Below are 114,066 nucleotides of genomic sequence, written 5' to 3'. Positions count from 1 at the left end.
CATGGCCGTGACCCTGGAAATGCTCCGTCGCGGACGCGAGCTGCCGCTGGAACAATGTTTTGCCCTGGAGCTGCACCTGGACCGCCAGTGGTTCGAGCGCGGCGACCTGATCGAAGGCGTGCGCGCCTTGCTGATCGACAAAGACAAGACACCGCACTGGAACCCGCCCACCCTCCAGGCGCTGGACGCCGAACACGTGGCGAGCTTCTTCAGCGAGTTTGACCAGAGCGAGAGCTGAACCATGCACGATATCGAATTGAGCGAAGAGCAAGTCATGATCCGCGACATGGCCCGGGATTTTGCCCGCGGCGAAATCGCACCCCATGCCCAGGCCTGGGAAAAGGCCGGCTGGATCGATGACGGTCTGGTGGCGAAGATGGGCGAACTGGGCCTGCTGGGCATGGTGGTCCCCGAAGAATGGGGTGGCACCTATGTCGACTACGTGGCCTACGCACTGGCGGTGGAAGAGATTTCCGCCGGCGACGGTGCTACCGGCGCCTTCATGAGCATCCACAACTCCGTGGGCTGCGGGCCGGTGATGAACTACGGCAGCGAAGAACAGAAACAGACCTGGCTGGCGGACCTTGCCAGCGGGAAGGTCATCGGCTGCTTTTGCCTGACCGAACCCCAGGCCGGTTCCGAGGCGCACAACCTGCGCACCCGCGCTGAACTGCGCGACGGCCAGTGGGTGATCAACGGCGCCAAGCAGTTCGTCAGCAACGGCAAACGCGCCAAGCTGGCGATTGTGTTTGCCGTGACCGATCCGGACCTGGGCAAACGTGGCATCTCGGCGTTCCTGGTACCGACTGACACTGCCGGTTTTATCGTTGATCGCACTGAACACAAGATGGGCATCCGGGCGTCCGACACCTGCGCGGTGACCCTGAACAACTGCACCATCCCCGAAGCCAATCTGCTGGGCGAACGCGGCAAGGGCCTGGCCATCGCCTTGTCCAACCTCGAAGGCGGCCGCATCGGCATCGCCGCCCAGGCGCTGGGCATCGCCCGCGCGGCGTTCGAAGCGGCACTGGCTTATTCCCGTGATCGTGTGCAGTTTGGCAAGACGATCAACGAGCACCAGAGCATCGCCAATTTGCTGGCCGACATGCACATGCAGTTGAACGCCGCTCGACTGCTGATCCTGCACGCCGCACGCCTGCGCACGGCCGGCAAACCCTGCCTGTCGGAGGCATCACAAGCCAAGCTGTTTGCCTCGGAAATGGCGGAAAAGGTCTGCTCGTCCGCCATTCAGATTCATGGCGGCTATGGCTATCTGGAAGACTATCCGGTGGAGAAGTACTACCGGGATGCGCGGATTACGCAGATCTACGAAGGGTCGAGCGAGATTCAGCGGATGGTGATTGCCCGCGAACTGAAAAACTACCTGGTGTAAAAGCAAAAGATCGCAGCCTTCGGCAGCTCCTACAGAGTTTTGCATACACCTGTAGGAGCTGCCGAAGGCTGCGATCTTTTGATGCAACCCTATTACTTGCCTTGGAACTCAGCCTCACGCTTGGCAATAAACGCCGCCATCCCTTCCTTCTGATCCTGCGTCGCAAACGCCGCATGGAACACCCGGCGCTCAAAGCGCACGCCTTCGGCCAGGCTCACTTCAAAGGCACGGTTGACACTTTCCTTGACCATCATCGCAATCGGCAACGACTTTTTGGCGATCAGCGCCGCGACTTTCAGCGCTTCGTCCAGCAGCTCATCACTCGGCACGATCCGCGCCACAATCCCGCAACGCTCCGCTTCCACGGCATCGATCAGACGACCGCTCAGGCACATTTCCATGGCCTTGGCCTTGCCCACCGCACGGGTCAGGCGCTGGGTGCCGCCCATGCCCGGCAACACACCGAGGTTGATTTCCGGCTGACCGAACCGGGCGTTGTCGCCGGCCAGAATGAAGTCGCACATCAATGCCAGCTCACAGCCGCCGCCCAAAGCAAAACCGTTGACCGCCGCGATGATCGGCTTGCGGCGGTTGGCCACGCGATCGCTGTCGCTGAACAGGTCGTCGATGTAGATCTGCGGATAGGTCAGCTCGGCCATTTCCTTGATGTCGGCACCGGCGGCGAAGGCTTTTTTTGAACCGGTCAGGACGATGCAGCCGATGTTCGAGTCCGCCTCGAAGCCATCGAGGGCCTGGTTCAGTTCGCTGACGATCTGCGCGTTCAACGCGTTCAGCGCCTGTGGACGGTTGAGGGTGATCAGGCCAACGCGGCCGTGGGTTTCCAGCAAAATCGTTTCGTAGTTCACAGATTCTCTCCTTCTTATAAATTGCGCGAAATGACCATGCGCTGAATATCGCTGGTGCCTTCGTAGATCTGGCAGACCCGCACGTCGCGGTAGATCCGCTCCAGCGGGAAATCGTTGAGGTAACCGTAACCGCCCAGGGTTTGCAGCGCCGAGGAGCATACCTTCTCGGCCATTTCCGAGGCGAACAGTTTGGCCATCGACGCTTCGACCAGGGCCGGTTTGCCGCTGTCGCGCAGGGCGGCGGCGTAGTGAACCATTTGCCGCGCCACGGCGATCTGGGTCGCCATGTCCGCCAGGCGAAAGGCCACGGCCTGGTGCTCGATGATCGGCTTGCCGAAGCTCTGGCGCTCACGGGCGTAGTCGCGCGCCGCTTCGAAGGCGGCACGGGCCATGCCCACCGATTGCGAAGCGATGCCGACGCGACCGCCTTCAAGGTTGGCCAGGGCAATCCTGTAGCCTTCGCCCTCCTCGCCCAAACGGTTGGCCACCGGCACCTTCACGTCTTCGAAGAGGATCTGGCAGGTGTCGGACGCATGCTGGCCGAGCTTGTCTTCGACCCGCGCAACGGTGTAGCCCGGCGAATCGGTCGGCACGATAAAAGCGCTGATGCCGCGTTTGCCCGCGCTCGGATCGGTCACCGCAAACACGATCACCACCCCGGCATTCTGCCCGGAGGTGATGAACTGCTTGCAGCCGTTGAGCACATAGTGATCGCCTTCCAGGCGCGCACGGGTTTTCAGGCCGCTGGCGTCGGAACCGGCCTGGGGTTCGGTCAGGGCGAAAGCGCCGAGCATCGCACCGCTGGCCAGCGGTTTGAGGAAGCGTTCTTTCTGCTCATCGGTGCCGTAGTTGAGGATCGGCACACAGCCCACGGAGTTGTGCACGCTCATGATGGTCGAACAGGCACCATCGCCGGCGGCGATTTCTTCCAGCGCCATGGCGTAGGCCAGGTAACCGGTATCGCATCCGCCCCACTGCTCCGGCACCAGCATGCCGAAGAAGCCCAGCCCGGCCATCTCGCCGATGGCTTCCTTGGGAAAGCGATGCTCACGGTCCCACTCGGCGGCGAACGGTTTGAGCCGTTCCTGGGCAAAATCCCGGGCCATGTCGCGGATTTGTTGTTGGTCGTCATTGGGGATCATGCCAAGTCCTTAAAAATAAATTGCCCCCTGTAGGAGCTGGCGAAGCCTGCGATCTTTTGATTTTTGGCAGTCTTGAAATCGCTAAAAAATCAAGGTCAAAAGATCGCAGCCTGCGGCAGCTCCTACAGGTCTTAATACAGGCATTCCACGGCCATGGCCGTCGCTTCACCGCCGCCGATACAAATCGCCGCAACGCCGCGTTTCAGGCCTTTCTGGCGCAGGGCCGAAAGCAGGGTCACCAGAATCCGCGCACCGGAAGCCCCGATCGGGTGACCGAGGGCGCAAGCGCCGCCGTGCACATTGAGCTTCTCGTGGGGGATCTCCAGATGAGTCATCGCGGCCATGCCGACCACGGCGAAGGCTTCGTTGACTTCCACCAGATCGACGTCATTGAGCGACCAGCCGGTTTTCTTCATCAATTTCTTGATTGCACCGATTGGCGCCACCGGGAACAGGCCCGGGGTGTCGGCGAACGCAGCGTGGCCATGAATCACCGCCAGCGGCTTCAGGCCTTGCTTCTGTGCCTGGGACTGGCGCATCAGCACCAATGCCGCCGCACCGTCGGAGATCGAACTGGAGTTGGCCGCCGTCACTGTACCGCCTTCGCGGAACGCCGGTTTCAACGAAGCGATCTTGTCCAGCCGGGCTTTTGGCGGCTGCTCGTCATTGCTGATCACCACCTGCTCTTTGCCGACCATCACCGTCAGCGGGACGATTTCATCCTTGAAGCTGCCGTCCTTGATCGCCTGCTGCGCGCGGGTGGTCGAGGCAATGGCGAAGGCGTCCTGGGCTTCACGGCTGAAGCTGTTGGTTTCGGCGCACTCTTCGGCGAAAGTTCCCATCAGGCGGCCTTTGTCGTAGGCGTCTTCGAGGCCGTCGAGGAACATCGAGTCCTGCACCCGGCCATGGCCCATGCGGTAGCCGGCACGGGCGCGGTCCAGCAGGTAAGGCGCGTTGGACATGCTTTCCATGCCACCGGCGACCACCACATCGGCACTGCCCGCCACCAGCATGTCATGGGCCAGGATCGCCGCTTCCATGCCGGAACCGCACATCTTGTTCAGGGTGGTGCAGCGAGTCGATTTATCCAGCCCCGCACCCAGCGCCGCCTGACGCGCAGGGGCCTGGCCAAGGCCGGCCGGCAGTACGCAACCGAACAACACCTCGTCGACGGCATCACTGGCAACACCGGCACGTTCGACGGCGGCCTTGATGGCGGCCGCACCGAGTTGCGGCGCGGTCAGGCTTTTCAGCTCGCCCTGGAAACCGCCCATCGGGGTGCGGACGGCGCTGACGATAACAATTGGATCGTTGGACATTGTCATGACAAATCCTCCTTACTTGGCGGCCATGCGCAAGGCTCCGTCGAGACGGATCACCTCGCCATTGAGCATGCTGTTTTCAATAATATGCTTGACCAGCCCGGCATACTCGCCCGGTTTGCCCAAGCGCGGCGGGAATGGCACGCCAGCGGCCAGGGAATCACGGACTTCCTGGGTCATGCCGGCCATCATCGGCGTCTCGAAAATGCCGGGGGCGATCGTCATGACACGGATGCCGAAACGCGCCAGTTCACGGGCCGCCGGCAAGGTCAGGCTGACAATCGCACCCTTGGACGCCGAGTAGGCCGCCTGGCCGATCTGGCCGTCGTAAGCAGCCGCAGACGCGGTGTTGATGATCACGCCGCGCTCGCCGTCGGCATCCGCTTCGGTCTCGGCAATCGCCGCTGCCGCAAGGCGCAGCATGTTGAAGCTGCCGATCAGGTTGACGTTGATCACCTGGCTGAAACTGGACAGCGCATGCGGGCCGTTTTTGCCGAGGATCTTCTCCCCGCGCACGATACCGGCACAGTTGACCAGGCCGTTGAGGCCACCGAAGGCTTTGACCGTGGCTTGAACCGCTGCTTCGGCCGCCGCTTCGTTGCTGATGTCGGCGACAACACTCTGCGCACCAAGGCGCTGGGCCTGGGCCGCAACGGCTTCGGCGTTCATGTCCACCAGCATCACTTTCGCGCCAGCGGCGACCAGCACCTCGGCCGTCGCTGCACCGAGGCCGGAAGCGCCACCGGTAACGATAAAAATCTTGTTCTCGATCTGCATCATTGTTTCCCTGGATTCAAGCTGGAAGGTTCTTCGCCGCAGCCTCTTGAGCCTTGGCGATTTCCTGGTTGCGCAAGATAAAGCGCTGCAATTTGCCGCTTGGGGTTTTCGGCAATTCGCTGACAAATTCGATTTCGCGGGGGTACGAGTGCGCCGCCAGACGCTTGCGCACGTGCTGGCGCAGCTCTTCGGCCAGCTCGGGGGCGGCGCGGTATTGCGCGCTGAGCACGACGAACGCCTTGACCAGTTCGGTGCGCTCCGGATCGGGCTTGCCGACCACGGCGGCCTCGACCACGGCCGGGTGTTCGATCAGCGCACTTTCCACGTCGAACGGGCCAACCCGGTAGCCGGAGGTGGTGATCACGTCATCACTGCGACCGACGAAGCTGATGCTGCCGTCCGGGTTCCACTCGACGGTGTCGCCACTCAGGTAATAGTTGCCGACAAAGGCCTTGGTCGGCCCGCCTTCGTAGCCGGCGAACCAGCACATCGGCGATTGGCTGCGGTCGATCGCCAGGATGCCCGGCTGCCCGATACCCAGCTCCTTGTACTGGTCGTCCAGTACCACGATGCGGTGGCCCGGCGAGGCAAAACCGGCGGCGCCCATGTGAATCGGGTGCTCAAGGCCGTGGTGGTTGCACAGCACCATGCCCAGTTCGGTCTGGCCGTAGTGGTCGTGGATGACCACGTCGAGGTTGTCGGCGAACCAGCGGATCACTTCCGGGTTCAGCGGCTCGCCGGCGCTGCTGACGATACGCAGCTTGCCCTTGATCGACTTGGCGAATTCATCGCCGCCGGCAATCAGCAAGCGATAGGCCGTCGGCGAGCCCGTGAGGTTGCTGATCCCGTACTTGTTGATGACCCGGCAGGTGCTTTCGAGGGTGAACGGGCCATCGTAAAAGGTGATCGGATGGCCCATGGACATCGGCCCCGTGACACCGAAATAAATGCCGTAGGCCCAACCCGGGTCGGCGACGTTCCAGAAGGCGTCTTCCGGGCGCAGATCCACCGCGTCGCGGGTGTAGCTCTGGAATGCAACGATGGCCTTGAGCGGCACCGACAACGCTTTCGACGGGCCGGTGGTGCCCGAGGTGAACATCAGCAGGAACGGATCTTCGCCGGTCAGCAGCACCGGTTCACAGTCGGCGGAGTAGTTGGCCAGTTCGGCCCAGAAACTGAAATCGCCATGCACCAGGCCCTGCCCTTTGGCACCGGTGACGGTCACGATGGTCGGGCAATCGGCGACTTCGGCGAGTTTCGGCCGGTTCACTGCATCGGTCACCACCACTTTGGCGCCAGAGCAGCCCAGGCGGTGCTCGATGGCCTTGGGGCCGAATGCGGTAAACAGCGGTTGATACACCGCACCAATGCGCCAGGTGGCGAACACGGTGATCAACAGTTCGATATTGCGCGGCAACAGGCCGGCGACCTTGTCGCCTTTCTTCACGCCCTGGGCCAGCAGGTAGTTGGCGAAACGCGCGGCCTTGTCCTGCAAGTCGGTGAAGGTGTACGTCGCACCGGTGCCGTCGCGTCCTTCCCAGAACAGCGCGATGCGACCCGGCAAGGCATGCCGGTCACAGCATTCGACACAGGCGTTGAGGGCCGTCAGATCGCCCGCGAGCGCGGCATCGACGGTGTGCTGATAATTGAACTGAGAAGTAGCAGACAAGTAATCGCGCATTGCCAGAATCCCACTGTGTTTTTTATTAGGTTGGGGGGAACCGTAATCAACAGGGAAATACTCGCTCTGCGCGGGTTACCGGGCAATGGTCAAAGTTATCAAGTTGTCTGACTGCTTTGGCCAAAGCCCGCAGGTCATCAGGAAGTGAAGCGCACCCCGGGTTTGGCCCGCTCGTCCACGGTCAGCTCGAACACATCCGGCCGGGCGTAGTGGCCGACCACGTCGTAGTCGTAGCGGGCGCGTACCAGGTCGTCGGTGTCGATCTGTGCGGTGAGTAGCCCGGCACTGTCGCGCAACGGTCCGGCAAGAATGTCGCCCATGGGGCCTACGATTACACTGCCACCGGCAATCAACGGCCGATCCGCCGGCCAGTTGGCGATATCCAGGCCCAAGGCCTGGGGCGATGCCTGGATCTGGCAGGCGCTGACCACGAAGCAGCGCCCTTCATGGGCAATGTGGCGCATGCTGACCTGCCACATATCCCGCTCGTCCACGGTGGGCGCGCACCACACCTCCACACCCTTGGCGTACATCGCCGTGCGCAGCAGCGGCATCATGTTTTCCCAACACACCAGCGCCCCCACGCGCCCGACCTGGCTGTCGATCACCGGCAAGGTCGAGCCATCGCCCTTGCCCCAGATCAGCCGCTCGGTGCCGGTGGGCATCAGCTTGCGGTGTTTGGCCACCAGCCCGGCCTGCGGATCGAAGTACAGCGCGGTGCAGTACAAGGTGCTGCCGGCGCGCTCGATCACGCCGATCACCAGATTGGCTGCGGTGCGTGCGGACAGCGCCGCCAGCGCCTCGGTTTCCACGCCGGGTACATCAATGGCATTGGCAAAATAGCGGGCAAAGGCTTCGCGCCCTTGCGGCAGGCGATAGCCCAATTGCGTACCAAAGCCCTCGCCCTTGGGATAACCGCCCAGCAGCGCTTCCGGCATCACCACCAACCCGGCGCCGGATTCGATGATTGCGTTTTCATAGGACAGGATCTGTTCCAGGGTTTCAGCCTTGCCGCCGGGCAAGGCGCCGATCTGCAGCGCCGCAACGATTGATTTGGGCATCTTGGAAACTCCATTCGCATCAGGTGTTGCTCATTCTCCGGCGCCAGGCAATCATCAATAAAGACCGATTCAATGCTGAATGATATGAACCAAATGAATATCACCGACGTCGACCTCAACCTGCTCAAAGTCTTCGAGGCGCTGCACGAAGAGTCCAGCGCCAGCCGTGCCGCCTTGCGCCTGGGCGTGACGCAATCGGCCGTCAGCGCGGCCTTGCGTCGCTTGCGCGAGCTGTATGGCGATCAGCTATTCGTACGCACCGGACGCGGCCTGGCCCCCTCGCTCAAGGCCAATCAGCTCAAACCGGTGGTCAGCGATGCCCTGAACAAATGCCGGCAGAGCCTGGCGATGGTCGACCCGGCTGCGCAACAGTACGAAGGTCGTTCGGTCACCGTGGGAATGTCGGATGATTTCGAGATTGCCTACGGCCGGCGGCTGATCGAAGAGATCGCCCGTAGTGCACCGAAACTGCGGCTGATTTTCCGCCAGACCCACAGCCAGATCGTCGCCCAGGCGTTGATGGAGCGCAGCATTGACCTGGCGATTAGCGCGGGCGGGTTTGCCGAGCGGCTGCTCAGCCGTCAGGTGCTGGGGGAAGGTGGTTATCTGTGCCTGGCGGACCCGTCGAGCCTGGTCGAGGGTCAGCAGAGCATCGGTCTTGAGGAGTTTGTGGCACGCGAACACATTCTGGTGTCGTCCGGCGGTTTTATCGGGATTACCGACGAGGGTTTGGCGGCGCTGGGGCTCAGTCGACGGGTGTGCGCCTCGACCACGCATTTTGCCGCGTTGCCCCATTTGCTCAAAGGCAGCCGGGCGGTGGCGACCATTCCGGCCCATGCCGCCCAAAGCATCGCTACGCTCTGCGGGCTGGCGCTGCTGCCCTGCCCCCTGGCCTTGCCGCGCTACCCGATCGAACTGGGCTGGCGGACCAGCACCCAGCTCGACCCGGTGCTATTGAAAGTGCGCGAGGCGATCGTCGCGAGCTTCGCCTGACGACCGATGTTATTTGTTGGCCGCCATCAGGCGATTGACTTCACTGCGCACCATGTTGGCGTATTCCGGTGGCGACATGCCATCCAACTCGGCGCGCACCCATTCGGCCCACTTGCCTTTGCGCTTGGCCCGTTCGCCGAACAACCGCGCGGCCTCACCCTTGGCCTTGCCCAGGTTGTTTTGCCAGAGTTCGAACAGACGGGATTTCTCGTCTTCAAGCGCAGCGCGCTCGGCGAGGGGTTTGTCGGCCAGATTGAAGCTCATGGGAATTTCCTGCTGCGTAAAATAGGCGACATCTTACACTGTAGGACGAAAGGTCCTGCGCCGGTTTTTCAGCAAGATGACCTCCCCGGGCAAAATAGCTGCAACTTTTCCGACGACGGCAGACTCCATTGTTCACTGTCCACTTACCTGCAAGGAGTACTTCAATGGCCCGCAAAACCGCCGCGCAAGCCGCCGAAGATCAAATCAAGGATCAAGCCTTCAGCGAACTTCAAACGCTGATCGAAGAATCGGAAAAACTGCTGAAAAGCAGCGCCTCGCTGGTCGGGGAAGAAGCGGAGACCCTTCGTGGACAGATCGCCCTGAAACTCCAGCAGGCCAGGGATTCGGTGAGCAGCGTGCGCGAGCGCACCCTGCCCGCGGTCGAGGCCACTGAAACCTATATCGGCGGGCATCCATGGCAAACCGTGGCGATTTCCGCCGGGTTTGGTTTGGTGGTGGGATTGTTGTTGGGGCGTCGATAAACACTGGCAAACACTGAACCCTGTGGGAGCGGGCTTGCTCCCACAGGGGGTTGCGGCGTATCTAAAGGATCACTCCCCCGCCAATTCCCGAAGATTCGCCAGCGTCCGGGCATCCAGTTCAATGCCATTGACCTGCGACTTCGCGCGCTGATGATGACGCCGATCCCCCGGCAAACGCTTCAGGCCGACCCCGTGCATTTGCCGCACCAGTTCCTGGCTGCGCTCGGCAAAACTCTGCCCCGCCGCTTTGCCCGGATCGATCACGATAAGCAATTGGCCAGTCCAGGGTGTCTTGGCGCCAGGGTGGTTCTTCCAGTCGAACTCGAAGGAAAAATTGCCGCCGGTCAGTGCCGCCGCGAGCAACTCAACCATCATCGACAACGCCGAGCCCTTGTGCCCGCCGAAAGGCAGCAACGCACCGCCGTCGAGAATCGCCTTCGGGTCCGTGGTCGGCTGGCCGAGGCTGTCCACGCCCATCCCTTCCGGCAAGCGTTCACCCTCGCGGGCGGCAATTTGTACATCGCCATGGGCAATGGCACTGGTGGCCAGGTCGAAGACAATCGGCGAGTCATCGGCCCGTGGCGCAGCGAAGGCAATCGGGTTGGTGCCGAACAACGGCCGGTCGGCACCGTGGGGCACCACGCAGGTCATGCTGTTGACCACGCTCAATGCCACCAGGCCTTCATCCGCGAAGGGTTCGACATCCGGCCACAAGGCCGCGAAATGGTGTGAGTTACGGATCGCCAGCGCCGCGATGCCGGCACTTCGGGCCTTTTGCACCAGTAGTTCGCGTGCCGCCGCCAGGGCCGGTTGCGCAAAACCGTTATTGGCGTCGACCCGCACAAAACCTGAGGCCACATCTTCGACCACCGGAACCGCCTGGCCATTGACCCAGCCGCTTTGCAGCGTCGAAACATAACCTGGAATCCGGAATACCCCGTGACTGTGCGCGCCGTCGCGTTCGGCCCCGGCGCAGTTTTGCGCCAGCACCCGGGCAACGTCGGCCGAGGTGCCGTGACGCAAAAAAATCTTCTCCAGCAAAGCGCTCAGCGCATCGAATGAAAGGTGGGACGGGACAGCGGTAGAGGCGTGATCGTGTGGCGCAGACATCTGAAGCTCCAGACTGATTATTGGAGGGAACAACAGCGTACAAAGACCCGCCGATTAACAACGCGCGGCGAGCGACCTGTCAACCTTTCGCTCTGGGTCGATCAGAGATATCCCTCTCACGAATGCCCAGGCCCCGTGCGTTATCTATTTACCACCCGTGCCAGCGCACCGGCTTTTAGTGTCGAAGCTCAATCCACAGGCGCCTGTGAGTGGCACCTTGAACGAGACTCGACGATGTCTACACCCGTAACTCCGCTGTTTTTCCCCGAGGCGCTGACATTGCGCGGACGCTGGAAAGAACTTGGCAAAACCCATGGACTGAGGCAAAAGGACTTCGAATGGTTCAGCCATATCGAACTCTCCACCCAGGCACTGCGCGATAAGCAGACGCCGCCCATGCTGGTGAAGAACGTGCTGCTGAAAATCCCGGGGCTGGAGCCCGTGGTGCTGGCCGGCAGCTTTGTGTTGACCGCGACACCCGATGACAATGGCCTGATTCTCTACACCCCGTACGCCGGGATAAAAAAGTTCGCCAACCGTACGGCCCTGACCGACCATCTGGTGACGCAACTCAAGGCCGCCAGTGAAGACGACGACCTGCTGGCCTTCATGGCGGTGTCTCAACGCAAGGCCGTGGTGGACGCCGGCGAAATCGTGTTGGACTTTCAACCCATCGACGGCGACGTGTTCGAAGACCAGCGCAAGACCCTCTCCACCCATCAGCAACTCAACGACCAGGCCCTGCTCGACGAATTGAAAGTGCTGCCGTCCCTGACCTCGCTGCTCGACACATTGCTGAATCAGAAGCTGGCGGCGTCCTTTCCCGGTCTGGATCAGAGCCAGACCCAAGTGAACTTCTACCAGGCAACAACGCCAGAGAATGCTGACGAAAGCCATCCGGCGCGACGCTGGGTCAACTCCCTTTCCTTGAGTGAGGCCGTCCTCCTGCATTATCGCCATCAGCTTTGGCCGGCCGGACAGTCCCACGAATTTTTGCATCCGGAAAAGTCCCCGGCAAACGCCGACCAGCCACTGTGGGAAGCCGCAGTCACGACAATCTCGCGCCAACTGATCAGCCTGCTGGTCGGGCAGCTCGAAGGCTTCTGGGCTGCACCGAGCGCCGACGGCGCATCCCGTCGAGAGTTCTTCGGCCAGGCCATCGCCGATCAGGCGCGAGTGCAACTGCTGCTCAAGCGCGAAGCCGAGATCATCACCCCGGAGCAAAGCCAGGATTTGCACGCGTTGATCTCTACGGCCAGCCGGACGAACCAGGCAATGACGGTCGAAACCGTTCGCCTGTGGGAGTACAAGGCCAATTATGTGGAGCTGGCCGGCTCACTGATGGTCAGCACCGGCAATGCGTTTCTCTACACGCCCACCGCAGGCCTGCAGGTACTCAAGGACTATAAGGACTTGTGCGATACGGTGCGCAGCAAGTTCAGCGCTGCCGGTCACGAGGATGAACTCTATGGCCTGCTGAGCCTGGACGAGCGTCAGCGTTTCATTGGCTTTGACCAGCCGAATGTGACCGGGGAAGCAATTTCCGGCGAGATCTTCCCCAAGCTCTTCGACGGGATCATCGGCAAGCAACGGCAGAACATGCAATATGCCCTGCAGGTGTTCCGTCACAGTGACGGCACCGTGGACATCCACGCCCTGTTCGACAAAGCGCTGGATATCCGCTCGATGATCAACGAGCGCCTGCTGACGCTGGCTACCGACGGGCGCTGGAGCACGCGGCCCGTGCTATCCGGTGATCAGCATCCCTCCACGGTGCTGGCCCACACGGCGGCCACTTTCGCCAAGTCCTTCAACGACATCGAGACACCGTTCAAGACGGATTTCGCAGCACAACCGGTCGCTGCTCTGGCCCTGCAACGGGTCTATCTGGAAAACATGAAACCCCGCCTGGCCCATGCACTATCCGTTGGCCTGCGTGGCGAGGCCAATATGCGAGTGCTCGGCGCGACACTGCGGGATGCGGATCGGGCCATTGTCGAAACGGTATTCAATCCGGACCGGGCCGACCGGCAGAACCGTCCGGCCCTCAACGGCTTCCGACCCGATGCCTACTCATTGACACTGGAGTGCTCCGGTCAGCGCGATGTCCTGCCCCTGGCCCATTGTCTGCTTTTGACCGAGCGTGGCGGACTCGACCCCTCGCATTCCGGCCGGACAATCCTTTGGACACCCGCCGAGGGCCTGGAAGTCTTTGACAACATCAGTCGCGCAAGGCTGGAGCTGAACAGACGCCTGCTCGAACCGCAACAACGCCTGGCGCTGCTGGAAAACCTGACCCCGGCCCAACGCTTCCTTCACCAACGCTACTCACTGGGACCGTTGCGGCTGATCGAAGGGTCTGTATTGGAACGGGTCGCGCAATCATCCATCGAGCACTTTCTGGCTCGCTGCGAACACGTACGCATTTTCAAGCTGAGCGACACAAAGCGCAAAAAAGCCCTTAAAGACCTGACCACAACGGTGCTTGACACCAACCTGCAACGAGCCAGGTCGATTGCCCTGGCGATCGGCCAGCAGCAATCCCTGCCCGCCTGGCTGGGAATGGCTCCGCTGCAAGACCTGCGACTGCACCTTGAACTGCTGGAGCAATACCGCAACAGCGTTGTTGAGGACAAAGACTATTTGCACGGGATCAAACCCCTCAAGTCGTATGTGCATGAAACACTGAAATCGTTGCTCGCCGACCGCTTCCCGGCAACAACCCTGGACCCCGACAAAATTCAAATCACCCCGGACCTGGCGTTGGTCGGCCCTGCCCGGAGCCTCACCGAGTTCGCCTTGCACCACGTCAACATTACGCAAGGCACCGGGTTCAAGGTCGGGTCGGCAACCACGCAAACCCTGCCCGCGGGGCTGGACCAGGCGGCTGTTCGCCAGTTGCTGCTATTACTGAAAATTGCGCAGAACTACGCCAAACATGTCACCGACAACTTGTCGAACAATGCGGCGGACGTGGAACAACGGATCCTGCGCTTCGTCAAGCAACTGCCCTGGCAATTGCTGCAACACGCACACGAACTGAAACTGCAGCAACGGCTGTCCGACAGCGCTTTCGATTTGCTTCGACAAGTATTCGACATGCCGGACGCCATCGCCCGGGCTACCGTAGAAGGTGCGCACGCCATTGCCCGACCACTGGAACTGATCAAGACAACCGGTGCCGCCGCCGTCAAGGCACTGGGCCTGTACCTGATCGGTCCCGGCGAAGGCAAGGCAGGCCCGCAAATCCTCTATGCCCCTTACCACCCCAGTGGCTCACCGTTCGTTGAGTTCGACAATGAGGCCAGCGTTGTCGCGGCGCTCAACACACCGGGGCCATTGCAGGAGATGCTGCTTCGTCGCCTGCCGACCAGTCAGCAAACAGTGTTTCGCAACCTGCTCAAATCCACCGTTGGCCAGTCGAGCGAAATCACCCTGGCGTCCAGCCCCATCAATGGCAACCTGCTGACCCACTTGTTCCATGACAACACCAGGCTGCTGGAGAAGATGCTCGGCAGCCAGGCAAACGCAACCGCTCAGTCTGACTGGGAGGCTGTCAAACATCTGTTCAGCTCCGGCATAGAGCGCATTTCAGGCCTGCTGCCGGGCAAACTCGCGTATGTGCAGTTTCTTTGGAGGGCCTACAAGGACGCCAAAAACTCAGCCGAAGCCCTACAGGACCATCACTGGACGACCGCCTTGCGCGAGTTTATTGCCGGCGCGGCACAAATCGTGTCATTGGGCCGCTTGTCGCTTGAAGGGTGGGCCGAAAGCGCCCAGGCAACCAGCGAAGCCGCTGCTCAACCGGCCGTCCCCGCCGTGATCGCGCAACCCTGGTCGCAAGTCCGGTCGACAGCGCAACTGCGTACCCGGCTGCGACGGTTCGAAACCACCACCGAACTCAAGGACCTGACGAAAAGCAGCACCGACGGCACCTATCTGGAAGCGGGCAGCAAGAAAACCTTCGCCGCCATTGCCGGCAAAGTGTACGGCGTGAACAAGACCGGAGCGGTCTGGCGAATGGTCAAAGGCGAGCAAGAAGGCCCGGTGTTGCTGGCTACACCCGGCAAGCAACTGGTCATCGACCCGGATGCCCACACCGTTCACTTCGGCAAAGCCGTCTCGAAAATGCGCAATCAGTATGTCAACGCCTATGTTGCCAGGGAGGTGCTGAACATCGAGGCCCGGGGAATGGAGGAAATCCGCGCAAGACATCCCGAAAAAGCCCGCATGATCGTGCAGGCCATCGACATGGCTCGCTATTACGCGTTCAACAGCCTGCACAACCTGGTGCAACTCAGGGAACTCGTCCCGGGCACACGGCTCGATACCTTCCTCAAACAGTTCTTTGATGTTGACCTGATCGACAAAGCACTGCTCGACAAAATCAGGCAGGCCGTCGTTCCCATTTGCAACGCGCTGGTCGATCCCGATGAAGACTGGATGAACTCGCAACGTTTTATCGTGGGTTCAAGCCGGGACCCGGAGGACAACCTTGTCGCGTTTGTCGTGGACAAGGATCAACAGCGCAATGTGCATTTCACGGAAAACTTCTTCGATCAACAACTGGACTGGTACAAATCCAGCCTGACTCAGCCCTTCGATGTCGACGGCCACAGTCAGGCCGCGACCCTGATACACGAGTTCGCTCATTTGTTTTCAGGGGCCGTGGACATCGCCTACCTTGAGGCCAGGCTACCGTTCAGCGATCTGGTCGCGTCGGTCACCGGCTATGGCGCAGCAAAGAAACAGTCTCAAGTGGACTTCCAGCGAGAAGCCTTGTCGATGAAAACGCCAAAGGACGAACTGTTCGCACGCTGGAACAGTGGGCGGCAATTATGGGTCAACCTGGACTCCATACCGAGCACTTCCCACATCGGCAAGAAAATTCTGCAACTGACGGGCAGCGAGACCATGGCTAAGGCACGGGAAGCTTTTTTTAACGTGCGGGACTCGAAGTTCCGAACCGATGTCATTTTGCACAATGCCGACTCGGTCGCGTTTTTGATCTGCGAAATGGGCCGGCAACTGGACCCGGTACCGGTCGCTACGCCCCCTACACCCTGATCCTGGCGAAATAACGCGCAGATCCCCGGATCTGTGCGCTATCGCGGTGTTTGATTTGATCTTTTTTTTACGCATCCCATGGATACTGCTACCCGAGAGCAGATGTTCCAGAGGCGAAGCGTTGAAAAAAAACCACACATTGATAGTTAAATGCCATGACTGATGTTCTCGCAGACTCCCCCCCAAGGTTAGAATGCAGGAAACCAGGAAGGGCCAATGACCGACCACACGATCTCGGAAGCCGAATACGACGCCATCACCGATGCCGCTGCGCATTGGTGCATGCGTCTGCACGCCAATGACTGCACCGAGCAAGAGCGCCAGGCGTTCGAGCAATGGCGCAACGCGCATCCGCTCCATGCCATCGAGTACGAAGCGATGCTGGAGATCTGGGATGTCGCTGGCGACCTGCCCCGTCCCGAGCCCGTCGTGCCGCTGGTTCGCCCCAAAGCGGAAAATCCGTGGCGCCGCCTGGCGATCGCAGCGGCGGTCTGCGCCCTGGCGTTGCCGGTGGCCGGTTATGGCGGCTGGCATCTGGGCTGGGTGCCAAACGCGTACCAGCATTTCGAAGCGACCGACAATGTTCGAACGGTCACCTTGAAAGACGGCAGCCAGGTGGAACTGAACCTGGGCAGCGAGCTGACGTACAGCAACTACAAGGATCAGCGGCAAGTCACGCTGGAAAAAGGCGAAGCCTTCTTCAGGGTCAGCCATGACACCCGTCACCCCTTCGTGGTCAAGGCCGCCGAAGGCCGGATTCGCGTGACCGGCACCCAATTCAACGTCTGGATGTATGAAGACCAGGTCAAGGTCAACCTGATCGAGGGTTCGGTACTGGTCAGCAGCAACGCCAACCTGAATGGCGACGGTTTGCACCTCAGCCCGGCGATGCAGGCCAGTTATCGCCACGGCGACTTCACCCCCCGCATCAGCCAGACCTATGACAATGACAGCTCGCTGGCCTGGCGCCAGGGCAAACTGGTGCTCGACGATCTGTCCCTGAGCGATGCGCTGCCCTTGATCAATCGCTACCTCGACAAACCGCTGATGGTGGCCGACAACAGCACCGGCTCGATCCATATCGGCGGCATCTACAACATCAACGAGATCAACGGCCTGGTGAAATCCTTGCCGCGGGTCCTGCCGGTCTACCTGACCCGCAATCAGAACGGCAATCTGGTGGTCAACGCGATTCCGCAAACCTCTCCGAAAAGCTGAAAAGGCCGCCACCCCTTGCGGGGTGCGGCCTTCAGTGTTCATGCAGAACTTCTGTTCCTTACTGCGCGGCCACCTTGGCATCCTGCCGACGGATCGTCTGCACCTGATAGTCCGGATCGGACAGGATCTGTTGCTCGGTGAAAGGCAGCACGCTCCATTGCTTTCTCGAAAAGGCCTGCGTCTGGTCCCGTGAATATTTCGACGCCGGGTCGCTGGACAACGAGAACGCCAGCAGCCCTTTGGCCTGCGGTCCGTTTTCGTCGAAGGTCACCACCTGCAGGTAACTCGTACCGCTGACCACCTCGCGCTTGCCATCGCTGCGCGGCACGCTCTGGATGGCGTTGTAGACCCCCAGTGCACCCGGTCCGCCGTGGATTGGCGTCTGTTGCCCGCCGCTGCTGACCACCTGGATATCGCCCCAACGGCTGTCGGGTTTCAGGCCTGCCGCCTTGACCTGATCGACAGATGCCCGCATCGCGTCGCGCAGTGCCTGTGCAACTGGTGGCCGTTCAACCGCCAAGCCGCGCGGGGTATGTTGTGGATCCTGCGGATCGAATGCCACGCGCCATAGGTCCGGCACTGGTTCCAAAGCCTCCATGACATTCTGGAAGTGCACAAAGCCCAGGCCGCTGCCCAGGTTGGCCTTGCGGTCCCAGGCCTTGAGGCTGGCGCACAGTGGCGCGAGGGTTTTGGCATCGGCACCGAGATCCGCCACGCAGAATTGCAGCAGGTCCGCCATCACCTGATCCGCCTGATAAACCTGATCGTCCATGACCATGCGTTGCAAGTCCGCTGCCCCGACCTTGCCGGCCTTGGCCAGCGCGCTCAAACGATCGAGGGCAAAGCGTGAACGCAGCCCCAATGGCTGGCTGTCCTGGCTGATCAACGGCGAATAGCCGGTCAGCGGTTGCGCCGGGTTGGCCAGCCATGCCGAGTCGTTGGAGTGCTGGACAAAATCCTTGCGCAGCAATTGCGGTAACTTGTCCGCTGCATAGATGCCCTGCTGTGGCGCCTGCGGGTCGATGTCCCAGGCACAGGCGCTGTTGGAGCCGTCGAGAATGATCATCTGCAAGCCAACGCGCGGATCGCTGCACTGCGCCAGCTTGTCGAGGCTGACGTTAGGCACCACCGACAGATTCATGTACAGCGTCTGCCCCTGATCGTCCGCCGCCAGGGTGTTGACCCACGGAATGCCCTGGATCTTGTGCACCGAGGCCTGGAAATCCTCGAGGCTTTCAGCGCGATTCATTGCGTACCACTGCTGCAGAACGCGGTCGTTGTCCAGATTGGCGTCACGCAGGCTGTAGGCGTACTGGTGGTCCCAATCCAGTTTTCCCGGCCATTGCACCACCGGACCGAATTTCGAGCTGTAGACCTCGTGGGGAATCGCCCGGACCTGCCCATCCGCCTGCCTGATGTTGACGGTCACGGTCTGCTTGTCCATCGGCAAGGACTGGCCGTCGAGCAGGTAACGGGTCGAATCCTTGGGGTCCAGTTGCAGGCGATACAGCGTGAAATGCCGGGAAGAATCCACGGTGTGGGTCCAGGCCAGATGTTGATTGAAACCGATGTTGATCACCGGCAGACCGGGTAACGCCGCGCCCATCACGTCCAGTTTGCCGGGTATGGTCAGGTGCATCTGATAAAAGCGCATGCCGCCCACCCACGGAAAGTGCGGATTGGCCAGCAACATGCCGCGTCCGTTGAAGGAGCGCTCGCTGCCAACCGCGACGGCATTGCTGCCCCGGTCCAGAGCGAAGCGCTGCATCCGCGTGGCGGCCACCTGGAACGCTACCTGTGCACTCGACGCCTGGGCCACTGCGTTGGGTGGCGTGGCACCGGCCAGGGCTTCGGCAAACTGGCCGACGCCACCTTCGACCAACAGGCGCCGGGTCAGCTTGACCAGATCCGAGGGGGTGATCTCGCGCACCCAATCGCCCTGACACTGCAGCGGTAAACCCTGGGCCCGACGCTCGCTCAAGGAGCGGTTGTACCCCGCCACATAGCCTTCGACCAGTTCACGCACTTCGGGGGTTTGGGCCTGCCAGAAACCGGCGACGGCTTGCGGAGTGTTCAGCCAGGTGAAAAACACATCGCTGACCAGGTTCTCCCGCTCTTCGACGGTGAACTGATCCGGCCCGAAGTACCGCGAACGTTCGCCGTTGACGGTCGTGATTTCGTTGGCCAGCAGGCACAGGTTGTCCTGGGCGTAGGCATAGCCGATGCCGTAGCCGAGCCCGCGCTCGTTGTCGGCGCGGATGTGTGGCACGCCGAAACCGGTTCGGCGGATATCCGCGCTCGTTTGCGCGGGCGTAGCGCTCGCGCTTGCCGCAAGGCTCAACCCCAGGCTCAACCCCAGAGCCACACCCGCCAGGCTCAACCTGGTTAACTGGCTGGAAATAATCACGCTCGCTCCTGATCGAAAAAACGATGGCCACGGTTGCGCATATCCACGCACGCCGTGCCTCCCTGTAGGGACGAAGCTCACCACAAAAATTTAGGGATTTACTGTGCAACGACCCATGGTCTGACAGGTTGATCACGCGATGGCGACAAAATTTCTACATTCGAACCTTCATGATTCGGGCTGCTCATACGTCTAGTCCTGTAAGAGCGCCCATTTTTTTCTTGATCAGGCTCTGAAAGGAGTTTTGCAATGTACAACTCGCAACTGCCAACGGACGGTAGCAACGCGCCAAAGGGTACTTCCATGGGAGTCGGCGTATTCGAGCCGCGTACCGATCGTCACGGCAACGAGCGGATCCGGATCCTGCTCAAAAGCTTTGGCCTTCGAACCAGCCTGATCCGCCTGAAAGTCATCGACGCCCTGCTGACGGCCGCCGAAAACGACCGCAGCCTTGGCGTGCGCGGCGTGCACAGCCAATTGCTGGACCTGGATATTCCCCTGTCCTTTCTCAGCGTGCGTGAAGTGCTAAAGCGCTTGTGCAGCGAAGGCGTGATTGTCCTCAACCCCGACAAAAGCTACAGCCTGCATCCCCAGGCTGCCGCCATTTTGCGCAACCGATGACCGACTGATCAGGGCTTGACCTTGCGGCGCATCACGCCATTGATGACCACCACGACCACCGCCACGCCAATGGCGATGTACTGGAACAGTTTTTCGCTGATGACGCCGGTATTCTGCAACCAGGAAAGGCCAAACATGATCCCCAGTACCACCAGGGAGATCAGAATCGAGTATTTCAAACGTTGCGACTGAGTCATTGCGGGTTCCTGAATCTGAAATTGTATCCGGTTTGTATCGACATGCATGCCAAGCGCTTACCCGATTTCGGGGATAAGTCGCTACAAGCGGGGTCCCATGTTACAGCCGATGAAGAGTTTTAGCTTCATTGCGGCGATAACCATGAGGGCTTTCAAATGTTGCGTCGAATCACACTGCTGATTCCCCTGCTTGCCATCCTGACCCTGAGCGGTTGCATTGTTTTCCCCCACGGGGGCCGGCACCACGACCACTATGGCGGACCAGGTTACTACCAGCTTCGTTAACCACTACTCAATGCCCTGAATCCTTGCGGTAAAAGTCATTGCCCGGCTGGGCACACAGTTCCACCAGCCAATCGACAAACACACGCACCCGCCGGGACAACTGGCGGTGCGGCGGATAAAGCGCCGTCATCGGCATGCCCGGTGGCGGCACTTCCCTCAGTACTTCACACAAACGCCCCTCCTGCAGTTGCCGCGCCACGTGATAGTACGGCGTCTGCACCAGGCCATATCCGGCCTCGCACGCAGCCAGATAGCCATCGGCACTATTGACCGCCACCTGCTTGGGCAGGTCGACCGACCGCACCTGGCCATCCACGACAAACTCCAGTCCATAGCGTTTGCCACTGTTACTGGAGACGTACTCGACCATCCGGTGGCCGCGCAGGTCATCCAGCGTATGGGGCGCTGCGTGCCGCTGCAGATAGTCGGGGCTGGCACAGGTTACCTGATCCAAGACCACCAGGGGCCGCGCCACCAGCGAGTCGTCCAGCGGCGAACCACCGCGCAGCACACAATCGACACCTTCGCGTATCAGGTCCACCGGGCGGTCATTCAGGCCGATTTCCAGCTCGATCAACGGATAGCGGGCGGTGAACTGCGGCAGTGCCGGAATCACAATCAGGCGCCCCACGCCCGCCGGCATATCCACCCGTAACAAGCCCTTGGGATTGTGGCGTGCGGCACTGAACACCGCTTCGGTCTCTTCCAGGTCTGCCAGCAAGCGCACGCAACGCGGGTAATAGGCCGCGCCATCGAGCGTCAGGCTGATCTGCCGCGTGGTGCGTTGCAGCAGTTGCACCCCAAGATGCGCCTCCAGTTGTTTGATCAGGATGGTGACCGAGGCCCGGGGCAATTGCAGGCTGTCGGCGGCCTTGGCAAAGCCGCCCAACTCGACGATCCGGGTAAAAACGCGCATGGCGTTGAAACGGTCCATTGCTGGCTCCACCGGCTGATTATTTAGATTTTACGAATAGTGATAGCCGTTTTAGCCGGTTTATCTTGTTTCTGTCGAGGCGAACAATAGCGATTCACTTCACAGGGAGCTGATTTCATGCACACACGTCAATTGGGAAAAAACGGTCCGCAGGTATCGGCCATCGGCCTGGGCTGCATGGGCATGACCGACTTCTACACCACCGGCACGGACACCCGCGAAGCAACGGCCACCTTGCATCGCGCGCTGGAACTGGGGGTCAACCTGCTCGATACCGCCGACATGTACGGTCCGCACACCAATGAAGAACTGATCGGCAAGGCCATCGCCGGCAAGCGTGACCAGGTGTTCCTGGCCAGCAAGTTCGGGATCGTCCGCGACCCGGCCAACCCCACTGCCCGGGGCGTCAACGGCCGGCCGGAATACATTCGCCAGTCCATCGATGGCAGCTTGAAGCGCCTGGGCGTGGACACCCTCGACCTGTATTACCAACACCGAATCGACCCGCAGGTGGCCATCGAAGAAACCGTCGGTGCCATGGCCGAACTGGTCAGTGCCGGCAAGGTGCGTTACCTGGGATTGAGCGAGGCCTCGGCGGCGACCCTGGAACGAGCGCACAAGGTTCACCCGATCAGTGCGTTGCAAAGTGAGTATTCGTTGTGGAGCCGTGATCAGGAAGAAAACGCTTGCCTGGCAACCTGCCAGCGCCTGGGCGTCGCCTTTGTGCCCTATAGCCCGTTGGGCCGAGGGTTTCTGACCGGCGCATTGAAAAGCCCGGATGATTTCGCGGCCGACGATTATCGTCGTTTCAGCCCGCGCTTCCAGGGCGAAAACTTCGCGAAAAACCTGCTGCTGGTGCAACAGGTACAAGCGCTGGCGGCAGAAAAAGGCGTGACGGCGGGNCCCCGAGGACTTGCTGTGATGATATCGTCGTTTCAGCCCGCGCTTCCAGGGCGAAAACTTCGCGAAAAACCTGCTGCTGGTGCAACAGGTACAAGCGCTGGCGGCAGAAAAAGGCGTGACGGCGGGCCAACTGGCGCTGGCGTGGGTGCTGGCCCAGGGTGACTACCTGATTCCGATTCCGGGCACCAAGCAACGTAAATACCTGGAAGAAAACGTGGCCGCACTGGAGGTGACGCTGAGTGGCGAAGAACTGCACGCGCTGGAAGCGATCTTTGCGGCCAATGCCANTGGCCCAGGGTGACTGCCTGATTCCGATTCCGGGCACCAAGCAACGTAAATACCTGGAAGAAAACGTGGCCGCACTGGAGGTGACGCTGAGTGGCGAAGAACTGCACGCGCTGGAAGCGATCTTTGCGGCCAATGCCACCGCAGGCCTGCGTTATCCGGAAGAAGTCATGAAACTGCTCGACCGCTAAGGGTTGCCGGCCCGTTCGATGAACCGGGCGGGCCGGGCAACAYSGCGTCAGGCCTCGTCCGAGAGAACTCTGCCTGGCCTCACCATGGGGCCGTTGTTCTTGCCGTAGGTTTCCAGGTTTTGCAGCACATAGATCGCTTTTTTGAACTCGGGAACCAGGTAGTTGGCGTACTTGTTACCCTTCAGATTATTGTTCTGAATGTTCTCCAGTTGCGTGGCGAAATATTCCAGCGCATTGAACTTGGCGTCAGGATCCTTGATGCCAAACCGGTCGAACTTGTCACCGGCATTGCTCAGTGTGACCGCTGTTACATCGCTGATCAGGCCACGCTCTTTCAGCATGACACTGAGAGCACCCATGGACTTGACAGAAATATCAGTGGGGTCAAAACCCTTCATCTGTTTGCGCAATTTCATCTTGTCCATCTTGACTGTATCCAGCTCAACCGGATTGTTGCCCACCAGGTCAAGTATCTGCCTGACCTTGACGCTCTGGGGAACAGGCTTTGATCTGCTGGCGGCATCTCGAACCAATAGACCCGCTTTCGCGGTCCAGTTGCCGGTATATCCGATAGTCATTGAAAACTCCTTGTTTGACCAAGTTGGGTGGCCAGAAGTATCGGCCGAAGCACTGAGGCAACCAAACTTTAATTCAGAGACTTAACAATTCTCATACAATTAAGATACATACTGTAAAACTTCTTGTTTATTTAAACTTATCGCCCTGACGAATGTTCTTTCAGACTTTTCTTACATATCGGCTAGTTGGATTTCATCAGCACCGATACTTACCCTCGAATCTCAATCTGACAATTTTGTAATGTGCCCCTCATCTGCCTGACAGCATTGACCTACCATCATCGAACGGCAGATCTTTGTAGTAATTGGAAACACTCCTTGAATGCCTGACCGGATAAAATGGTCAGAATGCGTTTTTTTGCCCGTTACCCGAGACGAATCCCATGCGAAACCCTCTGCGCCTGATCGCCCTGAGCGCCCTGTTGATGTCTTCACTGGCCCAGGCCGCCGACCTCATTCCAATCGAGGTTCACCGCGACGCCAATTGTGGTTGCTGCAAAAAATGGATCACCCACCTGGAGGCCAATGGCTTCAAGGTCGAAGACCACGTCGAAACCAATATGAGCGAGTTCAAGCAACAGCACGGCGTGCCGCCGCGCCTGGCGTCGTGCCACACCGCGTTGATCAACGGCAAATTCGTTGAAGGTCATGTCCCGGCCGACCAGGTCCTGGCCTTGAGCAAGCGCGACGATCTGCTGGGGGTCGCGGCCCCCGGCATGCCCATGGGCTCGCCCGGCATGGAAATGGACGGCATGAGCGATGCCTATCAGGTCATCGGCCTGAAAAAAGACGGCACTGACGTGGTGGTTGCGGACTACCCCGCCCATTGATGTCGGGCGCGTACCTCGGGCTGTTTTTCGCGGCATTCGGTGCCGCCACGCTGCTACCGTTGCAATCCGAAGCGGTGCTGGTCGGCCTGCTGCTCAGCGATCGGTACTGGCCCTGGGCACTGCTGGCGGTGGCAACGTTCGGCAACGTTCTGGGCTCGCTGCTTAACTGGTGGCTGGGGCGCGGGATCGAGCGGTTCCGTGACCGACGCTGGTTTCCGGTGAGCCCCCGGCACCTGGAGAAAGCCCGGCTTCATTACCAACGCTATGGCCATTGGTCATTGCTGCTCAGTTGGCTGCCGGTGATCGGCGATCCGCTGACGCTGGTCGCCGGGGTCATGCGCGAGCCGCTGGGGCGTTTCCTGCTGATCGTCACCCTGGCCAAGGGTGCCCGTTACGGCGTGCTGGCCATGGCGACTTTGGGCTGGATGGGTTGAACCATCAAGGGCGGCGGTTGCCTGTGTTTAATGCCGCCCTAATCGAATCGATCCAGCATCGGCGGATTTACCATGGAGCCCTTTCATGTCACGCCCCTTCTCCTGCTGGTTGCCCAGCCTTTTACTGACCGCCGCCCTGCCCGTCATCGCCCACGCCGAAGGACCGGGATACGGTCCCGAGTTGCAAGGTTTCGACTACCCCTACACCCTCAAGCACTTCGCCTTTGAATCCCAGGGCCAATCCCTGCAAATGGGTTACATGGATGTCGCCGCCCACGGCAAGCCCAATGGTCGCAGCGTGGTGCTGATGCACGGCAAGAATTTCTGCGGCGCCACCTGGGGCAGTTCGATCAAAGCCCTCAGCGACGCTGGCTACCGGGTCATCGCCCCGGACCAGATCGGCTTCTGCACCTCCAGCAAACCGGCGCACTATCAGTACAGCTTCCAGCAACTGGCGATGAACACCCAGCAATTGCTCAAGGCCCTGGGCATCCAGCAAGCCACCCTGCTGGGGCATTCCACCGGCGGCATGCTCGCCACTCGCTATGCCTTGCAATACCCCGAACAGGTCGAGCAACTGGCGCTGGTCAACCCCATCGGCCTGGAAGACTGGAAAGCCCTCGGCGTGCCCTATCGCACGGTGGATCAATGGTACGAGCGCGAACTCAAGCTCAGCGCCGAGGGTATCCGCAACTACGAACGCACCACCTATTACGGCGGCCGCTGGAAGCCGGAATTCGATCGCTGGGTCGACATGCTCGCCGGCCTGAACAAAGGCCCGGGGCATACCCAAGTCGCGTGGAACTCGGCGCTGATCTACGACATGATCTTCACCCAACCGGTGTACTACGAATTCCACAATCTGAAGATGCCGACCCTGCTGTTGATCGGTACGTCCGACACCACCGCCATCGGCAGTGACATCGCCCCGCCCGAAGTCAAGGCGAAGATCGGGCACTACGACGTCCTCGGCAAACAAGTGGCCAAGATGATTCCCCGGTCCACGCTGGTCGAGTTCCCTGGCATGGGCCACGCGCCACAGATGGAAGAACCGGCACAATTCCACCAGGCCCTGCTCGCCTGGCTGAACAAGACCAACCCCGTGCGTTGAAGAGGAAAGGCTCCCACAACGAATAATTGTTCATGCTGCGGTGTTCTCATCACATCAACCTTGCACTGCGCCTGGCCAGGCGCGATCTGATCCGAACCCCGTGAACCTGTGGAGCAATGCCCATGAATATTCGCTTTGCTGTTCTGATGCCCCCTCTGTTGCTGGCCATTGGGTTGTCCGGCTCCCTCGCCCTGGCCAACGGCGGTGGCGGCGACGACGACGCACCCATCAGGCCCAACTGCCCCAAAGGCCAGGTGTTCGATAGCAAATCCCAGCGTTGCGTGCGGCAGACCAGCAGCCTGGTACCGGACGAAGACCGCACCAACTATGCCTATCGACTGGCCAAGGACGGGCGTTATGAAGAAGCCCTGGCCCTGCTCGACACGCTGAAACAGCCAAACACGGCAAAAGCGTTGAACTATCGCGGCTACGCCACGCGTAAACTGGGACGTACCGACGAAGGCATCGGCTATTACCTGCAATCGGTGAAACTCGACCCGCAGTACGCGCAGGTCCGCGAGTATCTCGGTGAGGCCTATGTGGTCAAAGGCCGGCTGGATCTTGCCCAGGAGCAACTGCGACAGATCGAATCCATCTGTGGCAGCACTCAATGCGAGGAGTATCAGGACCTGGCCGAAGCCATCAACGGCTCATCGAAAACCTGACAACCCGAGCGGACGGAGGTCGCCATCGCCAGCGATCAGGCAATACGAACGGAACTGAACCAGCATCTGGCGCGTTTATGGCGTTACGGCCTGCTGTTGTCCCGGCAACGGCATGTCGCCGATGACCTGGTGCAAGCCACCTGCGTGCGGGCGCTGGAACGGGCCGGGCAATACGTGCCGGGAACGCGCATGGACCGGTGGCTGCTGAGCATTCTGCATTCGATCTGGCTCAATGAAGTCCGCGCCCGACGGGTGCGCCAGGGTCAGGGTCAGGTAGACGCCGATCAGGCCTTGTCGTTCGATGGTGAATCCGTGGCCCAGACCCACGTGCTGGCGGCACAGGTCATCCGCCGCGTCGATGCGTTGCCCGAGGCCCAGCGCGAAACGGTGTTTCTCGCCTATGTCGAAGGCTTGTCCTACCGCGAAGTCGCCGAGGTGCTGCAAGTGCCCATCGGCACGGTCATGAGCCGCCTGGCCACCGCTCGGGCGAAACTGGCCGAATACCCACCGTTGCACACGGTGCCCACCCCTAACCGAGGAGAACATTGATGAACACGATACCCTCGGACGAACAACTGGTGGCTTACCTCGATAACCAACTCGATACCGAGCAGCGCGCGCGCATCGACGCGGCCATCAATGCCGACCCGATGCTCGGCCTGCGCCTGCAATGGCTGGATCGCAGCAGCCTGCCGTTCAAGGACGCCTATGATGAACTGGCCCGACAGGCGCCGGTGGATCGCCTGCAAGCCATGCTCGCCACGCTGCCCTCACCCGCCCGTCCCGGGCTCAGTCGACGCTGGTTCCTGGCCGCCGCGGCCGGGCTGTTGGCTGGCGGTGTATTGGCGGACCGCTTGCTCCTCGGCTGGCAAGCGAGCCGGCAGACACATAACTGGCGCGGCCTGGTGGCCGATTACATGGCGCTCTACGTACCGGAAACCCTGGATCACTTGCCCGGCGATGAAGCCGCGCAACGGGCACAACTGCGCACCATCGATGCGCGCCTGGGCCTCAACCTCGCGTCGGCAAAACTGAGCCTGCCCCGTGCCGAATTCAAGCGCGCGCAAATCCTCGAGTACGACGGTGCGCCCATCGCCCAGATCACCTACCTCGATCCGGCGCACGGCCCCATGGCCCTGTGCGTCACCCGCTCCAACAGCGGCAGCCGACATTTCGCCCGGGAACAGCGACGCGAACTGAACATCGTGTATTGGGCCGATATGGAACACGCCTGGATGCTGATCGGGCATCAGCCGATGGCGGACCTGGAGGAAATGGCGAAGACGTTGCGCGAGCGCCTGAGTACCTGAGAAACCCCGGTTCAACGCAGGCGCTGCGCCAGCGCCTGCCAAGCGCGTCAGGCCGACGCCGGCAACCACAAGCGAAACCGCGCTCCGCCCAGGGGCGAGGCTTCCACCGTCAGCGTCCCGCCCTGGGCTTCCAGTGCGCGGCGGCTGATCGCCAGTCCCAGGCCGAAACCACCCGTGGCGCGGTCGCGGCTGCGGTCGAGACGGTAGAAGGGTTCGAAGATCCGCTCGCGCTCGTCATCCGGAATGCCGATGCCGTCATCGTCGACCCAGATTTCACAACCGCCGGCATAGGCCTGCACACCGATCTGAATACGCTTCTCGCAATAGCGCATGGCATTGCGCAGCAGGTTTTGCAAGGCACGGGCAGTCAGGCGCGGGTCCAGGCTGAAGCGTTCGAACTGGCCGTGGAGCAGCACGTCGATGACGATTTCCGGGGATTGCTGTTCTTCGTCGACGCTGCCGAGAATGCTGTCGATGAATTCATCCAGCGAGACTTCGACCTGCTCCGGTAGCCGCGCCGGGTTTTGCAGGCGGCTGTAGGACAGCAGCTCCAGCACCAATTCATCGAGTTCTCGAATGTGCGCCACCAGGCTTTGCAGGCGCTCGCGACTGGCCGCCGGCAAGTCGTCGGACAGGGCCAGCGCCAGGCCGAAATCCAGGCGCGTCAGCGGCGTGCGCAATTCGTGAGACACCGCATTGAGCAAGTCCCGCTGTTGGTTGAGCAAGTTCTCGATGTCGCCGGCCATGGTGTCGAACACACTGGCCAGGCTGCCGATGTTGGAACTCGGGGAGATTTGCGTGCGCTCGCCCAGGTGGCCCTTGCCAAAGCGTTCGGCGGCGCCCTTGAGGCGTTCCAGGTCACGCCAGTGCGGGCGCAGCCACAGCAACAGGCACGCGAGCATGGTCGCGCCGATCAGGACGTTGATGCTCCAGTACAACAGGTTGACGTCCAGCGGGTCCGGTGGCACGACCATTTGCACCACGGTGCGCTCATTGAGCGGCGCGACCGCCAGCGTGCGCCAGCCCCAGTCGCCCACGCGCACGATGTTCTCGCCGCGGCGCAAGCGCTGCTGTTCATCAGGGGTCAGGCTGCTGTCGTCATTGCCGCTGAGCACGATGTGCAGAGGAGAGAAGTCCTTGTCCATTTCAGCGGCCAGGGCCGGCCACTGTTCGGCCGGGACCCCGTGGAACTGTTTGACGATCAGCGTTTGCAGCCCACGGGAATAATCGAGGTTGTAGGTGACAAAGCGCTCCTGGAACACCTTGACCACCAGGTCCGGCACCAGATAGATCGCCGCGCTGAACGAGACGATGGTCACCAGGTACAAACGAAAGAGGATTCTGAACATCGGCTCAGCATTCCCACTCGGATCGACTGAACAGGTAACCCTTGCCCCACACGGTCTTGATCTTGCGCGCCTCGCCGGCGTGGTCGTCGAACTTGCGCCGCAGCTTGGAAATCGCCACGTCCACCGAACGGTCGGTGCCGTTGAATTCGATACCGCGCAGGCGTTGCAGGATCTGGTCGCGGCTCAACACTTCGCCGGCGTGCCGGGCCAGCACCACCAGCAGGTTGTACTCGCCGCTGGACAGCTCCACCAACTGCTCGCGCCAGGTCACGGTGCGCTCGGACAAGTCGATGCACAGGTTGCCCATCAGAATGCGGTCGTTGGCGGTCTGCGGTTCGCTGAGGCTGCTGCGGCGCAGCAACGTCCGCACCCGGGCCAGCAGCACCCGCGGCTCGCAAGGTTTGGTGACGTAGTCGTCGGCCCCCATTTCCAGGCCCAGGACCTGGTCGTGGCTGTCGTCGCGGGCGGTGAGCATCAGGATCGGCAAGGTCGCCGAATCGGCGCGCAGCAGGCGACAGACTTGCAAGCCGTCGAGGCCGGGCAGCATCAGGTCGAGGATCACCAGGTCCGGCGGATTGAGCCGCGCACGTTCGCGCACATGGTCACCGCGACCGATCACGCTGACGGAATAACCGTTGCGTTCCAGGTAGCTGGCAATCAGTTCGGCGAGGGCGGTGTCGTCTTCGACCAGGAGGATGTTGGGCATGGGGTGTTTCCAGAAAGTGCTGTGGCGCCAGATACGCCGCCATCGCGAGCAAGCTCGCTCCCACAGTGGCCGGTGGTGTTCACAACATTTGTGTTCACATCAAATCCCTGTGGGAGCGAGCTTGCTCGCGATAGCAATCTATCAAGCGCAATAGAAATCAAGGACTGAAGGATATACGCCCTCACTCGTCCCTGAGTAAAACCCTTACACAATTTCACACAGCACCAACAAAGCTTCACCGCTACCCTCGCCTTCGCCCAGTAGGATGCTGGGTGTCTTTATTGGGGTATTACATGTCGAAAAATCTGCTTGCCAGGCTCAGCCTGATTGCACTGGCGTTGACACTGGCCGCGTGTGACAAGTCCTCGAATGCCGAGGAACAGGCGCCGCTGGCCACGGTTCGCGTCGAAACCATCGAGGCGCGGCCACTGACCATCAGCAGTGAACTGAGCGGGCGGATTGCCGCGCCGCGCATGGCCGAAGTGCGTGCCCGCGTGGCTGGCGTGGTCTTGCAGCGCACCTTCCGTGAAGGTAGCGACGTGAAACAGGGCGATGTGTTGTTCCGCATCGACCCGGCGCCGTTCAAGGCCGACCTGGACAGCGCCGAAGCCGTACTGCGCAAGGCCGAGGCCAATGCGTTCCAGGCCCGGTTGCAGGAACAACGCTACGCCCAGTTGATCGATGACAAGGCCATCAGCGGTCAGGAGTATGACAACGCACGCGCCAACGCACGGCAGACCGCCGCCGAAGTCGCCGCCAGTAAAGCCGCTGTGGAGCGGGCGAAACTGAACCTCGGTTACGCCACCGTCACCGCACCGATTTCCGGGCGCATCGGCCGTGCATTGGTCACCGAAGGCGCGCTGGTCGGGCAGAACGAAACCACGCCGCTGGCGCTGATCCAGCAACTGAACCCGATTCATGCCGACCTGACCCAGTCCACCCGCGAACTCAACGAACTGCGCCGCGCCTTCCGTTCCGGCCAGTTGCAGCAGGTCGGCCAGGACCAGGCCAAGGCCACGCTGATTCAGGATGACGGCAGCCTCTACCCGCTACCGGGCAAACTGCTGTTCAGCGACATCACCGTCGACCCGGGCACCGGCCAGATCATCCTGCGCAGCGAGTTCCCCAACCCCGACCTCGACTTGCTGCCCGGCAGTTTCGTGCGCGTACGCCTGGAACAAGCGGTCAACCAGCAAGGCATCAGCGTGCCGCAACGGGCCATCCAGCGCGACAGCGCCGGCATCGCCCAGGTGCTGCTGCTCGACGCCGAACAGCGGGTCGGGCAGCAACCGGTCGAACTGGGCACCGTGCAGAACGATCGCTGGATCGTCACCGGCGGCCTGAAGGCAGGTGACCGCATCGTCATCGAGGGCCTGCAGCACGCCCGCCCCGGCGAGAAAGTGCAGATCGACGACACCCCTCTTCCCCTTGCCCAGGCGACTGGTCAGTAAGCAGGACGCTTCTTTATGCCGCAGTTCTTTATCGACCGCCCGGTGTTCGCCTGGGTGGTTGCCCTGTTCATCCTGCTGGCCGGTGCGCTGGCCATTCCGCAACTGCCGGTGGCGCAATACCCGGATGTTGCGCCGCCACAAATCGAAATCTACGCCGTGTACCCGGGCGCTTCGGCGCAAACCGTGGACGAGAGCGTGGTCAGCCTGATCGAGGAAGAACTCAACGGCGCCGATCACCTGTTGTATTTCGAATCCCAGAGCAGCCTGGGCAGCGCCACCATCAAGGCCACCTTCCAGCCGGGCACCAACCCGGAACTGGCCCAGGTGGATGTGCAGAATCGCCTCAAAGCCGTGGAATCACGGCTGCCGCAAGCGGTGATCCAGCAGGGTTTGCAGGTGGAGAAAGTCTCCTCCGGCTTCCTGCTGTTGATCACCCTGACGTCCAGCGACGGCAAGCTCGACGACGTGGCGCTCAGCGATTACCTGGCGCGCAACGTGATGAATGAGGTCAAGCGTCTGGATGGCGTCGGCAAGGCTCAGCTGTACGGCGCCGAGCGGGCGATGCGGATCTGGATCGACCCGCGGAAACTGCTCGCCTTCAACCTGACGCCGGCGGACGTCAACACCGCCATCGTCGCGCAAAACGCCCAGGTGTCGGCGGGCAGCATCGGCGACCTGCCGACCCGCACCACTCAGGAAATCACCGCGACCATTCTGGTCAAGGGGCAGTTGTCGACCCCCGAAGAGTTTGCCGACATCGTCCTCAAGGCCAACCCGGACGGCTCGACCGTGCGCATCAGCGATGTGGCGCGGGTCGAGATCGGCAGCCAGGAATACCAGTTTTCCACGCGCCTGAACGGCAAGCCGTCCACTGCCGTTGCCGTGCAGCTGTCGCCCGGCGCCAACGCACTGAATACCGCGACCCTGGTGCGGGCGAAGATGGATGAACTCAAGCGCTACTTCCCGGCGAACGTCGAGTATTCGATACCGTACGACACCTCGCCTTTCGTCAAGGTTTCGATCACCAAGGTGGTCTACACCCTCTTTGAGGCGATGTTGCTGGTGTTCGCGGTGATGTTCCTGTTCCTGCAGAACATCCGCTACACGCTGATTCCGACCCTGGTGGTGCCAGTGGCGTTGATGGGCACCTTTGCGACGATGCTGGCGCTCGGGTTTTCGATCAACGTGCTGACCATGTTCGGCATGGTGCTGGCCATCGGCATTCTGGTCGACGACGCCATCGTGGTGGTGGAGAACGTCGAGCGGATCATGGCCACCGAAGGCCTTTCGCCCAAGGAAGCCACGCGCAAGGCCATGCAGCAGATCACCGGGGCCATCATCGGCATCACCCTGGTGCTGGTCGCGGTGTTCATTCCGATGGCGTTCATGCAGGGCTCGGTCGGGGTGATCTACCAGCAGTTCTCACTGTCGATGGCCACCTCGATCCTGTTCTCGGCCTTCCTCGCCCTGACCTTGACCCCGGCCCTGTGCGCGACGTTGCTCAAGCCGATTGCCAAAGGCGAGCACCATGAAAAGACCGGGTTCTTCGGCTGGTTCAACCGTCGCTTCGAGCAACTGACCGACCGTTACCAGGGCTGGGTGGCCTACGCGTTGAAACGTACCGGGCGCTACTTGCTGATCTACGGCGTGCTGCTGATCGGTCTGGGCCTGGCCTTCAGTCGCCTGCCCTCCTCGTTCCTGCCGGTGGAAGACCAGGGTTACACCATCACCGACATCCAGTTGCCGCCGGGTGCGAGCAAGAACCGCACGGTGCAGGTGGCCGAGCAGGTTGAAGCGCACAACGCTGGCGAGCCAGGCATTCGCGACAGCGTGGTGATTCTCGGCTTCAGCTTCTCCGGCAGCGGGCAGAACGCGGCGCTGGCGTTCAGCACGCTCAAGGACTGGTCCGAGCGCGGCAGTGAAGACTCGGCAGCCTCCATTGCCGACCGGGCCAACGTTGCCCTCAGCCAGATCAAGGACGCGGTGACCTTTGCCGTACTGCCGCCGCCCGTGGATGGCCTGGGTACGTCCAGCGGATTCGAGTTCCGCCTGCAGGATCGTGGTGGTCTCGGCCATGAGAAGTTGATGGAAGCCCGCACCGAGTTACTCGCGGCGGCGCAAAAAAGCCCGATCCTGATGAACGTGCGCGAAAGCGCCCTGGCCGAGGCACCGCAGGTGCAACTGGTGGTCGACCGCAAGCAGGCCAACGCGCTGGGGGTGTCCTTCGCCGACGTCGGCAACGTGCTGTCCACGGCCGTGGGCTCGGCCTACATCAACGACTTCCCCAATCAGGGACGGATGCAGCGCGTGGTGGTGCAGGCCGAGGGCGACCAGCGCAGCCAGGTGGAAGACCTGCTGAAGATCCACGTGCGCAACACCCACGAAAAAATGGTGCCCCTGGCGGCCTTCGTCCAGGCCAAGTGGACCCAGGGCCCGGCGCAGTTGACCCGCTACAACGGCTATCCGGCGATCAGCATTTCCGGTGAACCGACCCCGGGCCACAGCACCGGTGAGGCCATGGCCGAGATCGAGCGGCTGGTGGCACAGGGCCCGGCGGGCCTGGGCCAGGAATGGACCGGGTTGTCGTTGCAGGAACGGTTGTCCGGCAGCCAGGCGCCGATCCTGCTGGGGCTGTCGCTGTTGATCGTGTTCCTGTGCCTGGCGGCGTTGTACGAGAGCTGGTCGATCCCGACCTCGGTGCTGCTGGTGGTGCCGCTGGGCGTGCTCGGTGCGGTGCTGGCGGTGACCTTGCGCGGGATGCCCAACGACGTGTTCTTCAAGGTCGGGTTGATCACCATCATCGGCCTGTCGGCGAAGAACGCGATCCTGATCATCGAATTCGCCAAGAGCCTGTACGACGAAGGCCATGACCTGATCGACGCCACCCTGCAAGCGGCACGCCTGCGGTTGCGGCCGATTGTCATGACCTCCCTGGCGTTCATCCTAGGCGTGGTGCCGCTGGCGATCGCGACCGGCGCCAGCTCGGCGAGCCAGCAGGCCATCGGCACCGGGGTGATTGGCGGGATGATCACGGCGACCCTGGCCGTGGTGTTCGTGCCGGTGTTTTTTGTGGTGGTAATGAAGCTGGTGCGCAAGCGCCATAAAAACACCTGACAAAAACACTAACCCCTGTGGGAGCGAGCTTGCTCGCGATGGCGGCGTGACAGTCAACAAATATGTTGAAAGTGATGGCCTCATCGCGAGCAAGCTCGCTCCCACAGGGATCTCGGTGATTTCAAGATAGTGGTTACCTGGGCTAAGGTGTTGGCATAGCCCCAACCCGTCGAGTGTCCATGTCTTTCCTCCCCCGCACCCACCCTCGCCTGTCCGCCGCCATCCTGCTGGGCATCGCGGCGGGCTTTCTGGCTCCGGCCGATTCGCCGATCAGCAAGATCCTCATCGGCTGGAATGCCGGCGTCTGGATCTATCTGTCGCTGATGCTTTGGCTCACCGTGCGTTCGAAAGCGCCTGACGTGAAACGCATCGCCGAAATCGAAGACGAAAACGCCGGGCTGGTGCTGGCGCTCGTATGCATTGCGGCGCTGGCCAGCCTGGCGACCATCACCTTCGAACTGGCCGGCAGCAAAGACCTGGAAACCACGCGCAAGCTTTTGCATTACGGCTTCACCGCCCTGACCGTCATCGGCTCATGGCTGCTGATCGGGGTCATCTTCAGCCTGCATTACGCCCGGCTGTATTACATCTGGGACGGCAAGGAGCCGGCGCTGCGTTTTGCCGAAGGTCTGACGACCCCCAACTACTGGGACTTCCTGTACTTCTCGTTCACCATCGGCGTGGCGGTGCAAACCTCGGATGTCGGCGTGGCCACGCGGGGCATGCGCAAGATCGTGCTGGCGCAGTCGTTGATCGGTTTTCTGTTCAATACCGCCATTCTCGGGTTCTCGATCAACATCGCCGCCGGCCTGTTCGGTTGATGACTGCACAAACGTTCTAGGCATGGCCCTCGGTCAAGGCGTTAAATAGCCCGGCAAACCGTTTCGCAGGTGCCCCATGAGCGCTCACAACTGGATCGACATGGCCCAGGATGCCGACACCGGCATCGAGACCCTGCGCGCGCATTTCGAAGGCCATGCCTATGACCCGCACTGGCATGACAGCTATCTGGTGGGTGTCACCGAGCAAGGGGTGCAGCAATTCAATTGCCGACGGGCCAGGCACCAGAGCACGCCGGGCAAGGTGTTTCTGCTGGAACCCGGTGACATCCATGATGGCGACGCGCCAACCGCCGACGGCTTCACCTACCGCATGCTGTACCTCGACCCGCAGTGGTTGCAGCGCGAACTCGGCGCCGTGTTCGATCATGCCCCCGACAACAGCCAGCTGAGCTTCGCCGCCACCCTGGCCAGCGATGCGCGCCTGGCCCAGGCCACCAGCCTGGCGTTTGAGACCCTGCATCGCGGTGAACTGAAGATTGTCCGCCAGACCGCCCTCGACGGTTTGCTCGAACGCCTGACCAGCCACTTGCACTGGCGCGCCCGCGATGGCCAGGACCCGCGTTTGCCACAGGTGGCGCAGAAGGCCCGGGAATACCTGCATGCCAACGCGCAATACGACATCGGCCTCGATCAACTGGCCGCCTTCACCGGCGTCGACCGCTTCCGCCTGACCCGCGCGTTCAAGGCTGCCTATGGCATGGCGCCCCACGCCTATCTGGTGCAATTGCGCCTGGCCACGGCGCGGCGGATGCTGGCCCGTGGCGAACAACCGGCAGCAGTGGCGATGGCACTGGGCTTTTCCGATCAGAGCCATCTGGGCCGCTGGTTCATGCGCGCCTACGGCCTGACGCCGGCGTTGTACCGCAAGCGCTGCTCAAATCTTCCAGACAGGTAATACCGGCGATGGTAAAGATCAACGTACTGATATTCACCGGAGTCTGCCTGCGATGCTTTCCTCTTTCCCGACCTTGTTGCCCTTCTTGCTGTTTGCCTTTGTCGCCTCGATTACACCGGGCCCGACCAACATTCTGGTGCTGAGCAACAGCGCACGGTTTGGCGTGGCGGCGGCCGTGCCCATCATTTTCGGCGCCTGCGCCAGCGCGGCGATCCTTGTGCTGTTGGTGGGTACCGGAGCCGGGTCAACATTGACCGCTTGGCCGGTCTTGCAAACCGTCATGCAATGGGTCGGTGTAGGGTGGCTGAGCTATCTGGCCTGGCAGATTTTCAGCACCCCCGCCGAAGCCATCAGCACTCAGACCAGAGAAGTCCGCCTCGGAATGTGGGGTGCCGCCAGCCTGCAATGGATCAACCCGAAAACCTGGATGATGGCGCTGGCGGTGGTCAGTGTGTTCGCCGAAGGCGGCGAACAGCGTGGGTTGCGGGTGGCATTACTGTCGTTGGTGTTTTTCCTGGTGTCCCTGCCATGCCTCGGCGCATGGGCAATGCTGGGCGCCGGTTCGAGCCGCTGGCTGCGGACGCCGCGCGCCATGCAACGCTTCAATCGTTGCATGGCGCTTTTGCTGCTGGGTTCGACGTGGATAAGCGTCTGGATCTGAATGCCCCATGTGACCCATCGGTGCATAACGAGTTTCAACCGCCATCAGGATGACGTCGCGGCTGCAGCGCCGTTGGTGAACGTCGTCGTTACAGACAAGGAACGGTTTCCTGCGGCATCTTTGGCCCTTACGTCAAAAACGTCCGAGCTCCCCAAGCCTGAAACCGGGTAACTGGTACCGCTCACCGAAATCCAGCTACCTGCGTTACGCCGCACCTCGTAGCCGGTGACCCCGACATTGTCTTGCGACGCGCTCCAGCTCAGCAGTGCATTGCCAGGCGTCGAGGGCGTCAGCTTGAGGGCCGTCACGCGAATCGGCGGCACGAAGTCATGGGTCACCACGCCAATCACAGCCGACAGGGCCGGTACGGGGCCTTCGGGCCGACGGGGCTGAACGGTGAACCGATACTCCTGTTCGGCTATCAACCCCGTGGCGAGGTATTCACGCACACTGGTGCGAACGACCGGCCGTCCCGGGCAGGTGATTTCATAATCGATCAGATAAGAGGCGTCCTGCGGCGCATCCCAGGTCAGCCTCGCCTCGTTGAACGTCCTGCCGGGATTGCTCAGGTTTCTGGGTTGTGTCCGGTCCGGGCCGATGGTGACGGTCGCATATGACGGTGCTGAATATCCAGTCTCGTTGAAGGCTCGAACTTCGATGAAATAGGTCACATCAGGAGACAGGTACCTCAACAGCCAGGTCAGGTGCTCGGTTTCATATCGTGCGATGACTTGCGGGTACTGACTGAGCACGCCATAGGCCACCTCGTATCCAGGCTGATTGATCGTGGCCCAACTGACACGCACCGTATCAAAGGTGTCCAGCACAACCAACGGGCCTGGCTTGGGTGGCAACGGTGGGCCATCCAGCGTTCGTTGAGTGATGCGCGACGGAGAAGATTCGCCGTTGGCATTGCGGGCGCTGACTTCGACGAAATAAAGGGTATTTTTGTTGAGGTTGGTCAGCGCCTCGCGCAGTAGTCGCGTGGTCAGCGTATTGACCGCCCCACCGGGTTCGATACCGTAACGGATGACATAATCGTCGGCCGCCGTGGCGGCAAACCATTGAATCTCCAGCGTGGAGATTGTCGGCGTCGCTCGCAAGCCAACGGGCGTCGCGGGCACTTGCAAGGTCTGTCTGGTGATACGTGTCGGTGCCGAATCGCCGACATTATTGGACGAGCGCACATCGAAATAATAGTGGGTTCCGGCATTCAGGCCGCTGACCGTGTGAGCCGCCGCCACCGATGTCGCGGAGCCGATCACCGCGCCACTGGGGGCAAGCCCGTAGCTGATCTTGTAGTTCGAAGCATCGGCGGGTCCGGACCAGCTCAAGGCCATGGTGTTTTTGCTGGGTGTGGCGCTGAGATTGGTCGGGCTTGACGGAACAGCGGCCGCCGGATGGGTCTTGGCTTGCGCGTCCTTGCTGATTGGCGACACCTCACCACCCTTGAGCCCGAAAATCTGGATGAGATATTCCGTGTTCGGATTGAGCCCGCTGACGATATAGGTCAAGGAACTGATGGGGACATCGAACTCGCCCTCCGTGGGGCCTCCCGCCACTCCCCACTTCACCCGCGAACCGGTATGCCCGCCACCGGCCAGGTAGCCCCAGATCACGCGTATGGCCGAGGTCGACTGAGCGGACGCGGTAATGGTAATCGGCGGAACCACATAAGCCGTCCCAGGCAGGGGGGATTCGTTTTCATGCCCGCTCATTCAGACGCCTCCAGCAACGGTTTGACTGCTTTCATTTAAATACCGTTTGCGGGTGCAGCACCACTGACAGAACGGTTAGTGGCGATCGGCCGGTTTCTATTGTTCGCGCAATAGCAGCACTCGACCTTGAATCTGCATGGCCGTCGCCCTTTCTCCGGCGATGCGTTGGGTCAAGGCTGAACAGCGCATGTCCTTCTCCCGTCGCGCGGATCCCCAGCCACAACCCTGTCTCACGTCGAGAAGCGCGCCACCGGCGTTTTCAAGCGACGAACGGGTATATCGGTGTTGATCGAAAACCGCCCCTTGCGTCGGCATTTTTCCGGTGAGGATCTGCGTAATCACTCGCCTGCGTTCAACACGCAAAATCTCGCCTAATCAAAAAATTAACGCGCATTCCTCAGGACGTCATGACTCAAAGATCCATCCTACAACTACCGAAGTCTTCGGCTGACAGCCTTTTCCATAACACCTGATTAAAGTTCCTCACCTGTAATTTCTGACAGGTTCCAAGTCGGTTGATTCGCGCTATAACGACACCTCGCCTACAGCCCTGCACCGGGCTTTGTAGGACGGCCGCGCGAACCATGCCTTTGTGAAGTAGGAGGATTCCGCCGCGCCCACGCCGTCAATGATGATGAATGGGAGATCCAAAATGCATCAGTCCGCTACCCCCTCAGTTCGCTCATCGCCAGCCTCGCTCAATTTGCCACCTGTGGAGAGTAGGCAGGCAAAAGAAATCAGGCTTACCTCCCGGGAAAAAGAAGTCTTGCAGTGGAGCGCCGCGGGCAAGTCTTCCTGGGAAATTGGCCAGATCGTCAGTTGTTCCGAGGCCGGTGTGAATTACCATTTTTGCAACATTCGCCGAAAATTCGGCGTGAGATCGCGCTGGATCGCCTTGGTCATGGCGCTGGAACAGGGATTGATTCAATTGCCTTGAGCCAGTCCGTCCCCAAGGGGCCGCGTGTCATCGCGCCCTAGGGACACCCAATGAATCCGGACCAGACACTTCATGCCTTCCCCCGTCCCCGTGCCTGTGACGATACGCCCGTATCGTGCAGGCACCGCCCGGACAACGCGCTACGCATTATCCTCGCCGATGACCATCCCGTGGTGCTGACCGGGGCCAAGATGACCCTGTGCGCGCAACCCGGTTCAGCATTCAGGATTGTTGCCCTGGCACATAACGCGGATGAACTGATCACCCATTTGCAGAACACCCCCTGTGATTTGCTGATCAGCGACTACTCGATGCCTGACGGACGCTTTCCCGATGGCCTGGCATTGATGGGTTACCTGCAGCGTCATTTCAGCCACATACCGCTGATGGTGATGACCGTGTTGCGCAACCCTTCGCTACTGCAAGCGTTGCTCAATATTGGCGTCAGGGGCCTGTTCGACAAGCGCAGCCCCATGACCGAGCTGAAATCGGCAGTGCAGACGGTGATCAAAGGCCGGCGCCACCTGTGCCCGACGATCGCAGAAATCCTGCAAGCCCGGAGCGTGCCGTCCAGCCGTACAGACATGCCGTCGATGAAACTGTCCGAGCGGGAGCTGGAGGTGGTCAGGTTGTTTGTCCAGGGATTGTCCGGCCGGCAGATTGCGGCGCAACTGAACCGCAGTGAAAAAACCATCAGCCGACAGAAACGCACCGCCATGGACAAGTTGGGGCTTGGCCATGACGGTGGGTTGGTGGAGTTTGCGCGGGTTGGTGGGTTGATGCTTTAACGCCCTGGAAAGGTCATCAAACAATCAAAGTCCACTCCCATTGAAACGCGGATAAGTCGCAAGTTTCCTATTTGTATCTATCTCTGTTACCTCGTACATCCATCCAATTCTTCTTAGTGGATGGTTCTATACCATTTGTGGGATCTATACCGCCTCTACGCATATAATCTTCGCGTTCAAAAACACTCATTTTTTTGAATTCCTTCAAGTTGGCCTGTTTCGCCGGCGGCGGAAGAGGTCTCGCGGGGCTAGGGTTAGTCGTTGCCCCTGAACCTCGCGGTTGTTGAGGCGCATGTGTCACTGCAGGAGTGGCACGACTTGGTCCCGGTGTAGAGGGCAGCGCTGACAAGGAGACATTACTCCCACCCCTGAGACCGGTTTGTTGAGCAACCGATGTCGTTGCCTCAAACTTGTAGACCCCAGAGCTGTTAGTCATCGTATAACCTTCCAACATATCAGCACCCACTGCCGAGTTCGCACCATTCGTTACCCGGCCCGCAGTTCTTGATGTCCCCTGCACGACCGAACTGGACGCTCTGGTCGCTCTGGCCGCTCCCCGGCCTACCGCCTGGGCCGCATCGTCGATACCGCTATTCATAAAAAAAACAGCGAGTAGTTTAAACTTGAAATGCCCCGTCGGATCCGTATAACCAATCGGATTCCCCGACACATACGCATACCCATTCATCCCCCCATCCCCAAACGGGCTCCAACTATCCGGACTATGAAACCGCATCAACAACGGATTGAACGCCCGATACCCGTTGCCCAACAGATACCATCCGGTTTGCGCTTCCCGTCGTTCGCCGTTGTAACCCAAATGCCCACTGAGCGCCGAGTCATCCGCACGATGGCCATACGCCGAATACGTGACTTCATTGCGCCCGTCCTGGCTCAACTCGCACAACACGCTGCTCTTGTCATCGCTGACAAGGAGTAGGGACTTTGGGTCGGCACCTGCCTGATGCTCGGCGAGCACTTTGCCGTCAGCTCGCAGGAAAGTACTGCTATTGGCACCCGTGATCAGATTGGCCAGATTACCGTCCTGATAAAAGCGCTGTTCATTGCCGCCAGCGGTGCCGAGTCCACTCAAGGTGTCCAGCGAGTCATAGTGATAGCCAGTGGCTTTTTCGCCTGCCTGGGCACTGACACTGATCAGACGACCCAGACTGTCATACCGCAAAATACGCCCCACTTCGTCCTGCAGCAGATTACCGTCGGCGTCATAAGTAAAATAAATTCTGGGCGGATAAAGCGGATCGCCCGGTAGCGCCGGGGTCAACGTATTGGTGAGCCCGGTCAATTGACACGGGTCTTTCTCGTTGGTGTATTCGAAATAGATCACATGAGCCCACACTCGAAGGTCGTCTCCACGAAGTCCAGGTTGTCCTGCGCATCAAAACCGAAAACCTGACATTTGATGATTTTTCCATAAGGGTCCTCCGGCCGTTGACTGCCAGTGCATTTGTAGTCGACCAGGCGCCCACGCTCGTCATACGCATAGGCGCCGTCCATTCCTTGCGAGTGATTTCAACGTCGTTGAGGAGGATCTGGATTGACTCCGGATCCTTCTCGGACGGTTGCGAGTTATCCCATGGATCGAAACACACCTTGAGTGGATTGCTCGAGTCACTCCAGGCCGTTCGGTGCAACAGATTGGTTTCCCCGCCCTCGATATTGCTCAAGGGCGCAGGGTCTGTGGTCGGTGGCGGCAGCGGCACAACGGTTTGCTCTGATGACATGGATATCTCCTGCGCCGGGTGACAAGCGCTGGAGACTCACAGAGTCAAAGAGCCCCGAGCGCAATCAACACTCAGCTCCGTTTTCGGGAGCGCCAAGTACCGTCATCAATGACAGCACTCGACAGTAATTGCTGGCTACTTCAGAAGTTTAATTACCAGCTGTAACGCGCACCAAGGTTGAAACCCCAAGGCTGCTCGATTTTATTGCCGTTGCTGTAATCAAAATCGGCGTGCACTGAGACCTTGCCTCTCAGGGTCATGGCGATCCCCGCTCCCAGCTCACCACGGGAGCCGGAAAGATCGGATTTGAACGGGTTGTTATTGACCTCAACATCGTTGTTCTCGGCGAACTCGTGCACATAAGCCGCCCGCAGGTACGGTTGCACGACTTTGCCTTCACCCAGGTTGAAATTGCGTCCGGTGGTGGCACCGACCTTGCCAAGCAAGGATCGCGCGCGATCGCCCTGCGCGGACAAGCCGTTGTCCAGGTCATAACTGGCGCCCTGGACGACCACTCCCGACAACTGGGTAAAAGGCTCGACAAAGTAGTCGTCCGCCAACTTGATATGCCGGCCGAACTCGAGCGACGCACCGACACCATTGTTGTTGTAGTCACCCTTGGCTTTTGTGCCGTCACTGAGTCGTACATCGGACTCATTCTGGAAGCGGTTGAACTTGAGCACACCGTCGAAATAGTACCCGCTCGGTTCATCCATCCAGGTGGTGTAGGCACCCAGGTAGTAGCTATCAACCGTGCCACTGGTGCCACGGGTCATGTTCAGGTCAGACTTGCTGTAACCACCCAGCAGTCCCACCAACCACTGGCCGTCACCCATCGGCAAGGGGGCATCGGCACCGAACGACAGCCCCTGCTGGGTTTGCTGGTAGGCCACACCGGAACCGGCGCTGACATCGAACTTGTTGCCATAGGCCCGAATCCAACCACCGGCCTTGCCGTTGTCCATGCGCACTTCGCCCATGCGACTGCGCAAAGTGCTGAGTTCTCCGTACCAGACAGTAGGCGCGGCATTGAACAGCGCCATCACCGATTGGGTACCCGGGCTGATGGTTTTTGTAGCCGTATTCAGATACCAGTCGTTTTCGCCCTGCTTGATCAGGTCGTAGGAAAACGCACCGAGGTCGACGGCACCGCCGGCCAGTTTGAACGTTGCATCCCCCGAGCCGATATGAACGACGGCGGTCGATGCCGGTGCCCGCGGTTCAGTGCCGCTGCTGTCGAGCGCGATCACATGGTTGCCGCTGGCGTTGCCGGTGACTGTACCCGCCTTGTCGAAAATGGTATAGCCACCACAGAAGCCGCCGTCACCCAGTAAGCGAATCAGGTCAACCGGGAACTTCACCTTTCGGTCCGCCCCCAACTCGACCACATCAATTGGTACGATTAAATCCGGGTCTTCGGGCAACCGGTCCTTCATCCAGGCAAAGGCCACCTGGTCACCTTCCGCTGCCCCGGTCCAGGTGGGGATGGTGCCATCAACGTCCGTCAACCCGGCAAGATTGGTCTCGGTGAAGGGCGGCGTAATTGAAAATGTGATCTTGCCAGGTGCCGCTGTACCGTTAGGCGGGGTCTTGTCGATAAAGACCGGCACATCCTCCGACTCGGCAGGCGTCCCAACCCAGTTAACATGTTGATAACGGATCTTGAATGCCCCCTCGTTTTCATCTTTCAACAGAAAGTCAGCCGGGAGGGTGATCGGCAAAGGGAAAGAGGACGTACCTTCGGTGTAGTCGACACTCGCAACATCTTCGTATTCATCACTGCCGACCCGCGCAATCTGAAGTGTCACGGTTTCCGTTTCACCATCAGGTGGAAGTGTCGCCCAGGCTGTAACCTGCAACAGGATTCCGGCATCCAGTGAAGCCCGAGGGAACAGGCCTGGCGGGTTTCCAGGCAGCGTTACAGTACTGACATCCGGTTTGACGAACTCCAATGGGCCATTGCGCCCAGGTTCGCGTTGACTCCATGCGGGTAATATTTGCTTGCTGCCGTAACTCGCCATGACATCGTTCTCCCATGAACAACACTTCGACCTTTGCGCACGCAATGGCCACCAAGCCTGTCTGGCAGATCGAGACATCGGGTAAGCGCAGCACTGTCCCTTCGCTCTGCTCGGTAACTGGACCTTGAGCGAATTAAACGGCAGTTTTTAGCAACGCGATACTGTCAAAGTTGACAGGTATCCGCACTTTTTTTGCACGGCTGGAACAGGTTCAGACGGGGTTGGATCGCACGTTCAGCGCTCAGGCCGGGGTGAAAAACCTCAGGCCCGCCGCCCCTCGAGCAAGTCCGTCACACACAGGGAAATACGTCGGCAGGCATCCGCCAGCTTCAGTCGGTCCACCACCAGGCCGAGGCGAATATGCCCCGCCGCACTCGGCCCGAAGGCTTCGCCGGCCAGCACCGACACGCCATAGCCGTCCAGCAACCGCTCGGCAAAGTGCTGGGCCGACAACCCGGTCTGACGCACGTCGACCATCACGAACATGCCGCCATCGGGGCGAATCGCCCGGATGCCAGGGCACAGATCCAGGCTGGCGCACACCAGGTCGCGACGCTGGCGATACTCCTCACGCATCAGCGCCACGTGCGGCAGGTTTTCATCCAGCGCCAACTGCGCGGCGTTCTGGATGAAATCCGGAATGCCGAACAGCATGCACAACGACAGATTCACCAAATGTTCACACAGCGTTTGCGGCCCGATCACCCACCCCACCCGCCAGCCACTCATGGCGTGGGACTTCGACAGGCTGTTGATCGTCGCCGTGCGTTCGGCCATGCCCGGCAAGCTCGCGGGGCTGATGTGTTCGCCCTCGAACAGCAGTTCGCTGTAGACCTCGTCGCTGATCAACCACAGGTCATGGCGAATGCACAATTCGGCCAGCGCTTTCCAGGTCGTCAGCGGCAGGTTGGCGCCGGAGGGGTTGTTCGGGCTGTTGAGCAACATCGCGCGGGTGTTCGGCGTGATCAGTGCCGCGACATCCGCCGGATCGACTCGAAAGCCGTTCTGCGAACGCACCGGTACCGGCACCACTTTCGCCCCGCAGGCGCCGAACACGCCTTCGTAGGTCACGTACATCGGTTCGGCGACGAGCACTTCGTCCCCCGGATCGAGCAGGCATTGCACCACCGAATACACCGCGCACTGCGCCCCGGGGAAGACGATCACGTGCCGCGCATCCACTGCCTGGCCGCTGCGCTGGCGATGATGCCGGGCGATGCTGTCGCGCAAGCCCTGGCTGCCGCGCACCGCCGGGTAATGCGTGTCGCCGGCCAGCAAACTGCCAATCGCGGCCTGGACGATGGGTGGTGGGGTGTCGAAATCCGGGTCGCCGATCGACAGCAGCAAGACATCGACACCCTGCTCGCGCAGCGCCAGCGCTCGATCGTGAATCTGCCAGGCCGCCGCTCCGTCACCGGCGATTCGTTGGGTCAAGGCTGAGTAGCGCATGGCGTTCTCCTGTGGCGCGTATTCCTGGCCACAACCCTATCTCAAATCGCGCAGTACGGCACCTCGCCATCACTTGTTTAAGGGTGTTCAAACGTTTACCGGCTGGCCATCCGCCAGACCCGCGCCACATCGGTCGCCCGCTCACGCAGCAAGCGCGGCGCCTCGGCACAGGCCTGCTCCAGGGTCATCGGCCCGCTCGCCAGGGCAAACGCCGCGTCGATACCGTGCTCGTACAGTGCCTGATAGCCCTCGCCCAACGTGCCCGCGATGACGATGACCGGCACGCCGTGTTCCCGGGCAACCCGCGCCACGCCAAAGGGCGTCTTGCCGCGCAGGGTTTGCGCATCGAAACGTCCTTCACCGGTGATCACCAGGTCGGCGCCCGCAACGGCGTCGGCCAGGCCCACGAGTTCGGCCACCACTTCAACACCCGCCTTGAATTGCGCACCGAGGAACGCCTTGGCGGCAAACCCCAGACCGCCCGCCGCGCCACTGCCCGGCTCGTCGCGTACGTCGTGGTTCAAGGCCTGTGCGCAATGGTCGGCAAAGTGCCCCAAAGCGTGGTCCAGCTGTTCGACCTGCACCGGCGAGGCGCCTTTTTGCGGGCCGAAGATCGTCGAGGCACCGTGGGGGCCGCACAGCGGATTGTTGACGTCGGCGGCGATGTCGAAACGCACCTGGGTCAGGCGCGGATCGATGTCACTCAAGTCGACGCGGGCCAACTGCGCCAGGGCGAGGCCGCCCGGTGACAGCGTTTGCCCCTGGAAGTCGAGCAGTTTCACGCCCAGGGCCTGCATGGCACCGGCGCCGCCGTCGTTGGTCGCACTGCCGCCAATCGCCAGGATCACCCGTTGCGCACCGGCATCCAGCGCGGCGCGGATCAATTGCCCGGTCCCGAAGGTGCTGCTGATGCATGCATCACGCTGAGCCAGAGGGACCAACTGCAACCCGCTGGCTTCGGCCATTTCGATAATCGCGGTGTGGCTATCGGGCAACCAGCCCCAAGCGGCATTCACCGTAGCCCCTAAAGGCCCGCGCACCTCATTGCGGCGCAGTTCGCCATCGCACGCCGCCAGGATCGACTCGACAGTCCCTTCCCCGCCGTCGGCCATCGGGCATTTGATCAGTTGCGCATCAGGCCAGACCTGGGCCAATCCCAATGCAATGGCATCGGCCACGCCTTGGGCGCTGAGGCTGTCCTTGAACGAGTCGGGGGCGATCACGATTTTCATGGGAATTCTCCAGTTCCAATGCCCACATGCTGCCAGCCGCCAGGAACAATAACGCCGGGCCGCTGCACAAGCGGTGTTGAGGATTATTGTTCATTTCCACAAAGTACCGGCCTTTTGTGGGAGCGGGCTTGCTCGCGAAAGCGGTGGGTCAATCAGCATTGATGTTGGATGTGATGGCCTCTTCGCGAGCAAGCCCGCTCCCACAGGGGAATTGCGTGATTCATGGTTGGGTGTCTGTCTGGGGCAGCAGTTGCACCCCCAGATACAGCGCGAGCATCCCGTCGAGCCGCAACGGATCAACCCCGCTCAGCTCGGCAATCCGCTCCATGCGGTAGCGCAGGCTGTTGCGGTGAATGCCCAGTGCATCGGCGCAGGCCTGGCTCTGGCCGTCGTGTTCGCACCAGCTGCGCAGGGTTGCCAGCAACTGGCCGTTGTTGTCCTTGGCAATGACCTTGCGCAGCGGATTGAGCAGTTCGTCGAGGGCGTCGTCGTTGCGGTGGCGCCAGAGCATCACCGGCAGCCGATAGCGGTTGAGCGTCAGCAATCGCGAGCGCGGCAACACCTCGCGCCCGTAGGCCAACAAGTCACCGACCCGGCGATAGCAGCGCCGCAAGCCCGAAAGGCCATCGGCCTGCCCGCCCACGGCAATGCGCAGGATGTTCCAGCCCAGGCCGTCGAGCTTGTCCAGCAAGCGCTCGTTCTCCACCGTCTGGCTTGCCGGCCGGCACCAGAGCAACGAGGTCTTGGCCGAGCTCACGCACCAACTGTCGGGGTGGCGGCTGGTCAACCAGGCGCTGAGGGCCTCGACGGTTTGCCCTGGCGCGTGCTCAAGTCCCAGTTCGAACAGGTACGGCACCCGGGTCATTTGGGGCTTGAGGCCCAACTGCTGCGCTTCATCGACCAGTCGCGGCGCATCCCCGGCTTCGCTGAGCAACAACGCCAGCAGATCATCGCAGCGCTGGCGCCGCCATTGTTGCTCGGCCTGCTGGTTGCGCTGGCCCACCAGCATCTCGGCGGTCATGCGCACCAGTTCGGCGTAGGTGCGCAGTTGCTCGGGTTCACCGGTGATGCCCAATACACCGATCAGGCGTTGATCAAGCATCAGTGGCAGGTTGATGCCCGGCTGCACGCCCTTGAGATGAATCGCCGTCTGCGCATCGATCTCCACCACCCGGCCATTGGCCAGGACCAGTTGCGCGCCTTCATGCCGGGTGTTGACCCGATCCGGCTCGCCGCTGCCCAGGATCAAGCCCTGGCTGTCCATGACGTTGACGTTGTACGGCAGGATAGCCATCGCCCGGTCGACGATGTCCTGGGCCAGGTCGTGATCGAGTTCGAACATGCAAGTGATCCTTGAAGACAGTGATGGAACGGGTTGTTCACCCGCACAGGCCTTGGTTGCAAACCCTGTGCTCAGGCACAAAGACAGCCACCCTGGGGGTGGTCGAGACTCTCTGGGCGATCAACGTTACCCTTTGCATCGCAAAAAATCATAATAAAGAGAGAGCCGCCATGACCCAGAGCGCCGTAGCGTCCGACGCCATCGCTGACGACAAAAATGCCGTCTACAAGCGCATTACCCTGCGCTTGATCCCCTTCATTTTCATCTGCTACCTGTTCAACTACCTCGACCGGGTAAACGTTGGATTTGCCAAACTGCAGATGCTCGATGCGCTGAAGTTCAGCGAAACCGTGTACGGCCTCGGCGCCGGCATCTTCTTTATCGGCTATGTACTGTGCGGCGTGCCAAGCAACCTGGCGTTGACCAGATTCGGCCCACGGCGCTGGATTGCGCTGATGATGATCACCTGGGGCACCCTGTCGACCTGCCTGCTGTTCGTCACCACGCCGACCGAGTTCTATACCCTGCGCCTGTTCACCGGCGCGGCCGAAGCCGGTTTCTTCCCGGGCGTGGTGTTGTACCTCTCGCAGTGGTTCCCGACCTTCCGCCGTGGCCGCATCATGGCACTGTTCATGTCGGCGATCCCGGTCTCGGGCCTGCTCGGCAGCCCGTTCTCCGGCTGGATTCTCAACCACTTCGCCGCCGGCCAAGGTGGTTTGGCGGGCTGGCAGTGGATGTTCCTGCTGCAAGGCATTCCCACCATCATCCTCGGTGCGCTGGCTTACTTCCTGCTCAGCGACAGCTACGCCAACGCCAAGTGGCTGACACCGTTCGAGCGTTCGGTGCTGGAAGCCGACCACGCCGAAGATCTGGCGAACAAGCCGAAAACCACGACCGATTCGCTGCTGGCGGTGTTCAGGAACCCGGCGATCTGGGCCTTCGGCCTGATCTATTTCTGCATCCAGAGTGGCGTGTACGCGATCAACTTCTGGCTGCCGTCGATCATCAAGAACCTGGGTTTCAGCGATAACCTGGTGATCGGCTGGCTCAGTGCGATTCCGTACCTGCTGGCCGCGGTGTTCATGCTGATCGTCGGCCGTTCGGCGGACCTGCGCCAGGAACGTCGCTGGCATCTGGTGGTGCCGATGCTGATGGGCGCGCTGGGGCTGCTGATCGCGGTGAACTTCGCCGCCAACCCGGCCATCGCCATTCTCGGCCTGACCATCGCCACCATGGGCGCCCTCACCGGCCTGCCGATGTTCTGGCCGGTGCCGACCGCCCTGCTCAGTGCGGGCGCCGCGGCTGGCGGCCTGGCGCTGATCAACTCCATGGGGCAAATGGCCGGCTTCCTCAGCCCGTACCTGGTGGGTTGGGTCAAGGACAGCACCGGCTCGACCGATGCGGCGCTGTACTTGTTGGCGGGTGTGATTGTCGGCGGCAGTCTGCTGGCGTTGCGCATGACCCGTACCTTGCGCGCCTAATCAGCGAAGATCAAAAGATCGCAGCCTGCGGCAGCTCCTACACAGCAATGACATACAGCCTGTAGGAGCTGCCGCAGGCTGCGATCTTTTTCGTTTGCCATGTCCAACAATTTTGATATCTGATTGAGCCTTTCCCACTGGTAAAAGGATTTGCTCATGAGCTACCGCACGCTGGGTCATTCGGGTCTGCAGGTGTCCACCCTGACCCTGGGCACCATGATGTTCGGCGAACAGACCAGCGCCGAAGATTCCCTGCGAATCATCGACAAGGCCTGGGACCAGGGCATCAACTTCATCGACACCGCCGACGTCTACACCAACGGCCGTTCCGAAGAAATCGTCGGCGAAGCCATCGCCAGCCGCCGCCATGAATGGGTGCTGGCCACCAAGGTCGGCTTCGGTCCCGTGGATGGCGTCCCCAACCGCAGCGGCTTGAGTCGCAAGCACCTGTTCAACGGCATCGATGCCAGCCTGACGCGCTTGGGCACCGACTACCTCGACATCTATTACCTGCACCGCGAAGACCACAATACGCCGCTGGAAGTCACGATCTCGGCCATCGGCGATTTGATTCGCCAGGGCAAAATCCGCTATTGGGGCCTGTCCAACTACCGTGGCTGGCGCATCGCCGAAGTCATCCGCGTGGCCGACAAACTGGGGGTTGACCGGCCGGTGATCAGCCAGCCGCTGTACAACATCGTCAACCGCCAGGCTGAAACCGAGCAGATCACGGCGGCGCACAACTACGGTCTGGGCGTGGTGCCCTACAGCCCGTTGGCGCGCGGTGTGCTCAGCGGTAAATACGCGCCGGATGTGAAACCGGACGCCAGCAGCCGAGCCGGACGCCAGGACAAACGCATCCTGGAAACCGAATGGCGAGTCGAGTCCTTGCACATCGCCCAGCAGATCCAGCAATACACCCGGCAGCGTGGCGTCGGCATCGTCGAGTTCGCGATTGCCTGGGTGCTGAACAACAGCGCCGTGACCTCGGCCATTGTCGGGCCGCGCACGGAGGAGCAATGGGACGCCTACACTAAGGCGCAGGCGGTGAAGATCACGGCCGAGGACGAGGCGTTCATCGATTCGCTGGTGATACCGGGGCATGCGTCGACACCGGGGTTCAATGATGTGAGCCATTTTGTGTCGGGGCGTACACCGCGCAGTACCTGAAGAAATAGAAAACCAATGTGGGAGCGGGCTTGCTCGCGAAGGCGGAGTGTCAGCCACATCAATGTTGTTTGACCCACCGCTTTCGCGAGCAAGCCCGCTCCCACAGGGTCCGTGTTGATTGATCGGTCAATATTCGCCTGAAAAACCACGTATCCTCTGCGCCCGTTTAAATCTCACTCAAAATCACGCGAGGACAGCTTGTCTAAAGGTATCGCTCTATCGGTTTCAGCCTCGGTGCTGTTTGCCGTCATGTATTACTACACGTCGCTGCTCACCCCCTTGAGCGGCGTGGAAATCTTCGGTTGGCGCATGCTGCTGACCGTCCCGTGCATGACCGTGTTCATGGTGGTGTCCGGGGAATGGAAACGCGTGGTGGAGATCGTTCGGCGCGCCATGGCCAATCCGAAACTGATGGGTGCGTTGATCGCCTCCTCGGCCCTGCTCGGCGTGCAATTGTGGCTATTCATGTGGGCGCCGTTGAACGGCTACAGCCTTGATGTATCCCTCGGCTATTTCCTGCTGCCGCTGACCATGGTCTTGACCGGTCGCCTGGCCTACGGCGAACGCCTGTCCTACCTGCAAAAAGTTGCCGTGGTGTTCGCCTGCCTGGGGGTGGTCAACGAGGTGTATCAGGTCGGTGGGTTTTCCTGGGCGACCTTGCTGGTCTGCGTGGGTTATCCGGCCTACTTCGTCCTGCGCAAACGGCTGGCGGCGGACAACCTCGGTGGCTTGTGGCTGGACATGGCATTGACCCTGCCGGTGGCGTTCTGGTTCGTCCAGAGCGGCGCGCAAGGTTTTGGTGTGTTTGAACAGCACCCATGGTTGTCGCTGTTGATCCCCATGCTCGGCGTGATCAGCGCATCGGCACTGGTGGTCTATATCATTGCCAGTCGCCTGCTGCCGTTCAGCCTGTTCGGCTTGTTGAGCTATGTCGAACCGGTGTTGCTGCTGGGTGTGGCGTTGCTGTTGGGAGAGAGCATCAAGGCTGGCGAATGGCTGACCTACATCCCGATCTGGATGGCGGTGCTGGTGCTGGTGTTCGAAGGGTTCAAGCATCTGGTACGCCAGCGCAGGCCTTAACGCAAAAGATCGCAGCCTTCGGCAGCTCCTACATGGTTTGCATTCCCTGTAGGAGCTGCCGAAGGCTGCGATCTTTTGATCAAAAAAAACCGGTCAACGACCGGTTTTTTTACATCGGCTTAGTCCGTGGACAAAACACCACGACGCACCTGGTCACGCTCGATGGATTCGAACAGCGCCTTGAAGTTGCCTTCGCCGAAACCGTCGTCGCCCTTGCGCTGGATGAACTCGAAGAACACCGGCCCCATCAGGGTTTCCGAGAAGATCTGCAGCAGCAGACGCTTGTCGCCCGAATCGGACGATCCGTCCAGCAAGATGCCTCGCGCCTGCAGTTCCCCCACCGGCTCGCCGTGGTTCGGCAAACGGCCTTCGAGCATTTCGTAGTAAGTTTCCGGCGGCGCGGTCATGAAGCGCATGCCGATGCTTTTCAGGTGGTCCCAGGTCTTGATCAGGTCATCCGACAGGAACGCAACGTGCTGGATGCCCTCGCCGTTGAACTGCATCAGGAACTCTTCGATCTGCCCCGCGCCCTTGGACGACTCTTCGTTCAGCGGGATGCGGATCATGCCATCGGGTGCGGTCATGGCCTTGGAGGTCAGGCCGGTGTACTCGCCCTTGATGTCGAAGTAGCGGATTTCGCGGAAGTTGAACAGCTTCTCGTAGAAGTTGGCCCAGTAGGCCATGCGACCGCGATACACGTTGTGGGTCAGGTGATCGATGATCTTCAGGCCGGCGCCGACCGGATGGCGGTCCACACCTTCGATGAACACGAAGTCGATGTCATAGATCGAGCTGCCTTCGCCGAAACGGTCGATCAGGTACAGCGGCGCACCACCGATGCCTTTGATCGCCGGCAGGTTCAGTTCCATCGGGCCGGTTTCGATGTGGATCGGCTGGGCGCCGAGTTCCAGGGCACGCTTGTAGGCTTTTTGCGAATCCTTGACGCGAAACGCCATGCCGCACACCGACGGACCGTGCTCGGCCGCGAAGTACGAGGCCACGCTGTGGGGTTCGTTGTTGAGGATCAGGTTGATCGCGCCCTGGCGGTACAGGTGCACGTCCTTGGAACGGTGGGTCGCCACCTTGGTGAAGCCCATGATCTCGAAGATCGGCTCCAGGGTGTTCGGGGTCGGCGATGCGAGCTCGATGAATTCAAAGCCCATCAGGCCCATTGGGTTTTCGTATAAATCTGCCATGGTCGGCGCCTCATCATTTTTTTATCAATTAACAAAGGTTAGTTGTAAGCAATGCTGAGACCGGTGGGTGGTGCACAGGAGATGCCCCGCACACTGCGGGCGAGAAAGTCACCGTAGATCAGTTGAAACCCGAATATCTTCATTGTCGACCCAAGGCTCTTGCGGGCGAGGCTTCTGCTGCCAGAAGACGATTATTATTGTATGCGTAACCGGATTCTACACAGCGTAAATCGATTTGTCCGCCTTCTGTATCAAATCCCCTTTTTCCATGCCCGCGCAAGGGGTTTGTTGCAGAGGAAAATCCCCGCCAGTATCAACCCGCCCCCCAGGCACATGGCCAGCGTCAGCGGCTCATCCAGCAGCAGCGCGCCGAGGATCACCGCCGTCAACGGGTTCAAGGCAATGAACACCCCGGAACGGGTCGCACCGATCTTGCGGATGCCGTCGTAGTAGCCGATGTACGCCAGCGCCGAACCCAGCACGCCCAGGTACAAAAGGCTCAACCATTGCTGCGCACCGAGCTGGGCGATCGCGGCGACACTCACCTCACCGCGCGCGATGCAGGTGACCCAGAGCATGCCGGTGCCCAGCAGGATCGACCAGGTCACGGTTTGTACCGGTCCCAGGCTGTGATTCAGTTCTTTGGAGAACAGCGAGTAGACACCCCAGCCAAGGACACAGCCGAAAATCAACAGATCACCGAGCCAGGCACCGGCACCGCCGGCCAGTAGTTGCGGGTCGCGACTGACGATCACCATGCTCGCGCCCGTCATGCAGATCGCGATGCCGACGACTTTGGCCCGGTTCAAGCGCTCCTTGAACAGGAGCCAGGAAGCCAGGCCGATCACCGCCGGGTTCAGCGCCACGATCAAGGACGCCCGTGAAGCGCTGATGTAATGCAGGCCATAAAAGAAGCACAGGTTGTAAAAGAAGATCCCGAAAAAGCCAAGCAAAAGCAATTGCAGCCATTGCCGGGGGCTGGGCCGGACCAGCGGTGTCCGCGCCATGCGTATAAACAGCAGCAACGCCACGCTGGCCAGCAGAAACCGCAGGCTGGCCGCCAGTAGCGGACTGAGGCCGCCGGCCAGATAGCGCCCGGCGACGAAGGTGCCACCCCACACCATGGTGACCGCCGCCAGTTTCAGATACACCGGCCGATCCGAGGGTTTTGACAGGCTTTGCTCACAGATCGTCATGGATTCCAGGACCGGATAGTGAAGAGATGCCGTATCATTCGGCTAATACCCAGTCATCGTAAAATGAGCAAACACTCATGACCCTCACTCAGCTGGAGATTTTCTCCCTGGTGGCCGAACTCCACGGCTTCACGGCTGCGGCCAATCGCCTGGGTATTTCCCAATCGGCGGTGTCCCATGCGTTAAAGTCCCTGGAACTGGAGTTGGGTGTCGAACTGTTGCGTCGGCATCAATCCCAGGTCGAACTGAGCGACATTGGCCAGCAGTTGTTGCTGCGCGCCCGGGCGATGCTCGGCCTGGCCAACACCCTGCGCCAGGAAGCGGCCGATGCGCGGGGCATGAAACGCGGCACGCTGCGCATCGGCTCCTTCGGCCCGACCTCGTCGATCAAATTGCTGCCGTTGATTCTGCAGCAGTACCGCGCCGCCCATCCCGGCATCGAGGTGCATATCGACGAAGGCCCTGACCGCCAGGTGCTCCAGTGGCTGGAGGAACGACGGATCGACATCGGCTTTGTGGTGTTGCCCGAGGAGCGTTTCGACACGGTCCCGTTGATTGAGGACCAGATGGTCGCGCTGCTGCCCGCTGGACACCCGTTGGCGAATCACGACAGCTTGAGCCTGAAGAACCTGTGCGATTTCCCGTTCGTGTTGACCGAGGCCGGTTCTTCGGAGCTGGTTTCACGCCTGTTCACAGCGGCCCGATTGACGCCCAACATCCGTTATCGCTGCTCGCAGTTGATCAGCACCCTGGATGTCGTCGCTCGTGGCGACGGGGTAACGGTGGTTGCCGAAGGTTCATTGCCCGATCAGATTGACCGCCGCTGGGTGAAGAAACCGCTGTCGCCGGCCGTGTTGCGCCAGGTCGGCCTGGCGGTACTCGATCGACGCCAGGCATCACCCGCGACGCTGGCCTTTATCAAGCTGGCCGAAAGCCTTGACTTGCATTGAGCGGCATAACCGCCAACGGCCAACTATCATGGCCCGTACCCGAACTCTTCATGGGAGGCGTTTGCCCCGCCATCAATTGAGAGCCTTACTTCTTCGTGACAGGACTCGCGAATGCCGTTGAAAACCAAAACCCGCAGTCGCAGAAAAAAAATTGCGATCACCCTGATCAGTGGCTTGCTCCCGGTGCTGCTGGGGGCCGCCATTCTTTACATGCAAGCAGGGCGTGCGCTCCAACAAGACACCCAGCAAACCGCCGAAGAAGCGATTCGCCAGTTCGACCTGATGCTCGACAACAATGCCCAGGCCGCTCGTGAATTGCTGCCGCTGGCGGGGCAAAGTTGCAGTGACGTCAAACTGGCCCTGCGCGAGCAGGTCACTCGCCGCCCCTTCGTGCGTTCCACCAGTCTGGTGTGGGACAACAACCTCTATTGCAGCTCTCTGTTCGGCGACTACCAGGAGACGGTCAACCCCGGTGACTACACCCAGGGCGCCTTATGGCTCATGAGCGGCAATCAGGTAACGCCCAACACCGCCTTGCTGGTGTACCGCCTGAGCGAAGGAAATAAAGGCGCGCTGACGACCCTCGATGGTTATCACTTGAGCAATATCCTGCGTTTGATCGGCCGCAAGACCTTGCTGTTGCTGCAAGTTGGCCCGAACTGGTTGTCCGCCGACGGCAAGTTTCATACCGGCGCTACGCCTGAGTTGCCCGTTGCGCAAAGTCGCCTGACCTCCGGGCACTATGCGTTTGCCGTGGAAGCAGGTTTCCCCGAAGGTGAAACCTGGCGATACATGAGAAGCGAATATCCGCCGCTGTTCAGCCTGCTGATTTTCTTCGGCGTGATTGCCGGGGCAATCAGTCACTTCCTGCAAAAGCGCTCATCGTCACCCACCTATGAAATGCAGCGGGCACTGGAAGCTAAAGAGTTCATTCCGTATTTCCAGCCCGTGGTGCAGGGCGACAACAAAAGCTGGTCCGGTGCTGAAGTGCTGATGCGCTGGCAACATCCAAAGGAGGGCCTGGTGCGTCCGGATCTGTTCATTCCGTTTGCCGAGCACTCCGGGCTGATCGTACCGATGACCCGCTCACTGATGAGACAAACCGCCGCCCTGCTCGCACCGCTATCGGCCAGCTTCAACAAGCCGTTTCACATTGGCATCAACATCACCGCGAGCCATTGCCAGGACCTGGAACTGGTCAAGGATTGCCGCGAGTTTCTCGATGCGTTCGAACCAGGCTCGATCCATCTGGTACTGGAACTGACCGAGCGCGAATTGATCGAGCCCACGGCCATCACCCTGCAACTGTTCGAGCAACTCCGCGAACTGGGCGTGAAAATCGCCATCGACGACTTTGGCACGGGCCACTCGAGCCTTGGCTACCTAAGGCAGTTCAATGTCGATTTCCTGAAAATCGACCAGAGTTTTGTCGCCATGATCGGCATCGATACACTCACTAGCCACCTACTTGACAGCATCATCGAACTGGCGGTCAAACTCGACCTTGCCCTGGTGGCCGAAGGTGTCGAAACCCGCGAGCAGAGTGATTACCTGAGCGCTCATCAGGTCAACTTCCTGCAAGGTTATCTGTTCGGCAAACCCATGCCCGGCGCGGAATTCATTAGTGCATTAAGCGACCATTAACTCGCAGATTTAATCGCCAAAACAAACGATTAGCCGCACCATTTTGAATCAAAAGACTACTGACGTTACATGAAGAAAAAGACAGGATTTACTCTTGGCCAATTAACTACTACAATTTTTCATGCCTGCGCTAAATTGGCAGGTGAGCCACTATCACCGAGTCGCTTCAAGGCTCTTGGCTTATAGCTTTGTTTGCGGTTGGTATCAGCCAAACACACTATTGGAGTAAAGATATTGTCCAGACTCGCTGAATTTCGTGCAGCCGAAAAGGCCCTTCAAGAACAGCTCAAGCAGTTGGAATCCCTGAAGAACGATGCCGGGCTCAAGAAAGAAATCGAATTCGAAGAAAAGCTCCAGGGCTTGATGAAAACCTATGGCAAGAGCCTGCGCGACATCATCGCCATTCTCGACCCTAACCCGGCAAAATCCGGCCTGCAGCAGGCAGCACCTAAAACCCGCCGTGCCCGTGTGGTCAAGGTTTATCAGAACCCGCACACCGGCGAGCTGATTGAAACCAAGGGCGGCAACCACCGCGGCCTGAAAGCCTGGAAAGAACAGTACGGTGCAGCCACCGTTGATTCCTGGCTGCGCGGCTAACTCTCGCGGCAACAAAAAAAGCCCTGCTCGTGCAGGGCTTTTTCATGGGCCATCTAAAACCCCGGGCGGACACCGCACAATTACCTGACTGCCACCAACTTTGTGCTTAATCCATTTGGATATCTAAAATTTTCTTCATGCATCGAAAAAGCACTGTCGTTGACTAAAGTTTCAAGCTGTTACGGGCTGCGTCTATTTCATCCTGGCTCGCCTTATAAGCCTCGGCCTGCCCTGCGTAGGAAAGAACATAGGCCTTATCGGCATCCACTGCGGCCACCAATGTTTGCGAAAGCACATGCCGGCCGTTTTGCGTGATGGTGCAGGTTGTTTCCAGCGCGGCCAATCGACTCAAGGTAGTGGAATGAATGCGCGTACAGACACTTTGATACCCGCCCTGAAAGAAGTCTTTTTGAACCGACTTGCGCATCTCCAGCAATACGCCCTCGAGGTTTACCTGGTGATCGCTTTGCACCGGGCTCATGGTCAATTCCATCACCATGAGCGGCGATCCATCCCGATCATTTTTCACCGCACGCTGGCGACTGACCCCCGACGCCGATTCAGGCACTTCTTCGACTTGCCAACCTTCCGGCCAGGTCACTACTGGCGCATCGGCGCGAGCAACGCCAGCCAGCGAAAACACGCTCAGCAGGATGAACAGCAGGTTACGAAATCGAATCATTGCAATGGGCACTCAAGGATCAAGCGGTAAAGTCTGGGCCCAGGCCGCCTGTCAGGCAATAGCCGACTGTTTGGGTTTGGTGATGTCCGAAGCCTTGCGTATCATTGTCGCCATTCGTTAGCCCACATATTTCCCGGAGGGCCCATGAGCCTGCACGAATTGAACACCTTCCCCGGCGTCACCGCCCAACCGGACGCCGCCACGCAGAAATTTGTCTTCAACCACACCATGCTGCGGGTCAAGGACATCACCAGGTCCCTGGACTTCTACACACGCATCCTGGGTTTTACCCTGGTGGAAAAACGCGACTTCCCGGAAGCCGAGTTCAGCCTGTATTTCCTGGCGCTGGTGGACAAGAACCAGATCCCGGCCGACGCCGCCGCGCGCACCGAGTGGATGAAATCGATCCCCGGCATCCTGGAACTGACCCACAACCACGGCACCGAGCACGATGCGGAGTTCGCCTACCACAATGGCAACACCGACCCACGCGGTTTCGGCCACATCTGCATCTCGGTACCGGATATCGTCGCCGCCTGCGAGCGCTTTGAAGCACTGGGCTGCGATTTCCAGAAGCGCCTGAGCGATGGCCGCATGAAGAGCCTGGCGTTCATCAAGGACCCGGACGCCTACTGGGTCGAGATCATCCAGCCAGCACCACTGTAAAGCAGAATCAAAAGATCGCAGCCTGCGGCAGCTCCTACACCGATCTCCGTAGGAGCTGCCGCAGGCTGCGATCTTTTGATCCATAAAAAACCCCATGATCAATCATGGGGTTTTTTATTTTCAGTGCCGGTGCTTATGCCGGTGCAGAAGTCCGGATCAAGTGATCGAAGGCGCTCAACGAAGCCTTGGCACCCTCACCCAGCGCAATCACGATCTGCTTGTACGGCACGGTGGTCACGTCGCCGGCGGCGAACACGCCCGGTACCGAGGTTTCACCGCGAGCGTCGACGATGATCTCGCCACGGGGCGACAACTCGATGGTGCCTTTGAGCCAATCGGTGTTGGGCAACAGACCGATCTGCACAAAGATCCCTTCCAGTTCCACACTGCGCAATTCGTCGCTCTGACGATCCTTGTAGCGCAGGCCGTTGACCTTCTGGCCGTCGCCGGTGACTTCAGTGGTTTGCGCACTGGTGATCACGGTAACGTTCGGCAGGCTGTGCAACTTGCGCTGCAATACCGCATCGGCGCGCAACTGCACGTCGAACTCCAGCAGCGTGACGTGGGACACGATACCGGCCAGGTCGATGGCTGCTTCGACGCCGGAGTTGCCGCCGCCAATCACCGCCACGCGCTTGCCCTTGAACAGCGGGCCGTCACAGTGCGGGCAGTACGCCACGCCTTTGTTGCGGTATTGCTGCTCGCCCGGCACGTTCATTTCACGCCACCGTGCGCCGGTTGCGAGGATCACGGTCCTGGCCTTGAGCTTCGCGCCGCTGGCGAAGTGAACTTCGTGCAACTCACCTTCTTTGCCGGTGATTAATTTGTCTGCGCGTTGCAGGTTCATGATGTCCACGTCGTACTGCTTGACGTGCTCTTCCAGGGCCACGGCGAGTTTCGGCCCTTCGGTTTCCTGCACCGAGATAAAGTTCTCGATGGCCATGGTGTCCAGCACCTGACCACCAAAACGCTCAGCCGCGACGCCGGTACGAATGCCTTTACGGGCCGCGTAGATCGCCGCCGAAGCACCGGCCGGGCCACCGCCGACCACCAGCACATCAAAGGTTTCCTTGGCGCTGATTTTCTCGGCCTGGCGTTCGATGCCGCTGGTGTCGATTTTAGCGAGAATTTCTTCCAGGCCCATGCGGCCCTGACCGAAGTTCACACCGTTGAGGTAGATGCTGGGGACCGCCATGATCTGGCGCTCATCGACTTCATCCTGGAACAGCGCGCCGTCGATGGCGACATGGCGAACGTTCGGGTTCAGTACCGCCATCAGGTTCAGCGCCTGGACCACGTCCGGGCAGTTCTGGCAGGACAGCGAGAAGTAAGTCTCGAAGGTGAACTCGCCCTTGAGCGAGCGGATCTGTTCGATCACTTCAGCGCTGGCTTTCGAAGGGTGTCCGCCGACTTGCAGCAGCGCCAACACCAACGAAGTGAATTCGTGGCCCATCGGGATGCCGGCGAAACGCAGGCTGATATCGGCTCCCGGGCGATTGATCGAGAACGACGGCTTGCGAGCATCATCGCCGTTATCGAGCAAGGTAATCTTGGTGGAAAGACTGGCAACGTCTTTCAACAGTTCGAGCATTTCCCGGGATTTCGCACCGTCGTCGAGAGAAGCAACGATCTCGATCGGCTGGGTGACCCGTTCCAGGTACGACTTCAACTGGGCTTTAAGATTGGTGTCCAACATACGGGCGATTTCCTTGAATTCTTGAGGCAAAAAAACGCCCGAGCGAATCTCGCCCGGGCGTTTTTATTGGGCGGTGCAGCTTGCTTAGAAGGTGCGCAAGTGCGCCCTGATGAAGCGCGTCACAGACTTAGATCTTGCCGACCAGGTCCAGGGACGGCGCCAGAGTGGCCTCGCCTTCTTTCCACTTGGCCGGGCAAACCTGGCCTGGGTGAGCGGCGACGTACTGGGCAGCCTTGATCTTGCGCAGCAGCTCGGAAGCGTCACGGCCTACACCGCCGTCGTTCAGTTCAACGATCTTGATCTGGCCTTCAGGGTTGATCACGAAGGTGCCACGATCAGCCAGGCCAGCTTCTTCGATCAGCACGTCGAAGTTGCGGGAGATGGCGTGGGTCGGGTCGCCGATCATGGTGTACTGGATCTTGCCGATGGCTGGCGAAGTGTTGTGCCAGGCCGCGTGGGCAAAATGGGTGTCGGTGGAAACGCTGTAGATCTCGACGCCCAGCTTCTGGAACGCGTCGTAGTTGTCGGCCAGGTCTTCCAGCTCGGTCGGGCAGACGAAGGTGAAGTCGGCCGGGTAGAAGAACACCACAGACCACTTGCCTTTCAGGTCAGCGTCCGAGACTTTTACGAAGTCGCCATTTTTGAATGCGTCAGCTTTGAACGGTTTAACTTGGCTGTTGATGATAGGCATCGTTGACTCTCCGTCAGGGGTTAAGAAGTTGATGGAGAGAACTTTACCCACTCGACGAACGGAAGGCTCATTGGCAAACCTGATGCCGCTGATTGGCTTTCGCTATTAGCTAGCGGTATTAATAGAAGAAAACGGTATCTAGGGGGTGTTCTCAATTAGGCAACGCAGCATGGCCAGCTTTAAGGCACAACCCGAAGGGCCGGGCCTGCTGTTGTGCAGGGCTGTGTTGCTCGAAGCTGATTTGGAATGACCAAACTGCGCTTCTCGCGCCTTGCCCTGCACAACAGCAGACCCGGCGCGGAGGGGAAACTAATTGAGAACACCCCCTAGGGTGACACCGGCTTTTCGGTGATGCGCGCCATGCCGAGGAACGGACTGGCTTCGATGTAACGCATGGCCGACTTCATGTCCTTCCAGCCCACATAGCTCATCAGCGACTTCAGATCCCAGCCACTCTGATGCGCCCAGGTGGCAAAACCGCGACGCAAGGAGTGGCTGGTGTAGAGCTCGCCAGCGATACCTGCCCGCGCCAACGCCTGACGCAATAACGGAATCACACTGTTGGCGTGCAGTCCCTCCTCGCCCAGATGCCCCCAGCGGTCGATGCCTCGGAACACCGGCCCGCGCACCAGTGCCGCCTCGGCAATCCAGTCGATATAAGCCTGCACCGGACACAAGCGTTGCAAGGCTGGTGTCTGATAGGTCTTGCCAAGGTTGTCGCGATCACTCTTGCTGCGCGGCAGATAGAGACTGATGCCGGAACCGGCGCTGGCCTGCACGTGTTCCACCTGAAGCCGACACAACTCATCACTGCGAAAGCCGCGCCAGAAGCCCAACAGGATCAAGGCCATGTCGCGCCGGGCCCGCAGCAACCCCGGCCGGTCGCCCTCGGCCCTGGCGACTTGCACTTCTCGCTCCAGACAACTGACCACCTGTTCCAGGTGCCGAAGCTGCAAGGGTTCGGCTTGTTTTTCCTGGGCCGGGTGCAGCGCGCGAATACCCTTGAACACCTTGCGAACCACTGGCGCCTTGGTGGGGTCGGCAAAACCCTGGCTGTTGTGCCACTGCGCCAATGCCGACAAACGCAGTTTCAGCGTATTGATCGACAACACCCCGGCATGGGCCACCAGGTAGCGCGCCACGCTGTCGCCGGTGGCTGGCAGGAAACCGCCCCACGTCACTTCGAAGTGTTCGATGGCTGCCCGATAGCTACGCCGGGTGTTGTCACGCGTTGCGGCTTGCAGGTAACGATCCAGCTCTGTCATGGGATCAACTCTTGAATTCATACCGCTTTAACGGGTCAAAAACCGGTATTGGGTGTATCACACGGGGTAATACCAGTATATCCCGCGTCAGTTGCATTCAGCATTTAACTTTATGAATTGAATGGTACAATGTGTATTTACGTGGTACGTACCACATTATCAAAACCCGGGAGATCTCATGGCACGCGGCGGTGTAAATAAAGCGGTGGTTCAAGCCGCTCGGTTGGCGATCCTCGCCCGCGGCGAAAACCCCAGCATCGATGCCGTACGGATCGAGATGGGCAATACCGGCTCGAAAACCACGATTCATCGCTACCTCAAGGAGCTCGATGACAGGGTCGAACCCGTCGAAGCGCCGACAGAACCGATCGACGACGAACTGATGGCGCTGGTGGCGCGCCTCGCACAAAGACTCAAGGAGCAGGCGCAAGAGCCCATCGACCAGGCGCGCACGCAGTACGAGGAACAACGCAAGGCGCTGGATAACCAGCTCGGCGAAGCGCAAGAGGCCAACAACGAACTGCACCAGCAATACGAATTTCAAAGCCTGGCGCTGACCCAGGAATCCGAGGCCCTGCAAGAAACCCGCGCCTTGCTGCAAACGGAGCAGACCCGCAACGCCGGGATGAACCAGGCACTGGCCGATTTCGAACTGCGCTTGAAGGACAAGGACGAGCAGATCCGCTCCCTTGAAGAAAAACACCTGCACACTCGCGACGCCCTGGAGCACTACCGCAATGCGGTCAAGGAACAACGCGAACAGGAAATGAGTCGCCACGAAGGCCAGGTGCAACAGCTGCAGATGGAACTGCGCCAGGCACAACAAAGCGCGCTGGTACGCCAGGATGAAATCACCCAGTTGCACCGCGACAACGAACGCTTGCTGACTGAAAACCGCGGCACCCTGCGCGAGCTGAGCCTGCTGCAAGAACAGCTCAAGCAAAGCAATACCCGCCAGGATCAGTTACTGGAACAGGCCACCCGCGTCGACGGCGAGCGCACCCTCCTCCAGGAACGCCTGCGCGTCGCTCTGCTGGAAAGCCAGGCACTCAAACAGAACGTCGATGAGCAGTCGCAGCTCAACAGGTCACTGGAAATGGATCTGGCCAAGACCCGGGCGGATCTGGAGGAACGCGTACGTCTGGCCGCGACCCTGGCGGCAGCGGCAGACGCAGCGAAGGACGCTTAACCGGCGACCGGCGTACGCATGGTGACGAACTCTTCGGCGGCCGTCGGGTGCACCCCGATGGTTTCGTCGAAGTCGCGCTTGGTGGCGCCGGCCTTCAAGGCAATCGCCAGGCCCTGGACGATTTCACCAGCTTCCGGGCCGACCATGTGGCATCCCAGGACCTTGTCGGTCCCGGCGTCCACCACCAGCTTCATCAGCGTGCGCTCCTGGCATTCGGTCAGGGTCAGCTTCATCGGCCGGAAGCGGCTTTCGAAGATCAGCACCTCGTGGCCGGCTTCGCGAGCCTCTTCTTCGGTCAAACCGACAGTGCCGATGTTCGGCAGGCTGAACACCGCCGTCGGGATCATCTTGTAATCCACCGGACGATATTGCTCTGGCTTGAACAGGCGTCGCGCCACCGCCATGCCTTCAGCCAGGGCCACCGGTGTCAGCTGAACACGGCCGATCACATCGCCCAGCGCCAGGATCGACGGCTCGGCGGTCTGATACAGCTCATCGACCTCGACAAAGCCTTTGCTGTCGAGTTTGACCCCGGTGTTTTCCAGGCCCAGATTGTCCAGCATCGGACGACGCCCCGTGGCGTAGAACACGCAATCGGCTTCCAGCTGGCGACCATCCTTGAGCGTGACTTTCAGGCTGCCATCGGCCTGCTTGTCGATGCGCTCGATGTCCGCATTGAACTGCAGGTCCATGCCGCGCTTGGTCAACTCTTCCTGCAAATGCTTGCGCACGGAACCGTCGAAGCCGCGCAGGAACAATTCGCCACGATACAGCAGCGTGGTCTTGGCGCCCAAGCCGTGGAAGATCCCGGCGAACTCGACCGCAATGTAGCCACCGCCCACCACCAATACACGCTTGGGCAGCTCTTTGAGGAAGAACGCCTGGTTGGAACTGATGGCATGCTCGTGCCCGGCAATGTCCGGAATCTGCGGCCAGCCACCGGTAGCGATCAGGATGTTTTTGGCGCTGAAGCGCTCGCCATTGATCTCGACCTGATGCGGGTCGACGATCTTCGCGTGACCTTCATGCAGGGTCACGCCGCTGTTGACCAGCAGGTTGCGATAAATGCCATTGAGGCGATTGATCTCGCGATCCTTGTTGGCGATCAACGTCGGCCAGTCGAACTGCGCCTCATCCAGGCTCCAGCCAAAACCGGAAGCCTGCTCGAAGTCTTCGGCGAAGTGCGCACCGTAGACCAGCAATTTTTTCGGCACGCAGCCGACGTTCACACAGGTCCCACCCAGGTAGCGGCTTTCGGCCACGGCCACTTTCGCGCCGAACCCGGCGGCAAACCGCGCAGCCCGCACACCACCGGAACCGGCACCAATCACATAAAGGTCAAAATCGTAGGCCATTTTCAATCTCCTCGGCAGGTGACCAGCATACCCGCAGACATTTGTTGGGCAAGCGCTGCAGTCGATATAGGGCCTGAAAATGAAAAAGCCACCCGAAGGTGGCTTTTCAATACAGTCAGGTCGAAAGCGATCAGTACGCCTTGCCCGTCTTGTAGAAGTTCTCGAAGCAGAAATTGGTCGCGTCGATGTAGCCTTCGGCGCCGCCGCAGTCGAAACGCTTGCCCTTGAACTTGTAGGCCATCACGCAGCCGTTCTGGGCCTGTTTCATCAGGGCGTCGGTGATCTGGATTTCACCGCCCTTGCCTGGCTCGGTCTGTTCGATCAGGTCGAAGATGTCCGGGGTCAGGATGTAGCGGCCGATGATGGCCAGGTTCGACGGTGCGTCTTCCGGCTTTGGTTTTTCAACCATGCTGTGTACGCGGTAGATGTCGTCGCGGATCATCTCGCCGGCGATTACGCCGTACTTGTTGGTCTCTGACGGATCGACTTCCTGGATGGCCACGATCGAGCAGCGGAACTGCTTGTACAGCTTGACCATCTGGGTCAGTACGCCGTCGCCTTCGAGATTGACGCACAAGTCGTCCGCCAGTACCACGGCGAACGGTTCGTCGCCGATCAGTGGGCGGCCGGTCAGGATCGCGTGGCCCAGGCCTTTCATTTCGGTCTGGCGGGTGTAGGAGAACGAGCACTCGTCGAGCAGCTTGCGGATGCCGACCAGGTATTTCTCCTTGTCGGTGCCCTTGATCTGGTTTTCCAGCTCGTAGCTGATGTCGAAGTGGTCTTCCAGGGCGCGCTTGCCGCGACCGGTGACGATGGAGATTTCGGTCAAGCCGGCATCCAGTGCTTCTTCGACGCCGTACTGGATCAGTGGCTTGTTCACCACCGGCAGCATTTCTTTGGGCATGGCTTTAGTCGCTGGCAGGAAGCGAGTACCGTAACCGGCTGCTGGGAACAAGCATTTCTTGATCATATAAGTCCTTGAAAGGGCTGTGTGTACGAGTTTCGGCGCAGTCTAATCAGGCGGCGTGCACCTTACAATGCCCCCGCGCTGGCTAACCGATGCCAACATAGAGAAATATTCTTGCCGATAGTTCCCTGCGAGGGTGCGCAGGTCGCTGCGCAGCCTCTTATGCATAGCAGAGACTTGCGCAAATGCACGGTTTCTACCGCCCGGAACCCATCACCATACGCCCATCGGCACCCCTTGGGTGCGTTTGGCGGTATCATGGCGCGATTGAACCAGACAACGAGGCAAGTAGATGTCGGCAGTAAAAAGCGTCAACGGATTTCTGATCAATCAGGAGAAGGACGGCCAATGGTGGGTGGCCAGTGTCGCCGGTGAAAATATCGCCGGGCCTTTCCCTTCCGAAGCCCTGGCAATCGAAGTGGCCTCGGTGCTGGAGCTTGAGCACCCGGAACCCAAGCGACGCGCCAAGGACAAGAGCTGATCGACGCCCGTTGCGAAAGGCCCTGCCATGGAGCAGGGCTTTTTTATGAATAATGAAAAAGAAGTGGCCCTTGGCTATAACCTTTTGATACCGGCGCTGTCTCAGCCATAGCCCACCCCCCCTGACGATGATCAAGCCATGAATAAAATTTTGCCTTTGCTGACGGTATTGGCCCTGAGTGGCTGCGCAACGTCGGAACAGACCTACCTGGCCAATGGAGAGCAAGGTCTATCGATCGACTGCTCCGGGGAAGCCAACTCCTGGGCTGCGTGCTACGAAAAGGCCGATGCGTCCTGCGCGGGCACCGGCTACAAGATCGTCGGGACCGATGGCACCCCCGCGCTCAAGGAGAGCGAAAAGACCCTTGGCGCCGACGTCGGCAACTACAAGAGCCGCAACGTCGTGGTGATCTGCAAGTAAGGTGTCGCGCCCTACATGTGGATTTCGGCGAATTTGATTCCAAGCCCGCGCACGGTCTCGATCAGATCATCCAGGCGGCTGAAGGACTCGACTTCATCATTGTCATCCACCAGGAAATAGCTGCGCCCGGCACTTTTCTTGAAAAACACGATCCATTCCCCCAGCTCCGCCGGGTTCTGAATCACATGGGTGGCAGAGATCAAACCCTCTGCGTGGCGCTCCCGGACCTGCTCTCGTTTCATATTCGACTCCAGAAATAACGATGCCGCCCAAGCAGGGCTTGGGCGGCATCGGTGCTGATGGTCGACAGTCTATCAGCCGGAAATGCACTCGTTGGCAGCATTCTGTACGTCCTTTGGCCGCACCGGGACATTGGACATGCTCTCGTGCAGCTTGATACTGCTGCCGCCAGAGCGTTCTTCAATGTCAAACACGGCCGACGGCCCCGCGGAAAACTTGAGCGGCACGATCACGCGCAAGCCATCCTTGTATGGCTGGATCTGCAAGGCGCCACGGCTATCGGCCAGTTTTTCGCTCAGGCATTGCGCGTATTCATGGGGCTTCTTGCCGGAAATCACGTTCATTGTCGGCAAGGACTCGTTGATGTCCGAGACGTTCGCGCAACCACTGATCGTCAGTGCCATCGGCAACAACCACAAACCCCACTTCATACTAAACCTCCGATAAAGACCCTCGGACAGCGCAACTGCGATTTTTCTCCGAGACAAACTGCTTTATCGCTCATCAAATGTGAAATAAGCGTTTTTAATTGTCCTGGCGGCGGGATAATAAGGCGTTCGGGCTGATAAACTGCGCCAATCGCCCATGCTATCGTTTTGATTTTGTAGAAAAAGCCCTTCTGGAGGCGCCTCATGAAATTTATCCATCAGCGCGAGCACCTCAATGAAGACGACATCGTCGTCATTCAATGCTCCCAAATGTGCAACATCCGCTTGATGAACGACGCCAACTTCCGCAGCTTCAAGAATGGCGGCCGTCACACCTATCACGGTGGTGCATTCGACACGTTTCCGGCCCGCATCACGGCCCCTAGCACCGGCTTCTGGAACATCACGATCGACACCGTCAACCGCCGCGCTATCAGCGTGACGCGTAAACCCACCCTGACGCACTCGATCAAAATCATTCGCCGCTCCAGCACGAAACTGAGCTGATCGGCGAACCCGAAACACAAGACAGGCAGATACAACCGTGGCCCAAACGACCAAGTACGTCATCAAATACAAACTCAACGGTGAGCGCCGCTTCGAGTTTGCCCAGCTTGAAAAAGGCACCCCGGAAGAGGCCAAGGCAGCGCTGGATGCCATTCATGGGCAGGGCGACGTCATCAGCGACATCAGCGTCAGCAAAGCGCTGTAAAGCGGTCCGGAGCGACAATGGACGTCGCCTCCCCCTCGCAGTTCGACCGCAAGCACCGGAGTGCCAGCTTCATCCTTGCCTTGCAGACTGGCCACCTCAACGACGAGAGGCCCGGCAATGAGCGAGCAATATCTGGACCGGCTGGACTGGCCCCGGCTGGAGCAGCAACTTGATCGGGACGGTTATGCCGTCATCCCGTCACTGCTGAGCCACAAGGCTTGCGGGCAAGTCAGCACGTTATACCCTCGAACCGAACTGTTTCGCTCCCATGTAGTGATGGCTCGCCACGGGTTCGGCCGAGGCGAGTACAAGTATTTCAACTACCCGTTGCCGGATCTGGTGGCTCGCCTGCGCACCGCGCTCTACCCGCGACTGGTGCCCATCGCCAATCGCTGGCATGAACAAATGGGCTTGCCGCAGCGTTTTCCTGAAACCCATCCAGCCTTCCTCGATCGCTGCCATGCCGCTGGTCAGAACCGTCCGACACCCTTGTTGCTGCAATACGGTCCACAGGACTACAACTGTTTGCATCAGGATCTATACGGTGAGCATGTTTTCCCGCTGCAAGTGGCGATCCTGCTGTCAGACCCGGATCAAGACTTCACCGGCGGTGAGTTTGTCCTGACTGAACAGCGCCCGCGAATGCAGTCGCGCCCCATGGTCATCGGCCTGAAGCAAGGTGACGGGGTGATCTTTGCGGTCAATCAACGGCCGGTCAAAGGGACTCGCGGTTACTACCGCGTGACCTTGCGTCACGGCGTGAGTCGCCTGCACAGCGGCAAACGGCATACCCTTGGAATCATCTTTCACGATGCGTCATGAGCCTATGAACCCGCTGACTTTCGATCTGTTTGCCGATGCGGAGCCCGAGCAACAGCCCAGGCACGAGCAGATCGGCGAACAATCCTACGTGCTCAGAGGCTTCGCCCTACCTTGGCTGGAGCGTTTGCTGCCGGCCCTGGAAGAAGTGCTGGCGGCCGCACCGTTTCGGCAGATGATCACACCCGGCGGTTTCACCATGTCGGTCGCCCTGAGCAGTTGTGGCACATTCGGCTGGACCACTGACCGCAGCGGTTATCGGTATACCCGCGACGATCCACAGACCGGTCGGCCCTGGCCAATGATGCCTGAAGTGTTTTTCCAACTGGCGCAAGCGGCGGCGCAGGCAGCGGGTTTCGCCGATTTTGCACCGGATTCCTGCCTGATCAACCGATACATCCCCGGGGCAAAAATGTCATTGCATCAGGACAAGGACGAACATTCCTGGGCCGCCCCCATCGTATCGGTATCCCTGGGCTTGCCGGCGATGTTCCTGTTCGGCGGCTTTGCACGTGGCGACAAAAGTCAGCGCGTTCCCCTGTTCCACGGTGACATCGTGGTCTGGGGTGGCGTGGATCGCCTGCGTTATCACGGTGTGCTGCCGATCAAGGACGGCCATCATCCGAAACTGGGCGAGCAACGTATCAACTTCACCTTCCGTACCGCCGGATAAAGACTTCGAATTTGACCGCAAGCGCCGGAGTGTGTGGGAATTGCCCCATGGTTAATGTGCAGGCAACCCCTCAATGGACGTGACGCCATGACAACCCAATCGACCAAGATCACCATCGAAAACGATCCGCGCTGGGCCGCCGTGGTCGCCCGCGACCCCAAGGCTGACGGGCAGTTTGTCTATGCCGTGAAGACCACGGGCGTCTACTGCAATCCCAGCAGCCACGCGCGCTTGCCCAAGCCCCACAATGTCGAATTCTTCGACAGCGCCGAACAGGCCCGGGCCGCGGGTTATCGTCCGAGCAAGCGCGCGACGAAGGATCAGAGCGAACTCGCCGCGCAACATGCCTCCACCGTGGCCGCCGCTTGCCGCCAGATCGAAAGCGCGCAAACGCTGCCTGCCCTGGGCGAATTGGCCGAGGCGGCGGGCCTGAGCAGCTTTCACTTCCATCGCGTATTCAAAGCCGTCACCGGCCTGACGCCCAAGGGCTACGCCGATGCCCATCGTTCACGCAAGGTACGCGAGCGCCTGGCACACGGCGGCTCGGTGACCGATGCCCTGTATGACGCCGGCTTCAACTCCAACAGCCGGTTTTATGAAGCGGCAGACCAGTTGCTGGGAATGAAACCCGGGGACTACCGCGCCGCCGGTCAAAACAACGACATTCGTTTTGCTGTCGGCCAGTGTTCGCTGGGCGCGATTCTGGTGGCACAGAGTGAGCGCGGGGTGTGCGCGATCCTGCTGGGCGATGATCCGCATCAACTGGTCTGCGATCTGCAAGACAAATTCCGCCGCGCCAATCTGATTGGTGCCGATCATGAGTTCGAGCAATTGATTGCCAGGGTCGTCGGCTTTATCGAGGCGCCGGCCATTGGCCTTGATTTGCCGCTGGACGTACGCGGCACGGCGTTTCAGGAGCGTGTCTGGCAAGCGCTGCGGGAGATTCCCGTGGGCAGCACTGCCAGCTACGCCGATGTCGCCCAGCGTATCGGTCAACCAAAAGCCGTTCGCGCCGTGGCCCAGGCCTGCGGTGCAAACAACCTGGCGGTGGCGATCCCTTGCCATCGCGTGGTGCGCAGCGATGGCAATCTGTCGGGCTATCGCTGGGGTGTCGAGCGCAAACGGCAGTTGCTGGAGCGCGAGTTGCAGTGATCAACGATTCACATCCACCACCACGCGCCCGCGCAACTGCCCGGCCAGCAAGCGTGGCGCGGCTTCAATGGCTTCGCTCAAGCCGATTTCGTGACTGATCAGCGGCAACAGGTTGAAGTCCAGATCCCGGGCCAGGCGATTCCAGGCTGCCACACGCTTGGCTTTGGGCTGGGTCACGCTGTTGATGCCGGCCAGGGTCACGCCGCGCAAGATGAACGGCGCAACGGATGCCGGAAAGTCCATGCCCTGAGCCAATCCGCAGGCCGCGACGGTGCCATTGGCCTTGGTGCTGGCGCACGCGTTGGCCAGGGTGTGGCTGCCGACCGAGTCGATCACGGCCACCCAGCGCTCCTTTGCCAACGGTTTGCCCGGTTCGGACAAGGTGGCGCGATCGATGATTTCGCCGGCCCCCAGTTGCTTCAGGTAGTCGTGCTCCGAGGTCCGTCCGGTGGACGCGACCACCCGGTAGCCGAGCCTGCTGAGTAAGGCGATGGCGAAACTGCCGACGCCGCCGTTGGCGCCGGTCACCAGAACTTCGCCCTGTTCGGGCGTCACGCCGTTGTGCTCAAGCGCCATGATGCACAGCATGGCCGTGTAGCCCGCCGTACCGATGGCCATCGCCTGGGCCGCGGTAAACGCCTTGGGTAGCGGGATCAGCCAGTCACCGTTGAGGCGCGCTTTCTGCGCCAATCCCCCCCAATGCCCTTCGCCCACACCCCAGCCATTGAGCAGGACCGGGTCACCAACCTTGTAGTCCGGATGCCCGCTGGCTTCAACGACACCGGCCAGGTCGATGCCCGGCACCATCGGGAATTTGCGCACCACCGGACTGCTGCCGGTGATCGCCAGGCCATCCTTGAAGTTCAACGTGCTGTAGGCAACACGCACCGTGACATCGCCCTCGGGCAGTTGATCGTCCTGGATCTCTTGCAGTGTGGCCCGATAACCGCTGTCGTCTTTGTCGATCAAAATACCTTTGAACATTACGGCCTCTCAATGGAATCAGTCGGTTGGTGGAGCATTTCAAATAACACATGGCAATGGATTGCCGTACCCGACTTTAAGCCAATCCGGCAAACCGCCGGGCGTTTTGATTAACGGCAGCTATGCTTTTCGCAACCCTGAAGTGCCGCAACAAACTGTCTTGTCGATGGAGCTGACAATGCCTCAACTGCGTTTACTCACCGTTTTACTGATGCTCTGCATGATTCCGCTCAGCGGCGTCCAGGCCACACCAGAGCCACCCGCCCAAACTCCCGGGAATCTGGCGCCGACAGCCCCTAGCTGGCCACAGGTGCTGGCGGCCGGCGACACCAAATTGACCATCTACCAACCGCAACTGGACAGCTGGGACGGTTACACCCTGCACGCGCGGGCTGCCGTGGAGGCCACGAGCACCGATGGCAAGGCCACCTATGGCATCGTGCAGTTCAGCGCCCACACCCTGGTCGACAAAGCCACGCGCTGGGTGGCGCTCGATCAGTACACCATCACCAAGGCCGATTTCCCCGATAGCGCAACCAAGGCTGACAGCTGGGTCGCCGCGGTGAAGCAAGACGCCGGGAACCGCACGAAAACCATTTCCCTGGACCAACTCGAAGCCGCGCTCGGTGTCATCGCCGCCGAACAGAAGTCCAACAGCGAGCCGCTGGAAAATACCCCGCCGACCATTATTTCCTCCGAGGTGCCCGCGCTGCTGGTGTACATCGATGGCGAACCCGCCTATCGCCCCGTTGATGGCACCTCGCTGCAGCGAGTGATCAACACCCGGCCGTTGCTGCTCAAGGATGCACAGGGCAAGCATTACCTGCACGTGTTCGATGGCTGGATGGTAGCGGACAATCTGGATGGACAATATGCGCCACTGCCCTCGCCCTCCGCCGAGCTGGAGAAGGCCAAGAAAGCTGCGATCCAGGGCCGACAGGTAGACCTGCTGACAGGCCAGAGCGATCCGAAGGAGAAGATACCGACGCTGGCCAAGCCGCCGACTCCGCAGATCCATATCGCCACGGTGCCGACCGAGTTGATCGTCACTGACGGCGCGCCGCAATGGCAGCCGATCCAGAACACCACACTGCTGTATGTGACCAACACCACCGGGCATATTTTCAAGGAGATCGGTGACCAGGACAGCTACGTGCTGATCTCGGGTCGCTGGTTCCGTGCCAGTGACATGAAAGGCCCCTGGACCTTTGTAGGCGCAGACCAGTTGCCGGCGGACTTCGCCAACATTCCCGATGACAGCCCCAAGGAGAACGTAAAGGCCTCGGTGGCCGGAACACCGCAGGCCAAGGAAGCGGCGATTGCAGCGACCATTCCACAGACCTCGGCGATCAAGAAAAGCCAGGTCAAAATGACCAAGCCAACCTTTGACGGCGAGCCGCAACTCAAGGCCATCAAGGGCACGCCCCTGCAATACGTGGTCAACAGCCCGATGCCGATCATCATGGTCGATGCACAAAGCTGGTACGCGGTGGAGAACGGCATCTGGTTCGTGGCCACCTCGGTGCAAGGCCCCTGGACGGTCGCCTCTTCGGTACCGGCGGTGATCTATTCGATCCCGCCCAGCTCACCAATGCACTACGTCACTTACGTGAAAGTCTACGAAGCCAGTGGCGATACGGTCGTCGTCGGTTACACGCCGGGTTACCAGGGTTCGACGCTGGACCCTGACAGCGGTGTGGTGGTGTATGGCACCGGTTATCCCTATACGCCGTGGGTGGGCAGTGTCTGGTACGGCCCACCGGTGACCTATGGCTTTGGCGTGGCGATTCGCTACACACCCTGGACGGGCTGGACGTTTGGCTTCGGTTTCGGCTGGAGTTGGGGCGGCAGCACGGCCGCCGTGGGTTGGGGCTGGGGCGCCTATCCATGGTGGGGCAATTACGGTTGGGGTTACGCCTGGGGGCCGCATCTGTACCCGGCGCCAATGCCTTGGGGCGGTGCCGCTTACGGCTATCACGGTGGCGCCGTTGCCTGGGGCCCCGGTGGCTGGGCCGGCACGACCGGCAACATCTACCGCCAATGGGGCGACCGCGCTTCGGTCAGCCGCTACGGCGGCGGCTACAACGCCTGGACCGGCAATCGCTGGGCCGGCCAGGTTGGCGCCTCCTACAACTCGCGTACCGGCATCGCCGCGGCAGGCCAGCGCGGCGCGGTACACAACGTTTACAACGGCAACTATGCCGCAGGCCGCAGCGGTGTGGCCGTCGGCCCGGACGGCGGAGCCATCGCCGGCCAGCATGTGACCGCCGGCAACGTTCGCACCGGCACCCAGGTCACCGCCAATCGCGGGGCCATCTACAACCCCAATACCGGCAACACCACCCAGTACGGCGGTATCCATGATCGCGACGGCGGCATGGCGCATGTCGGCGACAACGTGTACGCCGGCCGTGATGGCAACGTTTACAAAAGGACCGATAGCGGCTGGCAATCGATGGTCCAGGGCGGAGCAACCCGTCTCGATTCGGTCAACACGGCTCAGGTCCAGAATCTCAACCGGGAGTACGATGCGCGCTCCTTCGGCAATGATCGCTTCAACAGTTATCACGACTCGTCCCGGTTCATGTATCACTCCTTCGGCGGTGGCGGCTTCCACCGACGCTAACGCCTTACCCGCTGAAAAGACGACTGGCCTTGCGCCAGTCGTTGCGTTACAAATCCTGTTCTACCGCCCCTGCCCGGATTCAACGTCGGAGAACACAGCACATGAACCAATGGCCAGATACCCGCATCCTTGACCTGCTCGGGATCGAACTGCCGATCATCCAGGGGCCGATGGCCGGTGCCACAAACTCGTCCATGGTGATCGCCACCTGCAATGCCGGCGGCCTGGGCTCGATGCCGGCGGCGATGCTCAGCACCGATCAACTGCGCGAAGAGCTCAAAACCATCCGCCAACACACCCGACGCCCGATCAACGTCAACTTCTTCTGTCATCAGCCGCCTGCTGCGGATGAGCAACGCGCACAGGACTGGAAAAACCTGCTGCAACCCTACTACCAGGAACTCGGCGCCGACTTCGATGCACCGACGCCGGTGTCCAACCGGGCACCGTTCGATAACGCGGCCTGCGAAGTGGTCGAAGCGTTTCGCCCGCAAGTGGTGAGCTTTCACTTTGGCTTGCCGGAAAAATCCCTGCTCGACCGGGTCAAGGCCACGGGTGCGAAGGTGCTGTCCTCAGCCACCACAGTCGCAGAAGCCGTGTGGCTGGAGCAGCACGGTTGCGATGCAATCATTGCCATGGGCTACGAGGCCGGGGGCCATCGCGGGATGTTTCTCAGCGATGACCTGAGCAGTCAGGTGGGGACTTTCGCCCTGGTGCCCCAAGTCGTCGATGCGGTGAAAGTGCCGGTGATTGCCGCTGGCGGCATCGCTGACGCCCGAGGCGTCGCCGCTGCATTCATGCTCGGTGCTTCGGCGGTGCAGGTGGGTACGGCGTACCTGTTCACCCCAGAGGCCAAGGTCAGCCCGTCCCATCACAAGGCGTTGCGCACCGCCAGGGAAAGCGAGACAGCCGTCACCAACGTGTTCACCGGTCGCCCGGCCCGGGGCATCCTCAATCGGGTGATGCGTGAACTGGGCCCCATGAGCGCCAAGGCCCCGGCCTTCCCCCTTGCCGGTGGCGCGCTGATGCCGTTGCGGGCCAAAGGTGAAGCGGATTTCAGCAACCTCTGGGCCGGTCAGGCATTTACCCTCGGCGTCGATTTGACCAGCGAGGCACTGACTCGAAAGCTGGCTGAAGAAGGGTTGGCGAGACTCTCAGGTCGCTTCTGAGCATCTGCCCCATTAAATTGTATACAATTTTTCACCAGCACATTCCGTTCAAAGGCAATTCGCTATATATTTTTGTACATAACGATTAACCTGCCGCAATTGCCTTTGACGGAGCCGTTTCATGTTCATTCGTGCCTCACGTTTTGCCCCGACCTGCCTGGCGAGCCTTCTCGCCGCATTCGCCTTCGGCTCAGCCCAGGCGGACGAAGTCCAGGTGGCGGTCGCCGCCAACTTCACCGCGCCCATCCAGGCCATCGCCGCTGATTTCGAAAAAGACACCGGGCATAAACTGGTCGCCTCCTTTGGCGCCACCGGCCAGTTCTACACCCAGATCAAAAACGGTGCGCCGTTCGAAGTGTTCCTCTCGGCAGACGACAGCACCCCGAAAAAACTTGAAGCCGAAGGCGACTCCGTCAAGGGCTCGCGCTTCACCTACGCGGTCGGCACCCTGGCGCTGTGGTCGGCCAAGGAAGGCTACGTCGATGCCAAGGGCGATGTGCTGAAAAAGAACGCCTACCAACACCTGTCCATCGCCAACCCGAAAGCCGCGCCTTATGGCCTGGCGGCGACCCAGGTACTGGCAAAAGAAGGCTTGACCGACAAGGTCAAGGACAAGATCGTTGAAGGCCAGAACATCAGCCAGGCCTACCAGTTCATTTCCACCGGCAACGCCGAGCTGGGTTTTGTCGCCTTGTCGCAGATCTACAAGGACGGCAAGATCTCCAGCGGTTCGGCCTGGATCGTTCCCGCCAGCCTGCACGACCCGATCAAGCAGGATGCGGTGATTCTCAACAAGGGCAAGGACAACCCGGCCGCCAAGGCACTGGTTGACTACCTCAAGGGGCCGAAAGCGGCAGCTGTCATCAAGTCCTACGGTTACGAAATCTAAATGTCGCTATCGAGTGCCGATCTTTCCGCCATCTGGCTGACCCTGAAACTGGCGTCCCTGACGACCGTCATCCTGCTGATTGTCGGCACTCCGATTGCGTTATGGCTGTCGCGCACCCGCTCCTGGTTGCGCGGCCCGGTCGGGGCGATTGTCGCCCTGCCCCTGGTGCTGCCGCCGACGGTGATTGGTTTCTATCTGTTGCTGGCCCTCGGCCCTCACGGGTTCCTTGGACAGCTCACCCAGTCACTGGGCCTTGGGACCCTCACGTTCAGTTTTGCGGGGCTGGTCATCGGTTCGGTGTTGTATTCGATGCCATTTGTGGTCCAGCCGCTGCAAAACGCTTTTTCCGCGATTGGCACGCGCCCGCTCGAAGTGGCCGCGACCTTGCGGGCCAATCCCTGGGACAGCTTTTTCAGTGTGATCCTGCCCCTGGCCCGCCCCGGTTTCATTACCGCGGCCATTCTCGGCTTCGCCCACACCGTCGGCGAGTTCGGCGTGGTGCTGATGATCGGCGGCAACATTCCCGAGAAGACCCGCGTGGTCTCGGTGCAGATCTACGACCACGTCGAAGCCATGGAATACGCCCAGGCCCATTGGCTGGCCGGGGCGATGCTGGTGTTCTCGTTTGTCGTCCTGCTGGCGCTGTATTCCAGCCGTAAAACCAAAGCGGGCTGGAGCTGATCGATGATTCAAATGCGTCTGAAACTGCGTTATTCGGGCTTCGCCCTGGACGTCGATCTGCAACTGCCGGGCCGTGGCGTCACGGCACTTTACGGCCACTCCGGTTCAGGCAAGACCACTTGCCTACGCTGCATCGCCGGCCTGGAGCGGGCCGATCAAGGCTTTATCCAGGTCAACAATGAAGTCTGGCAAGACAGCGCCAACCGGATCTTCGTCGCGCCGCACAAGCGCGCGCTGGGCTACGTGTTCCAGGAAGCCAGCCTGTTTCCCCATCTGTCGGTGCTGGCCAATCTCGAGTTCGGCCTCAAGCGCATTCCCAAGCCACAGCGTCGGGTCGACATGGCCCACGCCACCGAATTGCTGGGCATCGGTCATTTGCTGGGCCGGCACCCGCAACACCTTTCGGGCGGCGAGCGTCAGCGCGTCGGCATCGCCCGCGCCTTGCTCACCAGCCCGAAACTGCTGTTGATGGACGAACCCCTGGCGGCGCTGGATGCCCAACGCAAAGGTGAAATCCTGCCCTACTTGCAACGCCTGCACGACGAGCTCGACATCCCGGTGCTGTACGTCAGCCATTCCCAGGATGAAGTCGCGCGGCTGGCCGACCATATCGTGCTGCTCAGCAACGGCAAGGCACTGGCCAGCGGCCCGATCGGCCAGACCCTGGCGCGCCTCGACTTGCCGTTGGCAATGGGGGATGACGCCGGTGTGGTGATCGAAGGTCGCGTCAGCGCCTATGACGCCGACTATCAATTGCTCAGCCTGCAACTGCCCGACACCGCCCTCGACATTCGTGTGCCGCATACGCCAATGGACGTGGGCCAGGCGCTGCGCTGCAAGGTCCAGGCGCGGGATGTGAGCCTGAGCCTGGACAATGTCGGGCATAGCAGCATTCTCAATCGCCTGCCGGTCACCGTGGTCAGTGAAATGAACGCCGACAACGCCGCCCACGTGCTGGTTCGCCTGGATGCCGCCGGCACGCCGCTGCTTGCGCGGATCACGCGTTATTCCCGTGACCAACTGAACATTCATCCTGGCCAGCCACTCTGGGCACAAATAAAAGCGGTCGCGGTGCTGGCGTAACTCCGAAGGCACGACTGCACCGGGGCGAGGTCAATGGCTGTAATGCTCCGTGACTCCTTGCCCAGGACGCTTGTCATGCCCGATGGACTGCCACCTGACCTGCATTATGTCGATGACACTCAGCCGGGCATTACCCGCAGGAAACTGCGCGGAAAATTCGCCTATTTCGACCCAGCCGGCCAGCGTATCACCGACCCCGACGCAATCAAGCGCCTCAACTCCCTCGCGGTGCCGCCCGCCTATACCGAGGTGTGGATCTGCGCCGATCCACGCGGGCATCTGCAGGCTACCGGGCGCGATGCCCGGGGTCGCAAGCAGTACCGTTATCACCCCCACTGGCGAGAGGTGCGTGACGCCGACAAGTATTTGCGCCTGCGTGAATTCGGGCTGGCCCTGCCGAAACTGCGCCAACGATTGCAAGCCGTGCTAACGGAACCGGGATTCAGTCGCGACAAAGTCATGGCCACTGTCATTACCCTGCTCGACTCGACGCTGATCCGCATCGGTAACAGCCAATACGCCCGGGACAACCGCTCCTATGGCCTGACGACCCTGCGCAGCCGCCATGTAGAGATCAACGGCAGTGCCATCCTGTTCCAGTTCCGCGGCAAAAGTGGCGTCGAACACCAGATCACCGTGAAAGACCGGCGCCTGGCCCGGATCATCAGGCGCTGCCAGGAAATACCCGGGCAGAACCTGTTTCAGTATCTGGATGAAAACGGTGACCGGCACACCGTCAGTTCATCCGACATCAACAGCTATTTGCAAAGGCTCAGCGGCGCCGATTTCACCGCCAAGGACTACCGCACCTGGGCCGGCAGTGTTCTGGCCCTGGCAATACTGCGCAAGCGTCACTGGGAACCTGAAATGGACGCCCGACGGCACCTGGTGGAGATGGTCAAGGACGTTGCCAGGCAACTGGGCAATACCCCGGCGGTGTGCCGCAAGTGCTATATCCACCCGGCGGTGCTAGATGGTTTCCTTCTAGGGGCTTTGGCGCAACTGCCCAGGCCGAGAGCGCGCAAGGGGCTCTCGGCCGCGGAAGTCGGGCTGGCGAATTTTCTGGAGAGAACGCTGGCAGCGCCTGAACCGACGAATTGACCTGCCTATTTTTTGCACGATCAGCAATGACTTCTATAGTTGAACTGAACACGAATCCGCCGCGGAGACGCCATGGAAGACATTTTCGTCGTGAAGCGTTGCAACAAGATCATCATCCATGGCCGCCGTGCCGGTGAAAATGACCACCTGCCACCGGATGCCGCGGTCTGGTACCGCATCGCCGATACCCGCACCCAAGGCTTCATCGGAGATGGCTACGAGGTTGAAGAGGACGCCGCGCGTGTTTGCCGTCAGTTGAACGCGAAATCACAAGTGACAGCCCGACAAAGTTGAGGGGTGTCACCCTTTTTTAACGGGTCTATACTGAAATGGCTGAAGGATCAGTAACCCTTTCGGCAGAAAGCTCGCTCCCGGCGGGCTTTTTGCTGCCACACACAGGTTTCTTGAACGGAGGTGTCTCCCATGTCCGAAAAAGAGTCCATCACCACCCTGCTCACCTTGCTGGACTCCCGTCAGGCCCGCCTGGCCGCCGCCTGCAAGGAAATCGCCGACTGGGTCGATCATCAAGGCGGACACCCTACCGCCCTCAGAATTCGTGATCGCCTGAACGACATCGAAAAGGACACGCCGCTGATCCGGCACACGCTGTCGTCTCTCAAGCCTGTCGACCCGCCTCTGCCACGGTTCAGATGATCCGTCACGGATTCGCAGCGCGAGGACAGGCCCGATTCGGGCAGCATGATCGTTGACCGTGCGTCTGCGAACCTTTGGCTGCCTGCTGGATTTCCAGCTTTTCTCACAACCCGGCCTGGTGTCGGGATTTTTGTTGCGCAAAACCAATCGAACGTCCCCGCTCACGTGGAGTCAACCGCTCACACGTCACGAAGGAGACGTTCCAATGGTCACTCATTTCAAAGTCAGCGGGCACCTGGCCTGCGGTCACCACGGCAGCAACCTCGTATCGACCCGCGAACTCAATCGGGTTAAATGCCGAAGCTGCCGAAACACCGACGCCTACAAAGAGGCCCGCAAGGCTGAACGCAACGCTGCCCGCCGCGCAGCACGCAAAGCCAAAGCCATGCACACCGCCAATGACTGGCGTTCAGCCTGGACCGAGCGACTGACCGCGATGGCCGGCCTGCAACGACTGCCCCGCGGTTTTGGCGGTCAACCCTTCGTTTAGGGAAACTGAACCAACCGCCAGGCTTTTACGGTGAATCGATGTTCCTGCGCGCGGGCTCCATGATCTCGCGCAGGGACATACGCTTGAACGCCTCGACCAGTGCTCGTCCCTCATCGGGTGCACAAGTGACAGCCAAGCGCATGGTTGCCTCGCCCAAGTGCCAGATCAAAAACGCGGACTCCTCGACCTGTTGTTCGTCACAGTCGGGATACACGCGAAGCATCGCTTGGGACAGCAGCGCTCCGGCAACCCGACTCTCCTTCAACTCCAGCTGCAACAGCTGCTTGTCGGCCTGCATGCCGGACCAGATGTCACGCATCACCGGTGTCGCCATCACGATCTCGTAATACAGATCGAGCAACTGCGAATAGGCGGCCTGCAAACCCTGGGCGTCCTCGACGGCCGCCATTGCCTCTGCAATGCAACGGCGGCTCTCAGCGTTATAGCGTTCGGCCAGCGTGCGGATCACGGAACTCTTGTCGGGAAAATATTGATAAAGGGAACCGATCGAGATCTCGGAGCGCTCGGCGATTTCACTCATCTTGAGTTGGTCGCTGCCCTTGTCCGCGATCAATTGAGTGGCCATGGCCAGAATCCGCTCCTGACGATCGCGGCTGCGCTGTTGCGTGGGGTTGCGTCGAACCGCTTCTGCAGCAGGCTGTTCGAGGTTTTCAGAGGGCTTTTTGCGCACGAGTGAATTCCCGATCAAAAACGTGACATGTGCTCACCTTAGCATCGCCACTCTCTGCACCCAACAACAGATGCCACACGTCGGGGAATTCGATCTGATGGGTTGACGGTAAAACATGAGCATCTATCATCTTTTTTAACATGAGCATCACTCACATTAACCGATGGAGATGAACGCGATGAAAACTGCCCAACCAATCACGCTGGTCCTCGGCGCCACCGGCAAAACCGGACGGCACATCACACAACGCCTCGAAGCCGCCGGCCTGCCCGTTCGCCGGGGCTCCCGCGACGCCAATCCTCCCTTCGACTGGGAAGATCGATCGACCTGGGACGCCGTGATCGATGGCGTTCATCGCGTCTACATTTCCTTTCAACCTGATCTTGCCGTTCCTGGCGCCGTTGAAACCATCCAGGCGTTCACTGACCTGGCGGTGAAAAGCGGCGTCCGCAAACTGGTCTTGTTATCCGGACGTGGCGAAGTGGAAGCCGAACAGGCCGAACGCGTTGTACAGGACAGCGGGATTGACTGGACAATTCTACGGGCCAGTTGGTTCTGCCAGAATTTCAGCGAGGCACACTTTCTTGAACCCATTGTGCAAGGTGAACTCGCACTCCCCATCGGCCAGGTCGCCGAGCCCTTTGTCGATGCGCAAGACATCGCCGAGTGTGCCGTCGCCGCACTGACTCAACCCGGGCACACTGGCCAGCTCTATGAATTGACCGGCCCTCGGGCGTTGACCTTTGCTCAAGCCGTGACCGAGATTGCCCGCGCCACCGGTCGCAACATCGAATTCGTGCCCGTGCCGCCGGATGCCTATCGACAGGCAATGGAACAGGAACAGCTTCCCCCGGCGTTGATCGATCTGGTGTTGTATCTCTTCACGACGGTGCTGGACGGGCGCAACACACCCGTGGCCGATGGCGTACAGCGGGCACTGGGACGCCCGGCGCGCGACTTCGGCGACTACGTACAGCGCACTGCCGCTACGGGCATCTGGGGCAATGGCAGTCCGACGTAAAGCAGTGGCGGGAACCCGCTTCGTCGACTAGGGTTTTTGGGCGTATCGAAGTGCGGCGCCTTATTGGCAGGAGCCTGATTAAGGAGGAACCCATGTCACTCAATCGTAGTGCTGAACAAACCTACCGCCAGTGGTCGACCCCGATCCTGTTGGAACTCAAGGAGCGAGAACATCAGATGAACCCGTCAGACCGCCAGGCCCTGGAAAACGTACTGCTGGAAAGAAGGCTGATCGATACCGGCAACCCGGCCGGCAGCGATCGCCGCAAGGCAGACCCGGCCCCCTGAAGCATCAGGCGACCATGATCAAGATCGAAATAATGACGCAGAAACATACAAGGGTTTGCAATGCTTTCGCTTGCAAACCCTTGGTTTAGAGCATGCCCAATCGATCGCAAACACGGCTCCAACGTCTGAATCCCCCGCCGCCGTAAATCCATTTTTGATAATTATTAATTTCCAAACACCCCCCTCTATTGGCTTTAAATGTGGGCTTAACCACCACATGGAGGGATTCCAGGATGCTGATAAAAATCGAGAAAGCGAGCAAGCCGGAAGGCTGGAATGTATGGATGAACGCGTGGTGCGTTGAATTTCGCAGCTACGCAGAAGCCCTCGCGTTCGTGAACAGACTGGAAGGCCGGATCAATGCACCTCACCCCTTGCCTGGCAGCACCAACAGACTTCTTTTGGAACTGGCTTAATCTCGCGATGCCCTCACCGAGAAGCTATCCACGAAGCCATATCCATATTGATTGATCTGCTTTTGATAATTATTGATTTCGCTCGCTCCTCTCCCTCGGCTTTAAATATGCGTCGAGGGAGGTTGGCCAAGGGGTTCACAGGTGGTGCCTCTAACGGACGCTTCGAATACAGCCAGTCTGCATTTGAGGAGGCCGACCCTCCTCACCATGTGTAATACATTGCCCCGCATCTTCCCCCAGGAGGTGCGGGGATTTTTTTTCGTAAATGCGTTAAAACCACCCGCTACGATCATCATCCAACTCTTGGCGACACACTTTTAGTTGCGCGTTGTAAATCTCTGACTGCTTTTGCACTTTCTGGGCAACCTGCATCAGCCACGGTTTACTGCGATAGGAATCGCGGCTGAAGCCCCCTCGCCCCTCGTGATAAGCCAGGTACTGATTGTAGGTGTCCCATTTGGAGATCCCGAGCTGACGTTGGGTGCCCGTGGTGTACCAACCGATAAACATGATCGCGTCGTCGAAACTGTCACGCGAACCACCGTTGCCCGTATTGTCCCTGTACTCACCCCACACCGGGTCTTGAGCCTGCGCGTAACCGTAGGCCGAACTGACTCGCCCCCAGGGGATGACCCATAGCAGGTAGTCACGAGGCGGCAATGCGTCCGCCACGTAGCTGCTTTCCTGCTTCATGATCGCCATGGCCACATGCAGGGGTGTCCCATACTCGCTCTGCATTTGCAGCGAGTCCTCATACCAGTCGGGATACTCACGGTAGATACTGCAGAGATTGCCTTGGTCTTTTGGCGGCGTAGTCGTGCACCCCGTTAAAAACATCATCAACAAAGCCAACAGCAGAACTTGTCCTTGTTTCATTCAATACCCTCGAAAATAAGGGCACAGGTACCCTCCGTTTACTGCAAGGAGCCTGAGTCAGGCAGGTGCAGGCAAAAATGTCAGAAGACATCCAGCTTGACCGCGTCACCCTTTTGAGTGAATTGCCTCTGGATTTGCGCCGGCTTTCTCAAACGGCTCTTTGGACAGTCGCCCCCACTCAATCCTCAGCCTGGGACAAAGGCCTGGCCACATGTTCCAGCGCTCGACGCTCGGCAGACACCCCCCAAACCGCTTGCACCGCCGCCGCCGCACACATTAGTGCAGCGCCTGCCAGATAACCAATCAACAGACTGCCGCGCTGCTGGGTCTGAATCAGTTGGCCAAACAGCGTCGGCCCGATGATGCCGCCCAGGCCAGTGCCGAACGCGTAGAACACGGCGATGGCCAAGGCACGGATTTCCAGCGGGAAGGTTTCTGCCACCGTCAGGTAAGCCGAACTGGCCGCTGCCGAAGCGAAAAAGAAGATCACCATCCACGCCGCGGCTTGCTGGGTGACATCCAGCCAGCCCTGCTGGAAGGCGTAGCCATTGAGCGCCAGCAACATTCCGGACGTCGCATAAGTGAAGCTGATCATCACGCGTCGGCCGACCACGTCAAACAGGCGCCCCAGCAGCAGCGGTCCGCAAAAATTGCCCAGTGCCAAGGGCAATACGTACCAACCGACCTGTTCGGCGGGCACCTGGTAAAAATCGGTGAGCACCAGCGCATAGGTGAAGAATATCGCGTTGTAAAAGAACGCCTGCGCTGTCAGCAGGGTCATCCCCACCAGCGCGCGGCGGCTGAATCTGACGAACAGGGTATGGAAGACCTCCCCCAGCGGCGTATGGTCCCGCGCGTGCAGGCGCAATGGTTTGCTGGTCACCGCCGGCAGTTCGTGGCCTTGTTCGCGCAGACTCGCTTCGATACCTTCGACGATGTGTCGCGCCTTATCGCGCTGACCATGGACCAGCAGCCAGCGCGGGCTTTCCGGCAACCACAGGCGCATCACCAGGATCACCAGGCCCAACGCGGCACCAATGCCGAAGCACAGGCGCCAGCCCAGCTCACCACCGACCACGTGCGGATCCAGCAGGACGATGGCCCCGCCGGCACCCAATGCTGCACCTAGCCAGAATGTGCCGTTGATGCTCAGGTCGACCCAGCCGCGATAGCGTACCGGGGTAAATTCCTGGATGGTCGAATTGATCGCCGTGTATTCGCCGCCGATGCCCATGCCCGTGAGGAAGCGAAACAGCAGGAAGCTTTCCAGGCTGAACGAGAACGCCGTGGCCGCCGTGGCGCCTACATACAGCCATAAAGTTACAAAGAACAACTTGCGCCGCCCCAGGCGATCGGTCAGCCAGCCGAACAGCAAGGCACCGAGCACTGCACCGGCGATGTAGATGCCGCCGGCCAGGCCAATATCGAAGTTGTTCATGCGCAGGACGGGGCTGTTTTTCAGCGCGCCGGACACCGAGCCCGCCAGGGTCACTTCCAGACCGTCGAGCAACCAGGTGACGCCCAGCGCGACCACCAGCAGGGAGTGAAAGCGGCCCCACGGCAAGCGGTCCAGGCGCGCTGGAAGATTGGTTTCGAATATCGCGCCGGGCTCGCGGCTATGCAACTGTTGGTGGGTCATCGCCACATCGTTGTCGTGTACAGTGCCTTGTGAGTTAGGAGTTGGCCTCTGGATCGGGAGTTCAACATTCCACTTACTCAGAATTTAGTTGTGTTGCAGCCGGAGGCCGTACGCCTGGTTTCGATCTAGAGCATTTTCTCCAGGCCGATCTTGTCGCTGAGCCAGGCCTTGAAGCTACGCCATTTGCTGCCGGGCTCCTTACGCAAGGTATGCTCGCGGCCGTCGTCCTCGGTGAGCCAGACGACTTCGCCGTTTTCCAGTCGGGCCTGGTAACTCATGGCCGGCGCCATGCCCTCAAGCGCCAACTGGCGCACTTGGCCGGCCAGTTCGGGACTATCGACCAGCACTCCGACTTCAGTGTTCCAGAACACTGAACGCGGGTCGAAATTGAACGAGCCGACGAACACTTTCTGCTTGTCCAGGATCATGGCCTTGGTGTGCAGACTGGAGTCCGAGCCACCACTGAAGCCAAACGAAGAACTGCGGCCGGGATCGTCCGGCTGGCGCCGCAGCTCATAGAGCTTCACGCCATGTTCGAGCAGAGTCTTGCGATACGGTGCATAGCCGCCATGCACAGCCGGCACATCGGTGGCTTCCAGTGAGTTGGTCAGCAGGCGCACATCGACGCCGGCATCGGCACGCCCCAGCAGATAGTCCATACCCGGCTTTTGCGGAACGAAATAGGCCGAGATCATGATCAGCTCGTTATTGACGCCATCGAGTTCAGGACGCAGCTGTGTGGCCATCAATAGCGCGCGTGCCGGCTCGCCGTCGGCCAGGACCTTGCTCGGAGCGTCCCACATCGCCTTGTTATGGGCCCAGATCAGTTGCTTGCGCCAGGTCTCGAATTGCGGCTGAGTCTGGTAGGTCATGAGATGGTTGTACAACACCTTGCTCTCGATACGTGAGGTCTGCAGCGATTGCTCCAGGCGTTGACGGCTCTCGAGCAAGTCTTGTGCTGTCGGCTTGTTGAGCAGGAAGTCACTGATCGACTGGCTCAAGGCGCTATTCCAGTACTGATCGAAGCTGTGTCCCAACTGCTCGGCGACCGGACCGATGCACAGCAGGTCCATGTCGGTGAAGTTGAGATCGGGCTTGGCGTCGAAATATTCGTCCCCCAGGTTGCGTCCGCCGACGATGGCTGCGCTGTTGTCGGCCAGCCACAGTTTGTTGTGCATGCGTCGGTGTTGCTGGGAAAGATCAAGCAGACGCCCCATGGTTCGGGTGACCACGGTGCTGCGCCCCAGATGCAAAGGATTGAAGACGCGGATATGGATGTTCGGGTGCACCGCCAGGGTAGCGATGACTTCTTCCTGGCCGTCGCTGGCCGTGTCATCGAGCAAGATGCGTATCCGTACGCCGCGATCGGCAGCCAGCAGCATTTCACGCACCAGCGCCCGGGTGCTCAGACCGTTATGCACGATGTAGTACTGCAGATCGACGGATTTCTGCGCATGGCGGATCAACTCGGCGCGCGCCCGGAATGCTTCACTGCTGTTGGGCAGCAAGCGAAAACCCGAGCGCCCCTCGTGTGCGGCGGCCTGAACCTGGATCGAACGCCCGAACGCCGAATCGCTGGCGGGTATCGCCTCGCTGAATTCGTGGGGCAAGCGCGTGGTTGCGCAGCCAACGAGCAGCAGTGCGAACAGCATGGCGCAGAGGAACCGGGACATGGGCAAGGACTGCTCCTCAACCTCGACGGTTGTAGTTTTGCACTCGGCATCCAGCCAGTACTGGCTGCCGAGAACATGCAGCCCTCGATAATCCGCACGACTTATTCCAGTAAAGCCCGTTTCAAGCAACGTGTCGAAATTTTACGGCAGCTGCGCCCAGAGTATGAAAGCGCCCTGGGACCGGGTGCAGGCCAGCCTTCCTCTATAGCGCCTGGCGCACCTTCCAGTCGCGCAACCACTGCAAGCCGGCAGACGTATTGCCACGAGGCCGATACTCGCACCCTACCCAGCCGTCATAACCCAACTGATCGATCAGCTCGAACAGATAAGGATAATTGACTTCCCCCAGGTCCGGTTCATGCCGATCCGGCACCCCGGCGATCTGGATATGGCCGATACCATCGAAGTCGCGACGCAGTTTGGCCGCCAGGTCGCCCTCGACGATTTGGCAGTGGTAGCAGTCGAACTGAACCTTCAGGTTACTGGCGCCCACTTCCTTGCAGATAGCCTGGGCCTGATCCTGGCGGTTGAGGAAAAAGCCTGGCATGTCTCGCGTATTGATCGGTTCGAGCAATACGGTGACGCCTGCCTTGGCTGCCTGGGTGGTGGCGTAGGCGAGGTTCTCCAGGTACACGCCGTGATGCCGCGGGCGATCGTTTTCCGACGGCAACAGCCCGGCCATGACATGGATGCGTGAATTGCCCAATACGCTGGCGTAGTCCAGGGCACGATCAAAACCGCTACGAAATTCACTCTCCCGGCCCGGCAACGACACCGTGCCCCGCTCCCCCGCTGCCCAATCACCGGGCGGTGCGTTGAACAGTGCCTGCACCAGGCCGTTGTCGCTCAAGCATTGCTTGAGTTCTTCAGCACGGTAGTCGTAGGGAAACAGATATTCGACCGCTTCGAAACCGTCAGAGGCAGCGGCGGCGAAACGATCCAGAAACTCATGTTCCGGGTAGAGCATGCTGAGATTGGCAGCAAAACGAGGCATGGTAGCTCCTGAAATAAAGGGTTAGACAAAGGGCCAGATCAGCAGGGTAATACAGAAACCCAAGGTACCGAGCAAAGTGGTCATCACCGTCCAGGTGCGCAGACCGTCGGCCACGTTCAGGCCTGACAGTTTGGTGAAGATCCAGTAACCGGCGTCATTGATATGGGACAGGGCCAGCACCGGCAGCCCCGTGGTGCGCAGCATGTCGGAGAGCACGACACCGATTCCGGTATCCACCAGCACCTTGCCGAATACGCCACCCGACCATGAAGCCGGCAATCGTCAACGCCAGGGGCGTGCGCCGGTTGCCAAAACGGGTGAAACGCTTGCGCCACCACCGGCTCCCTCGCCGCCAGGCCAACGGATCAATCCGCAAATCTGGACGAACAGCTTCGAGCCAGGCCGCCACTTGCCCATTGGTGGCGATCGAAGCACTACCGGCCAACACCACTTCCCCACCGGACACCACCGGGAGTTTCGAGGCGTCGAGGTCGCGCAACTTGCCGGCGCGACGGAAGTTTTCCGGCAGGCCCAGGGCCAGCCCCGAACCACCCGTCAACAACGGCAGATCGGCGCAGGCGCTACCGAGGGTGTACAGATCGCTGTCCGGCAAGGCATCGGCGATGGCCATGCCGACACCTTGAGCCCTCAGTTCAGCGATTCGCGCCTGCACCTGCTCAGCGCCTTGGGCGATCGTGTCGTAGCGCAACAGGCTGACATTCAGGCGGGTCTGCGATTGCAGCACCCGAACCAGGTTGGCTTCGGTCATGGGCGTCAGTGATACCGGACAGACGATGACCACTGGCGTGGGCAGGAACAGGTTTTATGACGCGTGGGAGGAAGCCGGTAGCGAATTGCGGAAGGATTTTGATTGCGGAAAAAACTAAGGGCCTGCATGAGGTATCTCACGCAAGCCCTTGATATTCATGGTGCCCGAAGCCGGAATCGAACCGGCACGCCCTTACGAGCGGGGGATTTTAAGTCCCATGCGTCTACCAGTTTCGCCATTCGGGCGGTAGCGCGGTGAAGCGTCCAGGTTTTGCCAGATAACGATCCGGCAGTTCTGACGCTTGTGCAGCAGAGGTGGAAATATATACATCCCGCCCCAGTGAAGCAAGTTCGCAAATACCCTTTTCAAGACTAAATCTTGCAGGCTATTGCAAATAAAAAAGCTCCGTAAATCATAGATCTACGGAGCTTGTTTATTAGTGGAGGCCGAGGTCGGAATCGAACCGGCGTAGGCGGATTTGCAATCCGCTGCATAACCATTTTGCTACTCGGCCTCAAAACATTTGCTGTCAGTAGCGCGACATCAAATGCGTACAAACTTGGAGCGGGAAACGAGACTCGAACTCGCGACCCCGACCTTGGCAAGGTCGTGCTCTACCAACTGAGCTATTCCCGCGTCTTGGTGTGGCGCATTCTATAGAATCCAGAAGCCCCGTCAACCCCTTGATTCAAAAAAGTTTTATTTCTTTTCAACGTCAGTCTTCAGATGTGGCCAGGCAGCCCGCAGGTACTGGACCATCGACCACAAAGTCAGGCCAGCCGACACCATCAACAAGGTGTAGCCCAGCAAGACCCAGAAACTGAAATCCTTGGGATTGGCCAGCAGGATCACCAGCGCCAGCATTTGCGCGGCGGTTTTCCATTTGCCCAGGTTAGATACGGCGACGTGGGCACGAGCGCCCAGTTCGGCCATCCATTCGCGCAGTGCCGAGACGACAATCTCGCGACCGATGATCACGGCGGCAGGCAGCGTGAGCCACAGGTTTCCGTGTTCCTGCACCAACAGGACCAATGCAACCGCAACCATCAGCTTGTCGGCAACCGGATCGAGGAAAGCCCCGAACGGCGTGCTTTGTTCCAGGCGGCGCGCCAGGTACCCGTCCAGCCAGTCGGTCGCCGCAGCGAATGCGAAGACCGAGGCGGAGGCCATGTAGCTCCACTGGTAAGGCAGGTAGAACAGCAAAATGAAGATCGGTATGAGCAGAACGCGTAGAACGGTAATCAGATTAGGGATATTCATCGGCACAACTGGCTACGAGGTGAGGGGGCATTCTACTCGCTGTGCAGATTTGCATAAATCAACTCTGCGAGCTTTTTACTGATCCCGGGGGCTTTGGCAATTTCTTCGATGCTTGCACGAGACAGCTCCTGCAATCCACCAAAATGTTTCAACAAGTCACGCCGACGTGTGGGTCCGACGCCGGCGACGCCTTCCAGTGTAGACGTCCGACGGGTTTTTCCACGTCGGGCTCGGTGCCCGGTAATGGCAAACCGGTGGGCTTCGTCGCGAATCTGCTGGATCAGGTGCAGCGCGGGTGAATCGCCGCGCAAGGTGAACTCATGTGCAGCGTCGTTCAGGTACAGGGTTTCGAAACCGGCCTTGCGCGTCGCGCCTTTTGCCACACCCAGCAAAATCAGGTCAGGCACGGCCAGCTCATCGAGCACGTCGCGGGCCATGGACAACTGGCCTTTTCCGCCGTCCACCAGCAGGATATCCGGCAGCTTGCCCTCCCCGTCCTTCAGTTTGCTGAAGCGTCGGGTCAGCGCCTGATGCATCGCCGCATAATCATCGCCGGCCGTAACGCCCTCGATGTTGTACCGGCGGTAATCGGCCTTGATCGGACCTTCGGGGCCGAAGACCACGCACGACGCCACCGTCGCCTCACCGCTGGAGTGACTGATGTCGTAGCACTCAAGTCGCTGTGGAGGCTCATCCAGCTTCAGCACCTCGGCCAGTGCATCGAAGCGCGCCGTAATGTGCTGACGATTCGCCAGGCGCGCACTCAGAGCCTGCTCGGCATTGGTCACCGCCAGTTGCTGCCAGCGCGCCCGCGTACCCCGCACGCGATGGCTGATGGTCAGCTCCCGACCGCGTAATTCGTCGATGGCGGCGATCAGCGTGGGAAAGTCATCGTGGACCACGTTGACGATCAGCTCGCTGGGCAAGTCGCGTTCAGGGCTGCTGATGAAGTACTGGCCGAGAAACGCGGCCATGACTTCAGAAACGTCTTCTTCAATACCGACTTGAGGGAAGAAGTTCTTGCTTCCCAGTACCCGACCGCCCCGCACGCTGATCAAGTGAACACAGGCACCACCCGGGTTGACGAAGGCAGCAATCACATCGACGTCCCCGGTCCCGCCCTCCATGCTCTGTTGATCCTGGACCCGGCGCAGTAAAGCAATCTGGTCCCGCAACTCCGCGGCCCGTTCGAATTCGAGATTGATCGCCGCCTCTTCCATCCCGGCGGACAACTCGTCAGTCAGTGCATTGCTGCGCCCTTCAAGAAACATCACCGAATGGCGGACATCCTCGGCGTACACCTGCGGCTCCACCAGCCCGACACAGGGCGCCTTGCAACGCTTGATCTGGTATTGCAGGCAAGGGCGCGTGCGGTTCTTGTAATAACTGTCTTCGCATTGGCGAACGAAAAACGTCTTTTGCAGCAGGCTCAGGCTTTCGCGGATCGCGCCGGCACTCGGATAAGGCCCGAAATATTTGCCCTTGGCCTTTTTCGCGCCGCGATGAATGCTCAGGCGCGGAAACTCTCCGTCGGAGAGAAAGACGTAGGGGTAGGATTTATCGTCGCGCAGCAGGATGTTGTAGGGCGGACGCCATTCCTTGATCAGCGTCTGCTCAAGCAGCAAGGCTTCGGTTTCGTTGGCGGTGATCGTCGTCTCGACCTGGGCGATACGCGCTACCAGCGCGGCGGTCTTGGGGGCAAGCCCGGTCTTTCGAAAGTAACTCGACAGGCGACTCTTGAGATTCTTCGCCTTGCCGACGTAGAGCAACCGCGCTTCGCTGTCGAACATGCGGTACACGCCGGGGCGCCCGCTAACGGTCGACAGAAAGGCGCTCGGATCAAAGGTGTCGTTCATTTTCAGAGGCTGGCGTCGACCATGCCATGACGAACCGCCAACAGCGTCAACTCGACATCACTGCTGATCGAAAGCTTTTCGAAGATGCGGTAACGGTAGGTGTTCACGGTTTTCGGCGACAGGCACAATTTGTCGGAAATGATCTGTACTTTCTGGCAGCCGACGATCATCAGCGCGATCTGGATTTCCCGCTCCGACAGGGCATCGAAAGGCGAATCGTTGGTGGGCTGGAAGGACTTGATCGCCAGTTGCTGGGCAATTTGCGGGCTGATGTAGCGTTGCCCGGCAAACACCAGTCGAATGGCCTGGACCATTTCCGGCAAACCTGCCCCCTTGGTCAGGTAACCTGCCGCACCGGCCTGCAACAGCCGTGTAGGAAACGGGTCCTCTTCACATACAGTCACCGCGACGACCTTGATATCCGGGTGACTGCGCAATAATTTGCGAGTGGCTTCAAGACCGCCGATACCCGGCATCTTGACGTCCATCAACACCACATCGGGCTTCAGCTCGCGCGCCTTGATCAGGGATTCCTCACCCGACTCGGCCTGGCCGACTACTTGCAGGCCATCGATGTCAGCCAGCATTCGTGTAATGCCTGTACGAACGAGATCATGGTCATCGACTACTAGCACCCTAATCAAGCAGACACCTCGTGATATGGTCTTATTGGGTTGCCAGACACCTTAGCAAAAAGCTTCTGGCAGACCTAGCGGAAAGCGTCAGATTAAAAGTTTCAATTCATCTTGAAAGGCTTGTCGCAAGCGTGTTGCAGCGATCCAGCCCGGGGATATCCAGTTGCATCCTCAGGAAACATTCGTCCTTGCCCACCACCCTCAACCCCTTGCGCTCGTACAACGCTCGCGCCGGATTGTTTTCGAAAACCGTCAGGCGCAATGCCGGTCGCCGCTCCTGGCGCGCCAGAACCGATGCCTGATCGATCACCCAGGATCCAGTGCCCTGCCCACGAAACGCGTCGACGATATGCAATTCGCGGATATACAAGGCTCTGGCATCACGACTCAGGCTGACATAGCCCTGCACTCCGTCGCCCGATGTAATCAAACGGTTGTCCCGCCCGGCCCAGGCCACGTCAAACGCTTCGTCCTGCCACAACAGTTCATGCTCAATGTAGTAACGCAGCATGCTTCTGCAGGTCAGTTCGCGGGCGAATTCCAGGTCATCCGGTGTTGCCGGGCGCCATTGGCGCTCCATCATTCCAATTCCACAGCGAGGGTCATGTGCGTCCTTGTGACGATAGGATTGTTGTTGCAGCGCAAAGTGTGTCACAACCGTGGGGGCACTCAAGCAATAGAAAGCGCCATCGTTGGCCGATAGCATTTTCTGATTGAATCTGCGTACCGGCCTCTAGTAAGCTCGGACCATCCATCGGAGACAGACCATGTTCAACGCCCTCTTACAGCTTCGTACCGCCAGCGCCCCGCGCTCGGTTGCGGCTGCCCGGGTGAACGACGGTTGTACTCCGGTCAGCTTTTATTTTGGGTATTGGTTTAGCCACTGGCGCGCCTGATACCCACATGGCGCCCACTTCAAACGGGTCGCCACCAGAGAATTCTCAACCCCCGGTCGGCCTCCCGACCGGGGGTTTTGTTTTTTCAGCCCCAACACTTTTAGCGACACACCAGACATTCAGAGGATTCAAAACATGAACTACGCCACTTATTACCGTTACGACAGTTTTACCGCCTGGCGATTTACCACCCTCCGCTCGGGACAGCCTGCCGCCTCCGATCGGTCACCCACAGGTGGCAAGCACACACACGCAGCCAATCCGGCCAATTGTCGAACACCCCAGTAGGGCCGAGCGCGCGGGCACGAACCCGCCACCAGCCCAGGAAGCCTTGAATATGAACTCGTCCGTCTCCGCACTGCCGCTGTCCACCATGAGCCCTGCCAATGAAGCGCTGACCCTGCGCCTGCCCAGCTCATTGCAACTCAAACAGCAATTGCCCCTCGGCAACGCCCTGACCCGGCAAGTCGCCGCCCACCGCCAGGCGGTTCGCGCGATCCTCAACGGTGAAGATTCCCGACTGCTGATCATCGTCGGCCCCTGCTCGATACACGATCCAAAGTCAGCCCTCGAATACGCCGGTAATCTTGCCCGCCTCGCCGCCGAAGTCAGCGACGAAATGCTGCTGGTGATGCGTGCCTACGTGGAAAAACCTCGCACCACGGTTGGCTGGAAAGGCCTGGCCTACGACCCGCACCTCAATGGCAGCGATGACATGGCCGCCGGCCTGACGTTGTCCCGCGAGCTGATGCGCGAAATGCTCCGCCTGGGCCTGCCCGTTGCCACTGAGCTGCTGCAACCGATGGCCGCCGGCTACTTCGACGATCTGTTGAGCTGGGTGGCGATTGGCGCCCGGACCACGGAGTCGCAGATCCACCGGGAAATGGCCAGCGGGCTTGGCATGCCTGTAGGGTTCAAGAACGGGACAGACGGCGGTGTCGGTGTCGCCAGCGACGCCATGCGCTCCGCCGCTCATCCTCATCGCCATTTCGGTGTCGATAGCCAGGGACATCCGGCGATCATTCAAACCCCGGGCAATGCAGACACACACCTGGTATTGCGCGGCGGCCATCGCGGGCCGAACTACGACAGCGCCAGCGTCGCCCAGGTGAACAGCGACCTGACCAAGCTCAGGATTCCGCCTCGAATCATGATCGATTGCAGTCACGCCAACAGCGGCAAAGACCCGTTGCGCCAGCCAGCCGTGTTCCAGGATGTACTTGAACAACGCCTGCAAGGTGATCGTTCGCTGATCGGCATGATGATCGAGAGCCATTTGTTCGAGGGCTGCCAGCCGTTGAGTTCACCGCTGAAGTATGGCGTGTCAGTTACGGATGGCTGCCTTGGCTGGTCCGGGACGGAAATGTTGTTGCGCGATGCAGCGGATAGATTGCGGAAACAAATTCGCACTTAACAATCGCTCTGGTGTTGAGCTCCCTTGCGCCCTCTACGGCGCAAGCTGAGTTCCTCGCTCCCCGTACAATTTGTAACGTTTAGATGCTGCATTCGTGAATGCTTTTGGACGACGATTGAAGCACAAGAGTTCTGACGAAAAAAATCTGAATGATTATGCATGGAAGCAAATCTACAGAGTAAGAAAAAAGTAACGCCAGCTCGATTCAAGCAGGCACAGCGCATTATCATCAGCAGTAACGAGGTCAAGGATGGATAAAAAATATTTCACTAAACACTTACTATTGAGCGCACTGTACCTAATTACAGCTAGTGCTGCTTTTTATATTGATGACAACCTTTTTTACCATGACATTAAACTTGTCACACTTATGCTACTCAGCACATTGCTATACCCACTCTCTAGGTACTTTACAACCGCCAGCGCCTACAAACTGACAGGACCGGAGTTCTGGAGAAAGGATTTTTTTATCAAGGGAGACTCTACAGGAATAAATGCACTTTTTATATTTTTTTGCCTCGTCTTCGCCATCCCACTGGGCAGCACTTACTTGATATTCATGATATTAAAAAGGGGGTGAAAGCTGCCACCCCCTTTACACATCAGAGATTTATCACGTAGTCGTTGATCTTGCCCACCAGTGCATCATCAATCAATGCCCCCATCACAGCCGTTAGCAATGCAAATCCCAGAATAGTCAAGGGTGTCGCGGCCGTCAGGCCAAACATGAACGCTACCAGAGTGGTTGCACCCTTACCCACAACTAAAGACTCAACTTTTACAAAAAATGGCACCCAATCACCACTCCTAGATGATGTTTTCGCTTCAGCGAGCAAGCTGAAAAGATCAGTGATGTTACTAATAGCCTTCAGACCTTTACCGAATGCCGTCAGGTTTTTAGACATCACATCTTTATCTAGAGCGTCAAGAGCCCGAGCAATCGCTTCCCGGTCCTTGACTCCAAACTTCTTGCTCAAAACATTCTTATACTGATCAAAAGCCTTTATTGCCTCACCAGCATTACGAATCGTGTTCCCTTTGGCATTTTTCGAAAGTTCTTTCGCCAGCGCCTCGGCTCTTACACCAAATCGCTCACTCACCTCCTTATAAAAATCCATGGTAAACTTGATTGCACTCTGGATCTGTTCAGCTTCATTCGACCGCTCGGCCAAGCCGCCCAAGGCACTTGAAGTTGAAGTCAGGTGTCTTGCAGATTCGGCCTTCAACAAGGCGTCGTGGTAGCTGAGCCACTTTGTCCCAATCGGGGTGTGGGTTTGCAGATATACCAACTCATTGAGAGCCTCTAATTCAGGCTTGCTCAATGGCGAACTGATCTTCGGGTTCGCCGCTGTGAAATTGATGGTTACACCACCTCTTTTGAATGGAGGCGGTGCAACGACAGGTCTGATCTCTGCCATTTTGGTCGAAGCCATACGCTCTAGCGTCGCCTTGTAATGTAACAATACTTGAGTTTGGGTCATGCCAGTCAGGGAACCTGCCGCAGCAACGAGCTCTGTTTGAAGAAACTCGGGAAGTTGCTGAGCGTGAATATCCAGTTCCAAACCAATAATGCTAAGTCGCTGATTCTGCACAGCGAACCATGCGGCGCCATCTAGAGGAACAACCGACTCCGCTTGGCTTCTGCTGTTAGCTAGCTCGGCAAGTTTGCCAGCCAGAATATCCACCGAGAGCGAAAGCGCTTTGAGCTCCAATGCAGATTTATAGACGTTGTCAAACATGGAATACAGGCTCATGAGAGCTTGGGAGTCGGCGCTACCGGAGTTCAGAAATTCACGCATTTTCTGACGCGGCAGCACCCCCATCATAAAGAATGGACTCTGACCATAAAGGCCGTAGATATTTGGCACAATGGATATGTATTGCTTCTTTTTTGAGTCAATAAATTCCAGGGTGACCTGTTGGTCTACGGCAGCAGATTCTGAGGGTGCTAAAACTTGAGCGCTTTTTGCAGCGACTTTTCTTTCCTCTAATTCACGCGCGGTATCGGTGATGAGTGTATTGAATCGTGCATTGTATTCATTATCAATCTGCTGCTGACTGTAGACTTGTTCGTTCATAAACTCGGCCATAACGTTTGGCAACGCGACATCCCGAATTCCACTTGGACCTCCCTCCCCTCTACGTGGCCCGTCCTGCAACCCCCATCCACCATTATTTCCGCTGTAACCACCGCCACCACCAGGACCGAAGGTTTGCTGACGCCCAGCAACAATGTGCGTAGGTTTAATGTAGTAAGTTTCGCCTCGAACAAATCCATCATCTGCCATGTGTAACTTCTCCCATCAATCCATTGAAAGTTCGCCATCCAACAATCGACATCGAACGAGGCCTATTGAACGTCATAAAAAAATCTTGTGATGTCAGAAGAGCACTAAGTGCTACAGGGAATATTGATATTGATGTGGTAGGAATTAACGCCTTACAACTTTCTACCCAACGAATTACGTCGAGATATTTCGGCGAAGACCGTCCATAAATTCGAATGTACCTACTGATTTCCGCCTTCTTCAAAACTCATGAAACTTTCGTATACCCCATTTCCGTCAATGGCTTTAGAGTTAGGCGTAATACCACTCACACGAATGTTTGCGAAGATGTGCGATATGCAAAGGAATGCAAACACCTGTTATTCAATACTGCTGGCCCACGACTTTTCGGCGTCGAATGAATCGGCAAGTTCGAGGTCTTTGACGACACCAGGTAGACGCGGAGGAACGCCGGAGCAAGGGTGTCCGTTCCCTGCGCATCAGCCACTTATGACAACGAAGTACTTGATGATCAATTGCTTACGCAGATCGAGCGGGTACTGGAAAGAACTGGTGCACGCAAAGTCAACCTCATAGGACATCGCCACGGAACACTGACCACGCGGTCGCCCAGGCAAAAAGCGACCTGACCAGACTCGGGATCCGACTCGAATCATGGTCGATTGCAAGCCGTGTTCAAGGATGTATTTGAGGCACAGAACAACTGTTACTTGAAGCCGCAGACCGACTGCGAGCGGCGAACAACGCCCGATAATCAGCATCCTCCGTGCGCCCTCCAGCCTTCATGGAAAGACTGGAGGGCAAATGGCAATCAATGTCCCATCAGGGACTGCACCTGAACCAGTGTCACCCCCGATTGCTGACGGGTGCCGTCAAGGCGCTCGACTGAACAGGAAACACGGATCGCAGTATCTCGATGTTCCCTCCAGAACGGGTAGGGAACGATAAACACCAATGGCTCACCCGCGATGTCCCTGGTTATTACGCGGTCGTCACAGTGATTGAATTTCTCCCCGTCGCATGTCAGGCAAATCCGTTCTCCTTTATCAGCCTTGGGGTTTTCGATGACGACGGACACGCCATCCTGCGCATCTTGCAGATCCACCCAACCCTCGTTGGCTTCCAGCACAGTGGGTGCTCGCAGTGGCCGCCGCTCCAGGATGCCAACCATCAGTGCCGTTACTTCAGAATAACGAGGCCCCTGCCCCGCCTGTTTGACGCAATAGTCGACGGACACCGAGGAGCCCAGGTTGAGCGCAATGCACTCCGGACTGACCCAAAACGACAGTTCCTCCCCCACAGCGAAAGCCTCGACCTTGAGTGCATCACTGAAACTTGCTTCAACCGAAACACCCGCCCAGGTCAGCAACACCCAGTCGCCCGCCGCCATGCGCGCATAGGGTTTGATCGTAACGATCGCCCCTTCCTTCACCCGATCCGGATCAAGCGTTCTCCCCACCGCATCGCTCACCGTCGCGGGCAACAGATCGCACTGCACATCACCGACACTGAGCTGCAATCGACGGGAATGCACGGGCTCGGCCAATCGGGTACTGGTGAGTGAGTAACCGATTTCCAGTGAACCACCCTCAAGCGCCTCGATATGCATGCTACCCACGGCAAAGATAATGTCTTCGCCGACCCGGTCGTCACTGACAAAACGCGCCACCTGGTGATTGCAGGCAAGGCCATCGGCATCCAGCCCCGCCCAACTCAATAGCAATTTGTCGCCGCAGGTCATGCCTGGATAAGGCCGGACCCTGATGACGGCTTTTTTTTCACAGGGATTGAGAACGCCGTTTTGCGCCTGCTCAAGGATCGGCGGTGGCAATGGTTGCTGGGCGAGATTCAAGGTGTCGGGTTCATAAACAGTCATTCATTCGCTCCATTCCCTGGAATAAACACCGGACAGGTGGCCGGCTCCGTACGGCTATTTAACCTCATGCCGAACAGTCGTGATGTCGGCCTCTCACTCCGACCTGCTCGGAAAATCGATACATGCAAAGTAGGTCTTTGATCAGCAGCAACCTGATTGCCGCGAAAAGTCCTCGATCTATTCCGACTAAGGCTTCAACTGCTCTTGAGCATTCGCACTTGTTCTATTCCGTTTTCCTCAAGTTTCGGCGGACTTTTCATACATCGCGCCAACCTCGAGTGTTTTAGAGTGAAGCGCCATGCAGTCCCAATGAACTTCTGCGTAAAGGTATGAACATGCAAAGGAATGCAAGCACTCGTTACCCAATACTGCTGGTCCACGGGCTTTTCGGCTTCGAAAAAATCGGCAAGTTCGAGCTCTTTCACGACATCAGGCAGGCACTGAGGAACGCCGGAGTCAGGGTGTTCGTTCCCCACTTGTCGGCCATCCATGGCAACGAGGTACGCGGAGACCAATTGCTCGCACAGATCGAGCGGGTAATGGAAGGAACCGGTGCGCGCAAAGTCAACCTCATAGGCCATAGCCAGGGCGCACTGGCCGCACGCTATGCCGCAGCGATTGCGCCACACAGCGTGGCGTCGGTCACCTCCGTCAGCGGGCCGAACCATGGTTCGGAACTGGCCGACTTCCTGCGCAAGGCATTGACACCGGGATGCCTGCCGGAACATGTGGCCGAGACGGTGGTGACCCTGTTCGCCGACTTCCTCGCGACCTTGAGCGACAATCAGTATCAACCGCGAAACGCCATTGCCGCCCTCAATGCGCTGACCACCGAAGGCGTAGGCGCATTCAACGACAAATACCCGCAAGGGCTGCCCACCACCTGGGGTGGCAAGGGGTGCGAACAGGTCAACGGTGTTCGTTACTACTCGTGGAGCGGCGTGCTGCCAGCGAATGTTCTCGAACAAGGGCGCTATGCGCTCGATCCGCTCAACGCCTTTTGCCGGGCCCTTTCCGGTTATTTCGTCACGGAAAGCGAACAGAACGACGGTTTGGTCGGTCGCTTCAGCTCCCATCTGGGCACGGTTATCCGGTCCGACTATGCGCTGGATCACCTGGACTCCATTGGCCAGCCGACCGGGCAACTGCGTAGGGGTGTCGACCCGATTGATCTGTATGTCCAGCATGCCAGGCGCTTGCGGGACGCCGGCCTTTGAGCACCCACCTGCCGTGGATCCCCCGTGGAACGGAACTTTGAGGAGAAATCGCTCACTGAATCCGGTAGGCTCAGCACTTTATCGAGTATTGAAAGGAGTATTTTCCCATGGCTAAAGCCACTGCCCGTCACATCCTTGTTGCCTCCGAAGCCAAGTGCAACGAACTCAAGGCCCAAATTGAGGCTGGCGCCGATTTCGCCGAAGTTGCCAAGGCAAACTCCACTTGCCCATCCAGCCGCCAGGGCGGTGACCTGGGTTCGTTCGGGCCGGGCCAGATGGTCAAGGAATTCGACACCGTGGTCTTCAGCGCACCACTCAACGTGGTCCAGGGCCCGGTCAAGACCCAGTTCGGTTTCCACCTGCTGGAAGTGACCAGCCGTCAGGACTGATCGACGCCTGAGCTATTCACACAACGGCCCGCCTATTGGTGGGCCGTTGTGTTTGTGATGCGCAATACGGCTGGCGAGGGACGCGCCGCTAGCGTACAAATTGTCGTTAACGACTACCCGGCTCTAAGGCTGACAATGCGACTGGTTTTCCCTACCTTGCTGTTCACGGCCGTGGCCCTGCTGATGGATGCCTCGGGTGTGAATGCGGCACCGCAACAGGCAATGACCGTGTACGGCGAACCGGCCAAATATCCCACCGGCTTCAGTCATTTCGCCTACACCAACCCGCAGGCCCCCAAGGGCGGTACGATGCGGCGTTCGGCGATCGAAATCGGTCAGTTCGACCATGTCTTGCCCTACATCGACAAAGGCATCGGCGTTACACAGGTCGACGGTTTGCTCTATTCACCGCTGGCCCAGCGCTCCCTGGACGAGCCTTACACCGTGTACGGCCTGGTGGCCGAGAAGATGGAGCGCTCCGAGGACGGCCTGTCCCTGCGCTTTTACCTCAACCCCAAGGCGCGTTTTGCCGATGGCAAACCCATTACTGCCCAAGACGTACGCTACACCTTCGACCTGCTGATGACCCAGGGCAGCCTGCGCTACCGCACCCAGTTCGCCGACGTCAAAGGCGTCGAAGTGGAATCGCCACTGACTGTGCGCTTTGATTTCAAGAACAACGAAAACCGCACCCTGCCCCTGGACATCGCGACCTTGCCGGTGTTTCCCGAACACTGGTGGAAGAGCCGCGATTTCGCAGGTGGCGGTGGTTATGAAGCGCCGTTGGGCAGCGGCCCCTATAAAGTCGGCAAGATCGACTCGGGACGCAGCATCACCTTCGAGCGCAATCCCGACTGGTGGGGCAAGGACCTGCCGGTCAGTCGCGGCCTGTACAACTTCGATCATTTCAGCATCGAGTACTTCGGCGATACCGACGTGGCGCGCCAGGTCCTGCGCGGAGGCGCCTATGACTACAATCGCGAATTTTCCGCCACCGGCTATTCCATCGGCTACGACAGCCCGGCCCTGAGCGACGGTCGCCTGCAAAAGGCCCACCTCGCCACCGAGGCGCCGCAGCCGGCCCAGGGTTTTGTGTTCAACCTGCAAAAGCCCATGTTCCAGGACCGTCGCGTGCGCCAGGCGCTGGTGATGCTGTGGGACTTCGAGTGGAGCAACCGGCAGATGATGCGCGACATGTACATCCGCCAGCAGAGCTTTTTTTCCAATACCGACCTCGCCGCCCGGCAACTGCCGGATGCCGGTGAACTGGCGATTCTCGAACCGCTGCGCGGGCAGATTCCCGACGAAGTCTTCACGCAGGTGTTCGAAGCGCCGAAGACCGACGGCAGCGGCGTGATTCGCGACAAGCAGTTGCAAGCCCTGGACTTGCTCGAAGAGGCCGGCTGGAAACCCGATGGCGACCAATTGGTCAATGCCGACGGCGAGCCGCTGACCTTCACATTCCTGGTCAGCCAGAACGGCATGGACCGCCTGCTGCTGCCCTATAAACGCACGTTGAAACAGATCGGCATCGACCTGAACATCCGCCGCATCGACTCGTCCCAGTATGTCAATCGCCTGATGAGCCGCGACTACGACATGATCGTCACCGGCTACCCGGTCACCACCTCTCCGGGGGGCGAACTGGTCAATTACTTCGGTTCGGCGGCGGCCACCGACCCTGGCTCCAACAACTACATGGTATTGAAGAACCCGGCGGTGGACACCCTGATCACCGGGCTGATCCGCGCCAATACCCAGGCCGGCATGCTGCACTACGCCCATGCCCTGGACCGGGTACTGCAATGGAATTACTACTGGATTCCCAACTATTACCCGCCGGGCACCTCGACAGTGTGGTGGAACCGCTTTGGTATCCCGAACGTGCAAGCGAGCAATGACGAAGCCATCGAAAGCTGGTGGGAGATGAGCACCACGCCATTGACCAACCAACAGATGACGGCCGAGCGTATCAGCCGTGGCAAACCCGGAGGGCCGCACTGATGTGGGCTTACATATTGCGGCGCCTGCTGCTGATCATTCCGACGCTGGTGATCATTCTCCTGGTCAACTTTGTCATCGTCCAGGCCGCGCCAGGCGGGCCGGTCGAACAGGCCATCGCGCACCTGCAAGGCATTGGTGGCGCCGCGGTTGGTGGCAGTTCCGGCGAAGCCATGAGCGGCAAGTCCCGGTCCAGCCGAGGGCTCGATCCGCAGTTGATCAAGGACATTGAAAAACAGTACGGCTTCGACAAGCCGGCACACGAACGCCTCTGGCTGATGCTCACCAGCTATGCGCGCCTGGACTTCGGCAAGAGCTTCTTCCGTGGCGCCACCGTCACCGACCTGATCCTCGAAAAAATGCCCGTGACCATCTCCCTCGGGCTCTGGGCGACGCTGATCACCTACCTGGTGTCGATTCCCCTGGGCATCCGCAAGGCCGTGCACCATGGCAGCCATTTCGACATCTGGAGCAGTACCGCGATCATCATCGGCTATGCCATGCCGGCGTTCCTGTTTGCGATGTTCCTGATCGTGGTCTTTGCAGGCGGCACTTCGCTGAACTGGTTTCCGGTTCGCGGGCTGGTCTCGGACAACTTCGAATCATTGTCGACCCTGGGCAAGGTGGCCGACTACTTCTGGCACCTGGTGTTGCCGGTGACTTCGCTGGTGATCGGCGGCTTCGCCACACTGACCATCCTGACCAAGAACTCGTTCCTCAATGAAATCACCCGCCAGTACGTGGTCACTGCCCGGGCCAAGGGCTTGAGTGAACGACGGGTGCTCTACGGGCACGTATTCCGCAACGCCATGCTGCTGGTGGTGTCGGGCATTCCCCAGGCGTTCATCAGTGTGTTTTTTGCCGGTTCCCTGCTGATCGAGGTGATCTTCTCTCTCGACGGCCTGGGCCGCATGAGCTACGAAGCGGCGGTATCGCGGGACTATCCGGTGGTGTTCGGCTCGCTGTTCATCTTCACCCTGTTCGGCCTTCTGATAAAACTGGTCGGCGACCTCTGCTACACCCTGGTCGACCCGCGTATCGACTTCGCCGCGAGGAACGCCTGATGCTCAAGCTTTCACCGCTGGCCCGTCGTCGCTTCGAGCGTTTCAAGAAAAACCGTCGGGGCTGGTGGTCGCTCTGGCTGTTTATCGGTCTGTTCCTGATGACCCTGGGCGGCGAACTGATCGCCAACGACAAACCGCTGGTGGTCAGCTATCAGGGCCAATGGTACTTCCCGGTCTTCAAGCGCCACACCGAACAGGCGTTCGGTGGGCAGCTGCCGTTCCAGGCCGACTACCGCAGCGACTACGTGCAGAAACTGATCAAGAAGGATGGCGGCTGGTTGCTGTTTCCACCGATTCCGTTCAGTGACGACACACCCAACTACGACCTGAACACACCTGCCCCCAGCCCGCCCTCCAGCGTCAATTGGCTGGGCACCGACGACCAGGCGCGGGACGTTCTGGCCCGGGTGATCTTCGGGGCCCGGGTGTCGATCCTGTTTGCCTTGATGCTGACCTTTGTCAGTGCCCTGATCGGCATTGCCGCCGGGGCCCTGCAAGGCTATTACGGCGGCTGGGTGGACTTGCTCGGCCAGCGTCTGCTGGAGGTGTGGTCCGGGTTGCCGGTGCTGTACCTGCTGATCATCCTGTCGGGCTTCGTCGAGCCGAATTTCTGGTGGCTGCTGGGGATCATGGCGCTGTTTTCCTGGCTGGCCCTGGTGGACGTGGTGCGCGCCGAGTTCCTGCGCGGGCGCAACCTGGAATACGTCAAGGCCGCGCGTGCGCTGGGCCTGACCGACCGCAAGGTCATCGTGCGGCACATTCTGCCCAACGCCATGAACGCGACCTTGAGCTACTTGCCGTTCATTCTCACCGGGGCGATTTCCACCCTGACGGCGCTGGACTTCCTCGGCTTCGGCATGCCTGCCGGCAGCGCTTCCCTGGGCGAACTGATCGGCCAGGGCAAGCAGAACCTGCAAGCGCCGTGGCTGGGGCTGACGGCGTTCTTCACCCTGGCGCTGATTCTTTCTTTACTGGTGTTCATTGGCGAAGCCTTGCGCGACGCTTTTGATCCTCGATCTTGATTCGGAATGTAGAGATGACCAACCTGATCGAAATCCGTGACCTCAACGTGGCCTTCAGCGGCCAGACCGTGGTGCGCAATCTGTGCCTGGACATCCGCCCCGGCGAATGCCTGGCGCTGGTGGGCGAATCGGGTTCGGGCAAGTCGGTGACGGCCCACTCGATCCTGCAACTGCTGCCGCAAACCGAGTCCGAGACGACGGGCAGCATCCGCTATCGCGGCCAGGAACTGGTGGGTGCCGATGCCGGCATGTTGCGACAACTGCGCGGCAATCGCATCGCGATGATCTTCCAGGAGCCGATGACCTCCCTCAACCCGCTGCACAGCATCGAAAAACAGATCGGTGAAACCTTGCTGGTGCACAAAGGCCTGGCGGGCAAGGCGGCGCAAGCGCGGATCCTCGAATTGCTGCACCTGGTAGGCATCCAGAAACCCGAGGAGCGCCTCAAGGCCTATCCCCATCAATTGTCCGGCGGGCAGCGCCAGCGGGTGATGATCGCCATGGCCCTGGCGTGCGAGCCGGAACTGCTGATTGCCGATGAACCGACCACCGCGCTGGATGTGACGGTGCAACGCAAGATCCTGCTGCTGCTCAAGTCCCTGCAACAGCGGCTGGGCATGTCGCTGCTGCTGATCAGTCATGACCTCAATCTGGTGCGCAGCATCGCCCAGCGCGTGTGCGTGATGAAGGCCGGGGAAATCGTCGAGCAGGCGCCTTGCGAAGTCCTTTTCACTGAGCCGAAGCACCCTTACAGCTGCGTATTGCTGCACGCCGAACCCGAGGGCGAAGCCTTGCCCCGGGACGAGCGCGAAAACGTACTGGAGGTGGACAACCTGCAGGTGCGGTTTGCCGTCGGTGGTGGCCTGTTCCAGCGCAAGACCTGGCTGCGGGCCGTCGATGGCATCAGCCTGAATATTCAACGCGGCAAGACCCTGGGCATCGTCGGCGAATCCGGTTCGGGCAAGTCCACCTTGGGCCAGGCGATCCTGCGTTTGCTCGACTCCGAAGGCGGTATCCGCTTTCAGGGCCAGGCGCTGGATGGCCTGACGCAAAAACAGCTACGGCCGTGGCGCAAGAAGATGCAGGTGGTGTTCCAGGACCCCTTTGGTAGCCTCAGCCCGCGAATGTCGGTCGCGCAGATCATCAGCGAGGGCCTGGAAGTGCACAGCCAGCTGAGCACAGAAGAATGCAACGCCGAAGTGATCCGGGCGCTGAACGAAGTCGGTCTTGACCCGCAAAGTCGCCATCGTTATCCCCACGAGTTCTCCGGTGGCCAGCGTCAACGCATCGCCATCGCCCGGGCGCTGGTGCTCAAGCCGGCGTTGATCCTGCTCGACGAACCGACCTCGGCGCTGGACCGCACGGTGCAGAAACAAGTGGTCGCCCTGCTCCGTCAGCTTCAGGAAAAATACGGGCTGACCTATCTGTTCATCAGCCATGACCTGGCTGTGGTGCGCGCCCTGGCCCACGACATGATCGTGATCAAGGACGGCAAAGTGGTGGAACGCGGCGCCAGCCATGAGGTGTTTGACTCACCGCAGCATCCGTACACCAAGGAGCTGTTGGCGGCGGCGCTGTTGGGGCAGGCATAATCGCGCCACGCAGTTGAACCGTGTCGCAGCCATCGCGGGCAAGCCCGCTCCCACAGGGTATTTGTCGTACCCAAAATCGGTGGCAACCCCATATCCTGTGGGAGCGGGCTTGCCCGCGATGGGGCCGGAACAGTCAACAAGAAATCAGGATCAATACCGATGAACACCACCGAAAGCCTCAAGGACTACCAGCGCGTTCGCCTGCTGGCGATCCGTTCGTTGTTCGAAATCATCGAGCAATCGAGTGAGGGCACGGTGATTGTCGACCGCGATGCCAACATCGTCTGGATGAATGAGCGCTACGCCCGGCGCTTCGGCCTGCAATCGGCCGAAGTCGCGATCGGCAAGCCCTGTGAAAGCGTGATCCCCGGCAGCCTGCTGCGTGAGGTGGTGCGCACCGGCCGGCCGATTCTGCTGGACATGCAAGACACCCCCAAAGAGCCGCTGGTGGTCATGCGCCTGCCGATTCACGACGATGTCGGCGTGGTGATCGGTGCCATCGGATTCGCCCTGTTCGACGAGCTGCGCAGCCTGTCGCCAATGCTCAAGCGCTACATGAACATGCAGGAAGAACTGGCCTCCACCCGCTCGCTGCTGCGGGCGCGGCAGACCAAATACAACTTCGCCCACTTCATCGGCACCAGCGCCGCCAGCCTCGAAGTCAAACGCCGTGCCCGACGCAGTGCAAGCACCGAATCGCCGGTATTGCTGCTCGGCGAAACCGGCACCGGCAAGGAACTGCTGGCCCAGGCGATCCACAATGCTTCGCCCCGCGCGCACAAGGCGTTTGTCAGTATCAACAGCGCGGCGATTCCCGAATCGCTGCTGGAGGCCGAATTCTTCGGCACCGCTCCGGGCGCGTTTACCGGTGCCGACCGCAAGGGCCGCGCCGGCAAATTGCAGATCGCCCAGGGCGGCACGCTGTTTCTCGACGAAATCGGCGACATGCCGCTGCCCCTGCAAAGCAAACTGCTGCGGGTGTTGCAGGAAAAGGAATTCGAGCCGGTGGGCTCCAACGAAGTGATCCAGAGCGATGTGCGGGTGATCGCCGCGACCTCAACGGACCTTGAGGCCGCGATCAAACGCGGCGAATTCCGCGCCGACTTGTACTACCGGCTCAACGTGCTGCCGATCCAGGTTCCGCCCCTGCGTGACCGCCTCGATGACGTGCCGGCGCTCAGTGAAGCGATTCTCGAAGAACTGCGCAGCCAGCATGAACTTCACCATGAAGCCCTGGAACTGTTGGGCCAACACGCCTGGCCGGGGAACATCCGCGAGCTGCGCAACGTGCTGGAGCGGGCCGCGTTGCTCAGTGATGACTTGCGCCTGACGACAGCAGATATCCGTGCGGCGATTGGTACGTTCAAACCCGTTGAGCGCGTGGCGCCGTTGACCATCGAACCGCTTGCCCATGAGACCTTCAGTGCGGCGCGAGAGCGATTTGACCGGCAACTGATTGAGTCCACCCTCGCGCAATGCGGGGGCAAGGTGGTTGATGCAGCAGCACGATTGGGCCTTGGGCGGTCGACGTTGTACAAAAAGATGGTGGCGCTGGGGATCGTAGAGTCTCAATAAAGAGACATTAATCTCCATTGTTAGAAAGTCCTTCGCGAGCAAGCCCGCTCCCACAGGAGACCTTGCTCTCCTGACCAACTCGTTCAACTGTGGGAGCGGGCTTGCCCGCGAAGAGGCTAGCACTGCCAATGCAAGTCTCAGAACAGAGACAAATCTACTCGACAAGCCCGCCAACCTGAAAATATATCCTTATATTTCAACAACTTAACTATCTGGCACAAAACTCGCTATACGCCTCTCCTACCAGGCTTCACCCAACAAAAATAACAACCCAGGAGACACACCATGAGTGTGATCATTGCCTTGGCAGCCCTCGCGCTGCTGATGCTGGCTGCCTACCGTGGCTACAGCGTTATCCTCTTTGCCCCGATTGCCGCTCTCGGCGCTGTCCTGCTGACTGACCCGTCTGCCGTCGCCCCCGCTTTCACCGGGGTGTTCATGGAAAAAATGGTCGGCTTCATCAAACTGTATTTCCCGGTGTTCCTGCTCGGTGCGGTGTTCGGCAAGCTGATCGAACTGTCCGGTTTCTCGCGCTCCATCGTCGCGGCGGCCATTCGCTTGCTCGGCACCCGTCAGGCGATGCTGGTGATCGTGCTGGTCTGTGCCCTGCTGACCTACGGCGGCGTATCGTTGTTTGTGGTGGTGTTCGCGGTCTACCCGTTTGCCGCTGAAATGTTCCGCCAGAGCAACATCCCCAAGCGACTGATCCCGGCGACCATTGCCCTGGGCGCCTTCTCGTTCACCATGGACGCCCTGCCCGGTACGCCACAAATCCAGAACATCATCCCCAGCACCTTCTTCAACACCACCGCCTGGGCGGCGCCGTGGCTGGGGGTGATCGGCACGATCTTCGTGTTCTGCGCCGGCATGCTGTTTCTCCAGCGCCAGCGCAACAAAGCGCAGCGTGCCGGTGAAGGCTATGGTTCAGACCTGCGCAACGAGCCGGAAACCGCCGCCGACCTCAAGCTGCCCAACCCGTGGCTGGCGCTCTCGCCACTGCTGGCGGTGGGCATCATGAACCTGTTGTTCACCCACTGGATTCCCCAGGTGTACGGCAAGACCCACAGCCTGGCGCTACCGGGCATGGCCGCGCCGGTGACCACGGAAATCGCCAAGCTCACGGCGATCTGGGCGGTACAGGCAGCCTTGCTGGTCGGCATCCTCATGGTGCTGGTGTTTGGCTTCCAGGCGATTCGCAGCAAACTCGCCGAGGGCAGTAAAAGTGCGGTCAGCGGAGCATTGCTGGCGGCGATGAACACCGCCTCGGAATATGGTTTCGGTGCCGTGATCGCATCCTTGCCGGGCTTTCTGGTGCTGGCCGACTGGCTCAAGAGCATTCCCAACCCACTGGTCAACGAAGCGATTACCGTGACCCTGCTGGCCGGCATCACCGGTTCCGCCTCGGGCGGCATGAGCATCGCGCTGGCGGCGATGTCCGAACAGTTCATCAGCGCCGCCCATGCGGCGAACATTCCGCTGGAAGTGCTGCACCGGGTTGCCGCGATGGCCAGCGGCGGCATGGACACCTTGCCGCACAACGGCGCGGTGATCACCCTGCTGGCGGTCACCGGGCTGACCCACCGCGAGGCTTACAAAGACATTTTCTGTATTACGCTGATCAAGACCCTGGCGGTTTTCGTGGTGATCGGCACTTTCTACGCCACTGGCATTGTGTGAGGTATTCATGACGACTCTTTCGGGCAAGACCGCACTGGTCACCGGTTCCACCAGCGGCATCGGCCTGGGGATCGCCCTCAGCCTGGCCAAGGCCGGGGCCAACCTGATCCTCAACGGCTTTGGCGATGCCTCCCAAGTGATCGCCCAGGTGCAACAGTTCGGCGGCAAGGTCGGCCATCACCCCGCCGATGTCAGCGATCCGGCACAAATTGCCGACATGATCACCTACGCCGAACGTGAGTTTGGCGGCGTCGACATTCTGGTCAACAACGCAGGCATTCAACACGTGGCAGCGGTGGACGAGTTCCCGGTGGAGCGCTGGGATTCGATCATTGCCATCAACCTGTCGTCGGTGTTCCACAGCACCCGCTTGAGCCTGCCGGGCATGCGTGCCAAGGGCTGGGGTCGGGTGATCAACATTGCCTCGGTGCATGGCCTGGTCGGTTCGGTGGGCAAGTCAGCTTATGTCGCCGCCAAACACGGGGTGATCGGCCTGACCAAAGTGGTCGCGCTGGAGACCGCGACCACCCAGGTCACCTGCAACGCGATCTGCCCAGGCTGGGTATTGACGCCACTGGTGCAAAAGCAGATTGATGATCGTGCCGCCAGCGGGGTTGATCCGCAGCAGGCGCAGCATGATCTGCTCGCTGAAAAGCAGCCATCACTGGAGTTCGTGACACCGCCGCAACTGGGTGAACTGGTGTTGTTTTTGTGCAGCGAAGCCGGCAGCCAGGTACGCGGCGCGGCGTGGAATGTTGATGGTGGGTGGTTGGCGCAGTGATCATCTGCCAGACCGCGTTATCGTTCATCGCGAGCAAGCTCGCTCCCACAGGTTCTGTGGTGTCTGTGGGAGCGAGCTTGCTCGCGATCGAGTGCGCAGCACTCGCCAACAAAAAGAGGCAAACCATGTCCGACATCCTCTGGCAACCCGACGCCAAACGCATTGGCAAGACCCGCATGGAGGCCTTTCGGCGCTTCATCAATCAGCGGCATCACCTCAAGATCGACGACTACCCGGCCCTGCACCAATGGTCCATCGATCAACGGCCGGACTTCTGGCAGGCCATCGTCGATTTCTTCGACATCCGCTTCCACGAGCAGCCCGACGCCGTGCTGCTCGAAGGCCCGCAAATGCCTAGCGCCCAGTGGTTCCCCGGCGCAACACTGAACTTTGCCGAACACCTGCTGCAGCGTCGCGATGATGCGATCGCCGTGATAGCCGTCGGCGAAAACGGTCAGCGTGAACATTTGACCTGGGCTGAACTGGCCGAACAGGTCGCCGGCTTTCAGAATGGCTTGATCGCCGCCGGCGTCGTTGTGGGCGACCGGGTCGCCGCCTGCATGCCCAACACCTGGCAGACCCTGGTGGCCATGCTCGCCACCACCAGCCTTGGCGCCGTCTGGTCCTGCTCTTCGCCGGACTTCGGCACCCAAGGGGTGGTTGACCGTTTCGGCCAGATCGAACCGAAAGTGCTGGTGACCTGCGCCGGCTACCGCTATGCCGGCAAAGAGATCGACCAGACCGCCAAGGTCAACGAAATCCTCCAGCGCCTGCCGTCGCTGCAACAGTTGATCGTCGTGCCTTACGCACGTCCACACGCACACATCGAACAATTCCATACCCAGGCCAACGTGACGCTTTGGGACGATTTCTACGAACCTGGCGGCGAACCGGATTTCGTCCCGGTGCCTTTCGCCCATCCGCTGTACATCCTCTACTCCAGCGGCACCACCGGTGTACCCAAATGCATCATCCACAGCACCGGCGGCGTGTTGCTGCAACACGTCAAGGAACACGGTCTGCATGGCGATCTCGGCCCCGGTGAACGGCTGTTCTACTACACCACCTGCGGCTGGATGATGTGGAACTGGCTAGTGTCGGCGCTGGCGACAGGCAACTCCGTGGTGCTGTACGACGGCTCACCGTTCCAGCCCGAACCGCAACGCCTGATCGACCTGATCGACGACGAATGCATCAGCGTCTTCGGCACCAGCCCCAAATACCTCGCGACCCTGGAAAGCAGCGGTATCAAGCCCCGTGAAAGTCATGACCTGGGTAGCCTCAAGACATTGCTCTGCACCGGCTCGGCGCTGTCGCCGCAGAGTTACGACTACGTCTATCGCGACTTCAAGGCTGACGTGTGCCTGGCCTCGATGTCCGGCGGCACCGACATCGTCTCGTGCTTCGTCAATGGCAACCCGATGTCGCCCGTGCGTCGCGGCGAAATCATGGGCAAGAGCCTGGGCATGGCCGTCGAAGTGTGGAACGACGAAGGCCACCCGGTGATTGGTGAAAAGGGCGAACTGGTCTGCACCCGGCATTTCCCGGCGATGCCCATTGGCCTGTGGAACGACCCCGATGGCGAGAAACTGCGCCAATCCTATTTCAGCCTGTTCCCCGGCGTCTGGGCCCAGGGGGATTACGCCGAACAATTGCCCCATGGCGGGATGATGATCCACGGTCGCTCCGATGCCGTGCTCAACCCCGGTGGCGTACGCATCGGCACGGCGGAAATCTATCGTCAGGTGGAGAAAGTCCCCCAGGTACTCGACAGCGTGGCCATCGGTCAGCAGTGGCAGGACGACGTGCGAGTGGTGCTGTTCGTACGCTTGCGCGACGGGCTCGAGCTGGACGAAGCCCTGCGACAGCAGATCCGCGAGACGATTCGCACCAACACCACGCCACGCCATGTACCGGCGAAAATTGTTGCCGTGACGGACATTCCCCGGACCATCAGCGGCAAGGTCGTTGAGTTGGCGGTGCGCAATGTGGTGCATGGGCAGAAGGTGAAAAACACTGATGCACTGGCCAATCCCGAAGCGCTGGAGCAATTTCGTGACCGGCCCGAACTCAAATCTTGAAGCACCACGCAAATCCCTGTGGAATCGGTGTCTCTGAACCACTCGCGCCGACGAATCCTCCAGCTTCAACCACCTGTGCAAGAATAGACGTCAGCCAAAGCGACTCACGTGCAGGACTCTTTGATGAACGCAACACCAACCGCCAGCGATGCCCAGGCCTTGATCGCCCGAATCGACTGGGCCAGCAGCCCGCTGGGCGCTGCCAGCACTTGGCCACAAAGCCTGCGAACCGCCGTGGACATCGTCATTCACTCACCGATGCCGATGCTGTTGCTATGGGGCCCGCAACTGACGCAGATCTACAATGACGGCTTCGCCCTGCTCGCCGGGAGCAAGCATCCACACGCTTTCGGACAACCGACGCACCTGATCTGGCCAGAGTTGCAAGACTTTACCGACCCGATCTACAACGCCGTCTTGCAAGGTCAGGTGCGAACCTACAGTGAGCAGCGCTTTACCCTGCAACGCGGGGACCGGGAGTCGGACTTCTGGCTCGACCTGACCTACAGCCCGATCCGCGACGAAAGTGCCGAAGTGGCCGGGATCCTGGTCACCGCCATTGAAACCAACGAACGCCGGCGCATCGCCCTCGAACTCGAACAGCGCTCGGCGGCCAGCCTCAAGGCCCAGCGTGAAACCGAGGAACGCCTGCAACTGGCCCTTGCCGCCACCGATGCGGTCGGCACCTGGGACTGGGACATCAGCGAGGACCGTTTCATCGCCGATGCGCATTTTGCCCAGTTGCACGGCATCGACCCGGCCATGGCCAGTCAGTTGCCGATCAGTCAGTACCTGCACGGCGTACACCCCGAAGACCGTGCCCTGATCGCCCGCAGCATCAAGCATTGCATCACCCAAGGCAGCGAATACGCCGAGGAATATCGCCTGCTGCAAACCGACGGCCAGATGCGCTGGGTATTCGCCCGCGGACGCTGCTACAAGGATCACCATGGCCGGCCGATGCGTTTCCTCGGCGCGGCGCTGGACCTGACCGAGCGCAAACACACCGAACAGGCCCTGCGCCAGAGCCAGACCGAGCTGCAACTGATCATCAACGCCATGCCGATCCTGATCAGCTACGTCGACCGTGAAGAACGCTTTCGCCTGAACAATGCGGCGTACCTGGACTGGTATGGGCTGACGCCGCAAGAGCTTTACGGGCGGACCATTCTTGAAGTGATTGGCGAACAAGCCTATGCACTGCGCGCCCCGTACATCACTGAGGCACTGTCCGGCCGGCCTTGCTGCTTCAGCATCAGCACGCCGCACCGCGAC

The 114,066-nt window shown here is 59.9% G+C and carries 100 protein-coding genes, 3 tRNA genes and 6 pseudogenes (2 of these 109 cut by a window edge); 62 read left to right on the top strand and 47 right to left on the bottom strand.

From position 1 onward, the window contains the following. Together ASD95_RS14895 and ASD95_RS14890 are read left to right on the top strand one after the other, a co-directional pair. Positions 1-238: the 3' end of an enoyl-CoA hydratase/isomerase family protein gene (locus tag ASD95_RS14895; RefSeq protein WP_056724591.1), read on the top strand. The gene continues 869 nt to the left of window position 1, outside the view; the window shows 238 of its 1,107 coding nt (coding positions 870-1,107); its start codon lies beyond the left edge, outside the window; the stop codon is at positions 236-238. Positions 239-241: 3 nt separating this feature from the next. Beyond that, positions 242-1,393, top strand: a complete 1,152-nt coding sequence (locus ASD95_RS14890; RefSeq protein WP_056724589.1) for an acyl-CoA dehydrogenase family protein — start codon at positions 242-244, stop codon at positions 1,391-1,393. A gap of 92 nt (positions 1,394-1,485) precedes the next feature. Here ASD95_RS14890 and ASD95_RS14885 read toward each other — a convergent pair whose 3' ends face one another. The 6 genes from ASD95_RS14885 to ASD95_RS14860 form a co-directional block, all read right to left on the bottom strand. After that, positions 1,486-2,259, bottom strand: a complete 774-nt coding sequence (locus tag ASD95_RS14885; RefSeq protein WP_056724587.1) for an enoyl-CoA hydratase — start codon at positions 2,257-2,259, stop codon at positions 1,486-1,488. A gap of 14 nt (positions 2,260-2,273) precedes the next feature. After that, positions 2,274-3,401, bottom strand: coding sequence for an acyl-CoA dehydrogenase (locus ASD95_RS14880; RefSeq protein WP_056724585.1), 1,128 nt, complete (start codon positions 3,399-3,401; stop codon positions 2,274-2,276). Between the two features lie 131 nt (positions 3,402-3,532). Further along, positions 3,533-4,726, bottom strand: a complete 1,194-nt coding sequence (locus ASD95_RS14875) for an acetyl-CoA C-acyltransferase (protein ID WP_056724584.1) — start codon at positions 4,724-4,726, stop codon at positions 3,533-3,535. A 12-nt stretch (positions 4,727-4,738) separates the two neighbouring features. Continuing rightward, positions 4,739-5,500, bottom strand: a complete 762-nt coding sequence (locus ASD95_RS14870) for an SDR family NAD(P)-dependent oxidoreductase (protein WP_056724582.1) — start codon at positions 5,498-5,500, stop codon at positions 4,739-4,741. 16 nt (positions 5,501-5,516) lie between these two features. Next, the gene (locus tag ASD95_RS14865) at positions 5,517-7,181 is read right to left on the bottom strand and encodes an AMP-binding protein (RefSeq protein ID WP_056724579.1); all 1,665 of its coding nucleotides are present in this window, start codon (positions 7,179-7,181) and stop codon (positions 5,517-5,519) included. A gap of 137 nt (positions 7,182-7,318) precedes the next feature. After that, complete coding sequence (locus ASD95_RS14860) at positions 7,319-8,242, bottom strand: carbon-nitrogen hydrolase family protein (protein WP_056724578.1); 924 nt, start codon at positions 8,240-8,242, stop codon at positions 7,319-7,321. Between the two features lie 84 nt (positions 8,243-8,326). On the opposite strand from ASD95_RS14860, the gene ASD95_RS14855 reads away from it, so the two are divergent. Further along, positions 8,327-9,235, top strand: a complete 909-nt coding sequence (locus tag ASD95_RS14855; protein WP_056725102.1) for a LysR family transcriptional regulator — start codon at positions 8,327-8,329, stop codon at positions 9,233-9,235. Between the two features lie 9 nt (positions 9,236-9,244). Here the strand turns inward: ASD95_RS14855 and ASD95_RS14850 are convergent, their stop codons facing one another. After that, entirely contained in the window at positions 9,245-9,499 is a 255-nt protein-coding gene (locus ASD95_RS14850) for a hypothetical protein (RefSeq protein ID WP_007970091.1), read from the bottom strand. Positions 9,500-9,663: 164 nt separating this feature from the next. Between ASD95_RS14850 and ASD95_RS14845 the strand changes: the two genes are divergently transcribed. Beyond that, positions 9,664-9,981, top strand: a complete 318-nt coding sequence (locus ASD95_RS14845; RefSeq protein WP_056724576.1) for a DUF883 family protein — start codon at positions 9,664-9,666, stop codon at positions 9,979-9,981. Positions 9,982-10,050: 69 nt separating this feature from the next. On the opposite strand, the gene ASD95_RS14840 is transcribed toward ASD95_RS14845, so the two are convergent. Further along, on the bottom strand, positions 10,051-11,091 hold the full coding sequence (locus tag ASD95_RS14840; protein ID WP_056724574.1) for an Ldh family oxidoreductase: 1,041 nt from the start codon (positions 11,089-11,091) through the stop codon (positions 10,051-10,053). A gap of 234 nt (positions 11,092-11,325) precedes the next feature. Between ASD95_RS14840 and ASD95_RS14835 the strand changes: the two genes are divergently transcribed. Together ASD95_RS14835 and ASD95_RS14830 are read left to right on the top strand one after the other, a co-directional pair. Next, positions 11,326-16,158, top strand: coding sequence for a dermonecrotic toxin domain-containing protein (locus tag ASD95_RS14835; protein ID WP_056724571.1), 4,833 nt, complete (start codon positions 11,326-11,328; stop codon positions 16,156-16,158). 216 nt (positions 16,159-16,374) lie between these two features. Continuing rightward, on the top strand, positions 16,375-17,376 hold the full coding sequence (locus ASD95_RS14830; RefSeq protein WP_056724569.1) for a FecR family protein: 1,002 nt from the start codon (positions 16,375-16,377) through the stop codon (positions 17,374-17,376). 58 nt (positions 17,377-17,434) lie between these two features. On the opposite strand, the gene pvdQ is transcribed toward ASD95_RS14830, so the two are convergent. Next, complete coding sequence (gene pvdQ, locus ASD95_RS14825; RefSeq protein WP_056724567.1) at positions 17,435-19,783, bottom strand: bifunctional acylase PvdQ; 2,349 nt, start codon at positions 19,781-19,783, stop codon at positions 17,435-17,437. A 249-nt stretch (positions 19,784-20,032) separates the two neighbouring features. Here pvdQ and ASD95_RS14820 point away from each other — a divergent pair, with 249 nt between their 5' ends. Continuing rightward, positions 20,033-20,404 (top strand): hypothetical protein, encoded by a 372-nt coding sequence (locus tag ASD95_RS14820; protein WP_056724565.1) that lies wholly within the window; start codon positions 20,033-20,035, stop codon positions 20,402-20,404. A gap of 8 nt (positions 20,405-20,412) precedes the next feature. Here ASD95_RS14820 and ASD95_RS14815 read toward each other — a convergent pair whose 3' ends face one another. Then, positions 20,413-20,601 (bottom strand): hypothetical protein, encoded by a 189-nt coding sequence (locus tag ASD95_RS14815; RefSeq protein WP_056724563.1) that lies wholly within the window; start codon positions 20,599-20,601, stop codon positions 20,413-20,415. 292 nt (positions 20,602-20,893) lie between these two features. Then, positions 20,894-21,820: a LysR family transcriptional regulator gene (locus tag ASD95_RS14810; RefSeq protein ID WP_056724560.1), complete on the bottom strand. Its 927-nt coding sequence runs from the start codon at positions 21,818-21,820 to the stop codon at positions 20,894-20,896. Between the two features lie 117 nt (positions 21,821-21,937). On the opposite strand from ASD95_RS14810, the pseudogene ASD95_RS14805 reads away from it, so the two are divergent. The 3 pseudogenes from ASD95_RS14805 to ASD95_RS14800 all read left to right on the top strand — a co-directional run. Beyond that, a pseudogene (locus ASD95_RS14805) lies at positions 21,938-22,722 on the top strand (aldo/keto reductase); the annotation flags it as partial. A gap of 67 nt (positions 22,723-22,789) precedes the next feature. Next, positions 22,790-23,010 (top strand): annotated as a pseudogene (locus tag ASD95_RS29380) (aldo/keto reductase); the annotation flags it as partial. Between the two features lies 1 nt (position 23,011). Next, a pseudogene (locus ASD95_RS14800) lies at positions 23,012-23,199 on the top strand (aldo/keto reductase); the annotation flags it as partial. 47 nt (positions 23,200-23,246) lie between these two features. Here ASD95_RS14800 and ASD95_RS14795 read toward each other — a convergent pair. Further along, on the bottom strand, positions 23,247-23,777 hold the full coding sequence (locus tag ASD95_RS14795) for a hypothetical protein (protein WP_056725101.1): 531 nt from the start codon (positions 23,775-23,777) through the stop codon (positions 23,247-23,249). A gap of 383 nt (positions 23,778-24,160) precedes the next feature. Here ASD95_RS14795 and ASD95_RS14790 point away from each other — a divergent pair, with 383 nt between their 5' ends. The 6 genes from ASD95_RS14790 to ASD95_RS14765 all read left to right on the top strand — a co-directional run bounded on the left by ASD95_RS14790 (position 24,161) and on the right by ASD95_RS14765 (position 28,127). Continuing rightward, on the top strand, positions 24,161-24,607 hold the full coding sequence (locus ASD95_RS14790; protein ID WP_056724558.1) for a DUF411 domain-containing protein: 447 nt from the start codon (positions 24,161-24,163) through the stop codon (positions 24,605-24,607). Further along, positions 24,607-25,041 (top strand): YqaA family protein, encoded by a 435-nt coding sequence (locus ASD95_RS14785; RefSeq protein ID WP_056724556.1) that lies wholly within the window; start codon positions 24,607-24,609, stop codon positions 25,039-25,041. The genes ASD95_RS14790 and ASD95_RS14785 overlap by 1 nt, the downstream gene beginning before the upstream one ends. 85 nt (positions 25,042-25,126) lie before the next feature. Beyond that, entirely contained in the window at positions 25,127-26,152 is a 1,026-nt protein-coding gene (locus tag ASD95_RS14780; RefSeq protein ID WP_056724555.1) for an alpha/beta fold hydrolase, read from the top strand. A gap of 122 nt (positions 26,153-26,274) precedes the next feature. Next, positions 26,275-26,817, top strand: a complete 543-nt coding sequence (locus ASD95_RS14775) for a tetratricopeptide repeat protein (protein WP_056724552.1) — start codon at positions 26,275-26,277, stop codon at positions 26,815-26,817. A 66-nt stretch (positions 26,818-26,883) separates the two neighbouring features. Next, on the top strand, positions 26,884-27,366 hold the full coding sequence (locus ASD95_RS14770) for an RNA polymerase sigma factor (RefSeq protein WP_409079063.1): 483 nt from the start codon (positions 26,884-26,886) through the stop codon (positions 27,364-27,366). Continuing rightward, positions 27,366-28,127 (top strand): anti-sigma factor family protein, encoded by a 762-nt coding sequence (locus ASD95_RS14765; RefSeq protein ID WP_056724549.1) that lies wholly within the window; start codon positions 27,366-27,368, stop codon positions 28,125-28,127. The genes ASD95_RS14770 and ASD95_RS14765 overlap by 1 nt, the downstream gene beginning before the upstream one ends. Positions 28,128-28,174: 47 nt before the next feature. Here ASD95_RS14765 and ASD95_RS14760 read toward each other — a convergent pair whose 3' ends face one another. After that, complete coding sequence (locus tag ASD95_RS14760; RefSeq protein ID WP_056724548.1) at positions 28,175-29,476, bottom strand: ATP-binding protein; 1,302 nt, start codon at positions 29,474-29,476, stop codon at positions 28,175-28,177. 4 nt (positions 29,477-29,480) lie between these two features. Then, on the bottom strand, positions 29,481-30,182 hold the full coding sequence (locus tag ASD95_RS14755) for a response regulator transcription factor (RefSeq protein ID WP_007985461.1): 702 nt from the start codon (positions 30,180-30,182) through the stop codon (positions 29,481-29,483). A 293-nt stretch (positions 30,183-30,475) separates the two neighbouring features. On the opposite strand from ASD95_RS14755, the gene ASD95_RS14750 reads away from it, so the two are divergent. From ASD95_RS14750 to ASD95_RS14730, 5 genes are all read left to right on the top strand, one after another. Beyond that, entirely contained in the window at positions 30,476-31,633 is a 1,158-nt protein-coding gene (locus tag ASD95_RS14750; protein WP_056724546.1) for an efflux RND transporter periplasmic adaptor subunit, read from the top strand. 15 nt (positions 31,634-31,648) lie between these two features. Further along, on the top strand, positions 31,649-34,747 hold the full coding sequence (locus ASD95_RS14745; protein WP_056724544.1) for an efflux RND transporter permease subunit: 3,099 nt from the start codon (positions 31,649-31,651) through the stop codon (positions 34,745-34,747). Between the two features lie 179 nt (positions 34,748-34,926). Continuing rightward, positions 34,927-35,568: a DUF1345 domain-containing protein gene (locus ASD95_RS14740; protein WP_056724543.1), complete on the top strand. Its 642-nt coding sequence runs from the start codon at positions 34,927-34,929 to the stop codon at positions 35,566-35,568. Between the two features lie 76 nt (positions 35,569-35,644). Then, complete coding sequence (locus ASD95_RS14735) at positions 35,645-36,484, top strand: AraC family transcriptional regulator (protein WP_056724541.1); 840 nt, start codon at positions 35,645-35,647, stop codon at positions 36,482-36,484. Positions 36,485-36,536: 52 nt separating this feature from the next. Continuing rightward, the gene (locus ASD95_RS14730) at positions 36,537-37,145 is read left to right on the top strand and encodes a LysE family translocator (protein WP_056724540.1); all 609 of its coding nucleotides are present in this window, start codon (positions 36,537-36,539) and stop codon (positions 37,143-37,145) included. Positions 37,146-37,189: 44 nt separating this feature from the next. On the opposite strand, the gene ASD95_RS14725 is transcribed toward ASD95_RS14730, so the two are convergent. After that, positions 37,190-38,863: a fibronectin type III domain-containing protein gene (locus ASD95_RS14725; RefSeq protein WP_056724538.1), complete on the bottom strand. Its 1,674-nt coding sequence runs from the start codon at positions 38,861-38,863 to the stop codon at positions 37,190-37,192. A 652-nt stretch (positions 38,864-39,515) separates the two neighbouring features. On the opposite strand from ASD95_RS14725, the gene ASD95_RS14720 reads away from it, so the two are divergent. Then, entirely contained in the window at positions 39,516-39,800 is a 285-nt protein-coding gene (locus ASD95_RS14720) for a LuxR family transcriptional regulator (RefSeq protein WP_056725098.1), read from the top strand. Positions 39,801-39,850: 50 nt separating this feature from the next. After that, positions 39,851-40,588: a response regulator transcription factor gene (locus ASD95_RS14715; RefSeq protein WP_056724536.1), complete on the top strand. Its 738-nt coding sequence runs from the start codon at positions 39,851-39,853 to the stop codon at positions 40,586-40,588. 67 nt (positions 40,589-40,655) lie between these two features. Here the strand turns inward: ASD95_RS14715 and ASD95_RS28720 are convergent, their stop codons facing one another. The 5 genes and pseudogenes from ASD95_RS28720 to ASD95_RS14690 form a co-directional block, all read right to left on the bottom strand. Further along, a complete protein-coding gene (locus ASD95_RS28720; protein WP_162252418.1) occupies positions 40,656-41,933 on the bottom strand; it encodes an RHS repeat-associated core domain-containing protein in 1,278 nt (425 codons plus the stop codon). Positions 41,934-42,482: 549 nt separating this feature from the next. Then, a pseudogene (locus ASD95_RS14705) lies at positions 42,483-43,607 on the bottom strand (autotransporter outer membrane beta-barrel domain-containing protein); the annotation flags it as partial. A 1,005-nt stretch (positions 43,608-44,612) separates the two neighbouring features. Further along, on the bottom strand, positions 44,613-45,800 hold the full coding sequence (locus ASD95_RS14700; protein WP_056724532.1) for a pyridoxal phosphate-dependent aminotransferase: 1,188 nt from the start codon (positions 45,798-45,800) through the stop codon (positions 44,613-44,615). Between the two features lie 95 nt (positions 45,801-45,895). Next, positions 45,896-47,032, bottom strand: a complete 1,137-nt coding sequence (locus ASD95_RS14695; RefSeq protein WP_056724530.1) for a glycerate kinase — start codon at positions 47,030-47,032, stop codon at positions 45,896-45,898. A gap of 220 nt (positions 47,033-47,252) precedes the next feature. Continuing rightward, positions 47,253-48,374: a sugar diacid recognition domain-containing protein gene (locus tag ASD95_RS14690; RefSeq protein ID WP_056724528.1), complete on the bottom strand. Its 1,122-nt coding sequence runs from the start codon at positions 48,372-48,374 to the stop codon at positions 47,253-47,255. A 170-nt stretch (positions 48,375-48,544) separates the two neighbouring features. Here ASD95_RS14690 and ASD95_RS14685 point away from each other — a divergent pair, with 170 nt between their 5' ends. The 3 genes from ASD95_RS14685 to rarD all read left to right on the top strand — a co-directional run bounded on the left by ASD95_RS14685 (position 48,545) and on the right by rarD (position 52,105). After that, on the top strand, positions 48,545-49,855 hold the full coding sequence (locus ASD95_RS14685; protein WP_056724526.1) for an MFS transporter: 1,311 nt from the start codon (positions 48,545-48,547) through the stop codon (positions 49,853-49,855). A gap of 156 nt (positions 49,856-50,011) precedes the next feature. Beyond that, a complete protein-coding gene (locus ASD95_RS14680; protein WP_056724524.1) occupies positions 50,012-51,025 on the top strand; it encodes an aldo/keto reductase in 1,014 nt (337 codons plus the stop codon). A gap of 198 nt (positions 51,026-51,223) precedes the next feature. Next, positions 51,224-52,105 (top strand): EamA family transporter RarD, encoded by an 882-nt coding sequence (gene rarD, locus ASD95_RS14675; RefSeq protein WP_056724522.1) that lies wholly within the window; start codon positions 51,224-51,226, stop codon positions 52,103-52,105. A gap of 119 nt (positions 52,106-52,224) precedes the next feature. Here the strand turns inward: rarD and hppD are convergent, their stop codons facing one another. Further along, positions 52,225-53,301: a 4-hydroxyphenylpyruvate dioxygenase gene (hppD, locus tag ASD95_RS14670; RefSeq protein ID WP_056724520.1), complete on the bottom strand. Its 1,077-nt coding sequence runs from the start codon at positions 53,299-53,301 to the stop codon at positions 52,225-52,227. Between the two features lie 251 nt (positions 53,302-53,552). Next, positions 53,553-54,497: a DMT family transporter gene (locus tag ASD95_RS14665; protein WP_056724518.1), complete on the bottom strand. Its 945-nt coding sequence runs from the start codon at positions 54,495-54,497 to the stop codon at positions 53,553-53,555. 77 nt (positions 54,498-54,574) lie between these two features. Between ASD95_RS14665 and ASD95_RS14660 the strand changes: the two genes are divergently transcribed. From ASD95_RS14660 to ASD95_RS14650, 3 genes are all read left to right on the top strand, one after another. Continuing rightward, positions 54,575-55,447: a LysR family transcriptional regulator gene (locus ASD95_RS14660; RefSeq protein ID WP_056724516.1), complete on the top strand. Its 873-nt coding sequence runs from the start codon at positions 54,575-54,577 to the stop codon at positions 55,445-55,447. 111 nt (positions 55,448-55,558) lie between these two features. Then, positions 55,559-57,091, top strand: coding sequence for an EAL domain-containing protein (locus ASD95_RS14655; RefSeq protein ID WP_056724514.1), 1,533 nt, complete (start codon positions 55,559-55,561; stop codon positions 57,089-57,091). A gap of 234 nt (positions 57,092-57,325) precedes the next feature. Beyond that, entirely contained in the window at positions 57,326-57,688 is a 363-nt protein-coding gene (locus ASD95_RS14650; RefSeq protein ID WP_008065377.1) for a histone-like nucleoid-structuring protein, MvaT/MvaU family, read from the top strand. A gap of 163 nt (positions 57,689-57,851) precedes the next feature. Here ASD95_RS14650 and ASD95_RS14645 read toward each other — a convergent pair whose 3' ends face one another. Further along, positions 57,852-58,370, bottom strand: coding sequence for a DUF4946 domain-containing protein (locus tag ASD95_RS14645; RefSeq protein ID WP_056724513.1), 519 nt, complete (start codon positions 58,368-58,370; stop codon positions 57,852-57,854). Between the two features lie 144 nt (positions 58,371-58,514). Here ASD95_RS14645 and gloA point away from each other — a divergent pair, with 144 nt between their 5' ends. Then, positions 58,515-59,036, top strand: coding sequence for a lactoylglutathione lyase (gloA, locus tag ASD95_RS14640; protein ID WP_056724511.1), 522 nt, complete (start codon positions 58,515-58,517; stop codon positions 59,034-59,036). Positions 59,037-59,169: 133 nt separating this feature from the next. Here gloA and ahpF read toward each other — a convergent pair whose 3' ends face one another. From ahpF to ASD95_RS14625, 3 genes are all read right to left on the bottom strand, one after another. Then, positions 59,170-60,732 (bottom strand): alkyl hydroperoxide reductase subunit F, encoded by a 1,563-nt coding sequence (gene ahpF, locus ASD95_RS14635; RefSeq protein WP_056724508.1) that lies wholly within the window; start codon positions 60,730-60,732, stop codon positions 59,170-59,172. Positions 60,733-60,859: 127 nt separating this feature from the next. After that, the gene (gene ahpC / locus ASD95_RS14630; RefSeq protein ID WP_007975937.1) at positions 60,860-61,423 is read right to left on the bottom strand and encodes an alkyl hydroperoxide reductase subunit C; all 564 of its coding nucleotides are present in this window, start codon (positions 61,421-61,423) and stop codon (positions 60,860-60,862) included. 326 nt (positions 61,424-61,749) lie between these two features. Beyond that, positions 61,750-62,688, bottom strand: a complete 939-nt coding sequence (locus tag ASD95_RS14625; protein WP_056724506.1) for a site-specific integrase — start codon at positions 62,686-62,688, stop codon at positions 61,750-61,752. A gap of 178 nt (positions 62,689-62,866) precedes the next feature. On the opposite strand from ASD95_RS14625, the gene ASD95_RS14620 reads away from it, so the two are divergent. Then, on the top strand, positions 62,867-63,877 hold the full coding sequence (locus ASD95_RS14620) for a DNA-binding protein (RefSeq protein WP_056724504.1): 1,011 nt from the start codon (positions 62,867-62,869) through the stop codon (positions 63,875-63,877). On the opposite strand, the gene gorA is transcribed toward ASD95_RS14620, so the two are convergent. Further along, positions 63,874-65,232: a glutathione-disulfide reductase gene (gene gorA, locus ASD95_RS14615; protein WP_056724502.1), complete on the bottom strand. Its 1,359-nt coding sequence runs from the start codon at positions 65,230-65,232 to the stop codon at positions 63,874-63,876. The genes ASD95_RS14620 and gorA overlap by 4 nt on opposite strands. 130 nt (positions 65,233-65,362) lie before the next feature. Continuing rightward, on the bottom strand, positions 65,363-66,202 hold the full coding sequence (gene galU, locus ASD95_RS14610; protein WP_056724500.1) for a UTP--glucose-1-phosphate uridylyltransferase GalU: 840 nt from the start codon (positions 66,200-66,202) through the stop codon (positions 65,363-65,365). A 289-nt stretch (positions 66,203-66,491) separates the two neighbouring features. Between galU and ASD95_RS14605 the strand changes: the two genes are divergently transcribed. Together ASD95_RS14605 and ASD95_RS14600 are read left to right on the top strand one after the other, a co-directional pair. After that, a complete protein-coding gene (locus ASD95_RS14605; RefSeq protein WP_056724498.1) occupies positions 66,492-66,680 on the top strand; it encodes a hypothetical protein in 189 nt (62 codons plus the stop codon). A 138-nt stretch (positions 66,681-66,818) separates the two neighbouring features. Beyond that, entirely contained in the window at positions 66,819-67,100 is a 282-nt protein-coding gene (locus ASD95_RS14600; protein ID WP_046038393.1) for a hypothetical protein, read from the top strand. Between the two features lie 11 nt (positions 67,101-67,111). Here the strand turns inward: ASD95_RS14600 and ASD95_RS14595 are convergent, their stop codons facing one another. Both ASD95_RS14595 and ASD95_RS14590 read right to left on the bottom strand, forming a co-directional pair. Beyond that, the gene (locus ASD95_RS14595) at positions 67,112-67,342 is read right to left on the bottom strand and encodes a hypothetical protein (protein WP_056724496.1); all 231 of its coding nucleotides are present in this window, start codon (positions 67,340-67,342) and stop codon (positions 67,112-67,114) included. A 72-nt stretch (positions 67,343-67,414) separates the two neighbouring features. Beyond that, the gene (locus tag ASD95_RS14590; RefSeq protein WP_056724495.1) at positions 67,415-67,771 is read right to left on the bottom strand and encodes a hypothetical protein; all 357 of its coding nucleotides are present in this window, start codon (positions 67,769-67,771) and stop codon (positions 67,415-67,417) included. A gap of 201 nt (positions 67,772-67,972) precedes the next feature. Between ASD95_RS14590 and ASD95_RS14585 the strand changes: the two genes are divergently transcribed. The 5 genes from ASD95_RS14585 (at position 67,973) to ada (ending at position 71,124) form a co-directional block, all read left to right on the top strand. Next, positions 67,973-68,275 carry a DUF1883 domain-containing protein gene (locus ASD95_RS14585; protein ID WP_007912251.1) on the top strand — a complete coding sequence of 101 codons (303 nt, stop codon included), beginning with the start codon at positions 67,973-67,975 and terminating at the stop codon, positions 68,273-68,275. Positions 68,276-68,312: 37 nt separating this feature from the next. Continuing rightward, complete coding sequence (locus tag ASD95_RS29440) at positions 68,313-68,480, top strand: hypothetical protein (protein ID WP_177336470.1); 168 nt, start codon at positions 68,313-68,315, stop codon at positions 68,478-68,480. A gap of 117 nt (positions 68,481-68,597) precedes the next feature. Continuing rightward, positions 68,598-69,302 carry a 2OG-Fe(II) oxygenase gene (locus ASD95_RS14580; protein ID WP_056724493.1) on the top strand — a complete coding sequence of 235 codons (705 nt, stop codon included), beginning with the start codon at positions 68,598-68,600 and terminating at the stop codon, positions 69,300-69,302. Next, the gene (alkB, locus tag ASD95_RS14575; protein ID WP_056724491.1) at positions 69,292-69,972 is read left to right on the top strand and encodes a DNA oxidative demethylase AlkB; all 681 of its coding nucleotides are present in this window, start codon (positions 69,292-69,294) and stop codon (positions 69,970-69,972) included. Before ASD95_RS14580 ends, alkB begins: the two co-directional genes overlap by 11 nt. A gap of 87 nt (positions 69,973-70,059) precedes the next feature. Next, on the top strand, positions 70,060-71,124 hold the full coding sequence (ada, locus tag ASD95_RS14570; protein ID WP_056724490.1) for a bifunctional DNA-binding transcriptional regulator/O6-methylguanine-DNA methyltransferase Ada: 1,065 nt from the start codon (positions 70,060-70,062) through the stop codon (positions 71,122-71,124). On the opposite strand, the gene acuI is transcribed toward ada, so the two are convergent. Continuing rightward, positions 71,125-72,108, bottom strand: a complete 984-nt coding sequence (gene acuI / locus ASD95_RS14565) for an acrylyl-CoA reductase (NADPH) (RefSeq protein WP_056724488.1) — start codon at positions 72,106-72,108, stop codon at positions 71,125-71,127. Positions 72,109-72,286: 178 nt separating this feature from the next. Between acuI and ASD95_RS14560 the strand changes: the two genes are divergently transcribed. From ASD95_RS14560 to ASD95_RS14520, 9 genes are all read left to right on the top strand, one after another. After that, a complete protein-coding gene (locus tag ASD95_RS14560; protein ID WP_056724486.1) occupies positions 72,287-74,734 on the top strand; it encodes a hypothetical protein in 2,448 nt (815 codons plus the stop codon). A gap of 101 nt (positions 74,735-74,835) precedes the next feature. Continuing rightward, entirely contained in the window at positions 74,836-75,903 is a 1,068-nt protein-coding gene (locus tag ASD95_RS14555; RefSeq protein ID WP_056724485.1) for an NAD(P)H-dependent flavin oxidoreductase, read from the top strand. Positions 75,904-76,024: 121 nt separating this feature from the next. Then, positions 76,025-76,792, top strand: a complete 768-nt coding sequence (gene modA, locus ASD95_RS14550) for a molybdate ABC transporter substrate-binding protein (RefSeq protein ID WP_056724483.1) — start codon at positions 76,025-76,027, stop codon at positions 76,790-76,792. Then, positions 76,793-77,473: a molybdate ABC transporter permease subunit gene (gene modB, locus ASD95_RS14545; protein WP_056724481.1), complete on the top strand. Its 681-nt coding sequence runs from the start codon at positions 76,793-76,795 to the stop codon at positions 77,471-77,473. A 3-nt stretch (positions 77,474-77,476) separates the two neighbouring features. Continuing rightward, complete coding sequence (gene modC / locus ASD95_RS14540; RefSeq protein ID WP_056724479.1) at positions 77,477-78,556, top strand: molybdenum ABC transporter ATP-binding protein; 1,080 nt, start codon at positions 77,477-77,479, stop codon at positions 78,554-78,556. Between the two features lie 75 nt (positions 78,557-78,631). Further along, positions 78,632-79,657, top strand: coding sequence for a DNA topoisomerase IB (locus ASD95_RS14535; protein WP_409078967.1), 1,026 nt, complete (start codon positions 78,632-78,634; stop codon positions 79,655-79,657). Positions 79,658-79,729: 72 nt separating this feature from the next. Further along, positions 79,730-79,951, top strand: coding sequence for a hypothetical protein (locus ASD95_RS14530; protein WP_056724478.1), 222 nt, complete (start codon positions 79,730-79,732; stop codon positions 79,949-79,951). A 129-nt stretch (positions 79,952-80,080) separates the two neighbouring features. Next, on the top strand, positions 80,081-80,311 hold the full coding sequence (locus ASD95_RS14525) for a hypothetical protein (protein WP_056724476.1): 231 nt from the start codon (positions 80,081-80,083) through the stop codon (positions 80,309-80,311). A 205-nt stretch (positions 80,312-80,516) separates the two neighbouring features. Continuing rightward, a complete protein-coding gene (locus tag ASD95_RS14520) occupies positions 80,517-80,801 on the top strand; it encodes a hypothetical protein (protein ID WP_056724474.1) in 285 nt (94 codons plus the stop codon). 25 nt (positions 80,802-80,826) lie between these two features. On the opposite strand, the gene ASD95_RS14515 is transcribed toward ASD95_RS14520, so the two are convergent. Continuing rightward, complete coding sequence (locus tag ASD95_RS14515; RefSeq protein ID WP_056724473.1) at positions 80,827-81,492, bottom strand: TetR/AcrR family transcriptional regulator; 666 nt, start codon at positions 81,490-81,492, stop codon at positions 80,827-80,829. Positions 81,493-81,670: 178 nt separating this feature from the next. Between ASD95_RS14515 and ASD95_RS14510 the strand changes: the two genes are divergently transcribed. The 3 genes from ASD95_RS14510 to ASD95_RS14500 all read left to right on the top strand — a co-directional run bounded on the left by ASD95_RS14510 (position 81,671) and on the right by ASD95_RS14500 (position 83,216). Then, the gene (locus ASD95_RS14510) at positions 81,671-82,513 is read left to right on the top strand and encodes an NAD(P)H-binding protein (protein ID WP_056724471.1); all 843 of its coding nucleotides are present in this window, start codon (positions 81,671-81,673) and stop codon (positions 82,511-82,513) included. A 92-nt stretch (positions 82,514-82,605) separates the two neighbouring features. Further along, a complete protein-coding gene (locus tag ASD95_RS14505; RefSeq protein ID WP_056724469.1) occupies positions 82,606-82,800 on the top strand; it encodes a hypothetical protein in 195 nt (64 codons plus the stop codon). 233 nt (positions 82,801-83,033) lie between these two features. Then, positions 83,034-83,216 (top strand): hypothetical protein, encoded by a 183-nt coding sequence (locus ASD95_RS14500; RefSeq protein ID WP_056724468.1) that lies wholly within the window; start codon positions 83,034-83,036, stop codon positions 83,214-83,216. A 270-nt stretch (positions 83,217-83,486) separates the two neighbouring features. Here the strand turns inward: ASD95_RS14500 and ASD95_RS14495 are convergent, their stop codons facing one another. From ASD95_RS14495 to ASD95_RS14435, 13 genes and pseudogenes are all read right to left on the bottom strand, one after another. Further along, positions 83,487-84,092, bottom strand: coding sequence for a transglycosylase SLT domain-containing protein (locus ASD95_RS14495; protein ID WP_056724466.1), 606 nt, complete (start codon positions 84,090-84,092; stop codon positions 83,487-83,489). 178 nt (positions 84,093-84,270) lie between these two features. Next, positions 84,271-85,731: an MFS transporter gene (locus ASD95_RS14490; protein WP_056724464.1), complete on the bottom strand. Its 1,461-nt coding sequence runs from the start codon at positions 85,729-85,731 to the stop codon at positions 84,271-84,273. 125 nt (positions 85,732-85,856) lie between these two features. Further along, positions 85,857-87,404, bottom strand: coding sequence for a phospholipase D family protein (locus tag ASD95_RS14485; protein WP_056724462.1), 1,548 nt, complete (start codon positions 87,402-87,404; stop codon positions 85,857-85,859). A gap of 202 nt (positions 87,405-87,606) precedes the next feature. Beyond that, complete coding sequence (gene otnI, locus ASD95_RS14480; RefSeq protein WP_056724460.1) at positions 87,607-88,398, bottom strand: 2-oxo-tetronate isomerase; 792 nt, start codon at positions 88,396-88,398, stop codon at positions 87,607-87,609. Between the two features lie 21 nt (positions 88,399-88,419). Continuing rightward, a pseudogene (locus ASD95_RS30320) lies at positions 88,420-88,662 on the bottom strand (GntT/GntP/DsdX family permease); the annotation flags it as partial. A gap of 59 nt (positions 88,663-88,721) precedes the next feature. Then, a pseudogene (locus ASD95_RS30315) lies at positions 88,722-89,176 on the bottom strand (four-carbon acid sugar kinase family protein); the annotation flags it as partial. Positions 89,177-89,325: 149 nt separating this feature from the next. Next, positions 89,326-89,412, bottom strand: a tRNA-Leu gene (locus ASD95_RS14465). 195 nt (positions 89,413-89,607) lie between these two features. After that, positions 89,608-89,681 (bottom strand) — tRNA-Cys (locus tag ASD95_RS14460). Between the two features lie 46 nt (positions 89,682-89,727). Then, positions 89,728-89,803, bottom strand: a tRNA-Gly gene (locus ASD95_RS14455). Positions 89,804-89,866: 63 nt separating this feature from the next. After that, positions 89,867-90,427, bottom strand: coding sequence for a CDP-diacylglycerol--glycerol-3-phosphate 3-phosphatidyltransferase (gene pgsA / locus ASD95_RS14450; RefSeq protein ID WP_008051977.1), 561 nt, complete (start codon positions 90,425-90,427; stop codon positions 89,867-89,869). 32 nt (positions 90,428-90,459) lie between these two features. After that, a complete protein-coding gene (gene uvrC, locus ASD95_RS14445) occupies positions 90,460-92,283 on the bottom strand; it encodes an excinuclease ABC subunit UvrC (protein ID WP_056724454.1) in 1,824 nt (607 codons plus the stop codon). Positions 92,284-92,285: 2 nt separating this feature from the next. Continuing rightward, complete coding sequence (gene gacA, locus ASD95_RS14440) at positions 92,286-92,927, bottom strand: response regulator transcription factor GacA (protein WP_032829778.1); 642 nt, start codon at positions 92,925-92,927, stop codon at positions 92,286-92,288. 97 nt (positions 92,928-93,024) lie between these two features. After that, positions 93,025-93,498 carry a GNAT family N-acetyltransferase gene (locus ASD95_RS14435; RefSeq protein WP_056725095.1) on the bottom strand — a complete coding sequence of 158 codons (474 nt, stop codon included), beginning with the start codon at positions 93,496-93,498 and terminating at the stop codon, positions 93,025-93,027. A 653-nt stretch (positions 93,499-94,151) separates the two neighbouring features. On the opposite strand from ASD95_RS14435, the gene ASD95_RS14430 reads away from it, so the two are divergent. Next, complete coding sequence (locus ASD95_RS14430; protein ID WP_056724452.1) at positions 94,152-95,228, top strand: 3-deoxy-7-phosphoheptulonate synthase; 1,077 nt, start codon at positions 94,152-94,154, stop codon at positions 95,226-95,228. 602 nt (positions 95,229-95,830) lie between these two features. On the opposite strand, the gene ASD95_RS14420 is transcribed toward ASD95_RS14430, so the two are convergent. Together ASD95_RS14420 and ASD95_RS14410 are read right to left on the bottom strand one after the other, a co-directional pair. Next, positions 95,831-97,516 carry a colicin-like pore-forming protein gene (locus ASD95_RS14420; RefSeq protein WP_082562954.1) on the bottom strand — a complete coding sequence of 562 codons (1,686 nt, stop codon included), beginning with the start codon at positions 97,514-97,516 and terminating at the stop codon, positions 95,831-95,833. 811 nt (positions 97,517-98,327) lie between these two features. Next, the gene (locus ASD95_RS14410) at positions 98,328-99,392 is read right to left on the bottom strand and encodes a hypothetical protein (RefSeq protein ID WP_056724445.1); all 1,065 of its coding nucleotides are present in this window, start codon (positions 99,390-99,392) and stop codon (positions 98,328-98,330) included. A 335-nt stretch (positions 99,393-99,727) separates the two neighbouring features. Here ASD95_RS14410 and ASD95_RS14405 point away from each other — a divergent pair, with 335 nt between their 5' ends. The 11 genes from ASD95_RS14405 to ASD95_RS14355 all read left to right on the top strand — a co-directional run. Next, positions 99,728-100,609 carry an esterase/lipase family protein gene (locus tag ASD95_RS14405; protein WP_056725093.1) on the top strand — a complete coding sequence of 294 codons (882 nt, stop codon included), beginning with the start codon at positions 99,728-99,730 and terminating at the stop codon, positions 100,607-100,609. 107 nt (positions 100,610-100,716) lie between these two features. Further along, positions 100,717-100,998, top strand: a complete 282-nt coding sequence (locus ASD95_RS14400; RefSeq protein WP_008051985.1) for a peptidylprolyl isomerase — start codon at positions 100,717-100,719, stop codon at positions 100,996-100,998. 135 nt (positions 100,999-101,133) lie between these two features. After that, on the top strand, positions 101,134-103,002 hold the full coding sequence (locus ASD95_RS14395; RefSeq protein ID WP_056724443.1) for an extracellular solute-binding protein: 1,869 nt from the start codon (positions 101,134-101,136) through the stop codon (positions 103,000-103,002). Beyond that, positions 103,002-104,063: a microcin C ABC transporter permease YejB gene (locus tag ASD95_RS14390; RefSeq protein ID WP_056724441.1), complete on the top strand. Its 1,062-nt coding sequence runs from the start codon at positions 103,002-103,004 to the stop codon at positions 104,061-104,063. The genes ASD95_RS14395 and ASD95_RS14390 overlap by 1 nt, the downstream gene beginning before the upstream one ends. Continuing rightward, entirely contained in the window at positions 104,063-105,085 is a 1,023-nt protein-coding gene (locus ASD95_RS14385; RefSeq protein ID WP_056724439.1) for an ABC transporter permease, read from the top strand. Before ASD95_RS14390 ends, ASD95_RS14385 begins: the two co-directional genes overlap by 1 nt. Before the next feature lie 14 nt (positions 105,086-105,099). Further along, positions 105,100-106,677 carry an ABC transporter ATP-binding protein gene (locus ASD95_RS14380; RefSeq protein WP_056724437.1) on the top strand — a complete coding sequence of 526 codons (1,578 nt, stop codon included), beginning with the start codon at positions 105,100-105,102 and terminating at the stop codon, positions 106,675-106,677. Positions 106,678-106,836: 159 nt separating this feature from the next. Continuing rightward, positions 106,837-108,252: a sigma-54 interaction domain-containing protein gene (locus ASD95_RS14375; RefSeq protein ID WP_056724434.1), complete on the top strand. Its 1,416-nt coding sequence runs from the start codon at positions 106,837-106,839 to the stop codon at positions 108,250-108,252. Between the two features lie 285 nt (positions 108,253-108,537). Further along, the gene (locus tag ASD95_RS14370) at positions 108,538-109,929 is read left to right on the top strand and encodes a GntP family permease (RefSeq protein WP_007974692.1); all 1,392 of its coding nucleotides are present in this window, start codon (positions 108,538-108,540) and stop codon (positions 109,927-109,929) included. Positions 109,930-109,936: 7 nt separating this feature from the next. Then, positions 109,937-110,710 (top strand): 3-hydroxybutyrate dehydrogenase, encoded by a 774-nt coding sequence (locus tag ASD95_RS14365; RefSeq protein WP_056724432.1) that lies wholly within the window; start codon positions 109,937-109,939, stop codon positions 110,708-110,710. Positions 110,711-110,835: 125 nt separating this feature from the next. After that, a complete protein-coding gene (locus tag ASD95_RS14360) occupies positions 110,836-112,791 on the top strand; it encodes an acetoacetate--CoA ligase (protein ID WP_056724430.1) in 1,956 nt (651 codons plus the stop codon). Positions 112,792-112,914: 123 nt separating this feature from the next. Then, on the top strand, positions 112,915-114,066 hold the start of the coding sequence (locus tag ASD95_RS14355) for a PAS domain-containing hybrid sensor histidine kinase/response regulator (RefSeq protein WP_056724427.1). The gene runs 1,386 nt beyond the window's last position; 1,152 of the gene's 2,538 nt are visible here — the first part of the coding sequence; its start codon is at positions 112,915-112,917; the stop codon falls past the right edge of the window.

This window comes from Pseudomonas sp. Root71, assembly GCF_001429045.1.
In the GTDB taxonomy this organism is placed as follows: Bacteria; Pseudomonadota; Gammaproteobacteria; order Pseudomonadales; family Pseudomonadaceae; genus Aquipseudomonas; species Aquipseudomonas monachiensis.
The sequence above is the reverse complement of the archived record's forward strand: the minus strand, read 5'-3'. Positions and strand labels throughout refer to the sequence as shown.

What these genes read in the sequence shown, in the direction of transcription:
- ASD95_RS14890 (WP_056724589.1), top strand. Translation starts at nt 242, where the DNA reads ATGCACGATATCGAATTGAGCGAAGAGCAAGTCATGATCCGCGACATG.
- ASD95_RS14880 (WP_056724585.1), bottom strand. Translation starts at nt 3,401, where the DNA reads ATGATCCCCAATGACGACCAACAACAAATCCGCGACATGGCCCGGGAT.
- ASD95_RS14875 (WP_056724584.1), bottom strand. Translation starts at nt 4,726, where the DNA reads ATGACAATGTCCAACGATCCAATTGTTATCGTCAGCGCCGTCCGCACC.
- ASD95_RS14870 (WP_056724582.1), bottom strand. Translation starts at nt 5,500, where the DNA reads ATGCAGATCGAGAACAAGATTTTTATCGTTACCGGTGGCGCTTCCGGC.
- ASD95_RS14865 (WP_056724579.1), bottom strand. Translation starts at nt 7,181, where the DNA reads ATGCGCGATTACTTGTCTGCTACTTCTCAGTTCAATTATCAGCACACC.
- ASD95_RS14860 (WP_056724578.1), bottom strand. Translation starts at nt 8,242, where the DNA reads ATGCCCAAATCAATCGTTGCGGCGCTGCAGATCGGCGCCTTGCCCGGC.
- ASD95_RS14855 (WP_056725102.1), top strand. Translation starts at nt 8,327, where the DNA reads ATGAACCAAATGAATATCACCGACGTCGACCTCAACCTGCTCAAAGTC.
- ASD95_RS14850 (WP_007970091.1), bottom strand. Translation starts at nt 9,499, where the DNA reads ATGAGCTTCAATCTGGCCGACAAACCCCTCGCCGAGCGCGCTGCGCTT.
- ASD95_RS14845 (WP_056724576.1), top strand. Translation starts at nt 9,664, where the DNA reads ATGGCCCGCAAAACCGCCGCGCAAGCCGCCGAAGATCAAATCAAGGAT.
- ASD95_RS14840 (WP_056724574.1), bottom strand. Translation starts at nt 11,091, where the DNA reads ATGTCTGCGCCACACGATCACGCCTCTACCGCTGTCCCGTCCCACCTT.
- ASD95_RS14835 (WP_056724571.1), top strand. Translation starts at nt 11,326, where the DNA reads ATGTCTACACCCGTAACTCCGCTGTTTTTCCCCGAGGCGCTGACATTG.
- ASD95_RS14830 (WP_056724569.1), top strand. Translation starts at nt 16,375, where the DNA reads ATGACCGACCACACGATCTCGGAAGCCGAATACGACGCCATCACCGAT.
- ASD95_RS14820 (WP_056724565.1), top strand. Translation starts at nt 20,033, where the DNA reads ATGTACAACTCGCAACTGCCAACGGACGGTAGCAACGCGCCAAAGGGT.
- ASD95_RS14815 (WP_056724563.1), bottom strand. Translation starts at nt 20,601, where the DNA reads ATGACTCAGTCGCAACGTTTGAAATACTCGATTCTGATCTCCCTGGTG.
- ASD95_RS14810 (WP_056724560.1), bottom strand. Translation starts at nt 21,820, where the DNA reads ATGGACCGTTTCAACGCCATGCGCGTTTTTACCCGGATCGTCGAGTTG.
- ASD95_RS14795 (WP_056725101.1), bottom strand. Translation starts at nt 23,777, where the DNA reads ATGACTATCGGATATACCGGCAACTGGACCGCGAAAGCGGGTCTATTG.
- ASD95_RS14790 (WP_056724558.1), top strand. Translation starts at nt 24,161, where the DNA reads ATGCGAAACCCTCTGCGCCTGATCGCCCTGAGCGCCCTGTTGATGTCT.
- ASD95_RS14785 (WP_056724556.1), top strand. Translation starts at nt 24,607, where the DNA reads ATGTCGGGCGCGTACCTCGGGCTGTTTTTCGCGGCATTCGGTGCCGCC.
- ASD95_RS14780 (WP_056724555.1), top strand. Translation starts at nt 25,127, where the DNA reads ATGTCACGCCCCTTCTCCTGCTGGTTGCCCAGCCTTTTACTGACCGCC.
- ASD95_RS14775 (WP_056724552.1), top strand. Translation starts at nt 26,275, where the DNA reads ATGAATATTCGCTTTGCTGTTCTGATGCCCCCTCTGTTGCTGGCCATT.
- ASD95_RS14765 (WP_056724549.1), top strand. Translation starts at nt 27,366, where the DNA reads ATGAACACGATACCCTCGGACGAACAACTGGTGGCTTACCTCGATAAC.
- ASD95_RS14760 (WP_056724548.1), bottom strand. Translation starts at nt 29,476, where the DNA reads ATGTTCAGAATCCTCTTTCGTTTGTACCTGGTGACCATCGTCTCGTTC.
- ASD95_RS14755 (WP_007985461.1), bottom strand. Translation starts at nt 30,182, where the DNA reads ATGCCCAACATCCTCCTGGTCGAAGACGACACCGCCCTCGCCGAACTG.
- ASD95_RS14750 (WP_056724546.1), top strand. Translation starts at nt 30,476, where the DNA reads ATGTCGAAAAATCTGCTTGCCAGGCTCAGCCTGATTGCACTGGCGTTG.
- ASD95_RS14745 (WP_056724544.1), top strand. Translation starts at nt 31,649, where the DNA reads ATGCCGCAGTTCTTTATCGACCGCCCGGTGTTCGCCTGGGTGGTTGCC.
- ASD95_RS14740 (WP_056724543.1), top strand. Translation starts at nt 34,927, where the DNA reads ATGTCTTTCCTCCCCCGCACCCACCCTCGCCTGTCCGCCGCCATCCTG.
- ASD95_RS14735 (WP_056724541.1), top strand. Translation starts at nt 35,645, where the DNA reads ATGAGCGCTCACAACTGGATCGACATGGCCCAGGATGCCGACACCGGC.
- ASD95_RS14730 (WP_056724540.1), top strand. Translation starts at nt 36,537, where the DNA reads ATGCTTTCCTCTTTCCCGACCTTGTTGCCCTTCTTGCTGTTTGCCTTT.
- ASD95_RS14725 (WP_056724538.1), bottom strand. Translation starts at nt 38,863, where the DNA reads ATGAGCGGGCATGAAAACGAATCCCCCCTGCCTGGGACGGCTTATGTG.
- ASD95_RS14720 (WP_056725098.1), top strand. Translation starts at nt 39,516, where the DNA reads ATGCATCAGTCCGCTACCCCCTCAGTTCGCTCATCGCCAGCCTCGCTC.
- ASD95_RS14715 (WP_056724536.1), top strand. Translation starts at nt 39,851, where the DNA reads ATGAATCCGGACCAGACACTTCATGCCTTCCCCCGTCCCCGTGCCTGT.
- ASD95_RS14700 (WP_056724532.1), bottom strand. Translation starts at nt 45,800, where the DNA reads ATGCGCTACTCAGCCTTGACCCAACGAATCGCCGGTGACGGAGCGGCG.
- ASD95_RS14695 (WP_056724530.1), bottom strand. Translation starts at nt 47,032, where the DNA reads ATGAAAATCGTGATCGCCCCCGACTCGTTCAAGGACAGCCTCAGCGCC.
- ASD95_RS14690 (WP_056724528.1), bottom strand. Translation starts at nt 48,374, where the DNA reads ATGTTCGAACTCGATCACGACCTGGCCCAGGACATCGTCGACCGGGCG.
- ASD95_RS14685 (WP_056724526.1), top strand. Translation starts at nt 48,545, where the DNA reads ATGACCCAGAGCGCCGTAGCGTCCGACGCCATCGCTGACGACAAAAAT.
- ASD95_RS14680 (WP_056724524.1), top strand. Translation starts at nt 50,012, where the DNA reads ATGAGCTACCGCACGCTGGGTCATTCGGGTCTGCAGGTGTCCACCCTG.
- hppD (WP_056724520.1), bottom strand. Translation starts at nt 53,301, where the DNA reads ATGGCAGATTTATACGAAAACCCAATGGGCCTGATGGGCTTTGAATTC.
- ASD95_RS14665 (WP_056724518.1), bottom strand. Translation starts at nt 54,497, where the DNA reads ATGACGATCTGTGAGCAAAGCCTGTCAAAACCCTCGGATCGGCCGGTG.
- ASD95_RS14660 (WP_056724516.1), top strand. Translation starts at nt 54,575, where the DNA reads ATGACCCTCACTCAGCTGGAGATTTTCTCCCTGGTGGCCGAACTCCAC.
- ASD95_RS14655 (WP_056724514.1), top strand. Translation starts at nt 55,559, where the DNA reads ATGCCGTTGAAAACCAAAACCCGCAGTCGCAGAAAAAAAATTGCGATC.
- ASD95_RS14645 (WP_056724513.1), bottom strand. Translation starts at nt 58,370, where the DNA reads ATGATTCGATTTCGTAACCTGCTGTTCATCCTGCTGAGCGTGTTTTCG.
- gloA (WP_056724511.1), top strand. Translation starts at nt 58,515, where the DNA reads ATGAGCCTGCACGAATTGAACACCTTCCCCGGCGTCACCGCCCAACCG.
- ahpF (WP_056724508.1), bottom strand. Translation starts at nt 60,732, where the DNA reads ATGTTGGACACCAATCTTAAAGCCCAGTTGAAGTCGTACCTGGAACGG.
- ahpC (WP_007975937.1), bottom strand. Translation starts at nt 61,423, where the DNA reads ATGCCTATCATCAACAGCCAAGTTAAACCGTTCAAAGCTGACGCATTC.
- ASD95_RS14625 (WP_056724506.1), bottom strand. Translation starts at nt 62,688, where the DNA reads ATGACAGAGCTGGATCGTTACCTGCAAGCCGCAACGCGTGACAACACC.
- ASD95_RS14620 (WP_056724504.1), top strand. Translation starts at nt 62,867, where the DNA reads ATGGCACGCGGCGGTGTAAATAAAGCGGTGGTTCAAGCCGCTCGGTTG.
- gorA (WP_056724502.1), bottom strand. Translation starts at nt 65,232, where the DNA reads ATGGCCTACGATTTTGACCTTTATGTGATTGGTGCCGGTTCCGGTGGT.
- galU (WP_056724500.1), bottom strand. Translation starts at nt 66,202, where the DNA reads ATGATCAAGAAATGCTTGTTCCCAGCAGCCGGTTACGGTACTCGCTTC.
- ASD95_RS14605 (WP_056724498.1), top strand. Translation starts at nt 66,492, where the DNA reads ATGTCGGCAGTAAAAAGCGTCAACGGATTTCTGATCAATCAGGAGAAG.
- ASD95_RS14600 (WP_046038393.1), top strand. Translation starts at nt 66,819, where the DNA reads ATGAATAAAATTTTGCCTTTGCTGACGGTATTGGCCCTGAGTGGCTGC.
- ASD95_RS14595 (WP_056724496.1), bottom strand. Translation starts at nt 67,342, where the DNA reads ATGAAACGAGAGCAGGTCCGGGAGCGCCACGCAGAGGGTTTGATCTCT.
- ASD95_RS14590 (WP_056724495.1), bottom strand. Translation starts at nt 67,771, where the DNA reads ATGAAGTGGGGTTTGTGGTTGTTGCCGATGGCACTGACGATCAGTGGT.
- ASD95_RS14585 (WP_007912251.1), top strand. Translation starts at nt 67,973, where the DNA reads ATGAAATTTATCCATCAGCGCGAGCACCTCAATGAAGACGACATCGTC.
- ASD95_RS14580 (WP_056724493.1), top strand. Translation starts at nt 68,598, where the DNA reads ATGAGCGAGCAATATCTGGACCGGCTGGACTGGCCCCGGCTGGAGCAG.
- alkB (WP_056724491.1), top strand. Translation starts at nt 69,292, where the DNA reads ATGCGTCATGAGCCTATGAACCCGCTGACTTTCGATCTGTTTGCCGAT.
- ada (WP_056724490.1), top strand. Translation starts at nt 70,060, where the DNA reads ATGACAACCCAATCGACCAAGATCACCATCGAAAACGATCCGCGCTGG.
- acuI (WP_056724488.1), bottom strand. Translation starts at nt 72,108, where the DNA reads ATGTTCAAAGGTATTTTGATCGACAAAGACGACAGCGGTTATCGGGCC.
- ASD95_RS14560 (WP_056724486.1), top strand. Translation starts at nt 72,287, where the DNA reads ATGCCTCAACTGCGTTTACTCACCGTTTTACTGATGCTCTGCATGATT.
- ASD95_RS14555 (WP_056724485.1), top strand. Translation starts at nt 74,836, where the DNA reads ATGAACCAATGGCCAGATACCCGCATCCTTGACCTGCTCGGGATCGAA.
- modA (WP_056724483.1), top strand. Translation starts at nt 76,025, where the DNA reads ATGTTCATTCGTGCCTCACGTTTTGCCCCGACCTGCCTGGCGAGCCTT.
- modB (WP_056724481.1), top strand. Translation starts at nt 76,793, where the DNA reads ATGTCGCTATCGAGTGCCGATCTTTCCGCCATCTGGCTGACCCTGAAA.
- modC (WP_056724479.1), top strand. Translation starts at nt 77,477, where the DNA reads ATGATTCAAATGCGTCTGAAACTGCGTTATTCGGGCTTCGCCCTGGAC.
- ASD95_RS14535 (WP_409078967.1), top strand. Translation starts at nt 78,632, where the DNA reads ATGCCCGATGGACTGCCACCTGACCTGCATTATGTCGATGACACTCAG.
- ASD95_RS14530 (WP_056724478.1), top strand. Translation starts at nt 79,730, where the DNA reads ATGGAAGACATTTTCGTCGTGAAGCGTTGCAACAAGATCATCATCCAT.
- ASD95_RS14525 (WP_056724476.1), top strand. Translation starts at nt 80,081, where the DNA reads ATGTCCGAAAAAGAGTCCATCACCACCCTGCTCACCTTGCTGGACTCC.
- ASD95_RS14520 (WP_056724474.1), top strand. Translation starts at nt 80,517, where the DNA reads ATGGTCACTCATTTCAAAGTCAGCGGGCACCTGGCCTGCGGTCACCAC.
- ASD95_RS14510 (WP_056724471.1), top strand. Translation starts at nt 81,671, where the DNA reads ATGAAAACTGCCCAACCAATCACGCTGGTCCTCGGCGCCACCGGCAAA.
- ASD95_RS14505 (WP_056724469.1), top strand. Translation starts at nt 82,606, where the DNA reads ATGTCACTCAATCGTAGTGCTGAACAAACCTACCGCCAGTGGTCGACC.
- ASD95_RS14500 (WP_056724468.1), top strand. Translation starts at nt 83,034, where the DNA reads ATGCTGATAAAAATCGAGAAAGCGAGCAAGCCGGAAGGCTGGAATGTA.
- ASD95_RS14495 (WP_056724466.1), bottom strand. Translation starts at nt 84,092, where the DNA reads ATGAAACAAGGACAAGTTCTGCTGTTGGCTTTGTTGATGATGTTTTTA.
- ASD95_RS14490 (WP_056724464.1), bottom strand. Translation starts at nt 85,731, where the DNA reads ATGACCCACCAACAGTTGCATAGCCGCGAGCCCGGCGCGATATTCGAA.
- ASD95_RS14485 (WP_056724462.1), bottom strand. Translation starts at nt 87,404, where the DNA reads ATGTCCCGGTTCCTCTGCGCCATGCTGTTCGCACTGCTGCTCGTTGGC.
- otnI (WP_056724460.1), bottom strand. Translation starts at nt 88,398, where the DNA reads ATGCCTCGTTTTGCTGCCAATCTCAGCATGCTCTACCCGGAACATGAG.
- pgsA (WP_008051977.1), bottom strand. Translation starts at nt 90,427, where the DNA reads ATGAATATCCCTAATCTGATTACCGTTCTACGCGTTCTGCTCATACCG.
- uvrC (WP_056724454.1), bottom strand. Translation starts at nt 92,283, where the DNA reads ATGAACGACACCTTTGATCCGAGCGCCTTTCTGTCGACCGTTAGCGGG.
- ASD95_RS14435 (WP_056725095.1), bottom strand. Translation starts at nt 93,498, where the DNA reads ATGGAGCGCCAATGGCGCCCGGCAACACCGGATGACCTGGAATTCGCC.
- ASD95_RS14430 (WP_056724452.1), top strand. Translation starts at nt 94,152, where the DNA reads ATGAACTCGTCCGTCTCCGCACTGCCGCTGTCCACCATGAGCCCTGCC.
- ASD95_RS14420 (WP_082562954.1), bottom strand. Translation starts at nt 97,516, where the DNA reads ATGGCAGATGATGGATTTGTTCGAGGCGAAACTTACTACATTAAACCT.
- ASD95_RS14410 (WP_056724445.1), bottom strand. Translation starts at nt 99,392, where the DNA reads ATGACTGTTTATGAACCCGACACCTTGAATCTCGCCCAGCAACCATTG.
- ASD95_RS14405 (WP_056725093.1), top strand. Translation starts at nt 99,728, where the DNA reads ATGCAAAGGAATGCAAGCACTCGTTACCCAATACTGCTGGTCCACGGG.
- ASD95_RS14400 (WP_008051985.1), top strand. Translation starts at nt 100,717, where the DNA reads ATGGCTAAAGCCACTGCCCGTCACATCCTTGTTGCCTCCGAAGCCAAG.
- ASD95_RS14395 (WP_056724443.1), top strand. Translation starts at nt 101,134, where the DNA reads ATGCGACTGGTTTTCCCTACCTTGCTGTTCACGGCCGTGGCCCTGCTG.
- ASD95_RS14390 (WP_056724441.1), top strand. Translation starts at nt 103,002, where the DNA reads ATGTGGGCTTACATATTGCGGCGCCTGCTGCTGATCATTCCGACGCTG.
- ASD95_RS14385 (WP_056724439.1), top strand. Translation starts at nt 104,063, where the DNA reads ATGCTCAAGCTTTCACCGCTGGCCCGTCGTCGCTTCGAGCGTTTCAAG.
- ASD95_RS14380 (WP_056724437.1), top strand. Translation starts at nt 105,100, where the DNA reads ATGACCAACCTGATCGAAATCCGTGACCTCAACGTGGCCTTCAGCGGC.
- ASD95_RS14375 (WP_056724434.1), top strand. Translation starts at nt 106,837, where the DNA reads ATGAACACCACCGAAAGCCTCAAGGACTACCAGCGCGTTCGCCTGCTG.
- ASD95_RS14370 (WP_007974692.1), top strand. Translation starts at nt 108,538, where the DNA reads ATGAGTGTGATCATTGCCTTGGCAGCCCTCGCGCTGCTGATGCTGGCT.
- ASD95_RS14365 (WP_056724432.1), top strand. Translation starts at nt 109,937, where the DNA reads ATGACGACTCTTTCGGGCAAGACCGCACTGGTCACCGGTTCCACCAGC.
- ASD95_RS14360 (WP_056724430.1), top strand. Translation starts at nt 110,836, where the DNA reads ATGTCCGACATCCTCTGGCAACCCGACGCCAAACGCATTGGCAAGACC.